Consider the following 115,343-nt stretch of genomic DNA (forward strand, 5'->3'; position numbering starts at 1 on the left):
TTGATATCGCCGTGGCGGATATTTATCGTGAAAGCTTAAATCCGGCGGCATTCCCGCCCTCGGTGCAGTTACTGCATGCCGATTCGTTTGCTGAGGCGGTGGATGCGCTGGAGATCCGGCCCGATAACTTCGTCCTTATCGCCACCAATAATCAGGATCGCGAGGCGCTGGATAAGCTGGTGGAGCGTCCGCTGGCCTGGCTGGGGCTGCTGGCAAGTCGCCGCAAGGTTCAGCTTTTTTTGCGCCAGCTGCGGGAAAAAGGCATCGCGGAAGAACATCTTGCGCGCCTGCATGCGCCGGTAGGTTACAACATTGGCGCTGAAACGCCGCAGGAGATCGCGGTAAGCGTGCTGGCTGAGATTTTACAGATAAAGAATAATGCGCCTGGCGGATTAATGATGAAACCTGCGCATCCTTCCGGGCATCAGCGCGTGGTGATCCGCGGCGCGGGAGATATCGCCAGCGGCGTGGCGTTGCGTCTTTACCATGCCGGATTCAAGGTATTCATGCTGGAAGTGGAGCAACCGACGGTGATCCGCCGTAGCGTGGCATTTGCTCAGGCGGTGTTTGAGGGGGAAATGGTGGTGGAAAGCGTCACCGCCCGGCGGGTGAATTCGGCGACAGACGCGATAGCGCTGGCGGAGCGCGGCATCATTCCGGTGCTGGTCGATCCTGTCTGTGCATCTCTTGATACGTTAAAGCCCGTCTGCGTGGTGGATGCCATTCTGGCAAAACACAATTTGGGCACCCATATTGCGATGGCCCCGGTGACGATTGCTTTAGGGCCAGGATTTAGCGCAGGTGAGGATTGTCATGCGGTAATAGAAACCAATCGCGGCCACTGGCTGGGAAAGGTGATTTACTCCGGTTGCGCACAAGAAAATACCGGCGTGCCGGGGAATATTATGGGGCATACCGCGCGACGGGTGATTCGTGCGCCCGCAGCGGGCATCATGCGTGCCAATGTAAAATTAGGCGACCTGGTGAAGGAGGGGGAGGTGATCGCCTGGATTGGCGACAGTGAAATTAAGGCCCCGCTGTCGGGCATGGTGCGTGGCCTGTTAAGCGACGGGCTGGCGGTGGTCGGCGGGTTTAAAATCGGTGATATTGACCCGCGTGGCGAGACAGCCGATTTTACCACCGTGTCTGATAAAGCGCGGGCGATCGGCGGCGGAGTCCTGGAAGCGCTGATGATGCTGATGCATCAGGGGGTAAAATCAACCAGAGAAGTGCTGGAAGTTGCATAAGGTTGCGTGTTGTTTGTCACCAACGACCACGTTGTTCGCAGAGGATGACAGGGGACGTTAGCGTCACCATCCGGCAACCGTGTGGAGCGTATGCCGGATGGCGCTGTATTGTCCGGCTACTGGCAGATCACGGTGCCGGTTTTTCCTTCAATGCCTTCTTTCGCTTTGCTCAAGACGGTAATCAGCGCTTCCCGTCCAGGCCGGGAACGGGCGAATGACACGGCGGCTTCAACTTTCGGCAGCATGGAGCCTTTGGCGAAATGGCCTTCGTTGATAAAGCGATCGGCATCGTTTAATGACAGACGATCCAGCCATTGCTCATTTTCTTTACCGAAGTTAATCGCCACTTTTTCCACTGCCGTCAAAATGATGAGCATATCTGCATCGATCATTTCGGCGAGCCGGGCGCTGGCCCAGTCCTTGTCGATAACCGCGCTGGCGCCTCGCAGATGGTTGCCTTCACGGATCACGGGAATACCACCGCCGCCGACGGTAATGACTAACTGTCCGGCCTCGACCAGCGCCTTGACGGTCTCTTTTTCGATAATGTCTATTGGTTTGGGAGAGGCGACAACGCGGCGGTAGCCGCGACCGGCATCTTCTTTCAGCGTATAACCCTGTTTCTCCAGCAATTCGGCTTCTTGCCGGGTGAAGAAAGAACCAATGGGTTTGGTTGGATTAAGAAAGGCAGGATCGCTGGCGTCAACTTCCACTTGCGTGACCAGTGTCACCACCGGCATTTGTATGCCGCGTGATAACAGTTCTTCGCGCAGCGCGTTTTGCAGATCGTAACCAATATAACCCTGGCTTAATGCCACACACACTGACATCGGCAGCATTGGCGTATGGGCTGCGGTTTTCGCCGCCGCTTCAAAGGCCAGGTTGATCATCCCCACCTGCGGACCGTTACCGTGCGTGACCACCAGTTGATGGCCCTGGGCGATTAAATCCACGATCGCCTGAGAGGTCATTTTAACGGCCTGCATTTGCCCGGCCAGATCCTCGCCCAGCGCATTCCCGCCCAGCGCGAGAACAATTTTCTTACTCATTTTTCCTCACTTATTCAGTGTGATTAGGATGGCTAAACGGCTTGCGTCTCAGGAAGCGACCCCGGCCCGCTCTGGCGTTAAACTCCCCCTGACAAAACAGGGTTTCGCCGCGTGAAAGGGTTCTGACGATAGCCCCGGTACAGCGGAATCCCTCCCAGGGAGAGTAGTCGCCGTTATCATGCTGTTCGGCATGGCGAATTTCCGTTGTCTGATGCGGATCGATAATCACCACATCGCCATCGGAGCCTGGCGCCAGCCGCCCTTTCTGCGGCCACAGGCCGAACAGTTTCGCGGGTAGGGCGCTGGTCATATTGACAAAGCGTTGTGGCGTAATGCGCTCAGTTATCACGGCGCTGGAAAAGAGCAGCAGCAGCCGGTTTTCTACGCCGGGCAGCCCATTTGGGCAGCGGTTGAAATCGCCGCCGGAGAGCTGTTGGCGCTGCGCCATTGAAAAATTGCAGTGATCGGTGGCGACCACATCAATCGTGCCGTCGCTGATACCGCACCAGAGTTTGTCCTGCTCGCTGACATTGCGCAGCGGAGGGCTGAGAATGAAGTTCAGTCCTTCCGGTGTGTTATAGCGACGCTCGTCCAGCAGTAGATATTGAGGACAGGTTTCTACCCATACCGGCTGGTGTCTGGATTTCGCCAGACGTAAATAATCCAGCCCTAAGCCGTTGGAGAGATGGACGATATACAGAGGTGCATTGCCGGCGAGCTGCGCAAGATTGATCATCCTGGCAATGGCTTCGGCTTCGCACTCCAGGGGGCGACTCAGGGCGTGATAGCGCGGCGCAGTGAGTCCTGCGGCAAGAAACTCGGCGCGTTTGCAGGCGATGGCGGCATCATTTTCTGGATGGACCGTTGTCAGCGCGCCAGAGAGATGCAGACGGCGCAGTGCCTGCAACACATCATCATCGTTAAGCTTGTATTGATATGTCAGATACAGCTTAAAGCTGCTGATCCCCTCTTCAACCATCATCGGAATTTCATCAAGAATGGCGTGGTTGATATGCTGAATGACCCCGTGAAAGCTATAGTCGATGACGGCTTTATGCGCGGCGTAACCGTGATAAACCCCCAGCTGATGGCGCAACTGGCATCCCGTCGGGCCAAATCCCATATGATCGATGATGGTTGTTGTACCGCCGCATGCTGCTGCGCGGGTACCGGTAAAAAAATCATCACAACTGCGGGCAATACCGGCGTCAATGTTAAAATGAGTGTGTACATCCACGCCGCCGGGCATGACGTAGCAGTCTGTCGCGTCGATAATCTCGCAGGGAAGCTGCGGAATAATATCGTCGTCCAGTTGGCGAACAATGCCGTTCTCTATCAGCAAATCTTGTCTTGTCTGAGCATCGGCATTAACGACAATGCCGTTTTTAATCAGCACGCGCATAGCGGACTCCAGAATCGCCTCCGGCGAAGAGCCCATCCCGGCAGGATGTTTTCATTTGCCATTCTGGTCATGGGCTGTGCCCGTACAAAACGCGTTGCGTTTTGAAGGCACTTTAGGCGTGGCACCGAAGGGGCGAGTGATGCGAATAATCCTCACGTACAGCGTGTACGTTCCGGTTTCTGCGCACTGTCGGTATCCTACTGGCTACGCTAATGATGCCTGCGGAGACAAGCTCTAAGCGGAGGTGCGGTTAATGATTATTCCGTTGCCAGCCAGCTCAGCGGAATGGCGGCGTACATGGCGGCACAGGTAACCAGATGCGATTTCCAGGTTTTCTCATTTGGCGCGTGGGCCTCCGGCTCTTTGCCCGGGCCGAAGCCGATTACCGGGATGCCGTGGCGGCCCATGATCGAGACGCCGTTTGTGGAGAAGGTCCACTTATCGACCACCGGCGTTTTGCCAAACAGCCCTTCGTAAGCGCTGACCAGCGCTTTCACGGTGAAGTGATCCTCTTCCACTTTCCAGGTCGGGAAGTAGCATTCGGTCGGGTAGACCAGGCCGGTCCAGGAGGGGCGATCGTAGTGGTACAGAGAAACGGCTGCATTGGCTTTCTTCACTGCCGGCAGGGCGCGGATCTCTTCCAGCGCGCCTTCCCAGGTTTCTCCCCAGGTCAGACGACGGTCAATAGAGACGGCGCAACTGTCCGCTACGGCGCAACGGCTGGGCGAGGTGAAGAAGATTTCGGAAACGGTCAGAGTGCCTTTGCCGAGAAACGGATCGTAGGCCAGACGTTGTGATAACTCCTGCAATTCGTTAAGGATCGGCCCCATTTTAAAGATCGCGTTATCGCCGCGCTCCGGTGCGGAACCGTGGCAACTGACGCCCTGGACATCAATACGGATTTCCATACGCCCGCGGTGCCCACGATACACCCGGCAGTCGGTCGGTTCGGTACTGACGACAAATTCCGGCCGGATACCGGATTGCTCAATAATGTACTGCCAGCACAGGCCGTCGCAGTCTTCTTCCTGTACCGTACCGGTGACCAGCAGCGTGTAGTCATCTTCCAGACCGAGATCCTTAATGATCTTTCCGGCGTAAACCATTGATGCCATGCCGCCTTCCTGATCGGAGGTGCCGCGTCCGCCGATCAGCTCATCGGTTTCCATTCCTTCATAGGGATCAAAATTCCAGTTTTTAATATTACCGATCCCAACGGTATCAATATGTGCGTCCATTGCAACCAGACGCGGCCCGTGACCGATATAACCCAAAATATTACCCATCGGATCGATCTCGACTTTATCGAAACCGACTTTTTCCATTTCTTGTTTGATCCGATGAACCACGCGCTTTTCATCGCAGCTTTCGCTGGGAATGGCGATCATATCGCGCAGGAAGCGCGTCATATCGTCTTTGTAGTGGTTTGCTTTTTCCAGAATCAGTTTAAATGGAATGTTCTTAGCCATTGTTTATCTCCAGTTTTAACCCCCGCGTCTTCTGGGAGCCTTTGTCAATAAAGGGAACTACGGTGCGACGGGATGTTTGCCTTCCCAGACCACTTCGCGGTAGTGCTTGATATCGGTATCGCCTTCGGTACTGATAAGCAGCACCACGGCGTCGTTATTCAGCGCCAGTTTTTCCATTAAGGCCTGACGCTGCGGGTGATAGTGAATGGCGGCCAGTACGCCCAGCCCGACGGCTCCTGACTCACCGGAGATGACTCTCGGGTCGTCGCCATAGGGATTTCCCAGTACGCGCATACCCAGCGCGGCGACGCTGTCCTGGCAGGAGATAAACTGTGTGGCGCAGTTGCGCAGAATTTCCCAGCCGAGCGGATTAGGTTCGCCACAGGCCAGACCGGCCATGATGGTCGCCATATCGCCGTCGACATTGACGATGTCGCCTTTAATGCCCGAGCGGTAAATGCAGTCGGCTTTGTCCGGTTCGACGATAATGCTGCGCAGGTTCTGCGGGCCATAGACATCGACCAGATAGCCCAGCACGCCGCCTGCCATTGCGCCGACGCCAGCCTGCAACAGTACGTGGGTCGGAACGACGCCCAGTTCACGCATTTGCTCCACAGCTTCATCGGCTAGCGTGGCGTAGCCCTGCATGATCCAGGTGGGGATTTTGGTGTAGCCTTCCCAGGCGGTATCCTGTACCACTTCCCAACCGTTCTGTTGCGCATGCTGAATGGTCAGACGGACCGTATCGTCATAGTTCATATCGGTGACGATGCACTCCGCGCCAAGATTGAGAATGGCGTCGACCCGCTCCTGGGCAGAGCCTTTCGGCATATAAATCACCGCGTTTTGCCCTAGTTGTTGCGCAGCCCACGCAATGCCCCGGCCGTGGTTGCCATCGGTGGTCGTCGCGAAGGTCATCTTCTCGTCAATGGCGTTTTTAAGCTGCGAGAACGAAAGGGTATTGATGTCAAGCTGGTATTTTTCACACAGCAGACGGGCGGTGGCATAAACGCCGCCGAGCATCTTGAAGGCGTTCAGTCCAAAGCGTTTCGATTCATCTTTAACGAGAATTTTCTTTACGCCAAACAGGCTGGCGAGACTGTCCAGTGCGCAGAGCGGCGTCGGACGATAACCGGTAATTTTTTGGTGGAACAGGCGAGCCTGTTTCGCCTGCCGTTGCGAGAACAGCGCGGACGTTTTACCGCTGTAAAAGCGATTGTCGGCGATATCAATTTTCAATGAGAAAACGGACATATTCTATCCTTCTCCTTGTTGCCTCCGGAAACGGAGGGCCGACCGGAAGGTCGGCCTGGGGGGTTATTTGATGCGCTGTTGCGCTTCTTTCAGCAGTTGTTCCAGCAGGATGCCGGGCTTCGCGTATTTGCGAGAGAGGATCATTGCGGCGATGATGTATGGCTTCCAGCTGGCCTCCTTGTAAGTGGCGATACGGTATTTTTCGAATACCCCTTCGGTGACTTCCCCTTCCTCACAGGAGACGCCGCTGATATCCGCCGGCAGGCAGTGCATATACAGCGCATTTCCGTTGCGCGTGAGCTGCATCATCTCTTCGGTGCAGTGCCAGTCCTTATGCTTCGCATTCTGCTCCAGACACTTCCTTTCCAGGGCTTTCAGGGCCGCGTGATCGTTGGCGCGCAGGAGTTTGGTCCGTTCTTCCATAACTTTGTAGGGCGCCCATGACTTCGGATAGACGATGTCTGCGTCTTTGAATGCATCTTCCATGCTGGTGACCTGGCGGAAGCTGCCGCCGGAAGCATTGGCATTGTTTTTGGCAACTTCGATAACATCGGGGATCAGGTCATAGCCTTCCGGATGCGCCAGGGTCACCTCCATGCCGAAACGGGTCATCAGGCCGATAATGCCCTGGGGCACAGAGAGCGGTTTACCGTAGCTCGGTGAATAAGCCCAGGTCATGGCGATTTTCTTACCTTTCAGATTCTGCAGCGAACCAAAATGCTCGCGCAGCCAGGCCAGATCGGCCATTGCCTGGGTCGGATGGTCGATATCGCATTGCAGGTTGACTAACGCCGGACGCTGGGGCAAAACACCTTGTTTATAACCGTCATCAAGCGCGGCGCCGACTTCACGCATATAGGCGTTCCCCGCGCCAAGATACATGTCGTCGCGGATACCAATTGCGTCGGCGCAGAAGGCGATCATATTGGCCGTTTCGCGGACCGTTTCGCCGTGGGCGATTTGCGATTTACCTTCATCAAGATCTTGCTGGGCCAGGCCAAGCAGGTTAAGAGCAGAGGCATAAGAGAAGCGGGTTCGGGTGGAATTATCGCGGAAAACGGAAATCCCTAATCCACTATTGAAGACTTTGGTCGCGATATTCTCGGCGCGTAGCATCTTCAGTGCGGCGGCAACATCAAGGACTTGTTGTAGTTCATCCGTTGTCTGTTCCCACGTTAATAAAAAATCCTTCTCGTGAAGGTGCGAAGTCAGCGAATTGATATCCTTTATCAGCTCATTAACAGTTTTCATTGTAAAGTCCCGGTAGTGGAATAACGGCAAGGTGGCTTAATTGCTATGACTGCGCGATATCACAGCGATACCATCACCTAACAATAACTGTGCCAGAATTAATCCAGTGCTGCGGGGATATTATTTCAGAACGGTTATTTGTGGCGGCGATCACACATTATCGCTCTTTTTTCTGCGGATTGTCGGACGTAAACGTTTGGCTTTTTAAACGTCATTTTTTATGGTGAGAAATGGAATGAAAATAAGGCATCGAAGAACAGAGTAGATAGCCATATTGATAAAATTGTTGGGTCGATTCTCATATTGATATGAAAATGTGACATCTCTTCCATAATGAGGATGGGAAAATGATAAAGAGTCCTGTTTTTATCAAAGCAATATTTTCCTGGGTTAGTATTATTAACCCCTGATAAACATCAATATTATAAATGATCAACTACTTAAGTGATGCCGGAAGGTGAGTCTATGGTGCTTGCAACGACGCAATCCGTTTTGATGCAAATTCAACCGACTATTCAGCGTTTTGCCAGAATGCTTGCCAGTGTATTGCAACTGGAGGTGGAGATCGTCGATGAAAATCTGTGCCGCGTTGCGGGCACAGGCACCTACGGTAAATTCCTCGGTCGTCAATTGAGCAGCAATTCAAGGTTATTACGTTATGTTCTGGAAACGCAAAAGGAAAAGGTGGTGACGCACTCTCGTCACGATCCTCTTTGCGAAGGATGTGACTGCAAAGATAATTGTCGTGAGAAAGCATTTCTGGGAACACCGGTTATTTTACAGAATCGTTGTGTTGGCGTAATCAGTTTGCTTGCCGTCACGCATGAACAGCAGGAACATATTAACGATAATCTGCGGGAGTTTTCCGATTACGTTCGGCATATATCAACCATTTTTGTTTCGAAACTTCTTCAGGATCAAGGTGGCGGCGAGGGGATCAGTAAAATATTCTCGACCATGATCGAAAATATGGATCAAGGCGTGCTGGTCATCGATGAAGACAGCCGTGTGCAGTTCGCCAATCAAACGGCCCTGAAAATTCTTGGGGTTATGAATAACACCATGACGGGAAAATCCGTTCGCTTCAGGCCGCTAACATTTGAAAGCAATTTCACTCATGGGCATATGCAACATATTGTCTCCTGGGATGATAAAAATGAACTGATTATCGGCCAGTTACATAATATTCAAGGGCGGCAATTATTCCTGATGGCCTTTCATCAGTCGCATACCAGTACCGCCGTATCGCTGGCAACCGACGAACCGCATATTGAGCAACTGGTCGGTGAATGCCGGGTGATGCGTCAGCTTAAGCGACTGATTAGCCGCATTGCTCCCAGTCCTTCCAGCGTGATGATCGTTGGCGAAAGCGGTACCGGGAAAGAGGTTGTCGCCCGGGCGATCCACAAGCTGAGCGAGCGTAAAAACAAACCCTTTATCGCCATTAACTGCGCTGCGATCCCAGAACAACTGCTGGAAAGTGAACTGTTTGGTTATGTGAAAGGGGCTTTTACCGGCGCGTCTGCTAACGGTAAAACCGGCCTGATTCAGGCCGCTAATAGCGGGACGCTGTTTCTCGATGAGATTGGCGATATGCCGCTGATGCTGCAGGCGAAATTGTTGCGCGCGATTGAAGCGAGGGAAATTTTACCCCTTGGTGCCAGCAGTCCGGTGCAGGTGGATATCCGAATTATTTCCGCTACCAATCAAAATCTGGGGCAGTTCATTGCAGAAGGTAAATTTCGCGAAGATCTTTTCTACAGGCTTAACGTGATTCCATTAACCTTGCCGCCCCTGCGTGAACGTCAGGATGATATTGAACTGCTGGTGCATTACTTTCTGCATCTGCATACCCGTCGGCTTGGGTTGGTGTATCCCGGCATCGCTCCGGATGTGGTGACTTTGCTAAAGCGTCATCGCTGGCCGGGCAATCTGCGGGAGTTGAGTAATTTGATGGAGTATCTGGTTAACGTCGTGCCCTCTGGTGAGGTGATTGATAGCGCGCTGCTGCCGCCGAATTTGCTTCACAATGATAAAATGCCAGGGTGCGATGACGAACCCGTTAACATACTGCCTCCTCAGGCCGAGGACGCTGGCGGTACCGCGCTTGAAGAGATGGAGAAACAGATGATCCGCGAGGCGCTGTCACGGCATCACAATAAAAAGCAGGCGGCGGACGAACTGGGTATTGGCATCGCCACGCTCTATCGCAAGATTAAAAAATACGAATTAATGAATATCTGACTGGCCTGAATTCAGGCCGGTCAGATGCGGTTTATTCCGGCGTCTCGCAGGCACGTACTGCGTTGAGGATCATCTGATAGCCAGTACAACGGCACAGATTTCCCGCCAGCCCCCGACGTATCTCCAGTATGGTCATTGGCTGGTTACGAGGTTTTGCAAGCATGGCCGTGGTGGCCATAATGAGCCCCGGCGTGCAGAATCCGCACTGTACGGCGCCTGATTCGGCATAAGCCCTCTGCACGTGCGATAGTTGACCGTTCTGTGATTCCCCCTCCAGCGTGCGAATCTCTTTACCCGCGGCCCAGACGGCGAGATACAGGCAGCTGTCTATGGCGGTACCATCAACCAGGACGGTACAGGCACCACACTCTCCGACGCAGCAGCCGTGCTTTACGCTCAACAGCCCTTGTTCGCGTAGCAGTTCGGAGAGCGGCATGCCCGGAGGGACGCTTAGTTGAAAATCCATGCCGTTGATCTGGCATGCGAGGGTGATTCTGTCGGTGTGATTCATTGCCATTCTCCTCCTGCCTTGATAGCGGCTTCGCTGACCACTTTTTGAGTCATCGTCTGGATAAGATGTAGACGAAATGCTTTGCTGGCACGCCACGAGGATCGCGGTGCGACATCATGTAAAACCGCTTCGCTAACCGTCTCCAGCGTTTGTTGGGTTAACGGGGCATTTTGCACACTCTGTTCCGCGTGGGGGCAGCGGATCGGCGTCGGAGCGGCGACCCCGAAAGCCAGCCGAAGCTCGCGAATATGGCCATCCTCCAGAGTACAGCGCGCGGCGCAGCCAATAGTGGAAATATCCATGGCGTCGCGCATCGCGTATTTATAGTGGGCGCTACCGGTATCGGTGGCAGGCTGGGCAGGAAAATGAAACGCCACCACCAGTTCGTTGTGTGCAAGAGAAACCTTTCCTGGGCCAGTGTGAAAGCCGTTGATGGGCATAAAACGCACCCCGTCGGGAGAATGGATTTCGAGGGTCGCTTCGTAAATCAGCGTAGGCGTCGCCGAATCGGCGCTGGTTGCGCCGTTGCAAATATTGCCCCCATAGGTGGCGACGTTGCGAATTTGCGGCCCGGCAATCGACGCGGCAGCGGCGCTGAGTGCTGGAAGATGGTGCTGGATCAAGGGAGTGTTGATCAGTTCGCAGAAGGTGGTGGCGGAACCAATGCGTATTCCTCCATGATCCGCGAGGGTAATGCCGCGTAGTTCCGCTAATCCATTGATATCCACAATATGGCGATAACGGGCGTTATGATGATGAAGCTGAATTAATACATCTGTACCACCCGCGAGTAGTTTGGCCTGCGGATTGTTCGTCAGCAGCGTGATGGCCCCGTCGATATCCGTGGCGCGGTGGTAGGTCGCGATATCAAACATAGTCTTATCCTTTAATCAAACCCGCGTCGTGAAATGCGGTGAACAGCCGTTTTGGCGTCAGCGGCAGCGTATCGATCGCCACGCCCGTCGCCATTTTGACCGCATTGCGAATGGCGGCCGCAACGGGAATGATTGGCGGCTCTCCAAGTGATTTATGGCCATAGGCGGATTGCGGCTCCAGCGTTTCGACGAAAGCCCCCTCCAGTTCCGGGAGATCGAGCATGGTGGGTATTTTGTAATCCAGCAGATTGGGGTTGCGTATGACGCCGCTGTCAGCGTCGATAATCATCTCTTCAAACAGCGCCCAGCCAATACCCATCCCCATTCCGCCATGCACCTGACCTTCCGCCAGCAGAGGGTTCAGAATATGACCGGAATCATGAACGTTGAGGATGCGGTTGATGGTGACTTTGCAAAGTGCGATATCAACGTTCAGATCGACAAAAGTGCAGCCGAAGGCCGGAGGATTGGTGGTGGTTTTTACGGAACTTTCCGCTGAGAGCTGCCCGCCGCGTTCAGGATGATAAAACGCATCCATGGCCAACTCTTTCAGCGACAGCAACGGGATTGCAGGGCGATCGATAAGGACGATATTGCCGTCGATCAGCGTCAGGTTTATGGCCGACTGATGCAGCATAGTCGAGGCCTGGGCAAGGATTTTCTCTTTTAACAGCAGTGCCGCTTTGCGCAGCGCGGGCGCGGTAGTATAGCTTTGCCGCGAAGCGAATGCGCCAGGATCGAATGGCGTGACATCGGTATCCTGGGTTGAAATTACGTGTACGTTGCTTACTGCGACACCAACCGTCTCTGCTACCATCTGCGCAAATACGGTATCGGCGCCCTGACCAATTTCGGTGGCGCCGCTTTGCACATTAATTGTACCGTCCTGATTCATCAGCAGGCGAACGCCGGCGATTTCGACCCCTACCGGCCAGGTGTTGGAGGTATAGCTGAAGCAGGCGACGCCGACGCCCCGGCGGATATTGCCTTGCTGATGGCGACACGCCTCGCGGCGTTTATCCCAGTCAAACAGTTTGCGGCCTTTTTGCAGACATTCTGGCAACCCGGCGCTGTAGATAATTTTCCCGGTGAGCGGGTTAGCGTCACCTTCGCGGGCGGCGTTACATAAGCGGACGTCCACCGGATCGAGCTCCAGCGCGGTAGCGGCATCATCGATCATTGCTTCTAGCGCGAAGACCACCTGCGGAGCGCCGTAACCGCGCATGGCGCCTGCTGTGGGAAGGTTGGTGTAGCAGGTTGTTGAACGGTATCTGTAAGCGCTACGCGGATAGAGATATGCCACTTTATTGCCGCCGGCTGAGGCGATGGAGTGACCATGCGAGCTGTAAGCGCCAGTATTTGACAGAACATCGAGACTATAGCCTTGTAAAGTGCCGTCGCGATTGATACCCATTCGGCCATTGATAGTAAAAGCGTGGCGGGTACGGGAAGCAAGAAAGCACTCTTCGCGACTCAGCGATACTTTCACCGGAATACCGCCAAGTTTGCTGGTCAGAAATGCCGCCATCGGCTCTTCCAGCACGTCCTGCTTATTGCCGAAACCGCCGCCGACATACGGTTTGATGATCCGCACATGCGACCACGGAATACTGAGCGCCTGACCGACAACCCGGCGCACGATATGCGGGATCTGCGTGCTGGTGATGATGGAGATGCGGGAATCCTCTTCCATCCAGGCAAAGGAGGTGACGCTTTCCATATGGCAATGCTGGATAACCGGGGTTTGATAATGCCCCTGAATCTGCAGGTCTGCGGTTTCTATCGCCTGGGTAACGTTGCCTGCATTCATTTCGCTCTGTTTGAGCAGATTGCCCTCCGGATGGATTTTGACCGCACCCGGCGCCAGCGCGGCCTCCGGCGTCGTTATTACGGGCAGTGGCTGCCAGTCGACGTTGACCAACAGGGCCGCTTTCTCGGCGGTAAGCTCATCTCGTGCCACGACAATCGCCACCGCATCGCCATGATGACGGACGTGACGGGTTAACAGGTAGCGGTCGGCAATATCGCGTTTACCTTCGTCCAGCGTCCAGGCATGCCCGGCAGTGGCAAACGCAATATCTGGCACGTCTTCCCAGGTAAACACCGCCAGTACGCCTGGCAGCTTTTTGGCCTCGCTGCAATCAATGTTATTGGCATAACCGTGAGCAATAGGGCTGCGGACATATTTGGCATAACACATTCCTGCCATAACGTAATCGTCGGTGTATCTGGCACGCCCGGTCACTTTGGCAATGGCATCCACACGCATGCATGATTCACCGGTTGCGGTCGCTTCTCGCGATTCCATAATCGTCCCCTCTGAAATGAAGATTTGGCATGTATGCCAATACCTGAAACAGGCAAGAATTACGCCAGAAGCGGAAATCTCGGGCGAGGTAACATGGAAGTGTGATGACGTTAAAAAATGTGGCGCATATGACAGGGCAGGGGAGAAAAGCGGGCCGAATGCGGTATATCATTATGAGCCTAATTAAATCATTATGATACACAGTGCATGAGGCGATAAACTCTGGCCGGTATCGGCAAATGTCCTCGCGCGGATGGATATCATCACTTTAATACTTCCGGTGGCGGTGTCGCGATTGGGTATCCTCCGGCTGACTGGTATGATGATTGTTCTGATTGTTGAGGTGGCGGTTTGTGTTGAGTGCAGGATGCCTGATGGGTAAACGCTTTTATATCACGATAATATTGATGAGCAGCCTGATCGTTGCGGGGTGTTCCAGTTCATCTGGTTCCGGCTCCATATATACCGTGAAGCGTGGCGATACGCTGTATGCGATTTCACGTGCTACGGGCACCAGCGTCAGGGATCTCGCCCGACTTAACAATATTTCGCCTCCCTATATCATTGAAGTCGGACAGAAGCTGAAGCTGAACAGCCGTTCAGGGGCCACGACGAAAGGACATTCATCCACTAAGAAGCCGTCAACCAGCCGCACCGCTACCGTGACGCCTTCCTCACAGGTTCCGCAATCATCCTGGCCGCCGGTGGGACAACGCTGCTGGCGCTGGCCAACCAGCGGTAAAGTTGTGTTGCCGTATTCCACCCGCGATGGCGGTAATAAAGGTATTGATATTGCTGGCCGGCGCGGCCAGCCGATCTACGCCGCAGGCGCGGGCAAAGTGGTATACGTGGGTAATCAACTGCGCGGCTACGGCAATCTGATTATGATTAAACATGGCGAGGACTATATCAGCGCCTATGCGCATAACGATAAGATGATGGTGAATAACGGGCAGAACGTGAAGATTGGCCAGCAGATCGCCACAATGGGCAGCACGGATGCGGACTCCGTGCGTCTGCATTTCCAGATTCGCTACCGAGCGACGGCGATCGACCCACTGCGTTATTTACCACCGCAGGGCAGTAAACCTAAGTGCTAACAGGTTATTTTATCGGCAGTTAGCGCAGTTCAGGCTTGTCAGCCGGTGTGTAAGGTCTATAATGGCCCACGCACTTCCTCGCGGGCGTAGTTCAATGGTAGAACGAGAGCTTCCCAAGCTCTATACGAGGGTTCGATTCCCTTCGCCCGCTCCAGACATCTTCTTAAAGTATTCCTGTTTACTGAATCCTAAGGGATGCAGCTTTAAGCCTCCTGATAGTTTTATTCACTGTAACCCTGTAGTGACCAGGCAGCATTAGCTGCGCTAGCCTCTTTGAGCAGTACGAAGCGGAAAACGCTCCATACTAGAAGCCAACCACCTTAGGGGAAAACCAATCATCTCACGCTGAGTTAATCGAAATATTCGACTATCTGGGTCTCAATGCTGACGCCAAAAGGGTAACCCGCGCTGATTGATGTGCTCAGGGTTCGTTATGTTCTCCAGCAGTTACCGAAGAACCGCAAGCAGCGCTTTAAGGGTAAACCGTTGGTTGACCTGCTGGCTCGTGAGGATTACCGATATAGCTGGATGGGGTTAACTTAAAGTTTACTTAACCAGTTAATATCCCCTTATTATCTGGAAGCGATTATCGCATCTGCAATTTCTACAAAACCAGCGCCACCTGGCCCACAGGTAATCCACTGCGGAGGTTGCGGGATTTGATCCAGGTAGTCTGTTACTGTGCTCACTCCAACCGTATGTTCAAAGAATGAAAACATCGGCGCGTCATTCGTCGAGTCGCCGCTATACAGTATGGCGGAGCGATCGAAATCTATGTCAAGCGCGTAAAAATCCCTGAGTATTCGCCGGGCCATAGATAACTTGTCATATTTCCCAAGCCAGCCAAGAATCCAGAGATTATTTACAGTGGTTGCCGCACCTGCTTGTACTAATGCGTCAAGTATTAATGAACAAAGCCGATCTTCTTGCGGTTTAGAAAAGGCAATTGAGGTCATTCTGAACGGTTGATCGTCGGCAAAGCGGGCGGCAACAATTTCCCTTTTTATCTGTTCCCCAATCAGCTTCAGGCGTTCAGCAACCTCAGAATGTTTCTCTTTATCATGCCAAAAAAAGTGTTCGATTCCGTGGCCGTCATTTTTTCTTCTGAAAAATATGCCGCCATTTTCACCAATGACGCCATCAACTGGCCACATCCGCGCCATCTGATCGCACCAGCCTGCGGGCGCGGCTGTGACTGGTATCACTTTAACCCCCGCTTTTTGCAACCTTTCCAGCGCCGTATAGGTTTCAGCTGACAGCCGTCCTCTATAGGTTAGCGTGTCATCGAGGTCTGTGAGTACAAAACGCACATGCTTAAAATGTGTAAAATCTGTAGAACAAATCTGTTTCATAAGCAAACTCGAGTAAGTATTGTAGATACCATAATCTTCCATGATTAAATAGTTTATGACTTTTTTAAAGTTCAAATCGTGCTAAGTTATAATCTGTATTGTGTTGTTAATAATTGAAATTTTATTTCATATCGATGTTTTTAACTGATGATTTTTTTGTTTATAAACTATTTATCCGCTTGCCTGGAGAGATAAGCTAGTGAAGAATATTAAAGATGATTGTCTGCGCGTTATTTTTATATGGAAATATAAAATCATACGGATGCTAGCTAAGCTAATAATGGAAGCAGCATCTCTGTTATTAAATGATTATTTTATTTTGCACGTAACTGTCGATTAAAAAATCCCAGTGAAATTTGTTGTGTTTCCGGTTGAAAAAACTCTGGCGTACCGGTCCTCCATTTTTGACGACATAGAAATCTACGCGATATTCTAACCCAGCGCGACAAATGTCATTATAGATATCTTCACTAATCGTTAGTGGTACCAGAGGATCGTTATCACCATGCATAATCAATACCGGGGCCATCTCATGATTAATGAAATATTTTACACAGGCCTCCTTTGCACGTTCTTTCATTATCGCGGGGTCGCCTCCCAGTAATGCACCAGCATGAGTATCCTCAATTTTTTTCCAGCGGTGGCCTGGATTACGCATCTGAATTTCATCGTTTTCCATCAGGGTTACAATATCTGCCGGCCCGAAGAGATCGTAAGCTGCCTGTACTTTTGATGAAAATCCCGCCCATTCGTCGGTATCGTAACCTTCGGTATTCATTGCCGCCATTAAACTTAAATGTCCCCCCGCAGAACGCCCCATTACACCTATATATTGCGGATCAATATCATATTCCCCGGCATGGGCACGTAAGAAACGCAGCACGGTTTTAACATCTTTTAATTGCTCGGGATAATGTGCCTGATGACTGCCACGATAATACATTGATGCAACGATGTAACCAGCCTCGACCAGATACTGAACTTCCGCCACCATCATATTTTTATCGACGCCGCGAAATCCACCTCCGGGAATCCAGAGGATAGCCTGACGAGCTGATTTTTTTCTTCTTGATATTCGCTTCCTGAGGCCGCTTTCATTTCACTATTACCGTTCTGTGACATAATCGACAACTTCAGTTCCAGAGGATTACCATTTAGATCATGGGAATGGGAATAAATAATATTATCAATAAAGTTGATGCTTTTGCGGGTTCTGCCGGGTTCAATAAAATATTTCATCAGTAAATACCTCTGGTTACGAATAACGCTCTTAGTACGGTAAATATCAATCTTCCATCATTTTAAGTAAATCATCACGTTTTTTATCCAGATATAATGACCATGCCTTTTTATCTATAAAAGGATTTACGCCTGGATCAGCAAGCATTTGCTGACGTTTGGCTAACAGATCAATATTAACAGTGTGATTTGCCATAAAAATATCAACGGGTTCATTGCGCACTTTTTCAAGTGAATGAAGGTACTGCTGACGCAGAGTCAGCTGTGGGTCGCCATACTCTTCAAGAAATTCTTTCTGTAATGTATTGAAACCAAACCCACCGTAATAGCCTACTCGCCTGGTATGATCGCCATCAGTCACATCAAAAAAGCAGGCGATACATCCCTCAGTATGCCCCGGAACGAGCACAAATTTTACGGTAATATGACCGAACTGGAGCACATCTCCATCATTGATTTCAACATCAATCAGGCATAATTCATCTTCGATACTGGCACCGTCTTGAATAAAGACGAACTCGGGCTTAGTTCTGAACATTTCAGCATCTGGCGCTCCCGGATAGATTTTAGTATCAAACATCCTTTTGAAAAAATTAGCCGCACCAATATGCTCTACATGACCATGCGATAGTATCAGCCAGCGGACATCGGCAGGATTAAATCCCGCGGCCCAGATCGCATGAATCAGCATTGCAGTCGCACCAGTATTGCCTGCATCAAATAAAATGAGCCCGTCTCCGGTATCCACAATATGTGCGCAAACCCAGCTGTCACCGACATAATACAAATTCCCATAAATCTGAAAGGGAGATATATAGCGGCTTTCCTGGTTAACCCAGTATTTCCCCATCAATTCAGCTTTCTTTCTCTCTTTACGTTGCAGGTATGCTGCATAGTCACTTTTGGCCGTCATAGTTTGTTCTCCCCTGCATATCGTTATCACGATCGACAGTATAAAAATTTTAGCACCGGTTGATAGATAAACACCGATGCCGCGGCTTATTCTTTCACTGGTTCAGAGGCCGATACCGAGATTTCCTCGTTCGGATCTACCTCAATACGTTTAATTGGCCAGACAATAACCAGGTAGCTAAGTAAAGCGAGGAGGGCATGTGCTGATACAAATATAAGCGCCCAGGTAAAACTTCCTGTGTAATTTACTATGTAGCCAATCACAATTGGCGTTACGATCGTTGAGATATTGCTGAACGCATTGAAAATACCGCCAGCGGTGCTGATGATTTTCTTCGGCGCAACATCGGTAAGAATTACCCAACCCAGCGTTGAACAACCTTTGCCAAAATACGCGAGCGTCATCAGTGCTACCACTAAATAGATAGAATCAACGTAGTTACAGAAAAACATAGAGAATGAACAGAGCATACCGATATAGATAGGCGTTTTTCTGGAAATGGTGAGGGAAGATGTTTTCCTCATTAGGAAATCGGAGAGCGCGCCGCTGGAAAGACCGCCAACAAATGCTCCGAAAGCCGGGATCGCAACCAGAATACCGGTAGCTTTAATATCAATTCCCCGTTCCGTCATCAAATACATAGGGAACCAGGAGAGGAAGAATAACGCCAGACAGTTAAAGCAATACTGGCTGATGAAAATGCCAATAGTCTGCCTGTTGGTGATGAAGGCTTTGATGTCAGTCCACTCAACAACCTTCTGAGCTTTCTTTTCTTTCTTCTTAATATCCATATCCGGCAGGCCACCGCCTTCACGGATATAATCAAGCTCCGCCTGATTCACTTTCGGATGATGTGCCGGAGCGGGGGTAGATTTGTAAAAAAGCCAGGCAATCAGCAACTCAAGTATGCCAATAACAAAGAACAATTTCTGGAAGTTATATGCGCTGGCGAACCACGCGAAAAACGGCACAAACACGAATACCGCCATATACTGTGCCGCCCCGGCCAGACTTCCTGCTAAGCCTTTCTCTTTCAGCGGGCACCATGTGGTGATCACCCTTATAAAAGCAGGCACCCCCGGCGTTTCCAGAAACCCAATGACTCCGCGCAGGATACAGAAAGAAATCAGCACCCACACTCCGGAATAGAACGTGACAAACCCTTGTAGGATATTCACGATAGCCATCCCGACAAAGGACAGGGTAACTATTTTACGTGAGCCAAACCTGTCAAGCAGCCAGCCACCGGGAATCTGACAGGCAACGTAGACGATAGAGAAACAACTAAAAATCCAACCCAGTGTCGCCGGGGAGATATCCAGAGCATGCATTAATGGTTTGGCAATTGTTGGCAAAAGGTTTCTGTCAGCAAATAAAATTATACCGGTAATAAGCACCATCAAGATGACATAAAACCGGACATTGGTACGTTTTTCATTATTCATCTTTAATTTCGTCGTTGGTTAATTGAATATTTATTAGGGTACTGTAATTTTTTTCGCAGAACTGACGCGGATACTCTATAAATCAAGCGGCCGAATCTGGTATGTTTAACATATCTGCTTCATTACAACTACAACGTCTGACACCCCCCGTTTACATCATAAAGAAAAGTTACATGCGCTCACTCGTTAATTTTATTTACTCAGTGTAGTGCGCCATTAAAAATAAGATTATGGGAAATTAGCTTAATCGTTATTTTTAGTTTTGTGCTAATGCCCAAAGTGATATGACATTAATCCAAAAAAATAAAATAAAACTATTTAATTAAATGTATAGTGAAAAGATATTAATATTAACAATCATAATAAATTCATTGGCAACTTTTTCTCAGCGCCACTCCTAATAGAAAAATATATCGCCGAAAAAACGGATGGTTGAATGTTTATTAGAATTGTTTAAGAGTCTGTCCCATTAGAGCTATTTTATTTGTCATTTTGAATCAGGGCCGCGCTCAAAATCCTCACGTACTTAGTGTACGCTCCGGTTTTTCCGCGCTGTCCGTGTTCAAACTGCCTGCAACAATAACGTCTGGTGAGAACGGTTCTAAATGAGTAAATTCAAAAATATGTTTTAGAAAAAACTATTTATGCTGTTCCCAACAATGAGAGATATCCAATGGGCTTCGCCGGAGGGATGCCTTTGGCTGATGAAATTTGTTCCCTGCAGATATATCTCTCTTGCCGTGTGACAGTTTTTTTGTCCTGAATAGTGGACGCAAGGAATTATTAGAAGACCGGTTTTTGTCATTTACTGGCTTAGAATACCTAAGAAAATACTCTGATGCCAGAAGATAAAAATACCAGAGAATAGAATGGCCTGTTCATTATTCTATGACTTTCCCGGCATATGGGGATAATAGTGATAGCAGCTCTGCCTGAAATATTCATAGTCAATTCAGAAAATCGCGCAGATCTCCCAGCCATATTATGTTATCCGTAGCGGCCGCGCGATGGCCATAGCCGATGTCGGATACGGCATATTCCACGCAGCGCCTGTAGACAATAATAGCCAGGTAAAATGCTGAAAACCGCCACAGGATAGTCTGACTACAGCGGCAAGTCTTGTCGCGGCATCAGGCGTTGAATAGGTATAAGATCCGACAGGATCGGTTTCCGTAAATTCTGTTCCTGGCTTTCCCTGCAACTGGGTCAATGCATGTTTGCCGACCACGCCTGATCCAGGCCTTCGGCTCAACCAAACCGTCAGAAGTTGCGTGACGGTATAGTTCCAGATAAACGCCGTGCAGCATACTCCAGTCTGTACTGGTGTCAAGTCGGGATCTTTACCGATAGCAGACTGCGCTAATCCAACATGTGAAAGATCAAAATACGCAATGAATACGATCTTGTCTGTTGCCGTAAGCCACTGGTGATCCCAGAGGGGTGGGATTTTACGCCCTGCGTGAATGATAAGTTAATCGTGGTATGTTCGCAGGGACATTTTCTGGCTGGTGACAGCATGGCTAAATTGGATGCATTGCAATCGGCGACCTGGTTGATGGCTCTGGTCGGGACGCTCGCGCGTCAGCATTTTGAAGAAATGGTGACTCGTCTGCAGTGGCCGCAGGTTAGACGATTCCATATTATTTCAAGGGAAATGATTATTATCATGTCTATTATGAAACAGGCAAAACTGCTCGCGCTGCTACCACGAAGTATTATCACGCCGTGGCTTGAAAATAGCTTCTTTGCTGAGTTGAATACCTGTATCCATATCCCTCTCGACGATATTGGCTTTCTGAATAAGCGAAAGGATTATTCAGACTCAACAAATCTACTGACCAATTACATGCTGGATATGTTTAGTTGCTCTGTCTCCTGTTGATTGACATACCGCGTGTTACCCGAAGTACTATAATAATTATATGGATTGCCATAGCCAGATTGCTGATATCTAATAATCTGATTAATAATGATTTTTTATCAACAATGTCTGCATTGTCGCTGCGATGAACATAACGCCTCAGTGCAGGCAGACACATTCGGCACATACGATAATCGCTCTGACAAAGCCTGTTTTTACAGGCAATTGCGCCCGCCTTCAAGATTAAAAAAAGTTAATATAAATCTTCTTGCTGTTAATGATAATAACTCTCATTATGATGTCAGGTATCCGATTGCCCGTTCTAAATAACCATTATTAGTAAGGGAAAAAAATGAAAAACTGCAACGCAAAGTTGAAGGCTTTTTTTCGCGATGAAAGCGGGGTGACTGCCATTGAGTACGGCATCCTGGCGGCAGCGATGGCGGCGGCTATTGGCGCAATTTTTGGTGATGACGGGGTTTTCGTCAGAGCATTGAATGAGAAATTCAGAGAGATTGCCGATCAGATTACGGGATCGGGCACTTCTGGCTCAACCTCCGGCTAGACATGACTGATCTGGGACACGGCGCACAAATACTGTTTCTTTCTGGTTGTCTGTTATGGTGTTCATTTAGCGATTTACTTGAACGACGTATCCCTAACCGCGCAGTCGTGTTAATACTGCTTGGCTGGGTGGGAACCCGTATCTGGCAAGTCAGCATCGCCGGTGTGCCGATGATGATGATGCTGCGTGATTTGCCAGGCTCCGGGTTGGTTTTTATCGTGGGTTTTTTATTATTCCTCACGGGAAGACTGGGGGCCGGAGACGTCAAATTGATGGGCGTATTGTGCCTTTGGGTGGGTTACGGTCAGCAAACCGTTTTTGTCATGGTGACAGCACTGGTTGGCGGTATTTTGGCGTTAACTTTACCTCTGCTAAATATGTTTCCTGTCATATTGTCTTCAGGTATTGGTTTTATTAATGAAAAATTAAAGACACAACTCGCCATGCCGCCAGTATTAGCCCCTGAGCTTTCTCAGGGAATACCCTATGGGATCGCGATAGCTTCCGGGGCAGCCTATATTCTGATTTGGCCATATATCTAAACTATAACTCCCCGGCGATGTTTATCGGGAACATTAGAATTAAATAAAAATGAGAATAAAAAGAAACTCGACATTATTATTGTCCGGGGCATGTATCTTTGCCGCAATTGTTGCTCTGCTGGTGCGTAGTCAATTATCGGAGATAAAACCGATACCGCAACAGGTTCAGATCCCTGAACCTAAAAATGTTGTACTGGTGGCAAACAGAGACCTGAATCCCGGCGATTTTATCGATACTTCCGCGCTACGCTGGCAGGAGACAGATCTGCCTGTCTCCCGGACGTTTAATTTTATTCGTGGTAAAGATAGTGAAGTCCTTCTGTTTGGCGCCACCTTGCGTGAAAAAATTGCCGCGGGGACGCCCCTGAATAGCAATATTCTGGTACGCCCTAATGAACCGGGCTTTATTGCCGCGGTATTACACAAAGGTATGCGCGCGATTTCTATCCCCACCAACGCGGTAGCCAGTAATTCCGGCCTGGTCGCCGCGGGTGACAAAGTCGATATCATTCTTAGTCTTCGCAAAGACGATCTGATCGACTTCGCATCCTCAGACAACAACGCATCGGGGATCCCGCAACTTGCCTCCCAGACTATCGTTCGTGACCTGCGCGTCCTGGCGCTGAATAACCAGACGGATACCGATATTCGCCCTCGTCAGGATGTTGAAAATGCGCAGCCGGCAGCATCGCGTAATACCAGCAAAACCAGCAGAAGCCGGAGCGTAAGTTACCAGACCGTGACCGTCGAGGTGACACCGGAACAGGCGGAAATCCTCGCAGTGGCGAAAGAGGTGGGGATGCTGCACTTAGCCCTGCGCAGTACGGAAGATGACGCCATACCGACGCAGGCCGCCCCTCCGCGGGTCACCACCTTATCCGACAGTACCCAGATTTATAACGGAAATGGTAACGGCCATCAGGTGAAACTGTTCCGGGGCGACAAGAAAGAAACCCGAACATTCCCGTCACGATAAACCTGTCGACGCCAGAGAAAGCCTGACGTTGTGCAGATACATAAATCCCAATATGGAAGTCAGTAAATGAAAATGTATTTTGCTTTCAGACGTGACGTTTGGACAGCGGGCCGCTGCTGGCTGCTGGCTGGCGTCTGCCTGCTGGCAGGGTGGGTAATACCTGTTTCGTCGAAAAATCTGCAAGAAGTGCCGATCTCCAGTGTGGTGCATCTCACCGTCCATCAGGGACGCATGCTGCAACTCGACGCGCTGCCGGATAGCGTACTGGTGGCGGACCCGGAAATCGCCAGTTTTGAGTTACCGTCCCCCGGAAACCTGTTTGTGTATGCCAAATCGGTGGGCACCACCACGCTGTATGCCATGGATCAATACGGGGAAGTGATCACCGCCATTGGCGTAAGCGTCGAACATGATCTGAACGCGTTGAGCGCAAGGCTAAAACGTGAATTCCCGACCGCGGACATCCAGTTGGAGGCCGGTATTCCCAGCGGCGTGATCGTGCGGGGAAGCGTGGATACGCCGCAGGACGCGAAACGCGTCATTGATAGCGTACAGACGTATATCAAGGCATCGATCAGCCGCGGCGGCGCAGGGGGAGGCCAGGGCGGCGGAAATGGCGCGGCGGGAAGTAGCGAAACCTCCGCCGATGTTGTTAACCAACTGAAAATAAGAACGCCTTCGCAAATTAATATCCGGGTTCGGGTGGTTGAAGTATCGCGTAAGTTGACCCACGAGCTGGGATTTAACTGGAATGCGTCTTTGAATCACGGCAGCGGCTCTACCCTCGGCTTTGGCTCCGGCACACTGACCAGCTTCTTTGATTCCAGCACGCGGACGTTTACCGGCGCGGATGGCAGTAGTTTTCTTGGGTTTAACCGTAGCGGCTCGGATGGTTCGCTGAGCAGCCTGCTCTCGGCAATGAATGAACAGAATATGGCGACGGTACTGGCCGAACCTAATCTAACCGCCATGTCCGGTGAGACCGCCGCATTCGCCGCCGGAGGGGAAGTGCCTATCGTACTGATTACTAACAATAATGTAAGTATTGAGTATAAGTCCTACGGGGTCATTCTTCGTATGACGCCAACGCTGCTCTCCGCCAATCGCATCAGTTTACACATTGCGCCTGAAGTCAGCGAACTGACCTCCGTTGGGCAGGTGACACTTGAAAGCGGTTCCGTTATCCCGGCCCTGACGGTGCGACGGACGGATACCACCGTAGAGCTGGCGAGCGGTCAGAGCTTTGCGCTGGCGGGCATGCTACGTAGCGCGAATAGCCAGACGGTAACCGGCGTTCCGGGGTTGAGCAGTATTCCGGTGATGGGGCGCCTGTTTGAAAACGAAGCAACAAGTCATGAAGAAACTGAACTGGTGATTATCGCCACGGCTTACGTTGTGGAACCGGTTAACGCGGGTCAGTTACAGACGCCAGGGCAGGGTGTGAAAACGCTGGATGCGGTTACGCCGAGCTACGGCGCCGTGGGCTACCTCTATTGATTAAGTTGGATGACACAATGGTTATCACTCATAACGTAATGAAAACGCTGGCAATCAGTCTTCTGACAATGGCGCTTGCGGCCTGCAGCGACCGTTCAATCAATGACATACGTATGCAGCGCTTTGACCAGCCGGAACTGACCCCCGTCACCGTTAAACCCAGCGCGCAGGCGGTCAATTTAAACGCGGCGCCGGGAGGTTCCGGGCTGAGCAGCGCATCGCTCAACGCCCTCAATGAGATGCTGAACAAACAGGGGCGGTTATCAAAACAGTCGCTGACGATAACGCCTTATACCCCACGCGGCGAACAGATAGCCGCGCGGTTATCCATCGCGCTCAAAAATGCCGGGGCCGATCCGCAGAAGGTGAACGTCCAACGGCGTATGGCAATGGTCAGCGGCCAGGGGGACTTACAGGTGACTTCCCGGGCTCTGGCGATACAGACCAGTCGATGTGCGATTAACGATCCCAATATGCTGATGGTGAAACCGTTCGAGAGCGTCGGCTACCTCGGCTGCGCCAACCAGAACAATCTGGCGATGATGGTGGCGGAACCCCGGGATCTGATTCAGGCGCGCAGCCTCGCGGAAGCTGACGGCGTGGCGGCGGTTAACAGTATTGAGCGCTATCAAGGTGATGACGTGAAAGAGCTCCTCAATATCGACTTTAGCGAAGATTAATCCGGGAGAAACGATGAGTGACGTAATGGTTTCCTCTGGCACCGGCAGCGACGAGCGTCAGCCGGCATTCGCGGCCTTTGTCCATAGCGACTCTGAAGCAAGGGGGCTCAGGGATGCTCTGGCGCGCCTGAAACACCCGGATGCGCCGGTACAGCCGGGCGGCATTGCCGCAGCAAAAACCTGGTGTGAATTGAACTTACCTCCCCGAATTTTGCTGGTGGATCTGGATGGTGAAGCGTGGCCGTTGCCTGCGCTGGAAACCTTGCTGGCAATATGCGGTCCGGGCTGCCAGGTCATTGCGACGGGGGCGGTTCAGGATATTGGGTTATACCGTTCGTTGTTGCAACTGGGAGTCAGCGACTACCTGGTTAAACCCTATACGCTGGACCTGCTGTCCGCCACGTTAGCGAAATGCGCCGGGCAACAAGCGGGGCCGGAATACGCTCGCCTCGGGCGGACGGTAGCGGTAACGGGGGCCAGCGGCGGCGTTGGCGCCAGCACCGTTGCGCTGGGTCTGAGCCGTTTATTGTCGGCGGAGCGCCATCTGCCCGTCGCCTTAGTGGATTTCGACAGGCGTCATGGGGATCAGCTTTTACTGCTGGGGCAAAGTGATGATGCGGGATTAGCCGCCGTGCTGGCGAGCGACGAACTGGATACTCGTCTGTTGCAGCGCGCCATGCTGCGCGTTGATACCCGCCTGCATGTGCTGGCGCAAAAACCGACCCTGAATATCGCCGATGCCGTGGAAGTTGATGCGGTTCTCAATCTCGGCGGCGCGCTGTGCCGGATGTTCAATCAGGTGGTATGGGATTTACCTTGCGCTTTTCCCTCCGGGGCGCTCGACGTGCTGACCTATGCTGATTTGCGCATCGTGGTCACGGAACTCACCGTGCAGGATGCCCGCAATGTGCGCCGAATTCTGCATGAGATTGGTGATGAAAGTGAAGGGCAGCGCCTGTTGCTGGTTCATAACCAGAGTCATTTCCACGCGCATCCGCCGTTACCGCGTGACGAATTTGAACATATCGTCGGCCGCGCCATTGATGTCACCTTGCCCCATGCTGGCGGCGTACTGGCGAAAAGCCTGGCGATGGGCGCCCTGGATATTGCGTCCTCTCCCCCCTGGCTGCAAGGGCTGCGTCAGCTCGCCGATTTGGCCTGCGGCCAGCGTCCTGAACCTGTAAAAAAACGCTGGTTATCCAGCCTGTTACGGCGCGCCTGAGGCGGGGTATCCCGTCATGGCAGAAGGAGGAAACCGAATATGCTGAGGCGTAAAAACCAGGTGATGCGACGGGAAGAGCCTATCCGAGCGCATTCACCAATGACAGAAGCGACTGCCGCCATCGCCGCGGAACAGAAACCCGCGGAGGCGCGTCCCGTCGCTGCCGCCAGCCGCCCGCCACAATCCGACAGCCGCAATACGCAACGACGGGTCATCCGGGCTCAGCTTTATGACCAGATCGATGCCGGCAAAGCGGCCGTCATGGGGCGGGACGCTCTGCTGGCGCAGATCCAGTCGGTGATACGTAACATTTGTGACGAGCAACGTCTGCAGTTATCACGGCAGGAAGAAGAGACGCTGGCCGCGGAGATGCTGGATGAAATGACCGGTATCGGGCCAATTCAGCCGCTGTTAGCGGATGACACCGTCAACGATATTCTGGTCAATGGCGCCAACCAGGTGTTTGTCGAACGCTTCGGCAAGCTGGAGCTGTCGTCAGTCACCTTTATCGACGAAGAACATGTGTTTAATACCGCCCAGCGTATTGCAGCGGCCGTAGGACGGCGTATTGATGAAGCCAGCCCGATGGTCGATGCCCGCCTGCCGGACGGGAGCCGTGTGAACGTCATTACCTATCCGCTGGCGATTGACGGCACCACCATTTCTATCCGTAAGTTTATGCGCCGCAATTTGTCGCTGGAAGCGCTGGCCGATGCGCACTGCATGTCCCACGCGATGGCGTCGGTACTCAATAAAGCGATGCAGGCGCGGGTGAACGTCATTGTCTCCGGGGGGACTGGCGCGGGGAAAACCACTCTTCTCAATGCCCTTTCGCAAAAAATCGGCATTACCGATCGCATTATCACCATTGAAGATGCCGCTGAACTGCAATTGCAGCAGGAGCATGTCGTCCGCCTGGAGACCCGTCCGGTCAGCGCGGAAGGCACGGGGAAAGTGGATCAACGGGATCTGATGCGTAACGCGTTACGTATGCGTCCTGACCGTATCATCCTCGGCGAGGTACGCGGCGGCGAGTGTTTTGACATGCTGCAGGCGATGAATACGGGCCATGACGGGTCGTTATGTACGGTGCACGCCAACACCACCCGTGACGCCATTCAACGTCTGGAAAACATGGTGATGATGGCCAATATGCAATTGCCGCTGATGGCGATCCGCCGCCAGATCGCCAGCGCGGTACATCTGATCGTGCAGATAGAGCGCATGAGGGACGGTGTACGGCGGGTGGTGTCGATTAGCGAACTGTGCGGCATGGAGGATGAAATTATTCAGATGCAGGATCTCTTTACCTTTCAGGTCCGCGGCGTTGATGCTTCCGGCAAGTTGACTGGCGACTACATCCAGCACGTACAGCGTCCTCAGTTTTTTAGCGACAAGGCACATTTGTTCGATGCCTGATAGAGGGATGCCCTGATGAACCCGAAGCTGCTTAACTTTCTGACTATTCTGGTGTTTTTAAGCGTTCTGCTGGTGTGTCTGGCGGCGCACTACTGGAAACGCCAACGCCAGTTGCGTCAGCAACGTGAACGACGCCTGCAACTCATTCTGGATCAAAGCGAGGCAGAGGCTGTCGCGCAATCGACGGATTCGATCCTGAAAGAGACCGCCGCAACGCCGTTTCGTCAGATCCCCTGGTTAGGCACCAGGCTGGCGATTCTGTGGGATCAACTGGCATTTATCGGCTGGCGTAAGACATTACGCCAGCGGCTGGTGATTCTACTCGCCATCAGTTTCGCCATCGGGATGGCGATTGGTCAGCGCACGCCGTCGCCGCTGGCCTTCGGGATGAGTATCGCGGTGTTGTTCGCCGTGGTAATCGGCGGCGTGTTATTCCGTTCGGCGTTGCAAAAGCATCTCCGCGCTCTGCGTGAAAGCCTGCCGGATGCCATTGATGCCATTGTGCGCGCGGCGCGCGCCGGTGTTCCTGTGCCGAACACGTTCGCGCTGGTGGCTGAACACCTGAACGGCCCTCTGGCGCACGAGTTTCGGGCCATTGACCACTGGCTCAAGCTGGGGATACCGCTGCGACAGGTGATTCAGGCCTCAGCCGGGCGCGTTCCCATGGCGGAATATCGCTTCTTTGTGGTGATTCTGATCATCAACCAGGAGGCCGGAGGACGGGTGGGGGATACCCTGGAGCGCCTGGCGAAAACATTACGCGAACGCCGTGAACTGGCCCTGAAAGTTTTATCGAAAACCTCAGAGTCGCGGGCATCGGCCAAAATCGTCGCGGCGCTGTTTCCCTGCTGCCTGACCTATATGTATTTCAAATCGCCGGAGGATTTCGCGTTCCTGTTTTCCGATCCGGTGGGGACGACGGTGCTCATCTACGCCGTATGCAGCGTGGGATTGGGCATGCTGGTGACCTTTATGATGGTCCGGCGGATAGGGTAACGAGGGGGAATGATGTTACGAGATGACCCATTACTGCTCATCGCGCTATTGCTCATCGCGCTTGGCGTCGGGTTAGCCTGGCGTCAGGGAAAACAGCGGCGCGCGCGTCAGTTATCTGAGCGGCTGGCTCCGCATTTACCCCAGTCCGCGCAAAACGCCGTTGAGAAAACCGAAAACGCCATTCTGCGCGGGCAGGGTCGCGAGCTGTCGCCAGCGCTGGAAAAACTGTTGCAACCTCTGGCGGAGCAGGGGCTGCGTATGGTGGGCGCGGAACGTGACCGCAAAAAACTGCGCCGGATGCTGGATTTCGCCGGCTTTCGCCGGACAGAGGCCGTGGGCTGGCTCGTTGCCGGGAAACTCGCCTGCGGGGTGTTCAGCGCACTGGTGCTGGTGGTTGGCATGCTGCCCCCGGCAGACCGGTTGGGGCTCACGGGGTTAGCCGCCGGGCTGATGGGCTATTTCATCGGCAGCTTACTGCCGGAATGGTGGTTGAAATGGCGTGCCGCCAGCCGCGGTGAAAAACTGGCCCGTTCCGTACCCGATGCGCTGGACTTGATGGTGGTCTGCGCTGAAGCCGGGCTGCCCATTGGCCGGGTGCTGCATGTGGTCTCAAAAGAGTTGGGGCTTTCCGCCCCCGAGATGGCGGATGAACTGCGTTACACCTCGGCAGAGTTACAAATTTTGTCTGACCGCGCCGTCGCGCTACAGCATCTGGCCGAGCGTACGCGGGTGCCGGAAATCGAGAACATGGTGGCGACGCTGATTCAGGCTGAACACTATGGCACGCCATTATCGCAGGCATTGCGCACTATCGCCGATGAAAGCCGTAAGACCCTGATTTTAGGACTTGAGGAGAAAGCCGGGAAATTACCGGCGCAGCTTAGCGTGCCATTGATGGGCCTTATTTTGCCGCCGATTATCGCCATTATGGCGGCGCCTGCGTTGTTACGCGTGATTCGCATGCTATCGAACTAATGCGGTGGCTGAAAAATAAAGGATGACTGTTGAATGACTATTTCCACTTTTTCGCGTTTGTTGTTGGTGCTGCTGTGCGGCGCGGTATTGGCCGGCTGTGCGGGCAGCCATACCCTGAAAGGCTCCAAAGATGAGGGGCTAAAACTCGCGCGCCTGTTGCGCGATCAGGGGCGGCTTGAGGCGGCGGTTGACGTCTACGCCCGTCTGGACAGCAGGGGACGCCTGAGCGGTAGCGAGTTGCTGGAATACGCCAGCGTCGCGGCCCCGGTTCGTTCGCCGCAGGATACGCTTAGCCTGTACGTCCGCGCCCGTCAGCAACTGGGGGGCGATCCTCAGCAAATGCAAAAAAGCGAAGCGCTGGCCCTCTGTCTGGGGATGGGGCGCGCGCAACTGGCGATGGGGCGTATTCAGATGGCGCAACAGGATTTTCAGTGTGCGCTGACCGCCGTACCGGATAACGCGAGCGCGCTCAATGGCATGGGCGTGGTGCTGGATGCCAGCGGTCGCCACGATGACGCGCGTGTTCAGTTCAACAAGGCGTTGCGTAGCGATCCCAGCGATCTGGCGGCACTGAACAACCTGGCGTTGTCCTGGCTCAGTAGCGGGCAGGCGGATAAAGCGATTGAACTCCTGCGGACGACAGGCCACAGCGCGCCATCGACCCAACTGAATCTGGCCCTCGCGTTCCTGTATGAAAACCATGATGAGCAGGCGCGTAAGACGCTGGCGGCTATTGCCAGCCCGGATCGCATCGCGTCGTTGATGGACACGCTGGCCCGACAGGTGAGCGAGCTGAAGCAGCCGCAGATCCCGGCGCGTAGCCGTAGCCTGTTAATCGCCAGCCGCAGCCCGCTGCAACTGAGCGATGCCCCGGAATGATGAACAACGCGCTGCGCAAGCGTTGGCGCGCCAGCCGGGGCGTCGTCGCGACAGAAGTGGCATTTCTGGTCCCGGTGGTGCTGGTTGGCGTGATGATGCTGTTTGAACTGGCCCGCGTCGGGCTGGTGATTGGCGTCGGCAGGGTGGCGCTGGAGAAATCGGTGCAAAGTTTTCGCTTCGATGACCTGCCGACCGTCAGCGCATCCCGGATGGCGGAAAATCTGAAATCGCGCATGGTCGATTCGGCGTATGGCTATCTCGATGGCAGCGATCTGACGGTTAGCGTGTTGTATTTCAGTAACCTGAGCCAATTGGGCGGGTTGGCGATCGCCGCGGAAGACGGGGATGAAGAAACGGAAAATACCCGGCCCGTATGGTCGGTAACGGTGCAGATTAAAAAAGCGTTTCTGACCCCTCTCCCGGAGGTGCTGTCGCTTGGGGATACCTTCCGCTATCAGTACAAGCATGTGTTCGGCACGGAACTGACCACCGATGAGCAGGATTAAACGTTTTCTGGCGTGCTGCCGGGCGGCGGCAGCGCTGGAAACGGCGCTGATTTTTCCTTTGGTGCTGGCGGTTGGCGCGCTGTGTACGGACATCTACACCGTTGGTCTGGAGCGGGAGCATATGGAACAGCGGAGCGGGGCGATAGCCTCGGTGCTGGGATATCAAACGGAACTGACCGAAGAGGGCTTGCAGGGGCTACTGGATGCCGTGCTGCCGGAAGATCTGTCTGGCAATTATCAGATTTTAATCAGCAACGTGCGGCGAAACGGGCTGGTTTACTGGCAGCTCAGTCGGGGGAGCGCCACCGATCTGTGTGAAGACAATCAGGCCGCTGCTGGCGACGCCTGGCCCGGCGATCTGCCGGAGCGGGACGAAGAGGATGACAGCGATAACGTGTCGATGGTGGTAGTGGATATCTGCCGCGAGGGGAGTGATGTCAGCCTCGTGGGAGGGCTGTCGATTAGCGGACTCTTGCATGCATCAACGGTGAATCGCGTCGCGCATGGGCTTATTGCGCTGGATGACGCTCTGGCGCAGGAAGCCGGTCTGGATGAGGATGAATGATGATGCGCCATAAATGGCAAAGGCTGCGCCGTCTGCTGCGCGGTTTCTGGCGACAGGAACGTGGGGCAGGCACGGCATTTTATGTGCTGGGGACGATGGGGTTGCTGGTGACGGGGGCCTTTATTGTCGACGCCATGCAGACCACCGGCGATGCCGCGCAGATCAAGCGGGCGACGGATGCGGCGGCGCTGGCGGTAGGACACCAGGCGGTGGTGAGCCATTCACAAAACGGAACCTTCGATCAGACGCAGATGACGGCGCTGGCGTATGAATATGTCCGCAACAATCTGGGCATGAACAGCAAACTGGCGTCCGACCTGACCCTCGATCGCGTCAGCGTCACCAGCGGTCGCAATGATGATAATAATCGCCTTTACACCGTGACGGTCACGTTTGATACCAACCCGGATTTATTAAACGTCGCCAGGCAGGAACAACAAATCTATTCCACCGCAGAAGTGCATACCGCCTCACTGGAGGTGGCGCTGGCCCTGCCGAATACATTGCATGAAGACAGCAGCAACCTTGCCGCGTTACGCCGTATCGGGAATGAGTTTGCGTCAGACCTGATTGGCGATAGCGACAACAGCTGGCTGGCGTTAGTGCCGTATAGCCAGGCGGTTAACGTGTACGATGCCGAACATTCAGGGCGTATCCGGCAATGGGCATCCAGCGGGGCGCTGAACCCGATAGAACTCACTTCTCTGTTCCAGTCCGGCTACGGTAGCCTGGCCGACCAGCGTATCCCGGACCGTCGTTACAACCTGTTATGTATGTACCGTGGCCTGAACCTGGGAGAGAACTATTTCTGGGATGAGGCGCCTGCGAATCAGTTTCGGGTTTATTACCGGGCGGATCTGCCTGAAAACGCCATCGAGTCGTACTACATCTCCTGGATAGGGCCAAACCCGGTTTTTGGCCAGGCGGATGGTGCGCGTGACACTTTTTATATCGTGGTGGATAAGGGATGCCCCTATGCGCCGTTACTCCCGCTGAGCAATGACATGGACGCTATCGCCACCCGTCTGAACGCCATGCGTACGGGGTTTAACGTGAACTACGCCATTGCGATGGGCTGGGCGGCGATGGCGCTGGCGCCGGCGTTTCGCGGTGAGAGCGGCTGGGGTCTGGATGATGATTTGCCGAAGGATTTCGATACCGGCAACAACGAACGTTTAAAGGCTGTGGTGCTGCTGGTCAACTCCTCCGACACATTGTGGTTCGACAGCGATAGCTACAACGCTTATGTAGGCGAAACCACGGATGGTTGCCCAACCAATGGTGAGAGCTGCGATGACACTCGCGTGATCATTGAGCGATTTACCCATTTATGTTCCAGCTTCCGCGACCACGACCTGCGTTTTTTCCTCGTGGTTACGGGCAATGATGAAGCGGAAAACGAAGCGGACGGCGGCACTATCGCCAGCGCATCGGCGTTTCGCACCGTTGCGGATGCCGGGTTGTCCGGCTGTGCGGTGAAAAGCACGGACCTGACCTATTACAACGGCGAGGATTTCGTCGCCTCAGAAAGCAAGATTAGCCAGCGCTTAACCGAGATTGCCGAAGAGTTGCAGCAGGAAAGCAGTTTTGTTCGGCTCATTGAGTAATAGCAAGTGCGACTTTTGATTGACAGGATATGACATTATGAGCTCTTCCCGTTCTACACCGCGTCTGGGCCGACGTTCGCTATGGCAGGCCTGGGCCCTCGAACCGCGTATGATGTTCGACGCTGCCGCCGTCGCCACCGCCGAACAAGTGGTTGACGCCACCGAGAGTCAGCCCGGCGTCACGGCGACCGGCGTTGAGGCGTCCATTACCGTTGATGACGGCTCCGGTACGCAAAGCGTGGACTTGTTCTCTGACGTGAGTGTGGCCTCCGCTACTGATAGTGAGGCGCTCTCGGATCTGGTGGTGACCGTGGATAGCGCCGGTAGTAATCAGGCGCTGGTCATTGACGGCACATCTATCGCCCTTGTGGTCGGTTCCGGCGTCACCAGCGAAAATTACTACAGCTATCAGGTGACGGTTAGCGGCGGCGTTACCCGTATTACCCTCAGCATTGCGTCCTCAGAAGCCAGTAGCGAAGCGGATATCGCCAGTCTTATTGACGGCATTGCGTATCAGACCGTTGATAACACGGTGGAAAGCGGAACCATTACCGTCACGCTTGCCACCTTAAGCGATGATAGCGAGACGGCGACGCTGGATATCAGCTCTTCAATTACCATTGATAATACGATTAATGTCGCGCCGACGCTGAGCGATGATCGCCCGTTAGCGTCCGCGGAAAGCATCGCCCTGTCTGACCTCGGCGATGACGCCCAGGTTACGTATTCAGACGAGGGCGACTACGCCTATGTGGCCGGGGAGGGCAGCGTCTCCGTATTTACCGTGGACGACTCTGGCCGACTGACGCTGGTGCAGACCCTGAGCGTGGCGGATATGGGAACGGCCACTGAAATAGTAAGCAGCAGCGATGGTCTCTCGCTTTATGTTACTGACGGCAGTAGCGCGATTTACGTTTTCAGCATTGAGGATGGCGGCGTCAGCCTGGCGTCAACCGTGACCTATGCCGACGGCTATATCTCCGGCGGCTTAGCGATATCGGACGATGGCAGTTGGGTCTATGCCGGCACAGACTACAACGATGTGGTGATTTTTAGTCGCGACACGACGACAGGGGAACTGACGTATCTCACGCGTGCGCCCGGCGAATCAGACAGTAGCGGCCGCAACGGCGTTATTGCCACCTCCGGGGATTATGTTTATGTGATTTATACCAACGGCAGCCACGCTATCCTCGTCTATCAGCGCGCTGATGATGGCTCCCTGAGTACCGTGGCGACACTGACCACCGATATCTGGGGATTCAGCGCCGTTGATTACAGCCTGGCGGTATCAGAGGACGGGCAGTACCTGTATGTCGCTGACCCGGATTATGGCACGCTTTCTCTTTATCAGTTCAGCGACGCCAGCCTTACGCTGGTGGAAACCTTCAGCCTTGAGGGCGTGACGGACATCGCCCTGAGCAGCGATGGCGGCGTGCTGTACGCCACTACCAGCGGCGGCTCTATTTATGTTTATAGCGTATCGCAGAGCGGGGGAACCTTGACGCTGGTAAGCAGTGTCAGCGGAGGTGATGTGGGCGATATCGCGGTTTCCAGCGATGGCTTATCCCTGCTTATTGCGGGCAGCAGCGGCGTGACGCGTTACTCGGCGGCGCAAACGCTGGCGGAAGGGGCGTCCGCCAACTTCGCCAGCGGAATGACCCTTGCGGATAGCAATAACGATGTCCTGAATGCGGGCGAAGGTAACTACAACGGCACGAGCATTACCGTCAGCGCGAATGTGGACGGTGGAACATTCGGCATGGAGGATGGGGATGGACTGACTTATGCCGATGGCGTCATTTCGTTTGAGGGCAGTGCTATCGCCACGCTCGCCACCAGCAGCGATGGATCGCTGACCGTGACCTTCACCGCAGATGTCGCGACCGACGTGGCGAACCAGGTCCTGCAGCAACTCACTTACCGCAACAGCGCGGCCGTCGTCGGCAGTTATATTCTGTTGACCGTCGCGGTAAATGACGGGCAGCTCGCCAGCAATAACCAGGTGGTCACCCTGCGGGTCAATGCGCTACCGACGGTCAACGCCAGCGTGTCAGCCGATTATGAGCTGGAGAGCGCAACCAGTGAAACAGACTACAGTTTCACCTTATCGTCCGATCTGTTCAGCGACGCGGATGGGGATAACCTGACCTGGAGCGTAACGGGACTGCCTGACGGGCTGTCATTTGATGCCGCTACCCATACCATTTCCGGCGCTGCGCTGGAAACGGGCACTTTTACCGTGACGGTGACCGTCGCCGATGCGTCAGGGGCCAGCGCATCTCTGGAACTGACGCTGGAGGTGGCGCAGATTGCTAACCGTGCTCCGGCGCTGAGCGAAGGCTCCGCCACGAGCCTCGCCAGTGCGACCGACGGGGCCGAATACAGCGCCACGCTGGACGATTCGCTCTTCAGCGATGCGGATAGCCTGTACGGCGATAGCCTTACCTGGACGGTATCCGGTCTGCCGGACGGTCTGGTCTTCGACCCGGAAACCCTGACCATATCGGGTTCATCCAGCGCAGTGGACGATTATACGCTAACGGTGACGGTGACCGACGAGTCAGGGGCCAGCAGCTCGCATGAGATGACGTTACGGGTGATTACGACCGAAGAAGCGAGCAACAACGCGCCTTCATTAATTGCGGATTCCAGCGATCTGATCTACACCAGCGATGGCTCGCTTAGCGGTTTCAACCAGTATGTCAACAGCATCACGCTATCCGACGATGGCGGTATTCTGGTCATTGCCGCCAGTACCAGCAGCAACGCTAATGGTCCCAACGGCACCAGCTCTCTTTATGTCTACAGCCGCGATACGACAACCGGCGAGTTAACGCTGTTACAGACCTTCACGCAAGGTCTGAGCGATGATGGCGATGACAGCAACGGCATTGAGGCTGACGGCCTGCAGGCGATCACCTCGGTGACATACTCCGCCGACGGTAGCCTGCTGTACGTGACGGGATACTCGTCTACGGGAAGCAGCGAGGCCTATTCGATCACGGTATTCAGCGTCGGAGACGACGGTGCCCTGAGTCTGGTCGGCAGCGTCGCCGACCTGCCGGAAACCGTTTTGCAGATTGCGGTGTCTGACAACGGAGATACGCTCTATGCGCTCTCATCCAGCACTTTATATGCCTATAGCATCGGTAGCGAAGGCACCCTGACGGCCATCGACACCTATGCGCCAGACAGCGGATTCGGCACGGCTGTCGCCATGCAAGTGGATGAGGATGGCAACGTCTATGTGCTGAGTTCCCAGCGTCTGACGCTCTATACCCAGGCCGATGACGGCACGGTGAGCTATGTCGGGCAACTGACAAGAAGCGGCAACGACCTGGTATGGACCGACGCCGGAGGCGTGACCGATACCATTGCCACGCTGAGTAACAGTAACGCTTTCAGCGGCGCCAACGCCCTGGTTGTCTCGGATACCGGGGCGGTGTACCTGACAACCAGCAATGGCTTCCTGACCACGCTGCAATACGACAGCGCATCCGGCACTCTGAGCCTGGTCAGCGCCATTAGCGCATATGATGCGCTTTACCAGTACCCGCACAGTATCGCCATCTCAGACGATGGCACCACGCTGTATGTGACCAGCGCCGCGAGCAATATAATCGCGGTGTATACCATTGGCGAAGAGGGCGCGCCCGCGTTATCCGGCACGATTACCACCGATAGCGCCATCTCCCGGCTGGTGGTCAGCGCTGATGGCCTGTCTATTTACGGCGGCAGGCATATGTACGGCGGCACGCTCGGACTGAATATTATCAGTGCCACCAGCGTCTCGGTGGCCTACAGCGAACGGGAGACGATCACGCCTGCCAGCGGCCTGACCCTGGCGGATGCGGAGTACGATGCCCTGAATGACGGGGCGGGGAATTACAAGGGGGCGGTCATCACGCTGGCGCGTGATGGCGAGGCGGACAGTGCAGATATCTACGGTTTCAGCGACGGCAATGGATTGACGCTGACGAATGGTGTTCTCTCGCTGGATGGCGAGGCTATCGCCACGGTTGCGATCACGGACGGCGCGCTGACGCTGACCTTTACCGCTGACGTGAGTACCGGGACGGCGAATCAGGTGCTGAACCAACTCACCTATACCAACACCAGCAACCAGCCCGACAGCGCTATCCTGCTCACGCTCTCCGTTGCCGATCGCTACACCACCAGCAGCGTGGCGATCCAGCTCACGGTGAGCGCGGTGAATAATGCGCCATCCGTCACTGCCACTGCTGTCGGGGGCACCTATACCGAAGATGGCGAGGCCGTCGCGTTGTTCGGGGATGTGACGATCTCGACGATTGAGTCCGATCAGACGATCGTTGGTCTGACCCTGACGGTTTCCGGGCTGGTCGATGGCGAGAGTGAAACCCTGGTCGTTGACGGTACGACCGTTACGCTGACGGATGGCGCGACGGGGAGCACCACGAGCGGTTATGTTTATACGGTCACGTTAAGCGATGACGGTAGCGCGGCGGTGGTGGTCTCCAGCAGCGATGGCATGACCAGCGATGCCGCGGCGGCGCTGTTGTCCGGGTTGGCCTATGCCAATAGCAGCGATAATCCGGGCGAAGGGACGCGCACGGTGAGTATCAGCGCAATACAGGATAATGGCGGGACGGATAACGGCGGTAGCGATACGACGGAACTTGCTATCGCTGCCACGGTTACCGTTCAGGGCGTGAATGACGCGCCTGAACTGGACGCCGATGCGGCTGAGGTTGACTACGCCACACCCGGAGAAGAAAGCGCCGCGCTGTTCAGTGATGTCGTGGTATCCACCGTCGACAGTAACCAGTCGATTATCGGCATTTCCGTTACCGTTTCCGGTGTGCTTGATGGCAGCAGTGAAACCCTGAATATTGATGGCACGGCCATCAGCCTGGTTGAGGGCAGCGGCGATACGACCAGCGGTTATCACTGGGAGGCGGTGATCAATAATGAAGGCGTGGTCACCCTGACCATCACCAGCCAGAGCGGCATCGATACCGCCAGCCTGATTAATTCGTTGTCTTATGCAAATGCTAACGCCGATCAGACCGCCGGCGCGCGTACCGTGACGCTGGTTTCCGTCACGGATAATGGCGGTACGGCGAACGGCGGCCGCGATACCGCCGCGCTGGCTATCGCGGCGACCGTCAATGTACTGCCGGTTAACAATACGCCGATTGTTATCGGCACGGGCAACACCGTCGGGTATACCGAAGGCGAGAGTGCGGTCACCTTATTCGATGACATTGCAATTGACGTCATTGAAACAGAGCAGGTGGTTAACAGCGTGACGCTGACCGTCTCCGGCGTCAGCGAGGGGGCGAGTGAAACCCTGACCATTGACGGCGCGGTCATCACGCTGGTGGACGGTGAAGGCACCACCGCCAGCGGCTACGCCTGGGCAGTGGCGGTGAATGATGGCGTGGTCACGCTGACCCTCTCCGCCCCTGACGGCATCAGCGATGCCGCGACGTTGCTCAACAATATTGCCTATGCCAACCTCAGCGACAATCCCACCGAGGGCATCCGTACCGTGACTCTCGCCAGCGTGCAGGATAACGGCGGCGGGGCGGATACCGCCACGCTGAATATTACCGCTACCGTCACCGTGCTGGCGGTCAATGATGCGCCGCAATTGAACGCGCCCGCGCCGATACTGGCGCAAGCCACGCAGGGTAATGCCTACAGTGCGACGCTCTCTGACGCGCTATTCAGCGATGCGGATAATACGTCATTGAGCTGGCAGGTTACGGGACTGCCCGACGGACTCCTGTTTGACGCTGACTCGCTGACCATCAGCGGCACGCCAGCCGAGAGCGGCAGTTTCACCCTAACGGTTATCGTCACCGATGCGCAGGGGGCGCAGGCGACGCTGACGCTGCCGTTAACGGTCGCGCAACGGGCGGTGAACCCGGTCATACCGATGGCGTCTTCGCCATTCTTTGACCCGTTGCCGTTGGCGCGGATTTTTGCGGCGATGACTGACGGCGAAGCGCTGCGTCACTTTTCCGCGCCGCAGCCAGAATCGTCCCCGACGCCCGATGCCGCGTTCAATGTTGAGCTTTCCCCGGGAATGGCTGCCGCGTCCGTTTCACCGCTCGCGACGGGGCCAATGGACTACGCCGCGACGACATGGGCGCTGGACCCGATTATGCCGGGGATAATGCCGGTGCTGGAAAACGTGGATTTTACCGCGCCAGCGAGGACAACGGTGGCGAACGCCCATGCGAATGGCGAGCCTCCCGTAAGCGAAGGGCGGCAGGTGTATCGCCTGGCAGATAACGGCAATTTTGTTGCCGCGCGCCTGGCCAATGGGCGTCCCTTGCCGGAATGGCTGCAGTTTGACCCTCTCGCCGGTGAGTTGAGCGTCAATGTCGCCGATGCGCCACCGGTTGGGCAGATTCAGGTGCTGCTGACCCAGGCGGATGGCGAGACGCAGATATTGACATTACCGGGAACGCATCCGATTTCTCCTGCCGGAGATGCGCGAATCCCCGCAGCAGCCGCAGACGCGGAGCCGCCTGTTCGTGCAATCGATACCCTGGCAAAACCCGCATTTTCACAGATCCTGGCGGCGGAGCGCGGCAACAGCGATGCGCTCCTGAAGGCCGCGCGGCTGATGACAACGCCCGTTACGCAAGCGGGAAAAGCATCATGAATACTTTTAAAACAACAGGGAGTCCTCTGGTGAGTTATTCCAATTCAGCACGCTTTATGACGCGACTGTCGTCCGTTCGCGGCATGAAATTGACCATCGTTGCCTGCGCGTTAATCCTCGCGGGCTGTTCGGTACGGCCTGAGCCGGTCACCGCCGAAGAACAGATTAAACAGGCGCTTAGCGACCGGGCCCATATGTTTGCCGATCAGGAGCCGGTTCACGGGGTGATCTCGCTGGACGAAGCGCTGGCCCGGGCGCTGAAATACAACCTGCAACAACGGGTTGCGCTGATGGAACAGGCGATTGAGGATAATCTGCTCGATGTTTCCCGGCTGGATATGTTGCCCCAACTGGCGGCGCGCGCCGGCTTACACACCCGCGATAACGTCGCCGGTTCCAGCAGTCGTTCGGTGAGCACGGGCGAGCAATCGCTGGTCGCCTCCACCAGCCAGGACCAAACGCTGCGTACTGCCGATCTGAGTATCAGCTGGAATGTGCTGGATTTCGGCATCAGCTACTTCAACGCCAGAATGCAGGCGAACAAAACCCTGGCGGCAGAGGAGCGGCGGCGCAAGGTGGTGGCGGATATCACCCGTCAGGTGCGAACGGCCTACTGGGAAGCGGCGACCGCCCAGCGTTTGCAGCCGGAAGTCACCCAGGCGCTGACGCAGGCGCGTCAGTCGCTGGAGTATGCCCGCCAGACCGAACGCGAGCGCCTGCTCGCCCCGGTAGACGCGCTGCGTTTTCAGAAGAATATGCTGGAGATGGTGCGTCAGTTAGAAGTGGTGGATAGCGATCTGGCGCTGGCTAAATCGCGCCTTGCTTCGTTGATGAATCTACCGCCCGCCAGCCATTTCACGCTGGTGGCGCCGCAGGAAAACAGCCTCACCCAGCCGAAATTACCGTATTCACTGACGGATCTGGAAAACTTCTCAATGGTGAAACGGCCTGAGATACGCGAGGAAAGCTATCTGGCGCGGAATGCGGTGCTGGATACCCGTAAATCGCTAACCCGGTTGCTGCCCGGCGTGTCGCTGTTCGCGGGGGTAAATGGCGACAGCAACAGCTATCTGGTGAACCATAACTGGGCCAGCGCTGGCGTACAGGTCAGCGGTAATTTGCTCAATGTCCTGTCGTGGTCGTCGGTTAAACGCGCTGGCGAAGCGGGAGAGTCTCTGGCCGAAGCGCGTCGTCAGGCATTACGGATGGCGGTGCTGACGCAGGTGAATGTGGCATGGCTGGAGTATCAGCAAAGCGCGCAGATGTTTAACCGTTATCAGGAACTGGCGCGAGTGCAGCGCGGCATTATGAACCAGACGGACCAGAGCTACCGCAATCAGGCGGCGACCCAAATGGAACAGGTGCGGGTCAGCACGGAAACGATCCTCACGACGCGCGCCCGCGACCGAAGTTTTGCCAGTATGCAGGATGCGTTGGGGACCGTTTATCAGGCCGCAGGCCTCGATGTCTTACCGACGCAGATTGCCGGAACCAGCCTGGCGGCGCTGAGCCAGAGTATCCATCAGACCAGCCGACAAATTGAAACAGGGGCGCTGGCTAAGACTTCGTTGTCGCTGTCTTCTCCCGCGCCGAAAACGGCGGCCCCGCTGCTGAAAACCTCGCCTTCCGCGCCGGTGGCGCCGCTCCTGACCGCCGCTGCGTCGGTGCCTTCCGCGCCGGTGGTCAGAGCAACATCTCAGCCTGTTGCGCAAAGCTATCCACTGGCGAGCGGCGATATGTGGAATAGCCTGCAATCAATGGCCGGGGAGACGGAATGAGGCGGCTGGCGATACTTGGCGTGATCTGGCCACTGATGACCAGCGCCGCCGAGCCGGTAGAGACTATTCGTGTGCAGCTTAGCGCGGTGCGGCAGACTACGCTCTCCAGCGGCATTGCGGCGAAAGTGGCGAAACTGGCGGTTAAAGAGGGCGACCGCTTCCGCCAGGGGGACACCCTGCTGGCTTTCGATTGCGCGGTTTTACAGGAAAAACTGAACTATGCGAATGCCGCCGAACAGGCGGCGCGTAAGAAATTGTCCGTGGCTAACCGGCTCGACAAACTGAATTCCATCAGCGTGTCCGACGTTGATCAGGCGCGTTCCGCCGTGGCGATGGCGCAGGCTGAAAGCGGCGTCAATCGGGCGATGCTCAAACGCTGTGTGATTACGGCCCCGTTTTCTGGGCGCGTGACGCAAACGCGGGTACGCCAGTGGGAGACGGTGCCGGAAGGCAAAGAGCTGCTCTCTATCTACGATGACAGTGCGTTTGAACTGGAGATGATTGTGCCCTCCCGCTGGTTAGTCTGGCTAAAAGTCGGCTCGCCTTTTTCCGTAACCCTCGATGAAACCGGACTGAATTATCCCGCCGAGGTGAGCCGCATCTCTTCTGCCATAGAGCCGGTGAGCCAGTCAGTGAAAGTTTTTGGCCGTATTACTCTGGCTGGTGAAGGCCTGCTGCCGGGAATGAGCGGCGTGGCGCATCTCAGCCCACCGGAGTCGCGGGCCCATGAGTAATGCGCTACAGCCGCTGGCGGCGTTGCTGCAACTGCAAAGTCGGATGCGAGCGCTGGAGAGCCATGATGCGCTGGCTTTTTTCATGGTCAATGAAACGCACCGTCTGACGCCTTATCGGCAGGCCATGTTGTGGGACGGGGGGCGAGGTAAACTGCGCGCCGCCTCCGGCATCGTCAGTCTTGACGAGCATGCGCCATTTTGTCGTGGATTTAGCCAGTTGTGTCTTCAGTGGCAGCAGCGCTATCGACAGATGCAGACGTTGACGGGGCAAAACTTACCTGCCGGGGATCGCGATTTCTGGCATGAGTACCTGCCGGAGCATGGGCTCTGGCTACCGCTGGCGCACGTTTCATCTGATGCGCCAATGGCTTTGATCCTGCTGCGGGAAACGCCCTGGGGCGAGTCTGAGCGGGCGTTGCTGGGGCAACTGACCGACGCTTACGGGCACGCCTGGCGAGGATTGACGAGACAGGGAAAATCGCGGGGGCCTCTGCGATTGCGGAAAAAGAAAATTGTGGTTGCGGCGCTTCTCGCGGCGCTAATCATGTTGATTCCAGTACGCCAGTCCGCATTAGCGCCCGCCGAAGTGGTCGCCCATCATCCAGTAATGGTGCGGGCGCCGCTATCCGGGGTGATTGATGCGATTTCGGTAAAACCCAATCAGGGCGTGAAAAAGGGGCAGATTCTGGTACGGCTGGATGCGCGGGAACTGGAAAACCAAAGAGAAAATGCACGCCAGCAGTTTGCCAGCGCGGATGCGCAATATCGACAAGCGCAGCAAATGGCGCTCAATGATACGGACGCAAAAGCGCAGTTAGCCGTTCTGTCCAGCCGTCGTCAGCAGGCGCAAAGCGAAATGGCGTTTCTTACCTCGCAACTGGCGCGTATGGCGCTGGCCGCCCCCCGCGATGGCGTTGCTATTTTTGACGATGTGAGCGATTTGATTGGCCGTTCAGTGTCCGTTGGCGAGCGGATCATGATGGTGGCCAACCCGCGCGATACGGAACTGGAGATACAACTGCCCGCGGCGGACGCCATTGCGCTGAGTCAGGATGCGGAAGTCCGCCTGTTCCTGAATGTTGCGCCAGGCTCGCCTCAGCCAGCACGCCTTACGCAGATTGGCTACCGGGCGAGCCTGACGGCGGAGAGCGTGATGGCTTACCGGCTGCGCGCGCGTTTTCTGCAAGATGACCCCGTTTTGCGCGTTGGGCTGAAGGGCACCGCCCGCGTCTACGGGCAGCGTACGGTGCTGATCGCCTACCTGTTGCGTAAGCCCTGGTCGGCGCTACGGGTATGGCTGGGAGTATAAGTATGACGGTAACGGCTCCGTCGACAGGGCGGCTTGCGCCGCTGCGCGATGAACTTATTTTGCACCCAGGCCCCGCCAGTTGGGATGGCTCTCCCACCTGGACGTTAGAAGATCCGCTGCGTGACCGCTATTTTCGTATTGGCTGGCTGGAAATGGCGCTGTTATCACACTGGTCGCTCGGGGACGTAGGGGAGATTGTCGCAGAGATAAACCAGCAGTTGCCGGTGTCGATTGATGAGGAGGACGTGCGGGCTTTTGGTGAGTTCCTGTCCACCAACGCCCTGACCCGGCGATGTGGCGACCAGGCGATTCGACAAATGACGAAGCAGCTTGCGGCAGGGAAAATCGCCTGGTGGCGTTATGTTCTGCGCCATTATTTATTTTTGCGCATTCCGTTGCTTCATCCGGATAACTTTTTGCAGCGTACTCTCCCCTGGGTTGCGATGTTCTATCGCCCAGGGTTCTGGCTGGCGACAGTGATTGCCGGGATGACGGGATTACTGTTTGCCAGTCAGCAGTGGGAAACGTTTCGCCATACTTTCCTGCATTTTTTCACGCTGGAAGGGGCCGTGTTGGCCGGTCTGACCCTGTGCGTCACCAAGTTTTTGCATGAGTCAGGCCATGCTTACACCTGCAAACGGTACGGGGCGAAGGTCAGTAGCCTCGGCGTGGCGCTGATGGTCATGATGCCGGTTTTGTATACCGATACCTCATCCGCCTGGCGACTCGCCAGCCGCCGTCAGCGTCTGGTAATTGGCGCCGCCGGGATGCTGACCGAACTGGCTATTGCCGCATGGGCAACGCTGGCCTGGAGCTTTTTGCCGGATGGGATGGCGCGCAGCGCGGCGTTTATGCTGGCGACGACCACCTGGATGATGACGCTGGCGGTTAATCTGAGCCCGTTGATGCGTTTTGACGGCTATTTTCTGCTTTCTGACTGCCTGGGGATTGGGAACTTACAGCAACGTGGTTTCGCACTGGGGCGCTGGCAGTTGCGCGAATGGTTGTTTGGTTTACGGGATATGCCGCCAGAACCTTTGCCGAACTGGCTGCGCCGTACATTGACCGGGTATGCGTTTGCCACCTGGATTTATCGTTTGTTCCTGTTCACAGGCATCGCTTTGCTGGTGTACCACATGACGTTCAGGTTGCTGGGGATGGCGTTGTTCGCCATTGAAATCGGCTATTTCGTGCTGTTGCCCATTGCGAATGAGCTTCGCGCCTGGCACCACCGTCGTAAGGATTACCGAATGAATCGCAATGTCATATTGACCCTGGGCGGTATTTTTTTGACGGCAATGCTCTTGCTGCTTCCCTGGCAGCGCACGGTTTACGCGCCGGGATTGCTGCGGGCGGAACAGCAGGGCAGCCTGTATATGCCGATGCCGGCGCAGGTTGAGCAGATCCGGGCGCGCGCCGGTCAACGGGTGGAGAAAGGGCAAATATTGTTTACCCTGCGCGCGGATGCTGTCCAGCATCAACGCCAACAGTTGGATCTTCAGCTTGCGACGCTGACCTGGCAGCAGAGTTTTCAGACGCTGAATAATGAGACATTGCAAACGCACCAGCGGGTCAGGCAAGAGCGTGACGCCGCCCGCCAGCGCCACCAGGTGTTGCAGCAACAACTGACCGATCTGGCGATACGTGCGCCATTCTCCGGGCGGCTGGCGGATATTGCGTGGCCTCTGGCCGCCGGGGAATGGTTAGGGCAAGGCGAGTGGCTGGCGACAGTGACCGGCACGCAGGGCGCTCTGGTTGAAGCCTTTGTCCCGGAAAACGCGTGGCTGCGGTTGCAGATTGGGGCAAAGGGCGTTTTCTATCCGCATGATACTTCACGTTCCTCGATAGCCGGTGAGGTGGTTGAGGTGGAACATACTGCGGTACGCGATTTGCGGCCGGTAGCGGAGCTTGCCTCCCTCTATGGCGGAGACATCGCCGCACTCAGTGACAGTCAACAGCGATTGACGCCAGAACAGGCGGTATATCGTGTCGTGTTACGCTTGCCGCCGGATACGCCGGTACCAGAACAAGCGGTGATAGGGACTCTGGCGATAACCGGGACGCCGCGGATCCTCGCCGTCAGTTTATGGCAGCGCTTGTCGTCTGTGGTTATCCGCGAGTTTTCATTTTAACCGTCCGAGGTGGGCGGCATGCTTTGGCATGAGAAGGGCATAGCCCCCGGAAACGGGGGCGCGTCGAGCGAGATTATACCTGTTCCGGTTCGGTAAGCGGCGTTAGAGAAGCGATTTGCTCGCGCCAGATCGTCTGCTCCGGCTGGCCTTCGGTGCGCTGGCCAAACAGTTGCGCGATTTGACTACCGTCCGCCGCGTACAGCTCAAGGCTGGTCACAAAGCCATCTTTTGTCGGTTTGCGGGTGACCCAGCTTTCGGCGATAGCGTCATCTTTCAGGTGTAACGTAAAACGTGGGTTAAAGATATTTAACCAGCCTCTTAACGGCTCCAGCTTTTCGACAATGCCGGTGAAGATTTGAACGCAGCCACGGTTGGCGACGAAAATCATGATATCATTTTGCACCGCCTGAGCCTGCTGCAGTATTGTCTGTACTGCGGTGTTATCAACCCGCCATGCGAGATCGTCGCTCACCGCATTAAATGCCTGCTGGCGGGAAAGGTTATGCCGGTGCAGTAACACGAAAAAATCATGAACGTCGGTCATCGCTCGCCATTCTTGTTCCAGCGTTTCCGCATCTACGTTATCGGCATATTGAGGGCGGCGGGAAGGCGATGGAATAAAGGATTGCCTGCTATTATCTGCATATTCAGCAATTATCGCCTGCCATGCGGACATATTTGTTTCCGGCAATGCATAGACTTTATGGACCGCGTCGCCTTGACCATCAAAGAATTGCAGGCTGTGTTTGTTGGCTTCGTGAACGGCAAAGACACATTGCCAGTGTTGCAGGAACAAACGTAAATCAATCCCGCCAGGATTCAGGATGAGACCGGCATGACCATGAAGGGACTGCTGAGTATAAACCCCGATATGCTCATGAACCGCAAAATCATTACGCGTCAGCGCCTTCACTTCTCCCACATTTTCGAGTGCGTTGAGCAGGATACGTGTATCGACGTTCAGGCGCTGCACATCGTGCCCGACGCGCGCGTCAAGTAGCTCAGCTTCACTGACGCCAAGCTGGCTGGCCAGATCACGGGCGTATGTCCGGGGATTGTTTTCTTTGGCGTCAAGATAACGTTGATAAAGTTCAGTCCGCTTCATTCTTTTCCTGCATTGTTTATTAAAAATTAGGGAGTGCCAGAGATACCGTTATTGTATTATGGATGGCAGGTTTCATTTTTCTGGCTATATACTGTTATTCTTCAGGTTACTTGTGCGTTGGCCACCTGTGATCGCCTGAGTGACTTATTTGAATAAGCCCATTGGAATACCTATGCTTGCCGCATCACCCGGTATGAATAAATGGTGATATCTGTTTAATTTTCACCGAAATGAATTAACCAGCCCATCTATTTTTCGCGCTGTATTATATTTCAGTATTATCATGCAATTCAGGTATGCGACAAGCGAATTATAGAAACCTAAATTTTATTTAATATTACGAGTGTTGGGTCTATCACCGCAAAGGTGTGGCCATAACACTGTTCGTCATCAATCATCTGACGGATTAGTCGGGCGACATCCTCACGATAGATAAGGCCATGGGCTTCTCCTTCGACCCGGATCGCCATGCCGGTCGCGGTACCGTGTTTCAGGCCGCCAGGGCGCACGATACAACCGTTTAGCGTACTGGTTCGCAGCCAGCTTTCAGCAAGGGACTTTTCTCTTACCGCCTGTCCAAATGCCTGGCGGGCACGGGCGGAAAGCGTGTGCCAGGTTTCGCCGCAACCTATGGATGTCACCAGCAACATATATTTCAGTCCGCACCGTTCTGCGGTATCAATAATCAGCCGATTACCGGCGTAGTCGGTTTCCGGGCTGCCTAATGTTGAAACAATCCGCGCATCAGGACCGGCAGTGACGCAGGCTAATTCAACGTGCCCGGCATCCAGCGCATCGCCTGCTATTACTTTGACGCCGAGGGCGCTGAGCATCGCCGCTTTTTCGGGGGAGCGTACCAGCGCATATATTGTGCGCGATTCAGCTAAGCCCTGATGTACCAGCGCTAAGCCAACGCCTGATGATGCGCCGAATATCAGCCAGGGGGAGCGGTGAGATGAATTCATCGTGATTCCTCTTATGGGTAAGTATTGGTCAGGCGGAGGCCTGACGTATTACCGGAATGATTTGTTGCAGGGCGTCCAGCATATTGCTTGCCCAGAAACGGCCCTCGGTTGTCAGGGTAAACGTGCCCTCTGACTGGCAGGACAATAATCCACAGGTTTGCCATTGTGTTAATAGCGGCATCAGTTGGGTGGGGTCGGGCAATATAGCGCTCAGGTCGCAATAACCGGTGTCCAGTCCGCCCTGAATAGCCATCCGCCAGTGATAATCCGCGCTGCGGCGGGTCATCATCGCTAATGGTTTTTCCCCGCACAACACTTTATCGAAATAATCAGGAAGACTACGCAGGTTCATAAAGGCAGCGCCGTCCAGCGATCCTCCCGCGCTACACCCCAGAGCAAGATAATCCGCGCCGCTTTTGATAAGCAAGTTATACCTGTTACGTTCTTTGCGGGTGCGCGCCCAATGGCTGTTGCTGAGTTGACGCCAGTTATCTGCGGCCAGGGTATCACAGGCCAGCGTGTAGGCATTGCGACACCACTCTGGGGTGGGGAGCTGTTGCCTGCCCGCCGCCACGCCTTTAGCCAGGGGCGTTGAAGGGAACAGATTGAGGGCATAAAGGTCAATGCCATCCAGCGGTAACTGACGTATTACGGCAAGATCGTCTTGCCAGCTTTCGAGCGTCTGTCCGGGTAAGCCAAACATCAGATCTCCCACCAGGGTGGCCTGGGAGCGTTCGGCAAGATGGCAGATGAAATCAATCATCGCCTGTCGCCCGGTTCGCCTGCCTAAGCGTTGTCGTAACCGGGTGTCGAACGTCTGAATACCGAGCGAAAATCGATTAACGCCAGCCTCAAGGCAGGCCTCAAGGCGCCGATCGTCAAAATCAAGAATGCGCCCCTCGACCGTAATTTCGCAGTCGCGTGCCAGGGGGAGAGCGCGACGAATAGCGTGAATAATCATAGAGAGCTGGGAAGCGCTAAGCGCGCTTGGCGTACCGCCGCCAAGATAGATAGCCTGAATAGGGGCAGACTGATGCAGGGGGCTGTGGGCTTCCATTTCCAGTTCCTGTAACAGCGCCTGGCAATATTTTTCCAGCGTGTCGTCATTCAGCGGGTTTTGATAAAAGCCGCAGAAGGTGCAGTGGGTGGCGCAAAAGGGAATATGCAGATAGAGAAGACGTGGGTTATTCGGCAATGGATGCGCCAGTAGATCTTGCCAGGCGCTGTGTCGCTCGCTGGCGCTGAGTGGGGCTTGTTGGCGCCATGGCATGGTCGCCCGACGTTGAGAAAACGGCATATTACCCGGACGGGCATAATGGCTGCTGAAATCAAAGGGCATCGCTGAGTTTCTCCTGGAAGCTGAACAAGGGGATGCATTAATGAAAATGAATCCTATTTACAGTTATTTGGGCGAAGACTGTCATAGTCGTCCGGAAGGGAAATTGATTCAGATCAGGAGGGGAGGGCCGCTCCGGTGAAACCCGCGCCGTGTCTGGCTTACGGCAATATTAAGTTTTGTTAACGATCCCCCATGAACAAGACAATCGCTTACTATTAGCCACAGGCAGCATTTGGGCGTACAGGAGAAGCGCCAGCGAAGGGCACGTTTTATTGTTGTGATTTTGTGCCTTGTTGTTTGAAAGAGGTGAAATCCAGGTTAGCTCTTGCTATTAAATGATAATGATTGCTATTATCTTTTGTAAAAATCTATGTCTGCCCACATTTAGCGTGAAAGTTTCAGCGTGAAAGCGTGTTGTGCGCGTGTGGCAAAAGACACAAATACCGGGTATTCAAAAAAATACAAAGAAGAATACATTTAAACTCTGGGGATATTATGCGTGTTTTAGTGGTTGATGATGATTCTGTTCTTTGCCGATGGCTTGGTGAAAAATTGCATGTTCATGGTCATATTTGCCAGATTATTCATGATGGTTCTCAGGCTTTAAATGCCATACGTCAGGATGTTTATGATGTGATTTTGCTTGATCGTATGCTGCCGGGTATGGATGGTTTTACTGTTTTACGTGAGTTGCAAAATTGCGAGCATCCCCCTGTTATGCTGCTTTCCGCATTAGATCGCGATGTCGACCGCGTTATGGGGCTGGAACTGGGCGCGGAAGATTATTTGGGTAAGCCCTTTAATTTTAATGAACTCAGGCTTCGTCTGGATATTATTGTTGGTCGGGATAAGCGTCATGCTGCGCAGAACGCGGTCCTCACGTTTGCGGATCTTAAAGTTGATTGTCTTCAGCGTAAAGTCTGGCGGGCAGGGAAGCCGATAGATCTGACGGACAAAGAGCTCAAACTGTTATTAATGTTAATGGAAACGCCGGGGAAAGTGACCAGTCGTACGCATTTGCTGGAGCGGGTATGGGGCTACCATTTTGATCCGCAAACCAACCTGATTGATGTCCATATGTCGAAACTGCGTGCCAAAATAGACAAAGGTTTTGACCGGCCGCTAATAAAGACACTGCGTTCAGTCGGTTATTGTCTGGAACAGCCAGGGCAAAGGTAAGCAATGTTCCAGAACACTTTTGCTTGTCGATTACTCCGCTACCTGCAAATGAAAGTTGGCCAGTGGCAGGTGATTAGCGCCAGCCATTATCCTGATTTTCTCACCACCGCAAATTTCCGCCAGGCGATCACCATCGTGTTTCTGTTTCTGGTGATGGCGATGGTCAGCATGATTGGCTCCAGCATACTGATCGAATCGTTGGTGCGCGGGCATGTTCATGACGTCATCATCAACGATATCTATGATTACTCGGTGAAATCCGCCCTGAAAAGAACGTCTGATATCATCAGCCAGTTACAACATGAGTTGCAGGGAGACAATAATGATGGAATGGCGCAGGTCATTGTTATTGATCCTCAGGGGGCGCTGGTGTATCACAATATGCCGGTTTATAGCATGTCCGCGGAAAAATGCCATATTGATGTTGCCTGCCTTAAATCCCTGATTAAGGATGCCAGCAGTAATAATATTGTCGGGCTGACGGTATTACTGCAGGATGGCGGCATTCTTTTTCGGGCATATAATATATTGCCGATGTTAGAACGGGTACGCACGATCCCTCTCGTGGCAGGCACCGGCGTATTTGTTGTGTTATTGTTTTGCTTGTATGTCAGCAGGCAATTTAGCTTACGAAGCTTACAAATCGTAAGGCAAATTCGCGAAGCGTTGCACCGTTATAGTAACGGTGAAAAACAGGTGCGAATGCCGGTTTCTTCTTATGGTAATGATTTCGACGCATTGAGCGTGGATATCAATCAGAATTTAGATAGAATTGACCGTCTGATGGAACAAGTGCGTAATAATGCGGGACACATTGCACATGAATTACGTACGCCTCTTACTCATTTACATAACAGACTATATACCCTTTCAGAAAGACCGGATTTGACGGTTGAAGCCAGAAAAGAGGTGGAGCATGCGGTTAATGAAGTCCAGACGGTTTTAGCGTTGTTTCGCACCGTTATGCGAATTGGTGAGATTGAAAGTGGGCGCTGTATCCATCAGCTATCTTCACTTTCTGCACAGGAACTCCTGCAAGATGTTGTGGAATATTATCAACCGCTGGCAGAAGAGCGAGCCTGTCGCATAGTGGTAGAGCAGAGTTCTGATATTGTCATGTTTTTCGATCGCGCCCTGGTATTTCAGGCGCTGGCGAACCTGATTGAGAATTCGCTTAAGTATGCCTCAGAAGGGGGATGCATCAGACTTGGCTATCGCTTGTACCGGGGGTGGTTATCGTTATATGTGGCAGACTACGGGCCCGGTATCCAGGAGTCTCTGCAGGAAAAAGCGACTGAACGTTTTGAACGCCTGGAGCAGCGTTACTCCAGCAGCGGATATGGGTTGGGGTTATCTTTGGTAAAAGCCATTGCGGAGCTGCATGGCGGCAAAGTTTGTTTTCAGAATACCCATCCGGGTTTATGTGTCTATCTGTGCCTGAAGCGGTGTAAATGATGCATTTCCTTCTCAGTTTTTTAAGGAATAGCCAGGGGGCGTTCTTCAATTAATAATTCTTAATTATCTGTCTGTTGATTTTATCCCCCGGGGATTTCATGATTTCCGAGGGAGATTTTTCTGGTGGTAAAGATTTTGTTTATACCGAAATAAAGCGCGTGCGCAGGCCCCGGTCAGGTACGGGGCGCCAGGCATCCGGAGGATGCGTTTAGCTGCCGCCCGGATGCAACCTGAATTATTTTGGCTATAAGCTGGTGAAGCATGTCGGTTAACTTTAAATGTTATGTTGAGCGGGCTCTTTTAATGCGTCAGTGGATTACTTGTAGTGACAGACCTAAAATATCCCGCGGCGTGGCCCGCATGTTGTTTCGCCTTCTGGCGATAGTCAGCCTGATTTTGGCGGCTTTTGGCCTGATTGTTCCCGGATTGCCGTGCACTGAGTTTTTGTTGCTTGCCTGCTGGGCCGCGGCGCGCAGTTCCCCGCGTCTTCATTCATGGATCGTTGATCATCGCTGGTTTGGACCTGTGCTGGAGAACTGGCGGAAAGGGATCATGCCCAGACGGGCCAAATGGATGTCCACGCTGGCTATGGCTTTTTCAGCGACCATTATGATACTGACCGTGCCGCATATCCCTAGTGTCGTCATCTCAATTATGTGTATGTCAGCGGTACTGGTATGGCTTTGGTGCAGACCGGAAAGTAGCATGTAAATGATGTCGATACCCGGCGCCACGTTATTTGTCAGGCAATTTTTCTGACTCAAGGAGACTGATGAGGTGGCTGGTGTGAATAGCGATGCCGTCCGAAAGATGCGCCGAATCATCTGAAGTATTAAGAGCCTATCCCACCCGGTGTTATTGTTGCAGGCAGTTTGAGCACCGCCCAGGTTCAAAATGGCAAATAAAACAGCCCTAATTGGATAGACTCTAAGTCGCCCCTGGTCTGTTTAACGAATGGTTTGCGGCGTGACAACCCGGCGAGCGCCGACATAATGTGCTTGCCAGTATTCATCGGTTAATTTACTGATTCGTATATCGGAACCGGTACGTGGGGACTGGATAAACCGATTGTTACCAAGATATACGCCAACATGGTCGGCTGAACCTTTGTGAATCCGAAAGAATACCAGATCTCCTTGTTCCAGCTCATTTTTATTGACTGAGGCCGCATCACGGTGATGAAACATTTCATTAGCCGTCCTGGGGAGCGGCGTTTTAACGAGGTCTTTATAGGCGTAATAGACAAGACCGCTGCAATCGAATCCGCTATAAGGGGAAGCGCCCCCCCATTGGTAAGGCTTGCCAAGCTGTTCCAGCAATTTTTTTACAGCATTCTGTCTGACCCGGAGATAATGTTCTGTATGAAGAGTCCGGAATGCCAGGCTGTCAGGGATATCATCAGTAATTCGCGAAGTGTATGAGAACAACATTTTTGTTGTAACCGCGTGACGGTATTCCGGACTTTTTTTCCGGGCGCTTTTTAACAATCCCCTCTTTACTAACGCCTTTGCGCCCGGATCTTTTTTCAGAGCGGTATAACGAATATTTGGCGCTGTCCGGTTGTACACCATTTTTCTTTGAACTGAAGAACGGGGTTCATTTTTTGTGACTTTCCCCAACTGGCGATTATCATACTCTCTTAATAATGTTCGGAGCTTTGCCGAATTTACCGCGTTAGCACGGGGTGGCCGTTTACTTGCGGATTCTGGATGGGGCGTAAGTTTAGCCGGGTTTATCGCAGCGTGATGCGGCGACGCTATTGCTGTTGTACCGATAATTAGTATGCTACTCAAAAGTGAAATAAAGATTGTGAGTAATAAAGGCATGTCAGTGCTGACCGAATGATTTCCTCAATAGTTACAGTATTCATTAAAAAACGCTCACTCAAAAGGATACGATTGATACATTAAGAAAATTTAATTAAGAAGTGACATATTGTGCAGTGGAATGCTCCTTGCGACAAAAATAAGCTGGGGCAGGCCTGGCGTTAGCCTTGGGGAATATACCTGGATATTGGTGAAACGCTCGTTTGAATCAGGGGTAATGACAGCTACTATGGTTGTATATCAGAAAATATTATCAGCTCGTATATACAAAAGAACGCTTAAAATGCATGTACATTAAATATCACTCAGCCCATCCCTGGGCATCGCTTCTTTGACCAGCGCTGGCGCTGTTAAAAACGCCTGTGACTCGCATGAGTGATGATATGCGCATCGGCACTCAGCAAAGCAATATTTAATTTCTGCAAACTATCTGGTGATTATTGATGGCGCCAGAGCGGCCGTTTATTTCTCAGACGCAAGATATTGCTCAATAGCCCATACGGCGAGCGCATGATCGTCGTGGGATGCCAGACCGCTGACCGTTACCGCGCCAAATACTGCGCCACCCGGTGTGAGCAAAGGGAAACATCCGCCGCTATCTGTATAGATCTGGGGATCAAGATAGGGTAAGTCTTCCATTGTGATGCCTTGCGCTTTATAACGCTCCCCGGTGAGCAAGGAGGCATGAGCATTACGCAGTACGGTATGCCGTTTACGGGCGATCCACTCCAGATTTTCATTACTGGAACCGGGCAGGGCTACCAGAAATAACGGTTGCCCCCAGGCGTACACTTCAATGGCGATGGGTAAGGCTTCTGCGTTAGCTCGCTCATAGAGCAAGTTACCGATAAACCAGGCGGCCCGGTGATCGAAATGCGCCAGACGTAAACGCTGTTCCTGTTGTTCCAGCACTTCAATTGATGGGATTTCTGACATGGCGATATCCTTTCAGGGAGCGCCTGACGGCGCTCCCTGGCATTGATTAGCGAACAGAAAACTCGACCCACTGGCCACCCTGGTCGGCAGATGCTACACAGTGTTCCACCCAATTCACCCCGATACGACCGGAATGTACTCCGGGATACCAGAATGTCTTCAGGAAAGCCTCATCTCCGCGGTCGGATGCATCTATGGCCAGCGCAAAGCGGCGATACAGGTTCGACCATGCTTCAAACAGCCCTTCAGGATGACCACCGCTAATGCGGTCATCGGCCAGCGCTTCTGGTGCAAGGTATGGCATACCGCGTTCCAGAATACGCACCGGTTCTCCCTGAATTTCATAGCGCAGTTGATTGGGGTGCTCATCCCACCATTCCAGGCTGGCTTTCGAGCCGACAACCCGGACTTTCTGGCTATGCATCGACCCGCTGTTTACCGCCGAGCACCACATTGAACCCACCGCGCCGTTGTCATACTCCATCAACACATAAGCGTTGTCTTCCAGCGGAGCACGACTTTTGACAAAGCTTTGACGGGAGCACAGCAGACGTTTGATATTCAGATGCGGCGCCATTGTTTCAGCCAGGAACAACGGATGGGTCGCCAGATCGCCGAGAACGTAGCTCGGCCCGACATATTTAGGATCGACGCGCCAGCGCGTACTGGGACTCTCCAGTTCCACCGCCTCGGCATGGAAACCATGGGCAAACATCATATTAATGATGCGGATTTCCCCCAGCAGCCCCTGCTGCACCATGTCGCGAGCCTGCAAAATCATCTGGTATCCGGAGTAGCCATAGGTCACACCGATAATTCTTTTCTTCTGCTGACTCAGTTCGTCCAGCACTTTTGCCTCTTCTCCGGTAAAGCAGAGCGGTTTTTCACATATCACATGAATGCCGGCTTCCAGAGCTGCTTTGCTGATCTCAAAGTGGGTATTGTTTGGCGTCGCAATGGATACCGCTTCAATACCGTCCGGACGTTTTGCTTCTTCGCGGAACATGGTCTGGTAATCCGGGTAGCAGCGCTCCGGGACTATCCCCAGCTTGACGCCAAACGCGCGACCACGTTCAGCATCAATATCCAGCGCGCCAGCCAGCAAAGCAAAAGAACCATCACGCAGGGCTGCTGAGCGGTGAATATAACCAATCTGGCTAGTGCCGCCGCCGCCGATCATCCCCCAACGTAAAGAGCGATCCAGAGGTTTTAATCCATTGATCATGAGCGAATTCTCCTGTTAAAAACCAACTGATTTGAGATAGACCAGGCTTTGAGTCACATCATGCAGACTTCCCTCGGCCTGACGAGGATCACGTTCTTGTTCGATCGTAATCCACCCTTGATAATTGAGGCGGGACAGCAGGGCTTTCACCGCAGGGTAATCAATGGCGCCCTTACCGATTGGGCACATCACGCCTTCTGCGCAGGAAGCGAAGAAATCCAGACCTTTTTCCAGCACGTTTTTGTGGACATCGCCATTGACGTCTTTGAAATGGATATAATCCAGGCGTGAGAAATAACGCTCAAGCCAGGTCACCGGGTCCATCCCGGAGTAATAGAGATGGCCGGTATCCAGGCACAGTCCGGCGATATCATGCGGAATATCTTTTTCTATCTGAATAATTTCATCAGCAAATTCAATACAGCCACCGGCATGCGGATGAATGACTGCACGCACGCCATATTCGTTCCACGCCAGCGTACTGATATGTTTAATATGCTCAACCATTCTGTTCCAGTCGGTAGTGCTTAAACGCGGCGCTTTATCCGAATGACCCGCATATTTGGCGCGCTCCGGGTTACCGAAATCAATCACCACGAGATAAGGTGCGGGATAATTCGCCCCATGGCTTTTTTCAGCCGTCGGGATTTTTGACAGGTTACGGCAAATATTGTGCGTCAGTTCAACAATATTGGCAAAATTACTTTCACTCACCAAATCATCAAAAATAGTCCCGGCGACAATCGATAAATCGTAACGATTGAGTTCTTCAGTTAATTTTTTCGGGTCCGTTGGCAAATAAGTCCATGGCCCAAGTTCAATACTTTTATATCCTGCTTTACTTGCTTCAGTTAATACTTTTTCCCAGGATGGAAGGTACGGGGTTTTCGGATCATCAACACCCCAACTACAAGGTGCATTTGCAATATGAATAGTCATAATAACCTCTTTCTCTTTTCTGGAGTTAACGGGTTGTAATTTTATTGGTTACAGAAGATGCTACGTAATTTTTCTCAATACGGGCGGAGACAAGCGCTTCGACTTTCTCCAGCGATACCCCTTTCGTCTCCGGGATATAGCGATGGACGAACCACCAGGAGATCAAACAGCAGATAGCGAACAGCATCAGCGGGAAGCCGCCATGAAAGTGTTCACGCAGCCAGGGGTTATCATTCATGACAGGGAAAATCTGGCTGATAATAAAGTTGGATCCCCACAGTGCGGCGTAGGCAATACCCATTCCTATAGCGCGTAAGCGGTTTGGCAGAATTTCACCAACTACAGTCCAGGCAATTTGCGCCCAGGTCAGGCCGAAGATAAACATGAAACCGAGCAGACCGATAATTGAGGTGAAGCCTTTTACACCGTAGTAGAACGTCAGGAACGTGAAGGCAAGGCAGATGAAGGTACCGCAGGAGCCGATTTGCAGAAGAGAGCGACGTCCCATGCGGTCAACCAACATCATACCGGCCACTACGCCGATAAATTGTAGCCCAGCAAGCCAGGTCACCATCAGCATGGCTTCTTCCATATTACCAGTGACATTCATCAGCAATGTCGGGCCAAAGTACTGAATGACGTTAATTCCAGATAACTGGTTAAATACGGCAATCATAGCCGCAATGAAGATAAACATCTTATTTCGACTGCTTAGCTTTTTCTCAGTTGATTCATGAAATTTCGCCGCCGCCGTATCAGCATGAAATGAATTTTGAATTTCCCTCAATACCCGGCTACCGTGTTCGGCATTCGAAATACGCGACAGCGTCCTCAGTGCTTCATCATTCTTGCCCACCATCACGTTCCAGCGGGGAGATTCCGGAATAAATTTGACCAGGAGCAGGAAAAGTACGCAAGGAAGCAAGCCAAAACCCAGCATATAGCGCCATCCTGCGCTGACCAGCCATTCATGATCCGCGCCGCGGACAATCAGATAGTTAACCATCAGCACCAGTACCTGGCCACCGACGAAACAGATCATATTCATGGCCACTACCCGGCCACGATAGTCGCGAGGTGCGACTTCTGTCATATAAATCGGCGAGACAACGGAGGATAAACCGATACCAAATCCACCCAAAATACGGAATAAGATAAACAGGGTAAAATTGGTCGCCAGAGCCATACCCGCGACAGAAATAAGGACGAAGAAAACAGTAATGGTCAGAGCCATTTTTCGGCCATAACGATCGGCCAGTTTCCCGGCCATATAGGCCCCAAGTACGCAACCAATAACAATGCTGGATACGGCCCAGCCGGTTTGAGACGGCTCCAGTTTAAAATGTTGCGTTAAAGGTTCAATGACTCCTGAAATAACAGATGTATCATATCCCTGTAGCAGGCCACCGAGTGCGGCCACGGTACAAATCGCCAGTACATAAGCGATATTGTGTTTTTTTTCAACGTAACCCATGATCATACCCTCACGTATGAAATTAAAATTTTTATCTCTAAAAACGTTTATATAAAAACTACAAAACAAACCCTCAAATAAAAAAGCAAAAATTCGTCTTTGGGAAAACTTTAAATATCCCAAAGTGCAATATGATTTCCTAATCTGGTCTACCCGAAGAATAACGCGTGAAAGCGGATAATCCCGGACTTGATCCTGTGTATGCTGCGGCACAACACCGATGTTTTAGTGAACTGGTTAATATATGCATTGCATTAATACAGGAACACGTAATTTGTTTTTGGTGAAAAATGCGATCGAGGAATTTACTTCCTTTAGGGAAAGCATGATTAGTGCTAATGCCTGAACCATTGCTTAACCCAATTTTGGACGCTAAAAACTGGTTGTCGGGCTGCATACTCATCTCCTGGCAGAAGTGATAATGGAACGCGATCCGTGACAGTCGTCGTTGCAGCGGTCATTGTGTTAGCTGCGCCGGACTTAACCGGAGTCTAACAGGCAAGAAACTGATGGACAGGTCCTGCCTGATATTGCCGGTCACGATATGCTCCATTTCTTATCTATTCCCGCTGATGAACATCAGGTTCACCAGCATCTTTTCCCAGAGTTGGCCTCAGGCCTGTGACACACCGGTGTCCAGTGACGAAAACAGCGGTTGAATAAGCGTTAACATATTGATTATCAAAGAGCCTTGAAAATGCCTGGGGCATTGCTAATCTGATTGTATCCATCGCTTCCGCCTGTCTGAGCTCCCGCTTATAACGGTGACTATTAAAATGAATTCGAATTGATTATGAAACCAAAAAACCAAAACACAAAACAAATAAAATTTCCATTTCAAAAAGTGTGGTGTTGATCAAAAAAACATGTCTGGTCAATCACTTTGACCATTAGCATATCACTTACAAAGCAATGGTTATTCGCGTGTAACATAATGAATTTAAATAATAAAATATATTTATACAATATTTTAACATTCGAGAGTGACGCAAATCACATAAAAACAAAAAATTTATTTATATTTAAAATGAAATCTTTTTTCTAGTTTTTGATCTTTGTATTCTCTCTGCTCTGATTAATTCTCATGCTGGAAAGTCACCGTTATGCGCAGGCGACAAAACCGTTATTTGTCATTTACCTGGGACGCATGCGTGCTGAATTTGCACACCGCAAACCGGCTCTCGACGGTAATCGATGGGGCGCCAGCTAACTCGTTTTGACGCGCCGCATTCCTGCGGGTCTGGCCGCTATCTCTGTGTCATTTAAGATGCAGGGGACGCTTACAATGCCCAGGCCCGAAGGGCACTGGACATCGGCGGGATTTTTTTCGGTTGGATGATAGACGCTGAATGTATCGGGAGACTCGGGTTGAGTTCAGTGAATACCCGCCATGCGATTGAGTAATGTTGAGTGTGACTCATGGCGGGTGATGGCAGTGCGCCTGTTGTGGAAGCAGCCCGGAGCAGTTTGAAAATATGTATCGTGCTAAGTGCTGCATCCACGGTCCGGGGGGGAGACGCGACGTTACTTCCGGCTGAACGCTGCGAGTCAGAGTTGAGCCAGGATGGCTTCTACGCTCGTTTTTGCATCGCCGAACAACATTGCGGTATTTTCTTTAAAGAAAAGCGGGTTTTGTACGCCGGCGTAACCGGTATTCATTGAACGTTTGAACACCACAACCTGTTGGGCTTTCCATACCTCAAGCACTGGCATGCCGGCAATAGGGCTACCGGGATCTTCCTGCGCAGCCGGGTTAACGGTATCGTTGGCACCGATGACCAGCACCACGTCGGTATCGCTGAAGTCGTCATTAATTTCCTCCATCTCCAGTACGATATCATAAGGCACTTTAGCTTCAGCCAGCAGCACGTTCATATGCCCCGGCAGACGCCCGGCGACCGGATGGATGCCAAATCGTACTTGCACACCTTGTGTAATGAGTCGGCTGGTTAATTCCTGTACTGGATACTGCGCTTGCGCCACCGCCATCCCATAGCCGGGGGTAATGATCACCGAACGGGCGCTTTTAAGCGCTTCCGCTACTTCTGAGGCGTGACATTCGCGATACTCTCCCTGCGGGCTGTTATGGTAAGGATCAGGGTAAGAGAAAGCGTTCTTATTTTCATTGTAATCGTCCATTTTTCGACCAGTACTGGCGCGATTAAAAGCAAAAAAAGAGCTATCTGGAATAGCATAAGTAAGAATGCCTTTTCGGAATATGCAAAGGCTTTTTCCCCGGTGATTCCCCCCTGTGCAGACAGCAGGTACTGGATTGCCGACGATCCTTGATAACAACCTATTCACAACTGAAATTGTTATTTTTATCGGTCTTTCCTGCCATTATCCTCATCAGATACGTATTTCTCGTGAAAACGCCTCGGCGATCGTCGGTATTTTTGCCGGAACCATGTATCTTGCTGCGCTGCCGGGCGGTTGGCTGGCGGATAACTGGCTCGGGCAGCAACGGGCGGTCTGGTACGGTTCAATCCTGATCGCCATGGGCCATCTGTCTATTGCGCTGTCGGCGGTGATGGGCGAAAGCCTGTTCTTTATCGGCCTGATGTTTATTGTGTTCGGTTCCGGCCTGTTCAAAACCTGTATTTCAGTGATGGTTGGTACGCTGTACAAGAAAGGCGACGCGCGCCGGGACGGTGGCTTCTCGCTGTTCTATATGGGTATCAACATGGGGTCGTTTATTGCGCCGCTGATCTCCGGCTGGCTGATCAAATCCCACGGCTGGCACTGGGGCTTTGGTATCGGCGGTATCGGGATGCTGATCGCGCTGGTGATCTTTCGTGTCTTTGCGGTTCCGGCGATGAAACGCTACGACAGCGAAGTCGGACTGGATTCAACCTGGAATAACCCGGTGGTGAAAAGAAACGGCGTGGGCGCCTGGCTGCTGGCGCTGGCGGTCGGCGTGGCGGTGATTGTCGCCTTGATTACCCGGGGCGTTATTGTGATTAACCCGGTCGCGGTGGCCAGCGGGCTGGTCTATGTGATTGCGGCGTCGGTGGTGCTCTATTTTATCTACCTGTTCGCTTTTGCCGGGCTGAACCGAAAAGAGCGGGCCCGCCTGCTGGTGTGCTTTATTCTGCTGATCTCCGCCGCCTTTTTCTGGTCCGCATTTGAGCAAAAACCGACCTCGTTCAACCTGTTCGCCAATGATTATACCAACCGTATGATTGGCACTTTTGAGATCCCGGCGGTGTGGTTCCAGTCGATCAACGCCCTGTTTATTATTCTGCTGGCGCCGATCTTTAGCTGGGCATGGCCTGCGCTGGCCCGTAAAAACGTGCGTCCTGGCAGTATCACCAAGTTCGTTATCGGTATTTTGTGCGCGGCGGTGGGTTTTGGCCTGATGATGCTGGCGGCGCAAAATGTCCTGAGCAACGGCGGGACAGGCGTATCCCCGATGTGGCTGGTGGGCAGTATTCTGATGCTGACGTTGGGTGAGCTATGCCTGAGCCCGATTGGTCTGGCGACCATGACGCTGCTGGCGCCGGAAAGAATGCGCGGCCAGATGATGGGGTTGTGGTTCTGCGCCAGCGCGCTGGGTAACCTGGCGGCGGGCCTGATTGGTGGTCATGTGAAGGCCGATCAACTGGAGATGCTGCCAGACCTGTTCGCGCGTTGTTCAATTGCGCTGCTGATCTGCGCGGCGGTACTGTGCGTGCTGATTGTGCCGGTTCGCCGGATGCTGGAAAATACCCGCAACAGGCAGTCGCAGGAACCGACCGTCAACGCTTAGAGCCTATCCCGTTAGGGCTATTTCGCTTGTCATTTTGAACCTGGGCAGTGCTCAGAATCCTCACGTACTACGTGTACGCTCCGGTTCTTCCGCGCTGGCCGTGTTCAAACTGTCTGCGCCAATAACGCCTGGTGGGATAGGCTATTAGTCTTTCAGATACCCGGCGCGTTCTGCGCCGGGTTTGACGTTTAACGGTAAACAATACCGCCATCGATCAGGATCGACTGACCGGTAACATAATCGGAGTCCGGGCCTGCCAGATAGGAGACCAGGCTTGCCACATCGTCCGGCGTTTCGGCGCGGCCAAGGGCGATGCCTTCCACATATTTTTTGTAGGTTTCGCCAACCGGCGCGCCGGTAATTTCCGAGAAACGCTTATCGATTTCGGTCCACATACCGGTTCCCACAATCCCCGGACAATAGGCGTTAACCGTAATACCGCGACTGGCGTACTCTTTCGCCGCCGCCTGGGTCAGGGCGCGCACGGCAAATTTCGTGGCGGAATAGATCCCCAGCATCGCAAAACCATCATGACCGGCAATGGAACAGGCATTGATGATTTTCCCTTTCTGCTGACGGTCGATGAATTTTTTCGCCGCTGCCTGAATTCCCCACAAGGTGCCCTGAACGTTGATGCGCATAATCCGATCGACTTCTTCAGGCGTGACATCAGCCAGCGCCTGTACCTGCGCGATCCCGGCGTTGTTAACGATAATATCGAAGCCGCCCAGCTGTTTTTCCGCCTCATCAATGGCGGCATAGACTTGATCGCGATCGGCGATATTGGCGACGAAGGTGGCCGCTTTACGACCGAGCGCTTCAACTTCGGCGGCGACGGCGGCAATCCCTTCCGGGTTCACGTCGACCAGCATCAGCGATGCGCCGTCTTTGGCCAGACGTAATGCAATACCGCGGCCAATGCCCTGACCGGCGCCGGTCACTAACGCAACTTTATTTTCGATAGCCATATTCTGTACTCACCTTGTACTGATTAATAAACTATGGATATCCGCGACTGACGACGTAGCAGTGGCGGAGGATTAAACTACTCTATCGGGCACGACAAGCATGGCCTACTCCCCTGATGGGGGGGATAGCCGGACGGACGGAATCAAGAGGTAATCGTGGTATGGCTTTTTTATCCTCAGCGGATGATCCACTGGCAGCGTTTGATCACCAGGAACCTTTTCGCTTTACGCGCACGTTGCCGCTTATCTCCACCCGCTTTACGCCGCCCCGTACGGCGGAAACGCTGCTGTTGCGGGAACGTCTGCTGCAGCGCCTTGACGCCGCTGTATCTCGCCGCTTAACGCTGGTGTGCGCCCCGGCAGGCTTTGGTAAAACGACGCTACTGGCGCAGTGGTATCGATACCGCCAGCAGCAGGGGGATGCGCTGGCGTGGCTGAACCTGGATGAAGATGACGGCGCGCCGCTGCTGTTTATGCGCTATCTACAGGAGGCGTTAAGGCCGCTGTGGCAGGGATGGAGCCCGCCGTTTCTGCATATTCTGCAAGGGGAACTGCCTGCTGATATCACGCTGTTTTTTGCCGAACTTGTCAATCAGCTTAACCAGTGCCCGCACCCGCTGTATCTGATTCTTGACGACTACCAGTACATCAGCGATCCGGCGATTCACCAGGGGATGAGCTGGCTGCTGAACCATGCGCCGCCGGCTCTGCACTTGATTATCGGTAGTCGCTACCAACCGCCTTTGGCTCTTAGCCGCCTGCAAATGCAGGATCAGTTGCTGGAGGTGTATGACCCGGAGTTGCGTTTTAACCCCGGCGAAGCCCGCGCATATTTTTCCGGCGCTGCCGGGCTTAAACCGCAGGCTATTCCCCGACTTATTGCGCTCACGGAAGGGTGGGTGGCCGGGATGAAAATGGCCGCGCTGTCCCCGGACGCATCCACGGTGATGACGGGGCTTAGCGCCAGCGCGCGCTCCCTCTCACGCTACCTGGAGGAAGTTATTTTCGCGCCGCTGCCGCCGGCGGTATTCGACTTTCTTTTGCATACCTCTGTGCTTAATCGTCTGCATCCGGCGTTGTGTGATGCCGTCAGCGGCAAAAATAACGCCAGGGAGATGTTGCAATGGATAGAACAGCACAACCTGTTTCTGTCCGCGCTGGACGAGAGCGGCGTCTGGTTTCGCTACCACCCGCTGATGCGCGACGCCCTGCGGTACCGCTTGCGCCACAGCCGTGAGATTGATATTCGCCAGTTGCACGATCGCGCCAGCGGCTGGTTCGCTGCGCAGCAGCTATGGGCTGAGGCGATACGCCATGCGCTGGCCGCCGGGAAGTCGGTGGCGAAAGATGCGGAAGCCGGCGCGCAGTCGCTGGCGGAAGAGGGGGATATTGATACTCTGGTGCGCTGGATCCGCTATTTACCCGCCAGTCAGGACCCGTCGCGCATTGCGCTACAGCTTAATCTGGCCTGGGCGTTAGCGCATCGCTTCCGTTTTGGTGAGGCGCGCCAGTTGCTGGATGCTATTGATGCGCAAGTCGCGGCGCATAGCGATGTGCTGACTCACAGTTCGTGGGTCAAATTACGCGTGGTTCGCGCTATCTGCGAAGCCTTCGCTGACAATATTGCCAGCAGTATCGCTATCGTTGAACCGCTATTGCGCGAGGTCCCTTGCGGCGATATCTGGGTCGATGGCCTGGTGTGCAACATCCTCAGCTATTGTCACCTTGCGGATTCCCGGCCACAGCAGGCGCTGGACGTTCAGCAGAAAGTGTCGGGCGTGCGTGTCGCTAACCGCAACCTGTTTGTGGAGGTCTACCGGGCGTTCGTTATGGCGCAGAGCTATCTGCGACAGGGTAATCTTGCCGAAGCGGAACGCCAGGCGTTCCGTGCGCTGCGCCATGCCGAACAACATACCGGCGTGAATTCCAGCAGCGGCGCGACTCTGGCGCCAATCCTGGCGGAGATCGCCTGGGAACAGGGTAAAGAAGTGCAGATTCAAAACCTGCTGATTCCACGGCTGGGAATGATCGATGATTTTTGCCCGCCGGACGGCCTGATCCGTTGTTACGTTGTGTTGGCCCGTCAGGCCCGCGAAATGGGGCGGTTAGCAGAAGCTGAATCGCTGTTACTTCATGCTGAGGGGGTGGCTGTTCAGCGAGGCTGGCTACGGGCGCAGGCACCGTTGCTGGCGGAGCGCCTCGCGCTCGCGCTCCACGCGGGGAATAAACTGGCTGCTGATGCGCTGCTGCTTCGTTTACAGTCTTTTGACCAGACGGACGCGGTTGCCGGATATGTTGCCTTAAGCCAGAGCCGTTTACTTATTGCGAATGGTGAGCCGCAGGCTGCCGCGCGGCTGTTGGATAAACTGGCCAGCGTTCGGGAAACCAGCGGCGAGTGGCTGTTTGCCGTACGTTTGCGACTGATGCAGGCGGTCGCCCTGTGGCAGGCAGAAGCATGCGAACAGGCGATGGACGTCTTCCGGCCCGCGTTTTCACGCGCGCTGCATCAGGGGCTACTGCGCAGCCTGTTGGATGGCGGCGCAGACATGGCTGCGTTGCTGGAGGAGAGGCTGAAGCGCGGCGCGGCAGATGATCCGCTGATCGCCGATATATCGTCTTTGCTCTCCCGCTTTGCGGCTGTCGGCATCGTGATCAATAAGCCGCCCGCGTTGCACCTTACTGAGCGGGAGCAGCAGACGCTGCGTTTGATTGCCGACGGTTATTCCAATAAAGGCGTCGCCCGCGAACTGGGTATTTCTGCGGAGACTGTCAAATGGCACCTTAAACAGCTTTATGAAAAGCTACAGGTTAAAGGCCGCATTCAGGCGGTCAATCAGGCGCGGCAGTGGCGCCTGTTAAGTTAGCGTGGCTTTTCACTCCCGCTTGATGCCGGGCCGCGATAGTCGCCGCCCAATGCTTTAATTAACGAGACATCGGTACTGAGGCGCCGGGCCTCGATATCCAGCAGCAAAAGCTGTTGGGCGATGGCCGGACGGCGCGCCTCCTGCGCCGCATAGTCGCTGAGCAGCCCGCGCTGGTAGTGGGCGCTGGCGCTGTCAGTGGTCGCCATCGCCGCCGTCACTTTTTGTTGTTGCAGGGCGGCCAGTTGGTTCAAATCGTTCAGCTGGCTGGAGCTAATCGCCACATCGCGAACCGCATCCAGTACCGCCTGGTTGTATTGCTTAATCAGAATATTGCTCGCCGTGCGCGTCGCTTTCAGGTTGGCGTTTAAGCGCCCGCCGTCAAACAGGGGTAAATAGAGTCCCGGCAGCAGGTTGATCTGCTGGAAAGAGGACTTAAACAAGTCGCCGACGCTGAGGGCGTTGTAACCCCAGAAAGCCTTGATATCAAAATGCGGATAAAACGCCGCTTTTGCCGCATCCACCTGGCTGATGGAGGCACTGACATAGCCGCGCAGGGCCTGCAGATCCGGGCGGCGGGCCAGCAGCGCAAAGGAGAGCGAGTCGGGGAGCGTCTCCTGGAGCGACGGCAGCGCCACGGGATGAATCTCCGGCATATTATGCGCATCGGCGCCAATGAGCGCCCGCAGCGTTTCCCGATACTGCGTCAGCGTCCCTTGCGCGGTAATCACCTGCTGCTGCGCCGCCAGCAGTTCGGCCCGAGCGTTGGCGACATCGACGCTATCTTCAATGCCACGCTGAGTACGATGTTCATGCGCCTGCACCGAGAGCCGGGCGATAGCGGTCAGTTGATTGAGCAATTCGATTTTCTGGAAGGTGGCCTGCATTGCGAAATAGAGCTGGGCCACGCTGCTGGCGAGGTCCAGTTCGATGCCGGCAGTTTCGGCCAGGCGGGCATTCTTCTCGCCAATCGCCGCGGCGACACGGGCGCGATCGGCGCCCCATAAATCGATATTCAGCGTCGCCCCGACGCCAACCGTATTCAGCGTGTACCAGGGACCGTTTTTATCCACCGGTAGCGAGTATGAATAGGGCCAGGTGAACTGTCTGTTGGTTACCCGCAGGCGGTTTTGCGCTGCCACGGCGGTGGCCTGTACGCCCATTGCCGACTGCGCCAGCTCGACCGTTGACTGCGATTGTGAAATACGCAGCCTGGCAGCCTGCATGGTCGGCGAGTTTTGCAACGCGCGATTGATCAGCATATTGAGCTGAGGATCCCGATAGTCTTCCCACCAGCGGGCACGCGGCCAGCCGCTGTTCGCCAGATGAATCACCTGCGCCAGTTCTGCCTGCTGGGGGTTGATCATCGGTACCTGACCGGGATCGTCCTGAATTAACGCGCAGCCGGTCAATAACATCAGGGCAAAGGCCAGCGGCGAGGCGTGCCAGAAGCGCGTGGGGAGGATTATTTTTCTCATGACCTGGTTGCCTGTGGCAGGATAACGGATGATGTAAAAGACCACTCCGGCAGCGCGGCCAGGGCGTTGACCAGCGGCGTGCCGAAAGGATTGGCCGGGTCCGGATGAAGCGCGCGCGCGGGCTCCGCCGGGTTTGGCGACGGGTTGATATCGCGGGCGTAGGCCGCAAGCCGCCTGGCGCAGTCGGCTAAAAAGGTGTCTTCCGGCAAGGCGCATAGCCGATAGCCTTCGCTTAAACACGCAATTTCCTCGGCCTGGTTAAAGGTCGCGCGAACCGGCCAGTTTTTGGCATCAGGATAGGGATGCGCGTAGGTTCCCAGCGGCTCGGCGGCAACCCGATGCATTAACGTTTCGCTGCTGGTCAGCGCCGCAAACAGCGGCACCAGTTTGATCTCATCATCGCGGGCGGAGAGGGTATGGGCAAGCTGACGATACAACTGCGCCAGACGTGCTTTGAGCTGCGGCGCTTCGCTATCCGGCCACAGATAGAGATGAATAATTGAGGAGACCAGTACGCCAAGCAGAATACCAATAACCCTGTCGCGCAGTTCGGTTAAGTTACTGAGCGGGCCAAACCAGCTCAGGAATGCCAGCGCGAAGGTGAAGCCGATCTGAATACCGGCGTAGGCGATGCGCTCTGAACCGGCCGCAATCCACGCGGACAGCGCGAAAACCGGCAGGGTCATCGCCAGCAGGCCGCTCAGCGAGTCGGTCCAGGGTTGAACAAAGACGATCAACAGTAGGGCAATCAGCGTCGCCAGCAATGCGCCGCCAATGCGTAGCCACGTTTTTTGCATGGTGGCTCCCAGACCGGGCTGGGCGACAATCACGCAGCTCAACATAATGGTGTGGATGCCCTGCCAGTCGGCGGCAGTATAGAAAACGTAGCACAGCAGAGTCGCCAGTAGCGTTTTCAGGGCAAAATGCAGGTAGGCCGGATTGGACCATGCATCCGGTAACAGGAGCGGGGCTTTTTCCACTTCGCCCTGCGGCAGCGGGATCGTTTCGCCGCGTGCAAACCGCGTCAGGATCTGCGCGATTTCCTGCAAAATCACGCTATTAGCGCTCTCCTGCGGTACATCGCGCGGCTGAAAATCGGCCGTTGCGGCGGCGGGCAGATTCTCCGCCAGCGCGGTAAGCTCGTGAGCTATCCATTGGCGCTCATGGGGATGGTCATCACCCGGTTGTAACAGCGCCGTCAAATGATAGCAGCGCAGTACGGCGGCCATCAGCGATTGCCAGAGCTGCGGACTGGCGGCAATCTCCGGGGTCGCCCGTGAGGCCTGCTGATACAGAGATTGCAGCTGGCTAAACTGTCCGGCAATCTCTTTAAAGGTTGGCCGTGATTTTCCGTCGCCTGATTGGGTAAGGATCTGCGCCGTCTGACGCAACATAACCACGAGACGGGCCCTGAACTGATAGCCAGGAAAGGCCTGCCGGAAACAGGCGTTAACCAGCAGCGTCACCAGAATGGCGGTGTTAATCGCAACCCATAGCCACAGCAGCAGCCGCACCAGAATTTCGCTCTGACTGGTCATCGACGGGAAGGTTTGCGCGTAGATAAGCACCAGCGCCACCACGAAGAAGGCCAGTCCCAGCTTGCCGAGCACCCGCATCAGGTAAATCGCGCAGAAGAACAAAAACACCGAGGCAACCAGACGGATCAGCGGATAGTCATAGGTCCACTTGATAATCAGCAGGATGCTGCCCAGGGCGATACTGACAGTGATCACAAAAACGACACTGACCAGTTTGATTATCAGCACGTTAGGCTGGCTGACGTAAAACACCACGATCAGCGCGACGGGTAAAAATGGGATATGCAGCGTCATGAACAGGACGATCAGCACCGCGCAGCTGAGCGTCAGACGTAAGGTATAGTTTGCTCGCCCCGGCGTATCACGGAGTTCCTGGGTCAGAAAAGGCCAGAAGCTATGCATACCGCCTCCTTATTATTGCGGCTGCAGAACGGCGCTGGCGGAGGCGCCCATACGAAACAGGTTCGGATCGGGATCTTTGACGGCAATTTTGACCGGAAAGCGCTGAGAGACATGGACCCAGTTGATACTTTTCTGAATAACCGGCAGGCCTTCGATTACGCTGCCGCCGTCGGGCAGCACGCCGGTACCCACCGAGTCAACCACGCCCTTGAAGGTCCGGCTGTGGTTGGTCATCACGGTGATTCTGGCCGGGACGCCAGGACGCACGTTTTTTAAATCGGTTTCGCGGAAGTTCGCTATCACGTACCAGTGGTCGTCATCAAGCAGAGTAAAAACCGGTTTAAGCGCTGAAGCGTACTGACCAACCGTGGTTTTTAACGCCACCACCACGCCATTGAACGGCGCACGGACTTCGGTAAATTCGAGATGCAGCTCAGCCAGCGCGATTTGCGCCAGGATCCCCGCCCGCTGCGCCACCATCGCATCGACACCGGTTACGGCGGCAGACGCCTGTTTCGCCTGCAACAGCGTGGCCTCCAGCTCGGCGCGCGCGGCTTTTTCCGCCGTTCGCGCCTGGTCAAGATCCTCTTTCGAGGCAAAACCCTGCGGCACCAGGGGTTCAAGGCGAATGCGCGAAGAGGTGGTTTGTTTAACCAACGCTCTGGCGCGTTCAACGGCGGCGGCGACCGACTGCGCGTTATATTCCTGCGCTTTGATTGTGCGCCGGGTCAGCATGATCTGCGCATCCAGGGTTGTCAGCCGCGCTCTGGCATCGTCGAGCATCGCCTGGTAGGGGCGCGGATCGATGCGGAACAGCAAGTCGCCTTTCTTAACCCGCTGGTTGTCGCGAATCGGCATGTCGACGATCCGCCCGCTTACTTCCGGCACTACGTCGATGGTGTCTGCATACACGTAGGCATCGTTCGTTTCTGGCGAGGTTTGTAGCTGCCAGATAACCAGAATCAGCGCCAGGATAGCGGCGAGAACCAGGGCCAGCAAGGGCCACTTTTTACGGATAACGCTTGAGCGGGATTGGGCCATAGTATTTAGTTTACGAAGAACAGGAACCACAAAATAGTGGCGAACAGGAACATCAGCGCCAGATAGCTGAAGACCAGCGGAGAAAATCGCGATTGCCACCCATTGCGCACAATCAGGATATGGCAGGGGATAAGCAAAAACGCAGCAATTAATAAACAGAAAAACCAGCCGGGGAATGCCGCGCCTAATACCGGAATCGCCGGGGAAAATGAGCAGCCGGAAAGCATAAAAAGCGAGAATAATAACGGTGCCGGGCACGCCAGCTTTACAATACGCTGCAAGAATGAATCCCTGAATACCTATGTCATAGTTAAATAAGTTTAATCCCACTCATGATGAAATAAAAGGCAGATATCCCGGACGGCTTCAGGCTGTATCTTTTGGGCTGGATATTTTTGGGGAAGACGATTGAGGGAAAGGCTCTGGTGGGATTGGTGATTGTACCGTTAAGCGTGCTGTCGATTCAGCGGGTGTTATCGGAAGCCGCGAAGCGGTAAATTCCCGGTATTTACGCGTCGGGATTTCACCGAAGATCCGCACGACCGAAACAGAAAAGCCCCGTTGAGGGGCCCGACATTGCTGCGTACTTATTGTGTGGCGGGAGCCAGACCAGCCGCGCTCAGGCGACCTGTCCGGCAGCTCCCTCTGCAACCATCTGTTTATTTAGACAACTCAGCGGTCATATGGACCTGGTTACCGTTATAAGCCTCGGTAATGTGGTAGGACTCACCGTGGTCTTTAGCTATCGTGGCGATTTTGGCTTCTGCGTTGTCCAGGGTATCTGCGGTTACGCTGACTGACTGGGCGAAGCTAGCGAAAGAGACCAGAGAGAGCATACCGGCAGCGGCAAGTAATTTTACGTTTTTCATGGTGTGTATCCTTTTAACTTTTATGGTGGAAAGCGATGTTGCTTTCGATGGGTTTATAATAAGCATGCTAACTATCACTCGCGTTGCAAAAAGTGCGATCTAGATCACATTATTATGACCGAGGGATGACATTGAACTGAGTTTTTTGATTGTTTTTATAAGTAAAAACAATGTGATAATTTTTCTTTCGCCTGTTTCCGGCTATGGCAAAAACAGGCTCTCGCAAAACGATTTTCCTGGCTTCAGGTGATTAATAATTGGTTTTATGCATAGTCGCAGGCTTTTTGCATTTTATTTCGCTAAGGGGTGATTTTATTCAATGATCAAATGGAATAGCTTGGAAAAACATTATACCTATTGAATTGTCAAAATTTATAGCTAAATCCAATTATCTGGGTGTTAATAAAAACTAATATAAAGATAAAGTTAGTTACAGGAAATTTACTAATGAGTTAGTTGATGGAACCAGAGTCATTTCCTCAATGTAATTCATCTTCAGTAAATTTTGCATGTCCATTTTATAATTTCATCTGATATCAGTTAAATAGGAAGTTGAAATGAAAAAGATTCTTTTAACTAGTGCTTTTATAGCTTTAGGATTAACATCATTATCAAGTTTAGCTAAAGATGGTACTGTTGTTTTTAATGGTACAATTACACAATCTGGCTGTGAAGTATCAAATGCAACGGATGGTACTATTACGGTAGATATGGGTAACTATTCAAGTTCAGCACTTGCTACTGCTGGTCAAACTGCTGGCCCTAAACCATTTGAAATTGATTTAAAAGAATGTGCAACTGGTTCAGTAAAAGTTCGTTTTGACGGCACTGCTGTATCTGGTAATGCTAATCTTCTGGCTCTTACTGCGACCGGTGCAGAGAATGATCCTGCATCTTCAGTTGGTATTCAGGTGACCGATCTGTCAAGTGGCGGCGTATATACTTTTGGTGATAGCAGTAACGCTGTTGCTTACCAGACTCTTGATGATACTGGTGCGCTGAACATTAAAATGGCAGCAAGATATTATGCTTATGCAGACGGAACACCATCTGGTGCTGCTAATGCAACCACTGACTTCTCCATCGAGTATCAATAATTGATCTACCCCTGGTTGTCTTTAAAAGGTAAGTATTATATGAAAAGAGTGTTCTTTTATATACTTCTGCAACTCGTTTCAGTATCGTCGATTGCCGGATTACAATTAGAGGCTACCAGGGTTATTTATTATTCAAATAATTCATCTGCATCACTGACATTAAAAAATAAGACAACTCAGAACTATATGTTGCAGACATGGTTAGAAACTGCTGACAAAAAAACAGACAAAGGTATCCCTATTCAGGTTGTTCCGCCAATTATGCGTGTTGATGCGGGTAAGGATGCAACGCTGAGATTTATATACTCTGGTTCTGGTTTACCAACAAATCGCGAGTCATTATTCTGGATCAATAACCAGGAGATACCTCCGGCCTCCAGTAAGCAAAATGTACTGCAAATTGCGGTACACAGTAGACTTAAACTCTTCTATCGCCCAAAAGAAATCAATACGACGCTGGAAAAAGAAGTGGCGAAATTGAAGTGGCAAAAAATAGGGAACAAAGTAAATGTTAAAAACGATGGCCCTATGTATATATCGCTCAATAAATTATATGGTGCGAGCAAATCTGCTGGTTCTGATGTTGATATCGATATGGTCGCTCCATTTTCTAGTATGACATTTAATTTACCATCTTCATTAATGAGTTTGAACAAAATTGATTTTAGCTATATCAATGATTACGGTGGCACAACTAGGGTAACAGGGGTGCTTTTAAAATAGAAATACAAGCCATGTATAACTCTATGAAAAAGAAAACAAAAAAGTGTTTCCCATTTCTTTTAACATTATCAGGGATCATATTCTCTTCATCGGTGTTTGGCGAAGAGTTTAATATGCAATTCGTTCATGGTGATGGTAATGTTGCTGTAGCTAAACAGGTCTCGCAGGGTCAGGCCTTTCAGCAAGGTACATATCCTCTTGATATATTTTTAAACAATCAACTTATTGATAGCCTGCCAGTTACTTTCGTTCATAATGGAGAAAACGGCCGTGTTGAACCGTGCTTTACAGGTGAGCAGCTTTATAACTATGGCATAATTATTCCTGCGCCACTGGATAGCAAGAAATGTGTGAATATTAATAAAATATTTCCATCCAGTCGTGTTGCGGTAGACGCGGGTAGACAACGGATAGATCTCACTGTACCGCAGGAGAATCTTCGGGTGGTGCCGAAAGGTTCAATTCCATCCCGACTGTGGGATAATGGCATTAATGCCGATTTTATCAATTATAATATCAGTTATACAGATAATAGTAATAAAACTAATAGTATATATAGTAATGAAAAGTATAGCTATATTTCTCTTGAGAATGGCCTGAATTTAGGTCGTTGGCGTTTTCGTCAAAATGGTTTTTTTACCCATAGTAGCTCAAATGGTTCCAGATGGAGAAATCTGGCGAGTTGGGCGGAGACGGATATTCAATCTGTACGCGGACGTCTAATTGTAGGCCAGGCATCGACCAGCAATACTGTTTTTGATAGTTTCCAGTTTCGGGGCGTACAACTCAGTTCTGTTGATGACATGCTGCCGGATAGCATGCGTAACTATGCTCCGATTGTTCGGGGCGTCGCCTCTTCAAATGCAAGGGTTACAATTCGTCAAAATGGCTATATTGTCTATAGTACGAATGTCCCCCCAGGACCCTTTACTATTCGTGATGTTTATCCCAATACCAGTGGGGATTTATTTGTCACTGTATCTGAAGCAGATGGTAGCGAAAGAAACTTCACTGTTGCTTATTCTTCAATCTCTCATATGTTGCGTGAAGGGATCTGGAGTTATCAGGTTACCGCAGGGCGTTATCATAATGGATTATCTGGTTACGAACCTCAATTTTTGCAGGGTACGTTTTCTCGTGGCATAAGTCATGAGTTAACTCCATTTGCGGGGATGATGATTGCAAATAATTATCAATCATCTGTTATAGGGATTGGAACGAACTTGGGCGAAATTGGCGCGCTCTCCTTTGATGGCAGCTATGCCCGGACGGATCTGGCTTCAGGCGGGACAAAAAATGGTGCTAGCTTTAGATTACTCTATGCAAAATCATTAAACAGTCTGGGTACTGATTTTCGTCTTGCAGGTTATCGCTATTCAACATCCGGATATTATGATTTCAGTGATGCGGTCCAGGAGCGTAGAGACTGGGATAATGGGATCTATAGGCATGAATATATCGATCCGAATAATATCGCCGAAGGAACGCCGGTCTGGGATTATACTAATAATTCAGTATATTATTCTAGCCGATACGGAAACAAACGCTCTAAAATGGAGTTGTCCGTCAATCAATCGTTAAAAGATTATGGACGCGTTTTCGCGAATATGAGCCAATTGACATACTGGGGAACCAGTGAAAAAAGCCGAACGATTCAGCTAGGGTTTAACAGTAGTTATAAGCGGTTGAGTTATTCTGTTTACTATCAATCAACACGCTCACAATATGGGTATTCAGATAATAGTGTTAACCTGACATTATCAATACCATTTTTCTGGAATGATGATAAGAATATCATAGCCTCAACAACGCAATTCAATCATGATCAGAAAACAGGTGATAGCTATACCACAGGGATCTCTGGCACGTTACTGGATGATGGTCGATTAAGTTATGGCATCAGTACTGGCCATAATGAAACGTCGAACCAGACGTCTTCTGCCAACCTGGCTTATCAAGGTAGTATGGGGAACGTCAGCAGTAGCTATAGTTATAATAAAAATTACAAGCAAAAGACGGTTGATCTGAGCGGCGGAATTGTCGCTCATTCTGGAGGTATTACACTTTCTCAACCTCTGGGTGACACTTTTGCTCTTATTCATGCTGATAATGCGGCAGGAACATCCGTACTCAATGCGCCAGGCGTAAGGATTGATCCATTTGGTTATGCAGTTGTTAATAATGTTTCACCGTATCGTTATAATACAATAGCACTGAATACCGAGGATCTTTCTCCAGGCTTGGATATTCCTCAGGCGACAATACAAACAGTGCCAACTCAAAAAGCCATTGTTGGTATAAATTTTGAGACATACTATGGACATAGTTTGCTCATTCACACAAAAATGAATAACGGATTGTACCCTAATATTGGGGCTACTGTTTTCAATGAGAAACGGCGTAGTAGTGGTACCGTGGGAATGAATGGCGATGCCTATGTATCTGGTATTAAATCCGGAGAAAAACTTACAGTCAAATGGGGTGATGAGCCTCTTGAACAATGCCAAATAAAAGTACCTGAAAATCTTTCTCCGCAAACTAAAGGGCAAGGCTACCAGGAACTTACGTTAGTTTGTCAGCAACCCTCAGGAGACTGATAGTAATGATGGAAAAATATATGATAAAAAAAATCATCTATTTGATTGTATTATTGATAAGTGTAGCCGTCTATTCGCAGAATAGTTTTGCGCTATCCTGTCGTTATGGCAGTAATGCCAGTAGTTCAACACCTACAGGTTCTATTTCACAAGAGTTTCCTATTGGTTCAGTCTCTCTTGCGGTATCAGATTTTACTGAAGGAACTTTATTATGGCGTTCATCTACTTATACCGCAACATTCACTTGCTGGGATGCAAATAACCGGCCTCAAGGTGAAGATGCTTATATTTATTGGAATCCGCAAGGGGATCTGTCCAAAGTAGATAAATCATTGAGTGTAGGTGTTACTATTAATGGTGTCGATTATGATAATATTAATACCTCATCAGGGATTAAAGGTCCCGATCTTGGCCCGGCAACTAAATACAATGGAACGAGTAAAGCCACTCCACTAACTGTTTCTGTAACATTCTCTATTTATATTAAGGCCACGGGTGTTACACCGCCATCATCATTTACAGATATTGGCAGTGCCCGTGTATTCCAGGTCGATGGTGTACTTGGTTTGAATAGTACACCAAATAGTAACTACAATGCACTTCTTACCAATTTCAACAATATAACCGTATTACAATGTACTCCGTCAGTAACCATTGTTGGTACCAGCAGCAACACTGTAGATTTTGGCACAATAATGAAAGAAACTTCTTCTGTCGGGAAAATAGCTAAAATGGTCCCTTTTACCGTCACTGCCGATGTCAGTGGTGGGGGATGTAAAGGACAACAACTTGTTGCAAGCTTCAGTAGTGGAAATGTTAGCAGTAATGACAGTACACTGCTTATTCCATCATCTAAACCAGGTGTTGGAATTTACATTACGCCATCAGACTCTACGACGCCAATTACTTTTGGTAATATCTATTCATTTTCTGATTCGGTTTTATCAAGTAATACATCTTCAATTAGCAAAACTTACAATGCATATCTAAAATGGCTAACAAATTCTCCAACTGTAGGAGCATTTACGAGTACTGCGGTAATTAGTATCACATTTAAATAATTAAGATTGCTACTTGGGCTTATTTTATACACGTTTTATTGTTTGTTAATAATATATATTTATTGGAGGTAACAGAATATGAGATTGTTTTAATAAGATCTTATATGAGTGTGCTAAGGAAATACAACGTGGACTGGTAATTTTTGGCGCGTATTTTCCCTTTGGATGAGTGTCCTGCGGATTAATATATCAATTTTTAAACGATAAACTTTATGCTGATCCTACGTTTATCATTAAATAGTCGATTTTTTGCAAGGAATTTTATTTTAATGCCGGAATGTTCCGGCATTTTTTAAATCCCGATTTCTTCTTGAATCAGTTGTTCCATGCTGACCTCTTGCCAGTAGTGCCCCTGAATGGCAAACCATTCCATACCCTGTAACCAGTTCTTATGTGCTTCACTTTCGATACCTTCAATAATAACATTATGCTGGTTACGGGTAAGGAAGGTGACCAGCGCATCCATCAGCGGTCGCCCCGCGTTTTTTTTCATTAAATCCCAGAAAAGGTTTTTATCGATTTTGACATAATCAAAATGGTAGCCGCGAATGGCATTAATACCTGCGTAGCCTGAACCGAAGTCATCGAGCCAGAGCGTCGCGCGTTGTCCGGTACGCCAGGTGGCGAGGGCATTATTCAATAACTTATTTGAATTCTCCGTAACTTCAAAGTGGACGCAACCAATGTGCTCAATAATCTCCTGGATCTCTGGCCTGAGCAACACGTTCAGTATATGGTCGTCAACATTAATCGTCGCGAAAATACCCTTTTTATTAAACCATTGTTTATGTTTTTCAATGAGCGCCAGTTGTTCCATAAATATACTCTCACGTAACCCGGTATTGGCATAACGAAAGAAATCTTCAGGTGAGATGGGCATGCGATCGAAACGGCTCAGACATTCCACCGCGACGAGTGTACCTTTTGGGGAAAACATTTTTTGAAAGACATAACGAACGAATAAATCGCTACGTGAGAGGTTATGGCAGGGAAAAATGGTTGCGTTCATTATCTCTTATCAGAAAACAAGTCGAAAGTCGGGAGAGAGTAATATTATTATAGGTAACCTTTCTGCCGATGGGAATGATTAAAGGCAAAATACCAATTAATTATCGGTTTTTGATAGAGCACCGGCATACTGTAGATTTCAACACTGATACATATTGGCTATCATCCTGTGCATGCTCCATGAGTTATGCATGCCGAGTTTCTTCATGATATGTGCTTTATGGCTATGCACCGTTTTGTGGTCAATATCGAGAAGCGCGGCAATTCTTTTATTGTTGTTGCAGGTAATGATTAACTCCAGAATCTGGCGTTCCCTGGCGCTCAGCATTCTCTGGGTGCATAATTCCTGCACATTGTCTGGGGCTAATGGTGGGGTAATAATGGCGGCGAAATCTGTTATGGGTGATTTGTCATGTAGAATCAAAACATTATCCAGATTCAGAAGCTCCCGACACAGGCTGGATAGCTCGTTCTGGACAATAAGAACCAGCGATGTGCAGGACATCAGGTGATTTTGTAAGCTGTTAAGTAACGCGACAGTGGTGGCTGCCGCGATATCTTTATGAATAACATTGATGATCACGGTGTCGGTCAACGGAACGCAGATACCATTGGTCAACGCCAGCAGATCCAGCGTGGTAATGCTTTTCTGATTATCCGTAAGATAGTGGTAAATTGATTGCCCAATGATATTGTCATCGGTGTAAAGTAAGATACTGTTCAAGGGATTTAAACTCTCTTTTTTCTTTTGGCTTCCATAATCAAGTCGAGTAATACTTTTTCTATTCTCTTCTTGTTATCAGGATGGCGAAATTTAAACTGACAAGAAATCTGGTAGTAGCTTGCAGGGGCTTCTTTATCATCCAGGGTTACCATGACGACATTTTTTATCACCAGGTCTACGGTTATTTCACCATATTCAGCGAGGTCCAGAATGGCATTCTTGATGGTTGCATTATGGCTGAGAAATTTTAGATTGGGGTTTGCGGTTATCAGTGCGCAACCCCCATCCGAAATATCTTTGATTTCGAATAGATAGTTTTCTCCATTCTTATATCGGCCATGGCAGAGAAAGCCGTGCTCCTGATGTAACCGGAATCGTGGCGCGCGCCGCCGTTGCACTACCTTGATACAGTCAGGCAAGATGAACGCTACCGTATTACTTTCACCATGAGCACCCTGTTTTTTTAACATTGAGCAAAACTCTATTTTCCCGGAATCACTATGCAAGATAAACTTAACCTTATGACCGGCAGGGATTTTTCTGCCGGTGGCAATATGAAATTCAGAAAAATCCACACGTGTTAACTGGGTAATGGTGCTTTTGTTATTAATAATAATTTCTATCTCTGCCTGTTTCCGACGCTCTTCTCTGAAAATAGCAATAATTTCATACTTATTGGTCTTTATTGTTCCCTCTGTCATGTAAAATCCTTGTTAATTGTTATTGTGTGGCGTTGATTTTTTATATAGCAATACGAACATTCTGATTGTGTTAATCAGATGTTTTTATGAGTGTTTAATGTTGTTAGCTATCTTTTGGGCTAAATTGATTTGTATAAACTTTGGATGAGATATTGTTTTTCCTGCAATCAAGAGAACTAAAATCCTTTTGTGGCAGAAACAACAGAAGCCTCCAGTCCGGAGGCCGATCAAAGAGCATTCAACTATTCTGTGTCAGGGATATCGGTTAGAACATAATGCAAATAACAGCCAATTTATAGGATGTTTACACAAAATCATTTGGCAACATAAGAAGGGCAGGCGATAAATTCGCGGAGGGGGAATTTGCGCAACCGAATACTGGACTCCTGTCATGCATTCAATCAGCCGGAATGTCGATAGCGCAAATAACGGGAGATGGCATTTGGTGACGTGAAATCAATGGGCGATAAGGTGGGCGGAAGAGCAGGCGTGCGGAAATGAGAATACGGGCAGAACGGCGGCGAAAAAGGATTTCCGCCGCCCGGGGAGGTTAACTCAAGAACATTACCGAGACGCACAGTAAACCTACCACCAGGGTTATCACGTTACCGAGTGAGCGATAGGGTTTCAGCACCGGAATGAGATATGTGGACAGCGTCGGCATGATGAATAAAATCATTGCAATAAGTGGGCCGCTGATCGCATAAATCATTGAGATGGCGTTAGGGTTGATAAAGCAGACCACAAAGGTCAGCGTGGAAACCAGCAGGATCGACATCGCACGGTTAAATGCCCGGCTTTTGCGAATACCGACCTGGGCGAGGGCGGTTTTCACGATTTCATTGGCGCCTTCAATCACACCAAAATAGGTTCCAAGGAATGATTTCGACATCGCGACGACCGCGACAATAATTCCGGTCACCGCCAGCCAGGCCGGTGAACCGGGCATCATCGACAGCGCGGAAAGAATGGTCACGCCTTTATCACGCGCGGCTTCAATATACGTTGTCGGTATCGACAGCAGGCAACTGAAAACAAAAAACAACACGCTGGCACAGATAAGCGTGTAGGCCACCTTCATGATCTTTTTGCATTTACTCATGGCGTGCTCGCCGTATTTCTCCTGCTGATCGATAGCAAAAGTCGAAATGATCGGCGTATGGCTAAAAGCAAAAACCATCACGGGAATTGAGATCCAGATTTGGTGGAGCGTGTGCGGAGTCAGCTGCATTTGACTGGTCAGATACTCAGGCTGCCAGCTGCCCATTAAATAAACAGAGAGGAACAAGAAGCAGGCAATGAGCGGGAAGACTAAAAATCCCATCACTTTAATCGTGATATGGCGACCCATTAAAAAGATCAGATTCAGTACCAGCACCACGCCGAGGCTAAGCAATGCGCGTACTGCAGGCGTGATCGGAATAGAGCGGGATAACTGCCCGGCGAGCGAATTGGTAATGGCCACCGCGTAGATCAGCACCACCACGAAAAAAGCGAGGAAATAGAGCCCGGTAATCAGATTACCGATCTTTTTACCATAATAGTGATTAACGGCACCGGTGATCCCCGCGCCAGGGGCAATTTTGGCGGAGAGGATGAACTGACTCAGCGCCTTGTGCGGCCAATAAGTTAGCGGCCAGGCAACCAGTGTGGTGATGAACAGAACTATGGCGCCGGCAGCGCCCAACTGAATCGGTAAGAATAACGTGCCTGCACCTACAGCAGTACCATATAAGGCAAAACTCCAAAGTGTCTCTTCTTTAGACCAAAATTTATACATTATGCGACTTTATCAACCATAAAAAGAACAAAAAGGAGTGCAATTTATCACATTTATATATTTGCTGTGGCGATAGTTTCCGACGGCGCGGTGAGGAGGCGGATCGCCGGTCATCGCTCTGGCCGCCTGCGAAAGATCATTGACGCGGATAACAGCCTGATGTCGCTGAATATAGTCGGTTATCCTCGTACTTTTTTGCTGTTGGGGAGTGGAATAAAAAACCTTATCGGGAGAGGGGGGAAGCGGGCTGTGCTGCGCTCCCGGGGGTTACGGGCGTTAAAATCGGCTAAAATCTTTGTGATTCACGCTCACTTTTTTAAATAATTGCGAAACTTATTGATAACAATTCACTACTATAGTGCTGTTTTTATGCGCAGAGGTAGAGGATGAAAGAGGTCGTAATCGTCGGCGCGCTGCGAACGCCAATCGGCTGTTTTCAGGGGACGTTGTCGCGTCATTCGGCGGTGGAACTGGGCAGCGTGGTGGTGAAAGCCTTAGTCGAGCGTAGCGGCGTCGATCCCCGGTATGTTGATGAGGTGATCCTCGGTCAGGTCCTGACTGCGGGTACCGGACAAAACCCGGCGCGTCAATCGGCGCTCCGTGGCGGACTGCCTGATACCGTTTCTGCAATTACCATCAACGATGTGTGCGGCTCCGGTCTGAAGGCGCTACACCTGGCGACTCAGGCCATTCAGTGCGGGGAAGCCGATGTGGTGATCGCCGGAGGGCAGGAGAATATGAGCCGTGCTCCGCACGTTTTAACCGACAGCCGCAGCGGGGCGCAATGGGATAACGGTCAGATTATCGACAGCCTGGTCCACGACGGCCTGTGGGATGCATTTAATGATTATCATATAGGCGTGACGGCAGAAAATCTGGCGCGCGAGTATGATATCAGCCGCGAACAGCAGGATGCCTGGGCGCTCAGTTCGCAGCATAAAGCGCGACGGGCGATTGATTCCGGTCGTTTTCGCGATGAAATTGTGCCCGTGGCCACTGAGTACAACGGTATTTCACGTCTGGTGGATACCGATGAACAACCGCGATCGGAGACCAGTGCAGAAACGCTAGCGGGTTTGCTCCCGGCTTTCGATCGGCAAGGGTCGGTAACCGCGGGTAATGCTTCAGGCATTAATGATGGAGCGGCAGCGGTGATGATGATGAGTGAAGTTAAAGCTCAGGCGCTGGGGCTGCCGGTTCTGGCGCGGATCCGCGCCTTTGCCAGCGTTGGCGTCGATCCCGCGTTGATGGGAATTGCTCCGGTACATGCCACCCGCCGTTGCCTGGAAAGAGCCGGCTGGAAGCTGGATGAAGTCGATCTGATTGAAGCCAATGAAGCCTTTGCCGCTCAGGCGATTTCGGTGGGGAAGATGCTGGAATGGGATGAGCGGCGGGTGAACGTTAACGGTGGTGCGATCGCGCTGGGCCATCCAATTGGCGCTTCCGGTTGCCGTATCCTGGTCTCCCTGGTTCATGAGATGATCAAACGCGATTCACATAAAGGACTGGCGACCCTATGCATTGGTGGCGGTCAGGGGGTTGCGCTGGCGGTTGAACGTGAATAGAACTTTCCGGACGCCCGTTTCCGGCGCTTTCCGGTGGGCCAGGCCCGGAGGTTGAGTGCTGGTTTTGCCAAAAGTCAGGAGTCGCGTATTGTTTATTTTCGCCGGGTTCTGGCCTGGGGCCTGTTTCTTTTACCCGCAATTGCGTGGGTGGCAGCATATCCGCCGACAGGGAAATTCGTTGCGTTTTCCGATCAGGCGAGTGGCCGGTCGAGGAGGCGTACCCGAATTTTTCCTGGTCTCGACCGCCAGACCCGCTTCCGTGTGGAGGTGGCCTACTCGTTCTAAAACAAAAAACGCCCTCATCGTTTTCCCCGGAGCCGTTAGCCGTAATGCCGTTCACTTAAGAAAATCATCGGTGTTGTCTTTTGTTTTATTTGCCTGTGGCAATCGCATTATCGGTGGTTCTGGCGAGCATGACGTATTTTTCGTTTTCACCCATTCAGATTCCGTGGCCTGTTCCGTTCACGATAAATACGCGGATATTCGTTATATCCACAGCGTGTGAACGGGCAGGGGGACGTTTCGCCCGTCCCCCTGCACCCCCGGCATGGCGCTGAAAACCTGCCGCTCCGCGGTCCGCTCCACTCCGGCTTCATCTGGCGGACCGGGCGGGACTCGACGTCCCTGTCTCGACCCGCCCTCTGGCCGCCGTCCTGGCGGCCAGTCCTGGATGCGCGCCTGCGTTCTCGCCAGGTTTCCTTGATGCGCCCAACCCCCATGCGGTGAGTCCGTTATTCGTCAGTAGCTTTTCAGAGGCTGAAAATCATAAAAAAAGTTATATCCTTTATATTTCATTCAGCCCGTATCAGCTCAGTAAGCGAATCAGATTTTCGTTTAAACCACCGATTGACAGAACCGCTCAGCCAGCCATAAATGCAACTGACAGCCCTTAACTGACCAGCATTAGAGCCGTTAGCCGGGGTTTTCTGTTTGTGTTTTCCGACGGATTGCGACGATTCACGATGTGAATTGCGTCGCCAGAAAGGGCGGATCACGCGCCAGAAAAAAGCCCTCCGCGAGGGAGGGCAAGGCCAGTTACAGAAACATTCACTCAAACAGTGACAAACGCTATGCCTTCAGCATCTCAGGATGCAACGGCAACTTCGCGATATAAACGGCAGGTTTACCGTCTTTATCGGAACTGAACAAAATGGCGCTATCGTCCGGCGTAAAGGACGGGTGCGGGTGGGTAACCTGGCGACTATTGGCCACCGTGGCCCAGGAGGTATCGTGACGCGCGACGCGGAAATAAGCCTGTTTCGCGACATCAAAAGCGTACAGATACGGGTCGTTATCAATGGTGTAGCCGCTGGTGTCTTTCACGTCCACCGGGGTGCCGGAACCATCGCCCACCAGCATTGTGCCGTCAAAATTACTCATCAGATGCGAACAGGCGGGCATCTGCATGACCGCTTCATTGACCCCGGTATCCGGGTTGAAGCGATAAATCGTCCGGCCCTGCTGGCCCTTCAGATAAGAGACATAGACCAGCGCGGAGCCATTCGGTACCCAGAATTCGTGGGTGCAGCTTTCACCTTCTGCATGTTCTTTGACTTTACGCACGTTGCTGCCGTCTTCGTTCACCATCCACATTCTTGCATCGACCAGATCGTGTGGGCCTTCATGGCAGAAGGCGACGGTGTTGTCATCGAAAGGCCGATAAATCGGGTGGCCCAGCCATTTTTTCTCTTCGTGGATCACACTGCTTTCGCCGGTTTGCAGGTCGACGCGCAGCAGACGGCAATGAGGACCTTTATGGAAGAAATCGTGGAAGATCTGCCAGTCGTTGAGCGGCGTCCAGTCGCTTCTGGCGATCTCGATGCCAACCAGTTTCGTGCAGTCGCTGTTCGCAACCCAGGTTCCATAGCCCACCCAGTCGTCGGCAACACGATAAACTTCGCGTTCCTGCAGGGTAGTGAGGTTAACTTCCAGCAGCGTGCGGTCGTTTTTTACGTAATAGAGGGATTTATCATCCGGGGAAAGGAAACCGCCAAACGTATTATCGCCAGCGCCTTCGGTCAACTGTACTGCCTCGGCTTTCGCCAGGTCCAACAGGTAGTAGTTCCAGTTACCATCGAATTCGCCGGCAAACAGTAAATGGCTGCCATCATTAAAAAAACATTTCTGATAGAAATAGTTACGATGACAGGTAACGTCGGGTGGGGTTAAGCGGGTGATTTCTGCGCCGGTGTCCGGATCGCGGCTGACGTCGTAATTCAATTTTACCCGCATGCCTTTAGCCATGATGTACTCCTTTTCCTTCCTGATATGTCGCCAGGTCATTAGAGACCGGTCAGCACGATTCTATTTAAAAGATGGGTGTTAATTTATCAAAACAATGTTTCATTATTTGTGATGACGTGCTCAATTAGCAACAATACCTTGCTCTGGATCGCACTTTTTCGCCATTGCACCATCTGATACCTGGCCAGTCGCCGCATTACTGTCGTTTCTGAAGGAGCTCAACCATTTTAATGAGATGTTAACCATATGTATTTTATGGAGTAAAAATAAAAAATCAGCGCTGGTCGTCATACACTTCGTGATCTGTTCGGCATTTTCAATATTGATACACATTAAAATTGAAACAATGTTTTAATAATAATTGAAAATGGCTTTAGGCAAGGATAAGATGGATAAACCTAAAACGGAACTCTGTTTTATTTTTTCTATGGGAAACCCCTGAGAGTTCTGTAAACCATACGGGTCTGCGCAAGCAAGCGGGCCGGACGAATAGAACCTCGCCTGTGCCTACAGGCACTGAAAGATGAAAGGAACCAAGTATGATTCTCGATACATTCTCCCTGCAGGGTAAAGTGGCCGTTGTCAGCGGCTGTGATACGGGTTTGGGTCAGGGCATGGCGCTCGGTCTGGCGGAAGCAGGTTGTGACATCGTAGGGATTAATATTGTTGAACCGACGGAAACCATTGAACGCGTAACCGCGTTGGGGCGTCGCTTTCTCAGCCTGACCGCCGATCTGCGTCAGATTGACGGTATTCCGCAACTGCTGGAACGCGCGGTGGCTGAATTCGGTCATATTGATATTCTGGTGAACAACGCTGGTCTGATCCGTCGTGAGGATGCGATTGAATTCAGTGAGAAAGACTGGGATGACGTGATGAATCTGAACATTAAGAGCGTATTCTTTATGTCCCAGGCGGCGGCGAAACACTTTATTGCCCAGGGGACCGGCGGCAAGATTATCAACATCGCTTCAATGCTCTCCTTCCAGGGCGGGATCCGCGTACCGTCTTATACGGCGTCTAAAAGTGCGGTAATGGGCGTGACCCGGTTGCTGGCGAACGAGTGGGCGAAACACGGTATCAATGTAAATGCGATTGCGCCGGGCTATATGGCGACGAATAATACTCAGCAGCTGCGCGCGGATGAACAACGTAGCAGTGAGATCCTCGATCGTATCCCGGCAGGCCGTTGGGGACTGCCAAGCGACCTGATGGGGCCGGTGGTATTTCTGGCTTCCAGCGCCTCGGATTACATCAATGGCTACACCGTTGCGGTGGATGGCGGCTGGCTGGCACGCTAATTTTTCACCTCGTTTGGCTGTCATAACAAAAAACCGTTTCGGCAGTCATGCCAGTCAGTTCAGCAACTGACTGGCTGTTTTGCGTGGCCTTACCTCTGTTTATGCGCTTCTCATTTCTCCTTCGCAGGACGCGGTCTCTTCCCGCGGAGTGACGGTTCTACCGTCCCGTTCAATATCTCTCCAGGGATGGCGATAAAGATCCTCGCAGCCTTCTCCAGATAACGTATGGCAAACCTGAATCGGTATTGCCACGCCAGTAGCTTTCTCATGCTATAACAATAATTGTCCATATCATGAAATGGAAATAATCCATATTGTTTTTTTATATTTCATGGATAACTCTATATATTACAGGAAGTGTAGATATGAGAATGATCATTTTCTGTTTGCTCCAAAGTTGAATGTCCATCACAAAACGATCCTCAATAGCTAATTAATCCATATTTTTGGCTTGTCCGGCCTGACACTTGAGTTCACCGATCTCGTACTTTCACCCTATGTCTTACTTCGTCTGGCAGGAAAAAAATGATTTCAATTAGTCACGACTCTACATCCATCCCGGGTACGCAGCGCGATACCCGGCGCATGAATCAGTTTGTCTCAATTGCCGCCGCGGTGGCAGGATTGCTGTTTGGTCTCGACATCGGGGTGATTGCCGGCGCCTTGCCCTTTATTACCGAACATTTTGTATTATCCAGTCGCCTGCAGGAGTGGGTCGTGAGCAGCATGATGCTGGGAGCCGCGATTGGCGCATTATTTAACTGCTGGCTCTCTTTTCGACTGGGACGCAAATACAGTCTGATGGCGGGCGCAGTGCTGTTTGTCGCCGGTTCCGTGGGCTCTGCTTTTGCGACCAGCATTGAAATGCTGCTGATAGCAAGGGTTATTCTCGGGATTGCCGTGGGGATCGCTTCTTATACCGCGCCGCTGTATCTCTCTGAGATGGCGAGTGAACATGTGCGCGGCAAGATGATCAGTATGTATCAATTGATGGTGACGTTGGGGATCGTGATGGCGTTTCTCTCCGATACCGCATTTAGCTACAGCGGTAACTGGCGGGCGATGCTTGGCGTGCTGGCATTACCCGCCATTGTGCTGATTATTCTGGTGATCTTTCTGCCTGACAGCCCCCGCTGGCTGGCGGAAAAAGGACGCCATATCGAAGCGGAAGAGGTGCTGCGGATGCTGCGTGATACTTCAGATAAAGCCCGTGACGAGCTGAATGAAATCCGCGAAAGCCTGAAGCTGAAGCAGAGCGGCTGGGCGCTATTTAAGGTCAACCGCAACGTACGCCGTGCGGTATTTCTCGGCATGTTGTTGCAGGCGATGCAGCAATTTACCGGTATGAACATCATCATGTATTACGCGCCGCGTATCTTTAAAATGGCTGGTTTTACCACCACTCAGCAGCAGATGGTGGCGACCCTTGTGGTCGGTCTGACGTTTATGTTCGCCACTTTTATTGCCGTCTTTACCGTTGATAAAGCCGGGCGTAAGCCAGCGCTAAAAATTGGTTTTAGCGTCATGGCTATCGGTACGCTGGTGTTGGGTTACTGCCTGATGCAGTTTGATAATGGCACCGCTTCCAGCGGCCTCTCCTGGCTCTCGGTCGGGATGACAATGATGTGTATTGCAGGCTATGCGATGAGTGCCGCGCCGGTCGTGTGGATTTTGTGTTCGGAAATTCAACCGCTGAAATGCCGCGACTTCGGTATTACCTGCTCAACCACCACTAACTGGGTGTCGAATATGATTATCGGCGCAACCTTCCTGACTTTACTGGATACCATTGGCGCGGCAGGAACCTTCTGGCTCTATACCGTGCTAAACGTTGCGTTTATCGGCGTGACATTCTGGCTGATCCCGGAGACCAAAAATGTCACGCTGGAGCATATTGAACGCCAACTGATGTCCGGTGAGAAACTGCGCAATATTGGTAATTAAATTACAATGACTCACGCGGTAACCATGGGCTGGCAACCCGCACCGTCTGCCGGTGACTGTCGCCGTTAATAATATGCAGGGCGCTCAGGCGCCCGATGTCATAGTGTGGTAACTGTACTGTCGAAAGCGGCGGTAAAAACAGATCGCCGATCCCCACCATATTGTCGTAGCCCACCACCGCCACATCCTGCGGAATGCGCAGCCCCTGGGCCAGCAGCGTTTGATAGACCATAAAGGCGATTCGGTCATTGCCACAAATGACCGAATCGAATGACGGCGCTTGCTGGTGAATATGTGCCAGCAGCATGGCAGGGATATCGCGATAGTGCTCATCGCCGTACGCCATATAGCAATGATCGAGTGTGCCTGGATCGATACCCGCTTCCAGACAGGCGCGTTCCAGCCCCTGACGGCGGCGGACGGTAGCCAGATGATTGGCCGGTAGATGCAGGCACAGCGGACGACGATAGCCCGCGGCTAACAGCGCCTGTACCGCCGTATACTGACCTTGCTCATCATCCGGGATATAGCTGGCAACCGGATCGCGCAGACTTTCGCAGTTGGCGAGCACGCAGGGGAGGGTCAACAGCTTGGCCGGGAGCGGCACCTGGCGCAGGCCCATGGTGGTGTAGATAATGCCGTCCGGACGATGGGAGAGCAGCAGATCGACAATGGTTTCCGGGCTATCGTCGGAAAACATGTTCACCACGAAGCTATTCCAGCCGTGTGCCCGCGCGGTTTCTTCGATGGACAGGGTAATTTCCACCGAGAATGGTGTGGTGACGGTATCCAGCGCCAGCACCCCAATGGTGTTTGGCGTGGCGTGCGCGCCGCGGATTTTTTTCGCCGACAGATCGGGAACGTAATTGGTCTGTTCGATAGCGGCCTGGACGCGGGACAGGGTCTCCGGTTTCAGTTTTTCCGGGCTATTCAGCGCCCGCGACACCGTCATCAGCGATACATTCGCCAGCCTTGCCACATCTTTCAGAGATGCCATATTGAGTGCTCCACCATTGCCGTCCGACAACGGGTTATACAACTAAGTTGCTGATGTAAAAGGATCATACGACATTCTATCCCACACATGGCGTACGCGTGGATGAGGAATATTTGATCGTGATCTCATTCCTGTTATGTTAACGTTAACTTTTGTGATTAACATCATAAATATCAGCAAAACGGCATGAGTTTCTTTTTTTGTTAACGTTACCATGTCGGCATTACCCCAACATGAGAATGTTATGATGAAAGCGCATCGCTCTCAGAGCTATCCGTTACTCAGTGCCTTACTGTTTTTCTTTTTCGTCACCTGGTCTTCTTCAGGCTCGCTGCTCTCTATCTGGTTGCATCAGGAAGTGGGGCTGAAAGCGGGGGACACCGGCATCATTTATGCGGTGCTTTCCGTCTCCGCGCTGTTTGCCCAGGTTTGTTACGGCTTTATACAGGACAAGCTTGGTCTGCGCAAAAATCTGCTCTGGTATATTACCGTGCTGCTGATCCTCTCTGGCCCGGCCTATTTGCTATTTGGTTATCTGCTGAAAATTAACGTATTGCTGGGCAGTATTTTCGGTGGGGTTTATATCGGTCTGACCTTCAATGGTGGCATTGGGGTTCTGGAATCTTATACCGAACGCGTAGCGCGCCAGAGCCAGTTTGAGTTTGGCAAGGCACGAATGTGGGGATCGCTGGGCTGGGCGGTGGCGACGTTTTTTGCCGGTTTGCTGTTTAACATCAACCCGCACTTAAATTTCGCGGTAGCCAGTTGCTCCGGACTGGTGTTCTTTATTTTACTGGCGCGCTTGCGGGTTTCCTCTGCGCCGCACGCTATGCAGGAAGCGGTATCAGGGGGAAAAGTCACGCTGGAAGATGCCTTGCGTCTGCTGACCCTGCCGCGCTTTTGGGCGCTGGTCTTCTTCGTGGTTGGCACCTGCATTTACGGCGTGTACGACCAGCAGTTTCCTGTCTACTTCTCTTCTCAGTTCCCGACCTTGCAGGAAGGCAACGAGATGTATGGTTACCTGAACTCGTTCCAGGTGTTCCTTGAAGCTGCTGGCATGTTTTGTGCGCCGTGGCTGGTCAACCGTATCGGCGCGAAAAACGGCCTGATCTTTGCCGGGATGGTGATGGCGATGCGTATGGTGGCCTCCGGGCTGGTGGAAGGGCCGCTGCTTATCTCGATTAGCAAACTGCTGCATGCGGTCGAACTGCCGGTGCTGCTGGTCTCTATCTTTAAATACAACAGTTTAAATTTTGATAAACGCCTCTCATCTACCCTGTATCTGGTGGGCTTTGCCTGCACCAGCTCGGTTATCGCCACGGTGTTGTCGCCCCTGGCGGGCTATAGCTATGAAAAATACGGTTTTGCCCACTCCTACTTGATTATGGGACTGCTGGTGTTCTGTACCACCTTTATCTCCATCTTTTTATTACGGTCCGGTAAGTCATCTTCCGATCCGCTGGTGCCGCAAACTTCCGCTATCTGAAGCAAAAGAGTAACGCATATGATCTATTCAATTTCCAGGGCTGAGAAAGAACTGCAGGCGAAACATGAAACGCTGAACCTGCGCTGGTATCCGCGTTATCACCTGGCCGCACGAGCTGGCTGGATCAACGATCCAAATGGCCTGGTCTGGTTTGATGGCTGGTATCACGCTTTTTACCAACATCATCCGTATTCCACACAATGGGGGCCGATGCACTGGGGCCACGCGCGTAGTAAGGATCTGGTGCACTGGGAGCATTTGCCGGTGGCGCTGGCTCCCGAAGGTCCGGAGGATAAAGACGGCTGCTTCTCTGGTTCGGCGGTGGTTGATGGTGATACGCTGGCGCTGATTTACACCGGGCATAAATTCCACGGCGATCCCGGCGACGAAGCCAACCTCTATCAGGTGCAGTGTCTGGCGACCAGCCGCGACGGTATTCACTTTGAGCGTCAGGGGATCGTGGTGGATACGCCGCCAGGCATGCACCATTTCCGCGACCCGAAAGTGTGGCGAGAAGGGGATAGCTGGTACATGATCGTCGGCGCTCGTGACGGCGATACCGGGCAGGTGCGGCTGTATCGTTCCGCTGATTTGCGCCAGTGGCATGATGCGGGCATTCTCGATGAGGCGGAAAAAGAGATGGGCTATATGTGGGAATGCCCGGATTTCTTTCTCCTCAACGGTAAACGTGTGCTGATGTTTTCCCCGCAGGGGGTGGCGGCGAAAGGTTATCAAAATCGAAATCTGTTTCAGAGCGGCTATCTGCTCGGCGAATGGCAACCGGGGCAGGCGTTTGTTCGCGAGAGCGGGTTTGTTGAAATGGATCACGGCCACGATTTTTACGCCCCGCAAAGCTTCCTGACCCCCGATGGTCGGCGGATCGTGATTGGCTGGCTGGATATGTGGGAATCACCGCTGCCGGAGCAGCAGGACGGCTGGGCGGGAATGCTTTCGTTGCCACGTGAAGTGAGCCTGAGTGCGGATAATCGGTTGCAAATGCGCCCGGCTAAAGAGGTGGAAAGCATGCGCGGCGCCTGGTTTCCCTGGCCGGTCGCTACCCTGAAAAACCAGCAGACCACAATGGTGGAAAGCTGTGAGGCGATGGAGGTTGTTGTGCACTGGGATTGCGCGAATAGCCACGCTGAACAGTATGGCCTGAGCGTTGGTGAGGGGCTGCGCGTGTATGTGGATGCGCAGATGCAGCGCCTGGTACTGGAACGCCATTATCCGCAGTATGGTCTGTGCGGGACGCGTAGCGTACCTTTGGCCGCTGGTGAGGATCTCAAACTGCGGATATTCTTCGATAGCTCTTCCGTGGAAGTGTTTGTTAATGAAGGGGAGGCGTGTCTTAGCAGCCGGATATATCCGGATGCAGGCCGTCGCGAACTGGCGCTGTTTGCCTGGAGCGGTTGCGCATTTTTAACTGAAGCGGGTGCCTGGCAGCTCGAATGATAGTATTTAAGTGTTGTTAATAACCCGCCTTTGACGTTGGGCGGGTTGTGAATGTCATCCTTGTTGTGGATACAGGAAATCCCCTGTCAGGCGAACGCGGGCCGGTTAAGCCCGCCATCGGGTTTTTTATGCGGTGTCGTGCACGGGCTGTGGATATAACCAATATCTTCGTATTGACGGTGAACGGAACAATCCACCGACCAAAATCAGGCAAAAATAAAAATGCGTCATTTCGCCAACACCACCTGTTAACCGAATTCTTCTGACCGGCAATAAAACCTGGCGAATGGCGCTTCACCGATCGGCAGGGGGTTATCCCTGGCGCCGGCAGACAATGTCTCTTGACCAGAAGATCTGCTCAAGAGACGGCTTTGTGTGAGGGGGATGAAATCAGAGGGACGACGCTGCAGTATTACACTTCCGCCAGATACAGCGCCGGCATGCCTTCTTTATCGGAGGTGAACAGCACCCAGCGGTTATCCGGTGAAAATGACGGATGTGGGTGCGTCGCCTGACGCTCGCCGTCGATCACTTTCCATGTCGAGTCATGGCGGCAAACCGCGGTCTGCTTATTGGTACGAATATCAAATACCCAAATAAACGGATCGTTAAGCTGAATATCGCCGGTGCTGTGCGGCGCGCCGTCGCCGACCACCAGGGAACCATCTTGATTGCTCATCAGATGTGAGCAGGGGGGAATGGCCATCAACTGGCTATTCTTCAGCGTCGTCGGGTCGGCGCAGCACAGATAGCGATGCGGATCGTTTTCCTGATGCGCAACATAGTAAAGCGCGGAGCCATCCGGCACCCAGAACTCGTGGGTGAAGCTCTCTCCCGGCTGGTGCTGGCGAACCTTACGCATATTGCTGCCGTCCGCGTCGATAAGCCACATCCGGGCATCGATCGCATCTCGTGGCCCCTCATGACAGAAGGCGATAGTGCGGTTATCAAACGGGCGGTAAATCGGATGACCGAGCCAGCGTTTCTCCTGCAAAACCACGCGCTGTTCGCCGCTGCGCAGATCGATATTAATCAGCCGACACGTCGGCCGGGTAAAGTAAAAGGCGCGGAATTTGCGCCAGTCGGTCAGGGGTTGCCAGTCGCTTTTTTTTATTTCAATCCCCACCAGTTGGCTACAATCACTATTAGCGACCCAGGTACCGTAAGCCACCCATTGGTCATCTACCTGATAAACGACCTGTTCTTCCAGCGACATCAGGTCCACACGACGCAACTGCTGGTTGTTTTTCACATACCACAGCGACCGATCGTCATCGGAAAGAAAACCGCCGAAGGTATTATCCCCTGGACCGTCGGTGAGCTGGATTGCCTTCTGCGCGGCAATATCGAGTAAATAGTAGTTCCAGTGGCCCTCAAACGCGCCGCCGAAAATAAGCTTACCACCGTCACGGGTAAAACATTTTTGATAGAAGTAGTTGCGATGGCAGATAACATGCGGTGGCGTCATCCGGATCACCGGGTGACCGGTTTCGCTGTCTTGTGTATGCAGAAAGTTCAGCGGGATGATTTTGCCTTTCATGATTCCCTCCTTGCACAAAAATACCCCGCAGCCGGCGCTGCGGGGCAGGGACTGATAACCAACAATTAGCGCATTGCGCGACGCAGGATACGGTCAGACTGACGCTGGAAGTCCGCCGCCGCCTCTTCTACGGTTTTCTGCCCATAATCAATGTACTGCAGAGTGGTGCCGAACTGGGCGACGATCTGTGGGTCATCGAAGTAAGGTGACACAGACAGTTTGGTCGGCAGAGACTGAGCCAGTTTCAGGCCAGAGACTGCCGGGTCATCGGCTTTGATGGTGCCGTCTTCGGTCAGGTATTTCACCGCCACTTGACTCAATGGTACGCCACGCTCCAGGCCCAGGGTATCAACGCCTTCCTTGCTGTTCAGCAGGAAGTTAATGAGTTTCGCTGCCGCTTGCGGGTTTTTCGTTGACTTGCCGATGGAGAGCATCTGCGCCGGTTTAAAGAACAGGCCCGCGTCGGTCGCGCCTGGCAGCATCGGATACGCCCCCAGTTCCAGCTTCGCCGGTGGCTTCAGGTTGTCGGAGTATTTGGTGATCGTCGAGTTCCACATGTAGGTTCCCGCCCACTCGCCCTGAATCCACGGCTTCATTTCATACATATTGCTCTTGCCAAATGACGCGTAGTATTTGGTGTCCGGCATCACGTGGCTATCAATTAATTTTTTATACATCTGGAAGAATTCAACCCACTGCGCTTTGCTCCAGGAGAATTTCTTCGTCTTCTCGTCGATTGCCGGTTGGTTGTACTTCTGCACCATATATGAATTCAACAGCGCTAGCGTATCCTGGTGCTCCAGCACCACCGGGTAGTACTCTTTACCGATCTTGCTTTCGAAGGTTTTACCCGCCGCCATCAGCTCGTCCCAGGTTTTCGGATACGCAATGCCCGCTTTTTTCCAGGTCTCGTTGTTGAAGTAGAACACGCGAGCGGTAACGGAGATCGGTATACCGTTGAGCTTGCCGTCCACGGTGGTGGATTGCAGCTCTTTGGCCGGAAATTGGCTCAGATCGATAACGTCCTTCATCTTATTCAGATCGTAGAAGCCTTCGCCATTTTTCGAGAAGATGGGCAGCCAGTTCCAGTTGGTCTGCATCACGTCCGGCTCGGTACCGCCAGCGATTTGCGTGGTCAGGCGCGAAAGGTGGCCATCCCAGCCGGTATATTCCGCTTTAACGTTAATATCCGGGTTTTGCTTGTGGAACTCTTCCAGCGCCTTCAGGGTGACCTGGTGGCGACCATTGCCGCCCCACCACGACATACGCAGGTCGACATCTTTTGCCATTGACGGCAGCGCGGTAAGGCTCAGAGTTGCGGAGATTGCGGCGCTTAAAAGCACTTTTTTCATTTTAATACTCCAGTGTTCACAGAGAGATGTTCTGTTCAGTTTTAGCGTCAAAAATATGGCACTTGTTGAAATCAAATTTGAAATGCACCTTACGATGAAGCCCTTTCTCAATCATGGGTTTCGCTTCATCTGACGGAACGCGGGCGGTCAGTTCATAATCCGCAACCTTCAGATAGACGAAGAATTCATGTCCCATATTTTCCACGCGCACCATTTCGCCAGTGCATGATCCTTCGGCAAACGGTTCATCGGAGAGAGAGACGAACTCCGGGCGCACACCGAAGAATACCTGTTGGTCCTTATGCGCGGCGACTTTACTCTGCAGGGTGTCGTTTAACGGCAGCAGCTCATCGCCAATGGTCAGGTGCAGGCGACCCGCGTGTTCAACCAACTGGCTGGGGCGGATATTCATCTCCGGCGCGCCGATAAAACCGGCTACAAACATATTTTTCGGCTTATGGTAGAGGTTGTCCGGGGTATCAACCTGCATGATATGGCCCAGCTTCATTACGCAAATGCGATCGCCCATGGTCATCGCTTCGGTCTGATCGTGGGTCACGTATACGGTGGTCGCCGGTTTGCCGGATTTCTTCAACTGTTTGTGTAGATCGGAAATGCGGATACGCATTGAGGCACGCAGCTTGGCATCAAGGTTAGAGAGCGGTTCATCGAACAGGAATACATCGGGTTTTTTCACAATTGCGCGGCCAACCGCCACGCGCTGCGCCTGGCCGCCGGAGAGCTGACGAGGCAGGCGATCCAGCAACTCTTCCAGTTCGAGAATTTTTGCCGCTTCGTTCACATGGGCGTCAATTTTATCCTTCGGCATTTTGCTCAGCTTCAGGCCGAAAGCGAGATTTTCGCGGACGGTCATATGGGGGTAAAGCGCATAGTTCTGAAATACCATCGCGATCCCGCGTTCTTTTGGCGCGAGATTGTTGACGATTTTTTCCCCGATGCGCACCTCGCCGCCGCTGATGGTTTCCAGACCGGCCAGCATGCGCAGGGTGGTGGATTTGGCGCAGCCGGAGGGGCCAACGATGACCATAAACTCGCCATCAGCGATTTTCAGATCGATACCATGTACCGCTTTGAAGCCGTTGGAGTAGACCTTTTCCAGTTTGTTGAAAATAACTTCAGCCATGATATTTCCCTCTTAACCTTTAATTCCGCTGCTGGTTACGCCCTGTACGAAGTAGCGTTGTGCCAGGAAGAACACGATGATGGACGGCAGAATGGAGATACTCGCCATTGCCAGAATTTCGTTCCACGGAGCGCCTTCCGTGACGTCGATGGACATTTTCAGCGCCAGTGCAATTGGATATTTATCGACGCTGTAGACGTAAATCAGCGGGCCGATAAAGTCGTTCATCGACCACATAAACTGGAACAGCGCGACGGAGATAATCGCCGGTTTCAGAATCGGCACCACGACGTACCACAGCACCTGAATGGAGTTGCAGCCATCGATCTGCGCCGCTTCTTCCATATCGCGGGGGACGCCGCGCAGGAACTGAATCAGCATAAAGACGAAGAACCCCTGGGTGGCGAAGGCCAACGGCAGGTACAGCGGCAGATAGCTGTTCAGCATGCCCATTTCACGGAACATCAGGTACTGGGGGATCAGCAGCACGGTGCTCGGCAGGAGCATGGTGGTGATAAGGGTGGCGAACCAGAATTTTTTCCACGGGATCTCGAAGCGGGCGAAGCCGTAGGCCACGATGGTGGAGGAGATAATGGTCAGCAGTACTTTCGGAATGACATACTTGAAGGTGTTCAGCATGTAGTGACCGAAGTTGTACTCAGTCCCGGTTTTCCAGCCGTTGATAAAACCCTCCCAGGTCGCGTGGGCAGGCCACAGACTCAGGGTGGTGAAGATCTCGTGATTCGGTTTGAACGACGCCGAGAACATCCATGCCAGCGGGTAGAGCATCAGCAGGCCGACGAACAGCAGGATCACATAGCGAATCGAGCGACTGATTTTTTCACGACGCAGAGTTCGTGCGACTTCACGTGCGGCGATGTCTCTTGCTTCAGAGATTTGTTGAATATCAGCCATTTTTGCCTCCCTTATCGGCGGAGTAGAACACCCAATATTTCGAAGACTTAAACGCAATGGCGGCAAAGACCGCGACCACCAGGAACAGCACCCACGCCAGCGCCGCGCCGTAACCCATATCGAAGTACTTAAATGCGGTGTCGTAGATATAGAGTGAGAACAGATAGGTGGAATAGGTTGGGCCACCGCCGGTAATGACGTACGGGCCGGTAAACTCCTGGAACGCCTGAGTGGTCTGCATAATGAAGTTGAAGAAAATCACCGGGGTGATCAGCGGTACCGTGACCTTCATAAACATCTGCCATTTTGACGCGCCATCGATCATCGCTGCCTCATATTGAGACTGCGGCACGTTCTGCAACGCCGCGAGGAAGATCACCATCGCGGAACCAAACTGCCAGACGCGCAGCAGGGTAACGGACATCAGCGCCAGCGAAGGTTCGCCGAGCCAGTTGACCGGATCGAAGCCGAATACGCCAATAAAGCTGTTCAGCAGCCCGTCGATTGCAAACAGCGCGCGCCACAGGACGGCGATCGCCACGGAGCTACCGAGAATCGAGGGGATGTAGTAGGCGGTACGGAAAAAACCGATACCACGCAGTTTGAAGTTGAGGACAAAAGCGATCCCCAGCGCGAAAGCCAGTTTTAACGGAATGGTTAAAAAGACATACGCGAACGTCACGCCCATGGATTTCCAGAAGAGGCTATCTTCGGTCAGCATGTAGCGATAGTTTTCGATGCCGTTAAACACCGGTGGATTCATCAAATCGTACTCAGTGAAACTGAGGAAGAAAGATGAAACAAAGGGAAAGGCGGTAAAGACTATCAGCCCGATAATATAGGGCGATATCCATGCCAATCCCAGGAGCTTGTTTTCATTCATACATACCTACCTGGCTTACGAGTTTTAATACGGATTCTGTTGACTGCCTTTCCCGCGGGCGCCGCCGCCGGAAAGTTAATGTGTTTTTGCTATGTCAGCCGTGAGTCATTCCTTAATGCGCTTTTTACTTATTGAGAACGTTTTCGCTCTACTTATCCTTGCAGAGCATGTGTTTTTTGATTTTGTCTTACCTTGCGTCCTGATTTTGTAAAACGCCGTTTTAATTTTATTTTATTGCTATTTATCACAGAGTCATTCAGTTCATCGCGGAAATGTGATCAAAGTCGAAACGATGTTTCAAAAAGGTGCGGAGGCGCGCATTTTACCGGGAAAATGGGCCTGAAACAGGATGAGGCGCGAGCTGGTAAAAGCCGGGTGGGGGAAATAATTAGCCTTGTTAATGATTTGGATAAAATCTACTTTAGGACAGTTATTTTTAGCGGGAAAGTTCAGAAAATGGTGGGGGACGCTGATGCACGTCAGTGAAAGGCCATTTACGGGGGAATCAGGCTTTGTTACAGCCAGAAAGGTGCGATTAAGCGGTGGTTCTGGCGAAAAACCAGGATGTTGTTTACTCGTTATACCCGTCATACTTCAAGTTGCATGTGCGTTGGCTTTCCTCGTTCACCCCAGTCACGTACTGGAGTACGCTCCCGGGGATTCACTGCGTCGCCGCCTTCCTGCAACTCGAATAATTTAGGGTAGAGTTATCCCGATTCATCCGGAATAATTTCGGATATCGTTTGTTTGTGGTTTTCAGCAACCGGAAAAAAGAGATTCACGCCGACAGACGTGACACCATAAAATCGCATAAATGGCGTCACTGACTCGCATCAGGGCACGCAGGGCATGCCCCGGAGATGAGATATTACTTTTGCAGAAAATCCTGGCGAATCGGGGTAAAAGTATCAAGAAGCGTACCTGGTTTCAGGCAGATACAGCCATGCATAATCTCTGGTTTCTTGTAGAGGGTATCGCCTGCGCTCACCACATGTTTTTCATCGCCGATGGTGAATTCAAACTCGCCGGAAAGAACATAGGTGAGTTGTTCGTGGGGATGGTTATGCATCGGCCCGATGGCGCCTGCTTCGAAGTTCACCTCGACCGCCATCATGTTGCCATCGTGCGCAAGGATGCGGCGGGTTACGCCATTGCCCAGATCTTCAAGGGTGGTCTCTTTATGGAAAATAAACATCTGGTCGTCCTGTAGTTAATTAAAACACCGTTTCACTTAATTTACACCACAATCTTGTAAAAAGAAACGAATGTCAGGAGAAGTGGAAAGCTGATCACAAGTTCGGCGTCGCAAAGGTATTCCTGGAAGGAGTGAATAATGAAAACGATCGGCCTGTTGGGCGGAATGAGCTGGGAATCCACGATTCCTTACTACCGCCTTATTAACGAAGGCATTAAAAGCCGTTTGGGCGGGCTACATTCAGCCAGTCTGTTACTGCATAGCGTGGATTTCCATGACATTGAAGCCTGTCAGTCTTCCGGGGACTGGCAGCGGGCGGGGGAGATCCTCGCCCAGGCGGCTTTCGGCCTGCAGCAGGCGGGAGCCGAAGGGATCCTCTTGTGTACCAACACCATGCACAAGGTCGCGCAGGCGATTGAAACACGCTGCGAGGTGCCGTTTCTGCATATTGCCGATGCCACCGGACGGGCGATAACAGCCAAAGGCCAACGCCGGGTAGCTCTGCTGGGGACGCGTTATACCATGGAGCAGGATTTTTATCGCGGCCGGTTGCAGCAGCAGTTCGCTATCGACACGCTGATCCCGCAGGCCGACGATCGCCAGCGTATCAACCAGATCATTTTCGATGAACTGTGCCTGGGGACCTTTAGCGCGGATTCGCGCGACTACTATCTTCAGGTGATTGAGGATCTGGCGGAACAGGGCGCGGAAGGGGTGATTTTCGGTTGCACCGAAATCGGCCTGCTGGTGCCTGCGGAAAGCAGTCCGCTGCCGGTGTTTGATACCACTGCGATTCATGCGGCGGACGCGGTCAACTTTATGCTTTCGTCAGCACCGCTTCAAGCGGGGTAAGAATACGCGGCAGGCTTTTTTGCAGATGTAACGCGAAAGCATCGACCAGCGCGGAGCCGGGCCGATGCAGCGGGCGAATCAGGCTAACGGTAAAGGGCACTTCAACGCTAAAGCGGCGTACCACTACGCCGTTTCCGGCGTAATCCAGAGCGGTGAGCGGGTTAACCACCGAAATGCCAATCCCAGCGCGCACCAGGGCACAAATTGAGGCGGCGCTATGGGTCTCCACCACCATCCGCCGTTTGACCTGATGTTCGAGAAACAGGGCATCAAGCAACTGGCGATAGCTGTCGGTACGCGACAGGCTAATGTAGTTTTGGTCATGAAAATCCGCGGGCGTTAGCATCTGTTTCACGGCCAGCGGATGGCCTTGCGGCAATACGCACACCTCATTCAGCGTCAGCAGCGGCGTACGCTCGGTTCCGGCAGGGGTATGCAGGGTTTCGGTCAGGCCGAGATCGTGGCGCTGAGCCGACAGCCACTCTTCAAGCAGCGGCGATTCCTGGGGGACGATTTGCAGGTGAACGTCCGGGTAGCGCGTCAAAAATGGCTCCAGCAGCAGCGGTAAAAAAGATTGCGAAAATACCGGCAGGCAGGCAACCGACAGCTCGCCCTGGCGGAATTCGCGCAGGCTTTCCGCGGCGCTAACGATTCTGTCCAGTCCGTACCAGGCGCGCTGAACTTCCTCAAACAGGCGTAATCCTTGAACCGTGGGTTGCAGACGACCGCGCGCGCGGGCAAATAGCTTTAATCCCAGCACTTTTTCAAAACGTGCCAGCTCGCGGCTGACGGTTGGCTGCGAGGTATGCAACATCTGCGCGGCTTCGGTCAGATTGCCGGTGGTCATCACCGCATGGAAGATTTCGATATGGCGCAGGTTTACGGCGGGCATCAGCGATCCTTGGATTATGCATTCCATATCATTTTTGCATAGACTGGCAATAAAACGATATTTTTTATTCCTTACGCGCTGTGGCGTAATCGTAAAAAAACAGAGATAACGCACACACAGCACCGGAGTTACTTATGCCACACTCGCTTTACGCCACCGATACCGATCTGACTGCAGAAAATCTGCTGCGCTTGCCCGCTGAGTTCGGCTGCCCGGTCTGGGTCTACGATGCGCAGATTATCCGTCGTCAGATTGCTCAACTCCGGAAGTTCGACGTGGTGCGTTTTGCGCAGAAAGCCTGCTCCAATATTCACATTTTACGCCTGATGCGTGAGCAGGGGGTGAAGGTGGATTCGGTGTCGCTGGGCGAGATCGAGCGCGCGTTGGCGGCCGGCTACGATCCGCAACAGCATCCGGACGACATTGTGTTTACTGCTGACCTGATCGATGACGCGACGCTGGCGCGGGTAAAAGCGCTGCAAATCCCGGTCAACGCCGGTTCTGTTGATATGCTGAAGCAGCTAGGGGAAGTTTCGCCGGGGCACCGGGTCTGGCTGCGCGTTAATCCGGGGTTCGGCCACGGCCACAGTCAAAAAACCAATACCGGCGGCGAGAACAGCAAACACGGTATCTGGCACACGCATTTACCGGCGGCGCTGGAAGTGATGCAACGCTATCAGCTTCAGCTGGTGGGCATTCATATGCACATTGGTTCCGGGGTGGATTATGGCCATCTGGAGCAGGTGTGCGGTGCGATGGTGCGCCAGGTTATCGAGTTCGGGCAGGATCTGCAGGCGATCTCCGCCGGCGGTGGGCTGTCGATCCCTTATCACGAAGGGGAAGAGGCGATCGATACCGATCATTACTTCGGGCTGTGGAACGCGGCGCGCGATCAAATAGCCAAATATCTGGGTCACCCGGTGAAGCTGGAGCTGGAACCGGGTCGCTTCCTGGTGGCGGAAGCCGGGGTGCTGGTTTCTCAGGTACGCAGCGTGAAAGGGATGGGCAGCCGTCACTTCGTGCTGATTGATGCCGGTTTTAATGATTTGATGCGCCCGGCGATGTACGGCAGCTACCACCATATCACCGCCCTGGCGGGAGACGGTCGGGATTTGAGCGTCGCCGCGAAGATTGAAACCGTGGTTGCCGGGCCGCTGTGCGAATCGGGCGATGTCTTTACCCAGCAGGAAGGGGGAAAAGTGGAAACCCGCCTGCTGCCAGCGGTGGTGCCGGGCGATTATCTGGTGCTGCATGACACCGGTGCTTACGGCGCATCGATGTCTTCAAACTACAACAGTCGTCCATTGCTGCCGGAAGTGCTGTTCGACAACGGTAAAGCGCGGCTGATTCGCCGTCGCCAGACAATTGACGAACTGTTAGCGCTGGAAGCACTGTAAGCCCCCCCGATTCATGTCTGCTGATGACCCCCTCTTTTCTGTTTGCCTCAGGAGACAGGGGGATTTTTGCCTGCCTCTATTGATCACGATGTTTAAACGTTCTGGCACCGCACTGTGATCACTCCCTTTGTCATTGTGATACGCCTCGCACCTTCTTGTTCTGCAACACAAAAATTTTTGGTCAAATGCCTGGTTTTTTCGTGTCGCAACACATAGGTCATTTTAGGACATCGTAATAGAATAATTTCCAATCAATAAGAGATAAGGAATTATTTTATCGAATCTGATTTCAAAAAAATGATTAATGACATCATTAAATAATGCATATTCCACCAGGCGTTAATGTGCATTAGTACCCTATTGTCGATAACGTATAAAATATAAGAGGTCTCATTATGCATACCATTGAACCCTTGGCATGGTACGGGGCGTTAATTGGTCTTTTTATTGCCATTGTACTTATTCTAAAAAAAATTAATCCGGTTTATTCACTGTTTCTTGGTGCTATTGTCGGCGCGATTGTTGGCGGCGGTACGCTGGAACAAACCATTGGTTTTTTGAACGCTGGAACACAAAGCGTTATGGGCACCGTGATCCGCGTACTGGCGGCCGGAGTACTGGCGGGTGTGATGATGGAGTCGGGGGCGGCGGAAACCATCGCCCAGGCTATTGTGAAAAAAATGGGGGAAAGTAAGGCGATATTAGCGCTGGCGCTTGCCACCATGATTATTACCGCTGTAGGCGTATTTATCCCAGTGGCAGTATTAATTGTTGCACCCATTGCGCTCTCAGTAGGAAATAAAATGGGCATTTCCAAATTGGCATTATTGCTTGCTCTGTCTGGTGGCGGTAAAGCAGGTAATATCATTTCACCTAATCCGAATACCATCGCCGCAGCGAACGGTTTTCATTTGAATTTAAGTGATGTGATGATCGCCGGTTTTATTCCTGCTATATTCGGTTTGATTATTACTGTGATAATGGCCTCCTTGCTGAAAAATAAAGGCATCAAGGTGAGTGATACAGAAGCTGCGGCGGCTTATGGCACCCAAACTGGAAAAGGTGAGAAAATCTATCCGTCGCTCGGCAAAGCGATTGTGGCACCGGCTGTTGCCGTTATTTTATTAATGATCAACCCGATTGGTTCTATCTTCCACATCAGCGCATTGTCTGCGTTCAAACTTGATGCGATGTATGTTCTGCCGATTGCCGGACTTGTTGGATTGATCGCCATGGGGCAAAAGCACAAGATCATCCCCTACACCACTTCCGGTTTAGAGAAGATGACGGCCACTGTGCTTATCCTGATTGGCGCCGGTGCGATAGCTGGGTTGATCTCAGCTTCGGATCTCTCTGCGCAAGTGGTGAACCTGATTAACGTCATGGGCATTTCCGGCACCTTCCTGGCACCAATCTCCGGCATCTTGATGGCGGCGGCGACGGCATCGACTTCCACTGGTACGATTTTGGCTACGGGGACCTTTGGTCACGCTATTTCCGCTATTGGTATCGCGCCGATCTCCGCTGCCGTCATGGTGCACACCGGTGCCACCGTAATTGACTCCCTGCCACAGGGCAACTATTTCCACGTCACCGCACAGAGCATGAACATGTCGATCAGACAACGTATGGGCTTGCTGCCCTACGAAGCGATTGTCGGTGGCACCATGACGGCTGTCGCGACCCTGCTTTACGGATTCATTTTTTAGCATGAGGCAACCCACAATGAAAAAAGAGACTTTTGTATTAGCGCCTGATTCGTTTAAAGAGAGCATGACGGCGAAAGAAGTATGTAACGCGATGGAAAAAGGGTTGCGTAAGGTATTTCCTGATGCGAATTATATCCATGTGCCGATGGCGGATGGGGGGGAAGGCACGACCCAGTCGTTGATCGATGCTACCCAAGGTAGTTTGTACTCACTGACGGTGACCGGACCGCTTGGAACGCCAGTAGAAGCCAGCTACGGCATTATGGGCAATGGCGAGATTGCCGTGATCGAAATGGCCTCTGCCAGCGGCATCCAATTTGTGAACCGAGAGACGAAAAATCCTCTGATCACTACAACCTATGGCACCGGTGAATTGATTCGTGCTTGCCTGGACAAAGGTATCAAAAAAATTATTCTGGGTATCGGCGGTAGTGCTACCAATGATGGTGGTGCGGGTATGGCGGAAGCCTTGGGCGTGCGTTTCTACGATGAAGCTGGCAACGCCTTGCCGCGTGGTGGTGGCGCATTAGGGCGTCTGCACAGTGTTGATATCAGTGGGCTGGATAGCCGTTTGGCGCAAGTGGATATTCAGGTGGCGTGTGACGTGACCAATCCGCTGTGCGGCTCACAGGGTGCTTCGGCCATTTTTGGTCCGCAAAAAGGAGCGACGCCGGAAATGGTGGCGCAGTTAGATGCCAATCTGGCGCACTATGCGGCGGTGATCTATGACCAATTGCATAAAGAGATCTCTGATGTCGCGGGGGCTGGCGCTGCTGGCGGCCTGGGGGCCGGTCTGATGGCCTTTACACGCTGTACGCTGCGTAAAGGGATCGATATCGTGGTCGAGTTCAGCGGACTGCGTGACAAGCTGTTTGGCGCAGATTTCTGTTTTACCGGTGAAGGGCGCATCGATTACCAGACTAAATTCGGCAAAACGCCGTATGGCGTTGCCAAAACAGCAAAAGCGCAAGGTGTGCCAGTGATCGCGGTATCCGGTTGTGTGGGAGAAGGCGTCGAGGCGTTGTATGACGAAGGTATCGACTCTATTTTTGGCATTATTCCTCATGCGGATAGCATTGATGCGCTGTTGAAGGCGGGCGCGATCAATATGGAACGCGCCTGTGAAAATATTGGCCGATTGCTGAAAAAAGCGGTTGCGTAATTATGCGCCGCACAAAATACATACGTTTTAACAAAGGAAAACAGTATGGCTGAAACAGTGCGGCGTACAAAAATAGTTGCTTCTTTGGAGCCTGCCGCAGACCATGATAATAGTCTGGATAAAATTATTAAAGCAGGATCGAATGTGGTTCGTTTTAATTTCTCTCACGGTGCTAAGGAAGATCATATTGCACGTGCGGAAAAGTCAGTACTATTGCATAAATTGGTCGCACCAACAACTGCCGTATTTGCGTCGTCGATTAAGCGCTAAACGTACTGCCGTGCATGTATAAATATGACAGCAGCGCCGCGTTAAGCTCATGTTATATACTCATGTTCTGCTGCACCGTTATTTATCATTGCTGTTGAATTCGTTTTTTTTCAAAGAGAATAAAATATACGGCACTTTTTGAAGTAAAGTGTTGTCCATCGTCTTTATAATATCGAGGATGTATCTCGATACTTTATTAAATGACAAAAAGCAGTTGTTGTTCGTGTGGCATTTTCCCATGCCGGATATTTCCGTTGTGCTAATTATTGTTAGTGCCGCACCAAGGGATAATAAATGACAGATTACTATTTCGACGCAAAATTAGCCTATTCGATAGTCGAACGTACCATGAAGATTATTGACTGCAATATCAATGTTATGGATGCCAAAGGGCGCATTATAGGCAGTGGTGATCAGGAACGTATTGGCGAAATTCACGAAGGGGCGTTACTGGCATTAACGCAGAAACGTGTGGTGGCAATTGATGATGCGTCCACACATACGCTGCACGGGGTTAAACCAGGCCTTAATCTGCCGCTGAAACTCAACAATCAGATTGTGGGCGTTATTGGGCTAACCGGTAATCCGGAGGGGTTGCTGCAGTTTGGCGAACTGGTATGCATGACAGCGGAAATGATGCTGGAACAGGTGCACCTGCTGCAATTGTTGGCGAGGAACAGTCGTCTGCGTGAAGAGTTGGTAATGAGTATGATACGTAATGACAGCCATTCCGCCACCATGCAAGAATGGGCGCAGCGTCTGGGTGTTGATCTGACCCAACCGCGTATCGCGATGGTGGTGGAATTGGATAGCGGTCAGCTTGGGGTCAGTACCGCGATGAGTGAGCTGCAACAGTTGCAGTCTTTGCTGATGGAGACGGGAAAAGACGAATTGATGGCGATTGTCTCGCTGACTGAGATGGTAGTGCTGAAACCAGCCTACCTACATGCTGAGCGCTGGGAGCCGGAAGCGCACAAACGCCGAATGGAGCAGCTTTATCAACGCTTACAGCAGGAAAGCCCCCTGCGTGTACGCCTGGCGTTGGGTAACTTCTTTCCCGATGTGGGCGGGGTGGCGCGTTCCTACGAAACTGCGAAAACCACAATTAAGGTTGGCAAACAGCGTATGCCGGATGTGCATTGCTACTGCTATCAGGACATCAAGCTACCGGTGTTACTGGATAGTCTACGCGCAGGTTGGCAGGCAGCAGAGCTGGTTAGGCCGTTGCAACGTCTAAAAGCGATGGACGGCAACGGCGTGTTCCGTGAAACCTTGCATACCTGGTTTCGTTATAATCAGCAAGCGGGAAAAACAGCAAATGCGTTGTTTATCCACAAGAATACGCTGGAGTATCGCTTGCGCCGTATCTCCGATCTTACGGGGCTTAACCTGAGCAACTTCGAAGATCGATTTTTGCTCTACGTCGCAGCCCAGTTGGATGAAAGTTAGTCGGTATGACTTCCGTCATACATGCTCAGGGAGCGAGGAGCCTGGCATATTCCTCTCTGAGCAACACGATGCCTTCGGCCAGATCGCGGTACAGCAAGGGGGGGAATCAAATGATCCTGCGTATGGATCAGGATCAGATATACCGGTATTGGACAGGCCTCAATCTCGACTATACACATTACAGAATATGGCAATCTACGGTATCTATGCTTCGCGTCGCCATATGCCGCCCGCTTACGTGTACTACCGGACTTCATGTATAGTTTATGCAAGATCCACGTTGGCAGGCTATGCAAACTGTCTGGCGTGTCAGTCCGGTGCTCAATTGTGCATTGATGCCTGTTGTGTATTGGTATGGAATAAGCATCTGTATTTTTATGAGATAAATACTGGGGTATGAAGTAAAAGTACGAGCTGTGTTCATAGCATACTCGGGCTTGCGCTGACATGCCGTTGCTTCTTCGGTGAAAACGGCATCCGGCGGATTACGTGGAATAGGGGCCGGCGACCACCGACTCGCGCAGTACCAAGGTGCCGGTAAACGGCGGGATGGTTTCAATCGGCTGAGCGTTGGCCAGCTTGATCGCCTGATCGATAGCGGTGGTAATCATGTTATCGATCGGCAGGTAGACCGTGGATAGCCCCGGTTCCAGCCATTTGGCGCTCGGCGCGTCATCAAAACCAAACAATGAAATATCCTGCGGGATCCGCAGCCCGGCCTGACGCAACGCTTTTGAAACACCCAGCGCCATATCGTCATTACAGGAAAACAGCGCGCTAAACGATGTTTTTTCTTCCAGCAGTTCACGGCATAATTCATAGCCACGTGGGATGGTGGCATCGCCATACTTCACTTTCGCCGGATCCCATTTGATACCGTGCTTTTTCAGCGCCTGACGATAGCCCTCCAGGCGAGCCTTTCCCGTTGGCGTATGTATTGGCACGGTAATACAGGCGATATCGCGATGGCCCTGAGTTATCAGATACTCTACCGCCTGAAACGCCGCATCCTGCTGTTCAAAAAAAACGCAGCGATCCCGCGCCTGGCTAACGTCGCGGTTAATGACCACCAGTGGCGTGCCGATGGACTCAATCAGCGACATAATTTTCTTTTCGCTCATATGGCGCGTGTATAGCACGATGGCGTCACATTGACGGTCGGCAAGCATCTGTACGGCCTCTTCTTCACGCGCCGGCGCATTGTGCCCGTCGGTGACAATCAGCTGTTTACCCCAGGCTTCCGTTTGTCGGGAAGCCTGCTGCAATAAACGCCCAAAATAGAAACCGTCGAAAATGGAGACCACCAGGCCGATGCTGTTGCTCGTGCGGTTCGCTAGCGAGCGGGCGAGAAAGTTGGGCCGATAGCCCAGCTCTTCCATTGCCTTAAAAACCCGCTGGCGGGTACTCTCTTTCACCTGACCAGTGCCGTTCAACACGCGGGAAACCGTCGCTTTAGAGACGCCTGCGTGAATTGAGACATCCAGCATTGTAGCCATTCATCCGATTCCTGATATCACGTGGTAATGCGCAGTTTATCACAGACATTCAGGGGGATATGGCTTCGTGGCAAAGCAAAAAAACTATCGCGATCACGCTTTTGCAGGATTAACGGGCTGAAAAATAAAACACTGAATTCGGCATGCCAATTTGGTTTTTTTGGAATGCCAGTTTTGAGGTTGCGAACTTAGTCACAGAACTTTTTCCCATCGATGATTATTTTTGGTATGCCAATAGGTGCCTGGCTGTACACCTTGTGCGCAAAAAAGTCCCTTAACCCTGAGGTATCCTCTATGGCATTGCAGGACAAATTGATCGACTCTCTGGGGAGTTTCGCTACGAAATTCAACAGCTACCGCTACATTATGGCGATAAAGGCGGCCTTTATTACCCTGATGCCGGTGATCATCGTGGGCGCCTTTTCGGTGCTGATCTCCAATATGGTGCTGGATCCGAAAAACGGGCTGGCCAGCTTTCAGGCGCTCTCTTTTCTGGCTGCGCTAAAACCGATTACCAGCGCAATTAACTATGCGACGCTTAACTTTCTTAATATCGGCGCCGTATTTCTGATCGGCATCGAGCTTGGGCGGATTAACGGTATTAAGAGCCTGTTTCCCGGCCTGCTGGCGGTCATCTGTTTTATCTGTGTGACGCCAACCACCGTCGAAATGCTGGTCGACGGACAAATGCATGAAGTGAAAGATGTGCTGTTGCGCCAGTTCTCAGATACGCGCAGCCTGTTCCTCGGCATGTTTATTGCCATTCTTTCCGTGGAGATCTACTGCTGGCTGGAGAGATGCAAAGGCCTCAAGATCAAAATGCCGGACACCGTTCCCCCCAACGTATCGGCATCGTTTTCCGCGCTGATCCCGGCAATTATTACCACCACGGCGATTGCTACCTTTGGTTTTATTTTTCATCAAATTACCGGCATGTATCTCTATGATGCGGTCTATCAGGTGGTACAGCAGCCGCTGGAGCGAGTGGTGCAAAGCCTGCCGGGGATCCTGCTGCTGATGTTTGTCGCCCAGTTGTTCTGGGTTATCGGCATTCACGGTAATCAGATGATCAAACCGATCCGCGAACCGCTGCTGCTGGGGGCGATTACCGTCAATATGAGCGCCTTTGAGCAGGGCAAAGAGGTGCCGAATATCATCACCATGCCGTTCTGGGATGTTTATATGAGCATTGGCGGTTCGGGGCTGACGATTGGCCTGCTGATTGCGGTGATGATCGCCACCAAACGCAAAGAAATGAAGGAGATCGCCAAACTGTCGATCGGACCCGGGCTGTTCAATATTAACGAACCGGTGATTTTCGGTATGCCGATCATGCTTAATCCGATCCTTGCGATCCCTTTTATTATTACCCCACTGGTGACCGGCAGTATCGGTTACTTCGCCACCGTCACCGGTTTTGCCGGTAAAGCGGTGGTCATGGTGCCGTGGACCACGCCACCGCTGATTAACGCCTGGCTCTCCACAGCCGGATCGATGGGGGCGGTAGTGACACAGCTTGTCTGTATTGTCGCCGCGGTGCTTATCTATCTGCCGTTCGTCAAAATAGCCTCCCGTCGTGCGGAAAACGCGCAGCGTCAGGCGGAAAACGCTGAAGTCAGCCAGAATGTATGAGGACACCATGAGCAGAGTAAGGATCGCGATTCCCCGCGACTTTATCCTCGGCGCCGCCGCGTCGGCGTGGCAAACCGAAGGCTGGAGCGGCAAGAAAGAGGGGCAGGATTCCTGGCCGGATCTCTGGTACAAGAACGATCGTCACGTCTGGCATAACGGTTATGGCCCGGCGGTCGCGACCGATTTTATCAACCGCTTCCGCGAAGACGTGCAGTTGATGAAGCTGGCGGGACTGACCCACTATCGTACGTCGATCAACTGGTCGCGTTTTCTTACCGACTATGAAAAAGTCACGGTTGATGAAGAGTATGCGGCGTACTACGACCAGCTGTTTGACGCGCTACGGGCTAACGGCATTGAGCCGATGATCTGCCTTGAGCACTATGAACTGCCCGGCTATCTGCTGGAGCACTACGGCGGCTGGGCGTCGAAAAAAGTGGTTGATCTGTTCGTACAATATGCGGAGAAAGTTTTTGCCCGCTATCACCATAAGGTGACGCGCTGGTTTACTTTCAATGAACCGATTGTGGTACAGACCCGGGTCTACCTCGACGCGCTGCGCTGGCCTTACGAACAGAATACCGGGACCTGGATGCAGTGGAATCATCATAAGGTGCTGGCGACGGCTAAAGTGGTCAGGCTGTTTCGCGAAAAAGGCTATCGCGGCACGGTCGGCTGTATTCTTAACCCGGAAGTCACTTATCCACGTTCAAAAGCGCCTCATGATCTTCGCGCCGCGGAAATCTACGATCTGTTTTATAACCGGGTTTTCCTCGATCCGCTGGTCCACGGCGAATATCCGTCAGAACTGTACAACCTGCTCGAACAGCACAACGTTGGCTGGGATTACAGTGCGCAAGAGCTGGCGATTATTCGCGAAAACACCGTGGATGAGCTGGGAATTAATCTCTACTACCCACACCGGGTGAAAGCCCCGTCGCGCGCCTGGCACCCGCAGACGCCATTCCATCCGGCTTACTATTATGAGCCCTTTGAACTCCCGGGAAGACGGATGAATAGTTCGCGTGGCTGGGAAATTTATCCGCAAATCGTTTTTGATATGGCGATGCGGATTAAACAGGATTACCGCAATATCCCGTGGTTCGTGGCCGAAAACGGCATGGGGGTGGAAAACGAAGGGCAGTTTCGCAATAGCGAAGGCACCATCGCCGACGATTACCGGATTCGCTTTATCAGCGAACATCTGTGGCAAACGCTGCGTGCGCGGGAAGCCGGCGCCAACTGCCACGGCTATATGCTGTGGGCGTTTACCGACAATGTTTCGCCGATGAACGCCTTTAAAAATCGTTACGGGCTGATTGAAATCGATCTGCAAAATCACCGCGCGCGAAGGCCGAAGGCTTCCGCCAGCTGGTTCCGTCAGCTTGGCGAATGTCGGGAATTGACGCTGGATATTGACGACGAGTGGCGTTAGGCATGGTTAAATTTTGCTAAGATAGCGGCGATATTGACTCGCAGGTTCATAACGCACAGGTGATATTGTGGAGAAGGCTATTATTCCGCCGGAAAAGAAACCCTATCAGGAGATTGGTGATGATTTACGCGCACAGATTGCGCAGGGGCGCTATCCCATCGGATCGCGTCTGCCGCCGGAACGCAATATCGCCGAAATTTACGGTGTGAGCCGGACGATCGTCCGTGAAGCGCTGTTGATGCTGGAGTTACAGGGAACGGTGGATATTCGCCAGGGCTCCGGGGTGTACGTTATGCGCATCCCGCATGAGGGCGATAGCGAGGAAGAACAGATGCTGAGCAGCGACGTCGGGCCGTTCGAAATCCTGCAGGCCCGCCAGCTTCTGGAGAGCAATATCGCCGCTTTTGCCGCTAAAATGGCCACTCGCGCCGATATCGATAACCTGAAACGTATTATTGAGCAGGAGCAGCGGGCTATTGCCGCCAACGATACCAGTCAGGACAACGCCCGGCTTTTTCACCTGGTGCTGGCCGGGGCGACGCAAAACCAGATGCTGCTGGCGACGGTCGAGCGCATCTGGCTGCAAATGGACAGCAGCCCGTTATGGCAGCAGTTCAATGTACATATCGCCAGCCGGGCGTATCGCCTGAAGTGGCTTGGCGACCGGCAAACGCTCCTCGCCGCCCTGCGCCGTCGCGATGTGATGGGCGCCTGGCAGGCCATGTGGCAGCACCTTGAAAACGTAAAAAATAGTCTGCTGGAGCTTTCTGATGAAGACGCACCGGACTTTGACGGCTATCTCTTTGAGTCAGTGCCTGTTTTTCAGGGAAAGCTGATGTGATTATTCAGCCTTTATCCGCCGCGCCGCAGTATGCTGGGCAGGTTACGGAGTGGCTATGGCGGGCTTTTGGCGGCGATATGTTGCCGCAGGCGTTTTTCGCCAGCATCATCGGGCATAGCCAGACGCCGGGGGCGTTGCCGGTTACGTTTATTGCCGTTGAAAATGAAAAACTGCTGGGAACCGTCGGGCTCTGGCGCTGCGACTTAATCAGTCGCCAGGATCTGTATCCGTGGATGGCGGCACTCTATGTCGCCCCGGAAGCACGGGGAAAAGGGCTGGCGGGAACGCTACAGCAGCATGTCATCCGGTATGCACGAACGCAGGGCTATTCCGCGCTGTTTCTCTATTCCGCCTGCCGTGATTTTTATGAGCGTTTTGGCTGGCAGTATATCGGCGAAGGTCTGGATTACCCGGCCACGACGGTCAGTTTATATCGCTATGATTTATCGCGTTCCGCAGGCGAAACCACCGAGTGACGGCGTACCAGCGTCGGGCTAAAAAGATGGGTTATCTCCGGGGGCGGGCGATGTTCCGCCAGCGCTAACGCCAGCTCGGCGGCCTGAGTCGCCATGGTGACGATCGGGTAGCGCACGGTGGTCAGACGCGGGCGCACATAGCGTGAAATCAGTATGTCATCAAAACCGATCAGCGAAATCTCCTGTGGTATATCAATACCGTTATCGTTTAACACGCCCATCGCACCGGCAGCCATTGAGTCGTTATAGCAGGCCACGGCGGTAAAATGCCTCCCTCGCCCCAGCAGTTCGGTCATCGCCTGTTCACCGCCGCTCTCATCAGGCTCGGCAAAGGTCACCAGGCGGTCATTGCACGCCAGGCCGCTCTCTTTTAATGCCGCGTAATAGCCCTGAAGACGGTCTTCGGCATCGGAAATCGGGTGATCGGAACAGATATAGCCAATGCGGGTATGCCCTTGCTGAATCAGGTGACGCGTTGCCAGCCAGGCGCCGTAACGGTCATCCAGCGCGACGCAGCGCTGCTCTAAGCCAGGTATAATACGGTTGATTAGCACCATACCGGGGATCTGCTTCATTAACGCGGTCAGCTCGTCATCGGGGATCATTTTGGCGTGAACCACCAGGGCTGCGCAGCGGTGGCGAATCAACTGTTCAATCGCCTGACGCTCTTTATGGATGCTGTGATAGCCGTTACCGATCAGCAAAAAATTGCCGGTATTGTAGGCCACCTGCTCGACGGCTTTGACCATTGAACCAAAGAAAGGGTCGGAAACATCGCCCACCACCAGGCCAACGGTTTGCGTTGACTGCTGCGCCAGCGCGCGGGCGTTGGCGTTAGGATGATAATTTAACGCTTCCATCGCCGCCCCCACCGACTGGCGTGAGGCTTCGCTGGCTTTCGGTGAATTGTTAATCACGCGGGAGACGGTAGCGACGGAAACTCCTGCGAGACGGGCTACATCCTTAATTGTCGCCATACCATGCCTTTTTTAGGGTAAGCGTTTACATACCGTTTATGTTACGGGAAAGCGCCGCAGATTCAAGAACCGCGGCGCCTGGGGTCATGTAATTGTGACACAGATTAGCCTTGTTGATGAAAGAGTTACTCACAGGCAACCTGCGAATGATTCCGGGAGGGGGGAATTCACACCTTTGCTTACACTTTGCGATTAGCTGTTGCGAATGTTCGCTGGTTTACCCATTCATATCATTGATATTCTGGCTTTCCCAGAGGTATTGATTGGTGAGTTTCTTAAGTACGCTATTCGTACTGATTATCTTGCACCGACCTGCGCAGATGCGCAGGTTTTTTTTGTCCTGAATTCCTCTTCGCGCACTGCATTTCCCACCTCTTCTCGTGTAACCTGCTTTGACTGATTAACCGGTCAGACGGAGTTGTTATGCTTTTAGGATTTTTTAGACTGTTATTCAAGGGATTGTACCGGGTAAAACTCACCGGCGACACCCAGGCGCTGTACCAGCCAAAGATACTGATTACGCCCAATCACGTCTCATTTATTGACGGCATACTGCTGGCGCTTTTCCTGCCGGTGCGCCCTGTTTTTGCAGTGTACTCTTCAATTAGCCAGCGCTGGTTTATGCGTGCTCTGACACCCCTTATCGATTTTGTGCCGCTGGACCCGACCAAACCCATGTCCATTAAGCATCTGGTCCGCCTGATTGAACAAGGGCGTCCGGTGGTTATTTTCCCGGAAGGGCGGATTTCGGTAACCGGGTCGCTGATGAAAATTTATGACGGCGCGGCTTTCGTTGCAGCAAAGTCGCAGGCGACCATTGTGCCGCTGCGTATCGAGGGCGCTGAACTTACCCCCTTTAGCCGCCTCAAAGGGCTGGTCAGGCGCCGCCTTTTTCCCCGTATTCAACTGCATCTGCTGCCGCCGACGCATCTGGCGATGCCTGAGGCGCCGCGCGCCCGCGACCGGCGTAAAATTGCCGGAGAAATGTTGCATCAGATAATGATGGAAGCGCGGATGGCGGTGCGCCCGCGCGAAACGCTGTATGAATCGCTGCTGGCGGCGCAGTACCGCTTCGGTGCGCGTAAAAACTGCGTGGAAGATATTAATTTTCAGCCGGATACCTACCGTAAGCTGT

At 52.5% G+C, this 115,343-nt stretch carries 90 protein-coding genes, 1 tRNA gene and 3 pseudogenes (2 of these 94 running past the window's edge); 51 read left to right on the forward strand and 43 right to left on the reverse strand.

Features of this window, described 5'->3' with window-relative positions:
- Nucleotides 1–1,247: the 3' portion of a selenium-dependent molybdenum cofactor biosynthesis protein YqeB gene (gene yqeB / locus ABK821_RS00545; protein WP_142502637.1), read on the forward strand. 379 nt of this gene lie to the left of the window's left edge; only the last 1,247 of its 1,626 coding nucleotides appear in the window; its start codon lies off the left edge, out of view; it ends in the stop codon at nucleotides 1,245–1,247.
- A gap of 116 nt (nucleotides 1,248–1,363) precedes the next feature.
- Here yqeB and arcC read toward each other — a convergent pair whose 3' ends face one another.
- From arcC to ygeW, 5 genes are all read right to left on the reverse strand, one after another.
- Entirely contained in the window at nucleotides 1,364–2,296 is a 933-nt protein-coding gene (gene arcC / locus ABK821_RS00550; RefSeq protein WP_138360758.1) for a carbamate kinase, read from the reverse strand.
- 10 nt (nucleotides 2,297–2,306) lie between these two features.
- Nucleotides 2,307–3,698, reverse strand: coding sequence for a dihydropyrimidinase (gene hydA / locus ABK821_RS00555; protein ID WP_138360757.1), 1,392 nt, complete (start codon nucleotides 3,696–3,698; stop codon nucleotides 2,307–2,309).
- A 257-nt stretch (nucleotides 3,699–3,955) separates the two neighbouring features.
- Nucleotides 3,956–5,167: a YgeY family selenium metabolism-linked hydrolase gene (locus ABK821_RS00560; protein ID WP_138360756.1), complete on the reverse strand. Its 1,212-nt coding sequence runs from the start codon at nucleotides 5,165–5,167 to the stop codon at nucleotides 3,956–3,958.
- A 57-nt stretch (nucleotides 5,168–5,224) separates the two neighbouring features.
- The gene (dpaL, locus tag ABK821_RS00565; RefSeq protein WP_138360755.1) at nucleotides 5,225–6,421 is read right to left on the reverse strand and encodes a diaminopropionate ammonia-lyase; all 1,197 of its coding nucleotides are present in this window, start codon (nucleotides 6,419–6,421) and stop codon (nucleotides 5,225–5,227) included.
- 63 nt (nucleotides 6,422–6,484) lie between these two features.
- Nucleotides 6,485–7,672 (reverse strand): knotted carbamoyltransferase YgeW, encoded by a 1,188-nt coding sequence (gene ygeW, locus ABK821_RS00570; protein ID WP_138360754.1) that lies wholly within the window; start codon nucleotides 7,670–7,672, stop codon nucleotides 6,485–6,487.
- Between the two features lie 465 nt (nucleotides 7,673–8,137).
- On the opposite strand from ygeW, the gene ABK821_RS00575 reads away from it, so the two are divergent.
- Nucleotides 8,138–9,916 (forward strand): sigma-54-dependent Fis family transcriptional regulator, encoded by a 1,779-nt coding sequence (locus tag ABK821_RS00575; RefSeq protein ID WP_308560654.1) that lies wholly within the window; start codon nucleotides 8,138–8,140, stop codon nucleotides 9,914–9,916.
- Nucleotides 9,917–9,947: 31 nt separating this feature from the next.
- Here ABK821_RS00575 and xdhC read toward each other — a convergent pair whose 3' ends face one another.
- From xdhC to xdhA, 3 genes are read right to left on the reverse strand one after another with little or no spacing between them, the layout of a single operon-like run.
- The gene (gene xdhC, locus ABK821_RS00580) at nucleotides 9,948–10,427 is read right to left on the reverse strand and encodes a xanthine dehydrogenase iron sulfur-binding subunit XdhC (protein ID WP_138360840.1); all 480 of its coding nucleotides are present in this window, start codon (nucleotides 10,425–10,427) and stop codon (nucleotides 9,948–9,950) included.
- Nucleotides 10,424–11,302, reverse strand: coding sequence for a xanthine dehydrogenase FAD-binding subunit XdhB (gene xdhB, locus ABK821_RS00585; protein WP_138360752.1), 879 nt, complete (start codon nucleotides 11,300–11,302; stop codon nucleotides 10,424–10,426). The genes xdhC and xdhB overlap by 4 nt, the downstream gene beginning before the upstream one ends.
- Nucleotides 11,303–11,306: 4 nt before the next feature.
- Nucleotides 11,307–13,610, reverse strand: coding sequence for a xanthine dehydrogenase molybdenum-binding subunit XdhA (gene xdhA / locus ABK821_RS00590; protein ID WP_138360751.1), 2,304 nt, complete (start codon nucleotides 13,608–13,610; stop codon nucleotides 11,307–11,309).
- A gap of 374 nt (nucleotides 13,611–13,984) precedes the next feature.
- Here xdhA and actS point away from each other — a divergent pair, with 374 nt between their 5' ends.
- The 3 genes and pseudogenes from actS to ABK821_RS00605 all read left to right on the forward strand — a co-directional run.
- On the forward strand, nucleotides 13,985–14,710 hold the full coding sequence (gene actS / locus ABK821_RS00595) for an amidase activator ActS (RefSeq protein ID WP_142502633.1): 726 nt from the start codon (nucleotides 13,985–13,987) through the stop codon (nucleotides 14,708–14,710).
- Nucleotides 14,711–14,790: 80 nt separating this feature from the next.
- Nucleotides 14,791–14,864: transfer RNA gene (locus ABK821_RS00600), tRNA-Gly, on the forward strand.
- Between the two features lie 97 nt (nucleotides 14,865–14,961).
- A pseudogene (locus tag ABK821_RS00605) lies at nucleotides 14,962–15,223 on the forward strand (integrase); the annotation flags it as partial.
- Between the two features lie 59 nt (nucleotides 15,224–15,282).
- Here ABK821_RS00605 and ABK821_RS00610 read toward each other — a convergent pair.
- The 5 genes from ABK821_RS00610 to ABK821_RS00630 form a co-directional block, all read right to left on the reverse strand.
- Entirely contained in the window at nucleotides 15,283–16,062 is a 780-nt protein-coding gene (locus tag ABK821_RS00610; protein ID WP_138360749.1) for an HAD-IIB family hydrolase, read from the reverse strand.
- A gap of 301 nt (nucleotides 16,063–16,363) precedes the next feature.
- Nucleotides 16,364–17,137: an alpha/beta hydrolase fold domain-containing protein gene (locus ABK821_RS00615; protein ID WP_395033807.1), complete on the reverse strand. Its 774-nt coding sequence runs from the start codon at nucleotides 17,135–17,137 to the stop codon at nucleotides 16,364–16,366.
- Nucleotides 17,056–17,301 carry a hypothetical protein gene (locus tag ABK821_RS00620; RefSeq protein WP_138360747.1) on the reverse strand — a complete coding sequence of 82 codons (246 nt, stop codon included), beginning with the start codon at nucleotides 17,299–17,301 and terminating at the stop codon, nucleotides 17,056–17,058. The genes ABK821_RS00615 and ABK821_RS00620 overlap by 82 nt, the downstream gene beginning before the upstream one ends.
- 46 nt (nucleotides 17,302–17,347) lie before the next feature.
- Nucleotides 17,348–18,214, reverse strand: a complete 867-nt coding sequence (locus ABK821_RS00625; RefSeq protein WP_343178116.1) for an MBL fold metallo-hydrolase — start codon at nucleotides 18,212–18,214, stop codon at nucleotides 17,348–17,350.
- Between the two features lie 86 nt (nucleotides 18,215–18,300).
- On the reverse strand, nucleotides 18,301–19,659 hold the full coding sequence (locus ABK821_RS00630; RefSeq protein ID WP_138360745.1) for an MFS transporter: 1,359 nt from the start codon (nucleotides 19,657–19,659) through the stop codon (nucleotides 18,301–18,303).
- A gap of 1,384 nt (nucleotides 19,660–21,043) precedes the next feature.
- Between ABK821_RS00630 and ABK821_RS00635 the strand changes: the two genes are divergently transcribed.
- The 19 genes from ABK821_RS00635 to ABK821_RS00725 all read left to right on the forward strand — a co-directional run bounded on the left by ABK821_RS00635 (nucleotide 21,044) and on the right by ABK821_RS00725 (nucleotide 46,563).
- Nucleotides 21,044–21,541 (forward strand): LysR substrate-binding domain-containing protein, encoded by a 498-nt coding sequence (locus ABK821_RS00635; protein WP_277753110.1) that lies wholly within the window; start codon nucleotides 21,044–21,046, stop codon nucleotides 21,539–21,541.
- Nucleotides 21,542–21,872: 331 nt separating this feature from the next.
- Complete coding sequence (locus ABK821_RS00640; protein ID WP_138360206.1) at nucleotides 21,873–22,085, forward strand: Flp family type IVb pilin; 213 nt, start codon at nucleotides 21,873–21,875, stop codon at nucleotides 22,083–22,085.
- A 2-nt stretch (nucleotides 22,086–22,087) separates the two neighbouring features.
- Complete coding sequence (locus tag ABK821_RS00645; RefSeq protein ID WP_138360205.1) at nucleotides 22,088–22,627, forward strand: prepilin peptidase; 540 nt, start codon at nucleotides 22,088–22,090, stop codon at nucleotides 22,625–22,627.
- A 49-nt stretch (nucleotides 22,628–22,676) separates the two neighbouring features.
- Nucleotides 22,677–23,603 (forward strand): Flp pilus assembly protein CpaB, encoded by a 927-nt coding sequence (cpaB, locus tag ABK821_RS00650; RefSeq protein ID WP_343178115.1) that lies wholly within the window; start codon nucleotides 22,677–22,679, stop codon nucleotides 23,601–23,603.
- 66 nt (nucleotides 23,604–23,669) lie between these two features.
- The gene (locus ABK821_RS00655; protein ID WP_142502627.1) at nucleotides 23,670–25,100 is read left to right on the forward strand and encodes a type II and III secretion system protein family protein; all 1,431 of its coding nucleotides are present in this window, start codon (nucleotides 23,670–23,672) and stop codon (nucleotides 25,098–25,100) included.
- Nucleotides 25,101–25,117: 17 nt separating this feature from the next.
- Nucleotides 25,118–25,780: a CpaD family pilus assembly lipoprotein gene (locus tag ABK821_RS00660; RefSeq protein WP_343178114.1), complete on the forward strand. Its 663-nt coding sequence runs from the start codon at nucleotides 25,118–25,120 to the stop codon at nucleotides 25,778–25,780.
- Nucleotides 25,781–25,793: 13 nt separating this feature from the next.
- Nucleotides 25,794–27,002, forward strand: coding sequence for a hypothetical protein (locus tag ABK821_RS00665; protein WP_142502625.1), 1,209 nt, complete (start codon nucleotides 25,794–25,796; stop codon nucleotides 27,000–27,002).
- A 99-nt stretch (nucleotides 27,003–27,101) separates the two neighbouring features.
- Nucleotides 27,102–28,421 carry a CpaF family protein gene (locus ABK821_RS00670; RefSeq protein WP_374043485.1) on the forward strand — a complete coding sequence of 440 codons (1,320 nt, stop codon included), beginning with the start codon at nucleotides 27,102–27,104 and terminating at the stop codon, nucleotides 28,419–28,421.
- Between the two features lie 15 nt (nucleotides 28,422–28,436).
- Nucleotides 28,437–29,417 (forward strand): type II secretion system F family protein, encoded by a 981-nt coding sequence (locus ABK821_RS00675; protein WP_343178113.1) that lies wholly within the window; start codon nucleotides 28,437–28,439, stop codon nucleotides 29,415–29,417.
- A 9-nt stretch (nucleotides 29,418–29,426) separates the two neighbouring features.
- On the forward strand, nucleotides 29,427–30,392 hold the full coding sequence (locus ABK821_RS00680) for a type II secretion system F family protein (RefSeq protein ID WP_343178112.1): 966 nt from the start codon (nucleotides 29,427–29,429) through the stop codon (nucleotides 30,390–30,392).
- Between the two features lie 33 nt (nucleotides 30,393–30,425).
- Entirely contained in the window at nucleotides 30,426–31,271 is an 846-nt protein-coding gene (locus ABK821_RS00685; RefSeq protein WP_142502621.1) for a tetratricopeptide repeat protein, read from the forward strand.
- A complete protein-coding gene (locus ABK821_RS00690) occupies nucleotides 31,268–31,777 on the forward strand; it encodes a hypothetical protein (RefSeq protein WP_260607881.1) in 510 nt (169 codons plus the stop codon). The genes ABK821_RS00685 and ABK821_RS00690 overlap by 4 nt, the downstream gene beginning before the upstream one ends.
- Nucleotides 31,764–32,342, forward strand: coding sequence for a hypothetical protein (locus ABK821_RS00695; RefSeq protein WP_142502620.1), 579 nt, complete (start codon nucleotides 31,764–31,766; stop codon nucleotides 32,340–32,342). The genes ABK821_RS00690 and ABK821_RS00695 overlap by 14 nt, the downstream gene beginning before the upstream one ends.
- Nucleotides 32,339–33,949: a TadE/TadG family type IV pilus assembly protein gene (locus ABK821_RS00700; RefSeq protein WP_260607880.1), complete on the forward strand. Its 1,611-nt coding sequence runs from the start codon at nucleotides 32,339–32,341 to the stop codon at nucleotides 33,947–33,949. The genes ABK821_RS00695 and ABK821_RS00700 overlap by 4 nt, the downstream gene beginning before the upstream one ends.
- Before the next feature lie 37 nt (nucleotides 33,950–33,986).
- Nucleotides 33,987–40,610: a putative Ig domain-containing protein gene (locus ABK821_RS00705; RefSeq protein WP_395033797.1), complete on the forward strand. Its 6,624-nt coding sequence runs from the start codon at nucleotides 33,987–33,989 to the stop codon at nucleotides 40,608–40,610.
- Nucleotides 40,611–40,666: 56 nt separating this feature from the next.
- Entirely contained in the window at nucleotides 40,667–42,388 is a 1,722-nt protein-coding gene (locus ABK821_RS00710; protein WP_343178148.1) for a TolC family protein, read from the forward strand.
- A 35-nt stretch (nucleotides 42,389–42,423) separates the two neighbouring features.
- Nucleotides 42,424–43,122, forward strand: coding sequence for an efflux RND transporter periplasmic adaptor subunit (locus ABK821_RS00715; RefSeq protein WP_260607906.1), 699 nt, complete (start codon nucleotides 42,424–42,426; stop codon nucleotides 43,120–43,122).
- A complete protein-coding gene (locus ABK821_RS00720; protein WP_343178110.1) occupies nucleotides 43,115–44,431 on the forward strand; it encodes an HlyD family efflux transporter periplasmic adaptor subunit in 1,317 nt (438 codons plus the stop codon). The genes ABK821_RS00715 and ABK821_RS00720 overlap by 8 nt, the downstream gene beginning before the upstream one ends.
- Before the next feature lie 2 nt (nucleotides 44,432–44,433).
- Nucleotides 44,434–46,563, forward strand: a complete 2,130-nt coding sequence (locus tag ABK821_RS00725; protein ID WP_308560670.1) for an HlyD family efflux transporter periplasmic adaptor subunit — start codon at nucleotides 44,434–44,436, stop codon at nucleotides 46,561–46,563.
- A gap of 73 nt (nucleotides 46,564–46,636) precedes the next feature.
- Here the strand turns inward: ABK821_RS00725 and ABK821_RS00730 are convergent, their stop codons facing one another.
- The 3 genes from ABK821_RS00730 to hutW all read right to left on the reverse strand — a co-directional run bounded on the left by ABK821_RS00730 (nucleotide 46,637) and on the right by hutW (nucleotide 49,972).
- Entirely contained in the window at nucleotides 46,637–47,668 is a 1,032-nt protein-coding gene (locus ABK821_RS00730) for a ChuX/HutX family heme-like substrate-binding protein (RefSeq protein WP_343178109.1), read from the reverse strand.
- Between the two features lie 320 nt (nucleotides 47,669–47,988).
- Nucleotides 47,989–48,633, reverse strand: a complete 645-nt coding sequence (locus ABK821_RS00735; protein WP_343178108.1) for an NAD(P)H-binding protein — start codon at nucleotides 48,631–48,633, stop codon at nucleotides 47,989–47,991.
- 28 nt (nucleotides 48,634–48,661) lie between these two features.
- The gene (hutW, locus tag ABK821_RS00740; protein ID WP_343178107.1) at nucleotides 48,662–49,972 is read right to left on the reverse strand and encodes a heme anaerobic degradation radical SAM methyltransferase ChuW/HutW; all 1,311 of its coding nucleotides are present in this window, start codon (nucleotides 49,970–49,972) and stop codon (nucleotides 48,662–48,664) included.
- 495 nt (nucleotides 49,973–50,467) lie between these two features.
- Between hutW and ABK821_RS00745 the strand changes: the two genes are divergently transcribed.
- From ABK821_RS00745 to ABK821_RS00755, 3 genes are all read left to right on the forward strand, one after another.
- Entirely contained in the window at nucleotides 50,468–51,151 is a 684-nt protein-coding gene (locus tag ABK821_RS00745; protein WP_142502611.1) for a response regulator transcription factor, read from the forward strand.
- Nucleotides 51,152–51,220: 69 nt separating this feature from the next.
- On the forward strand, nucleotides 51,221–52,606 hold the full coding sequence (locus tag ABK821_RS00750) for a HAMP domain-containing sensor histidine kinase (protein ID WP_343178106.1): 1,386 nt from the start codon (nucleotides 51,221–51,223) through the stop codon (nucleotides 52,604–52,606).
- Nucleotides 52,607–52,966: 360 nt separating this feature from the next.
- The gene (locus tag ABK821_RS00755) at nucleotides 52,967–53,317 is read left to right on the forward strand and encodes a YbaN family protein (RefSeq protein ID WP_343178105.1); all 351 of its coding nucleotides are present in this window, start codon (nucleotides 52,967–52,969) and stop codon (nucleotides 53,315–53,317) included.
- A gap of 236 nt (nucleotides 53,318–53,553) precedes the next feature.
- Here the strand turns inward: ABK821_RS00755 and ABK821_RS00760 are convergent, their stop codons facing one another.
- From ABK821_RS00760 to ABK821_RS00785, 6 genes and pseudogenes are all read right to left on the reverse strand, one after another.
- A complete protein-coding gene (locus ABK821_RS00760) occupies nucleotides 53,554–54,432 on the reverse strand; it encodes a C40 family peptidase (protein ID WP_343178104.1) in 879 nt (292 codons plus the stop codon).
- 462 nt (nucleotides 54,433–54,894) lie between these two features.
- Entirely contained in the window at nucleotides 54,895–55,368 is a 474-nt protein-coding gene (locus ABK821_RS00765) for a heme-degrading domain-containing protein (protein WP_138360203.1), read from the reverse strand.
- A gap of 46 nt (nucleotides 55,369–55,414) precedes the next feature.
- Nucleotides 55,415–56,593 (reverse strand): Gfo/Idh/MocA family protein, encoded by a 1,179-nt coding sequence (locus ABK821_RS00770; RefSeq protein WP_138360202.1) that lies wholly within the window; start codon nucleotides 56,591–56,593, stop codon nucleotides 55,415–55,417.
- A gap of 15 nt (nucleotides 56,594–56,608) precedes the next feature.
- Nucleotides 56,609–57,532, reverse strand: coding sequence for a TIM barrel protein (locus ABK821_RS00775; RefSeq protein ID WP_343178103.1), 924 nt, complete (start codon nucleotides 57,530–57,532; stop codon nucleotides 56,609–56,611).
- A gap of 25 nt (nucleotides 57,533–57,557) precedes the next feature.
- A complete protein-coding gene (locus ABK821_RS00780; protein ID WP_138360200.1) occupies nucleotides 57,558–59,006 on the reverse strand; it encodes a sugar porter family MFS transporter in 1,449 nt (482 codons plus the stop codon).
- Nucleotides 59,007–60,554: 1,548 nt separating this feature from the next.
- Nucleotides 60,555–61,079: pseudogene (locus ABK821_RS00785) on the reverse strand (NAD(P)(+) transhydrogenase (Re/Si-specific) subunit beta); the annotation flags it as partial.
- A 178-nt stretch (nucleotides 61,080–61,257) separates the two neighbouring features.
- Here ABK821_RS00785 and ABK821_RS00790 point away from each other — a divergent pair.
- Nucleotides 61,258–62,754 (forward strand): peptide MFS transporter, encoded by a 1,497-nt coding sequence (locus ABK821_RS00790; RefSeq protein WP_343178102.1) that lies wholly within the window; start codon nucleotides 61,258–61,260, stop codon nucleotides 62,752–62,754.
- A gap of 188 nt (nucleotides 62,755–62,942) precedes the next feature.
- On the opposite strand, the gene ABK821_RS00795 is transcribed toward ABK821_RS00790, so the two are convergent.
- Nucleotides 62,943–63,722, reverse strand: a complete 780-nt coding sequence (locus tag ABK821_RS00795; protein WP_138360199.1) for an acetoin reductase — start codon at nucleotides 63,720–63,722, stop codon at nucleotides 62,943–62,945.
- A gap of 161 nt (nucleotides 63,723–63,883) precedes the next feature.
- Between ABK821_RS00795 and ABK821_RS00800 the strand changes: the two genes are divergently transcribed.
- Nucleotides 63,884–66,586: a LuxR C-terminal-related transcriptional regulator gene (locus ABK821_RS00800; RefSeq protein ID WP_343179131.1), complete on the forward strand. Its 2,703-nt coding sequence runs from the start codon at nucleotides 63,884–63,886 to the stop codon at nucleotides 66,584–66,586.
- Here ABK821_RS00800 and ABK821_RS00805 read toward each other — a convergent pair.
- Genes ABK821_RS00805 through ABK821_RS00820 form a run of 4 tightly spaced genes read right to left on the reverse strand, consistent with a single transcriptional unit; the run spans nucleotide 66,583 to nucleotide 71,269 of the window.
- Nucleotides 66,583–68,061: an MdtP family multidrug efflux transporter outer membrane subunit gene (locus tag ABK821_RS00805; protein ID WP_138360197.1), complete on the reverse strand. Its 1,479-nt coding sequence runs from the start codon at nucleotides 68,059–68,061 to the stop codon at nucleotides 66,583–66,585. The genes ABK821_RS00800 and ABK821_RS00805 overlap by 4 nt on opposite strands.
- Nucleotides 68,058–70,001, reverse strand: a complete 1,944-nt coding sequence (locus ABK821_RS00810; RefSeq protein ID WP_343179130.1) for an FUSC family protein — start codon at nucleotides 69,999–70,001, stop codon at nucleotides 68,058–68,060. Before ABK821_RS00810 ends, ABK821_RS00805 begins: the two co-directional genes overlap by 4 nt.
- A gap of 12 nt (nucleotides 70,002–70,013) precedes the next feature.
- On the reverse strand, nucleotides 70,014–71,042 hold the full coding sequence (gene mdtN / locus ABK821_RS00815; RefSeq protein ID WP_343179129.1) for a multidrug transporter subunit MdtN: 1,029 nt from the start codon (nucleotides 71,040–71,042) through the stop codon (nucleotides 70,014–70,016).
- Nucleotides 71,043–71,047: 5 nt separating this feature from the next.
- Entirely contained in the window at nucleotides 71,048–71,269 is a 222-nt protein-coding gene (locus ABK821_RS00820) for a YtcA family lipoprotein (RefSeq protein ID WP_171034838.1), read from the reverse strand.
- A gap of 150 nt (nucleotides 71,270–71,419) precedes the next feature.
- Between ABK821_RS00820 and ABK821_RS00825 the strand changes: the two are divergent.
- Nucleotides 71,420–71,539 (forward strand): annotated as a pseudogene (locus tag ABK821_RS00825) (EamA family transporter); the annotation flags it as partial.
- 162 nt (nucleotides 71,540–71,701) lie between these two features.
- Here ABK821_RS00825 and ABK821_RS00830 read toward each other — a convergent pair.
- On the reverse strand, nucleotides 71,702–71,911 hold the full coding sequence (locus ABK821_RS00830) for a YdgH/BhsA/McbA-like domain containing protein (protein ID WP_138360193.1): 210 nt from the start codon (nucleotides 71,909–71,911) through the stop codon (nucleotides 71,702–71,704).
- Nucleotides 71,912–72,468: 557 nt separating this feature from the next.
- Here ABK821_RS00830 and ABK821_RS00835 point away from each other — a divergent pair.
- From ABK821_RS00835 to ABK821_RS00850, 4 genes are read left to right on the forward strand one after another with little or no spacing between them, the layout of a single operon-like run.
- Nucleotides 72,469–73,008 carry a fimbrial protein gene (locus ABK821_RS00835; protein WP_343179127.1) on the forward strand — a complete coding sequence of 180 codons (540 nt, stop codon included), beginning with the start codon at nucleotides 72,469–72,471 and terminating at the stop codon, nucleotides 73,006–73,008.
- Between the two features lie 39 nt (nucleotides 73,009–73,047).
- A complete protein-coding gene (locus tag ABK821_RS00840; protein WP_343179126.1) occupies nucleotides 73,048–73,731 on the forward strand; it encodes a molecular chaperone in 684 nt (227 codons plus the stop codon).
- A gap of 23 nt (nucleotides 73,732–73,754) precedes the next feature.
- Nucleotides 73,755–76,328: a fimbria/pilus outer membrane usher protein gene (locus ABK821_RS00845; protein ID WP_343179125.1), complete on the forward strand. Its 2,574-nt coding sequence runs from the start codon at nucleotides 73,755–73,757 to the stop codon at nucleotides 76,326–76,328.
- Nucleotides 76,329–76,333: 5 nt separating this feature from the next.
- Nucleotides 76,334–77,389: a fimbrial protein gene (locus tag ABK821_RS00850; protein ID WP_343179124.1), complete on the forward strand. Its 1,056-nt coding sequence runs from the start codon at nucleotides 76,334–76,336 to the stop codon at nucleotides 77,387–77,389.
- Between the two features lie 292 nt (nucleotides 77,390–77,681).
- On the opposite strand, the gene ABK821_RS00855 is transcribed toward ABK821_RS00850, so the two are convergent.
- From ABK821_RS00855 to ABK821_RS00870, 4 genes are all read right to left on the reverse strand, one after another.
- Nucleotides 77,682–78,398: an EAL domain-containing protein gene (locus tag ABK821_RS00855; protein WP_343179122.1), complete on the reverse strand. Its 717-nt coding sequence runs from the start codon at nucleotides 78,396–78,398 to the stop codon at nucleotides 77,682–77,684.
- A gap of 138 nt (nucleotides 78,399–78,536) precedes the next feature.
- Entirely contained in the window at nucleotides 78,537–79,121 is a 585-nt protein-coding gene (locus ABK821_RS00860) for a LuxR C-terminal-related transcriptional regulator (RefSeq protein WP_343179121.1), read from the reverse strand.
- Nucleotides 79,122–79,126: 5 nt separating this feature from the next.
- Nucleotides 79,127–79,822, reverse strand: coding sequence for a flagellar brake protein (locus ABK821_RS00865; protein ID WP_138360185.1), 696 nt, complete (start codon nucleotides 79,820–79,822; stop codon nucleotides 79,127–79,129).
- Between the two features lie 550 nt (nucleotides 79,823–80,372).
- Nucleotides 80,373–81,602, reverse strand: a complete 1,230-nt coding sequence (locus ABK821_RS00870) for an amino acid permease (protein WP_138360184.1) — start codon at nucleotides 81,600–81,602, stop codon at nucleotides 80,373–80,375.
- Between the two features lie 386 nt (nucleotides 81,603–81,988).
- Between ABK821_RS00870 and ABK821_RS00875 the strand changes: the two genes are divergently transcribed.
- Both ABK821_RS00875 and ABK821_RS00880 read left to right on the forward strand, forming a co-directional pair.
- Nucleotides 81,989–83,167, forward strand: a complete 1,179-nt coding sequence (locus ABK821_RS00875) for an acetyl-CoA C-acetyltransferase (RefSeq protein ID WP_343179120.1) — start codon at nucleotides 81,989–81,991, stop codon at nucleotides 83,165–83,167.
- 88 nt (nucleotides 83,168–83,255) lie between these two features.
- Nucleotides 83,256–83,672 carry a hypothetical protein gene (locus ABK821_RS00880; protein ID WP_395033798.1) on the forward strand — a complete coding sequence of 139 codons (417 nt, stop codon included), beginning with the start codon at nucleotides 83,256–83,258 and terminating at the stop codon, nucleotides 83,670–83,672.
- 563 nt (nucleotides 83,673–84,235) lie between these two features.
- On the opposite strand, the gene ABK821_RS00885 is transcribed toward ABK821_RS00880, so the two are convergent.
- Nucleotides 84,236–85,411, reverse strand: a complete 1,176-nt coding sequence (locus tag ABK821_RS00885) for an oligogalacturonate lyase family protein (protein WP_138360182.1) — start codon at nucleotides 85,409–85,411, stop codon at nucleotides 84,236–84,238.
- Nucleotides 85,412–85,950: 539 nt separating this feature from the next.
- On the opposite strand from ABK821_RS00885, the gene kduD reads away from it, so the two are divergent.
- Entirely contained in the window at nucleotides 85,951–86,712 is a 762-nt protein-coding gene (gene kduD / locus ABK821_RS00890) for a 2-dehydro-3-deoxy-D-gluconate 5-dehydrogenase KduD (protein WP_343179150.1), read from the forward strand.
- Between the two features lie 525 nt (nucleotides 86,713–87,237).
- Nucleotides 87,238–88,656 carry a sugar porter family MFS transporter gene (locus ABK821_RS00895; protein WP_138360180.1) on the forward strand — a complete coding sequence of 473 codons (1,419 nt, stop codon included), beginning with the start codon at nucleotides 87,238–87,240 and terminating at the stop codon, nucleotides 88,654–88,656.
- Between the two features lies 1 nt (nucleotide 88,657).
- Here ABK821_RS00895 and ABK821_RS00900 read toward each other — a convergent pair whose 3' ends face one another.
- Entirely contained in the window at nucleotides 88,658–89,653 is a 996-nt protein-coding gene (locus ABK821_RS00900; protein WP_142502578.1) for a LacI family DNA-binding transcriptional regulator, read from the reverse strand.
- A 244-nt stretch (nucleotides 89,654–89,897) separates the two neighbouring features.
- On the opposite strand from ABK821_RS00900, the gene ABK821_RS00905 reads away from it, so the two are divergent.
- Complete coding sequence (locus ABK821_RS00905) at nucleotides 89,898–91,139, forward strand: MFS transporter (protein WP_138360178.1); 1,242 nt, start codon at nucleotides 89,898–89,900, stop codon at nucleotides 91,137–91,139.
- Nucleotides 91,140–91,157: 18 nt separating this feature from the next.
- Nucleotides 91,158–92,591, forward strand: coding sequence for a glycoside hydrolase family 32 protein (locus ABK821_RS00910; protein ID WP_138360177.1), 1,434 nt, complete (start codon nucleotides 91,158–91,160; stop codon nucleotides 92,589–92,591).
- Nucleotides 92,592–93,003: 412 nt separating this feature from the next.
- Here ABK821_RS00910 and ABK821_RS00915 read toward each other — a convergent pair whose 3' ends face one another.
- The 6 genes from ABK821_RS00915 to ABK821_RS00940 form a co-directional block, all read right to left on the reverse strand.
- A complete protein-coding gene (locus tag ABK821_RS00915) occupies nucleotides 93,004–94,131 on the reverse strand; it encodes an oligogalacturonate lyase family protein (protein ID WP_138360176.1) in 1,128 nt (375 codons plus the stop codon).
- Nucleotides 94,132–94,196: 65 nt separating this feature from the next.
- Entirely contained in the window at nucleotides 94,197–95,483 is a 1,287-nt protein-coding gene (locus ABK821_RS00920; protein WP_343179149.1) for an ABC transporter substrate-binding protein, read from the reverse strand.
- Between the two features lie 16 nt (nucleotides 95,484–95,499).
- Entirely contained in the window at nucleotides 95,500–96,627 is a 1,128-nt protein-coding gene (locus tag ABK821_RS00925; RefSeq protein WP_138360174.1) for an ABC transporter ATP-binding protein, read from the reverse strand.
- Between the two features lie 12 nt (nucleotides 96,628–96,639).
- Entirely contained in the window at nucleotides 96,640–97,542 is a 903-nt protein-coding gene (locus ABK821_RS00930; protein ID WP_138360173.1) for a carbohydrate ABC transporter permease, read from the reverse strand.
- Nucleotides 97,535–98,425: a carbohydrate ABC transporter permease gene (locus ABK821_RS00935; protein WP_138360172.1), complete on the reverse strand. Its 891-nt coding sequence runs from the start codon at nucleotides 98,423–98,425 to the stop codon at nucleotides 97,535–97,537. The genes ABK821_RS00930 and ABK821_RS00935 overlap by 8 nt, the downstream gene beginning before the upstream one ends.
- An 868-nt stretch (nucleotides 98,426–99,293) precedes the next feature.
- Nucleotides 99,294–99,620, reverse strand: a complete 327-nt coding sequence (locus ABK821_RS00940) for a cupin domain-containing protein (RefSeq protein ID WP_138360171.1) — start codon at nucleotides 99,618–99,620, stop codon at nucleotides 99,294–99,296.
- A 138-nt stretch (nucleotides 99,621–99,758) separates the two neighbouring features.
- Between ABK821_RS00940 and ABK821_RS00945 the strand changes: the two genes are divergently transcribed.
- Nucleotides 99,759–100,472, forward strand: coding sequence for an aspartate/glutamate racemase (locus ABK821_RS00945; protein ID WP_343178378.1), 714 nt, complete (start codon nucleotides 99,759–99,761; stop codon nucleotides 100,470–100,472).
- On the opposite strand, the gene ABK821_RS00950 is transcribed toward ABK821_RS00945, so the two are convergent.
- Nucleotides 100,438–101,364, reverse strand: a complete 927-nt coding sequence (locus tag ABK821_RS00950; RefSeq protein WP_138360169.1) for a LysR family transcriptional regulator — start codon at nucleotides 101,362–101,364, stop codon at nucleotides 100,438–100,440. The genes ABK821_RS00945 and ABK821_RS00950 overlap by 35 nt on opposite strands.
- A 134-nt stretch (nucleotides 101,365–101,498) precedes the next feature.
- Here ABK821_RS00950 and lysA point away from each other — a divergent pair, with 134 nt between their 5' ends.
- The 5 genes from lysA to ABK821_RS00975 all read left to right on the forward strand — a co-directional run bounded on the left by lysA (nucleotide 101,499) and on the right by ABK821_RS00975 (nucleotide 107,351).
- The gene (gene lysA / locus ABK821_RS00955) at nucleotides 101,499–102,761 is read left to right on the forward strand and encodes a diaminopimelate decarboxylase (protein ID WP_343178377.1); all 1,263 of its coding nucleotides are present in this window, start codon (nucleotides 101,499–101,501) and stop codon (nucleotides 102,759–102,761) included.
- Nucleotides 102,762–103,156: 395 nt separating this feature from the next.
- Nucleotides 103,157–104,470 carry an SLC13 family permease gene (locus tag ABK821_RS00960; RefSeq protein WP_343178376.1) on the forward strand — a complete coding sequence of 438 codons (1,314 nt, stop codon included), beginning with the start codon at nucleotides 103,157–103,159 and terminating at the stop codon, nucleotides 104,468–104,470.
- 16 nt (nucleotides 104,471–104,486) lie between these two features.
- Complete coding sequence (locus tag ABK821_RS00965) at nucleotides 104,487–105,632, forward strand: glycerate kinase (RefSeq protein WP_343178375.1); 1,146 nt, start codon at nucleotides 104,487–104,489, stop codon at nucleotides 105,630–105,632.
- 45 nt (nucleotides 105,633–105,677) lie between these two features.
- Nucleotides 105,678–105,902: a pyruvate kinase gene (locus tag ABK821_RS00970; RefSeq protein WP_343178374.1), complete on the forward strand. Its 225-nt coding sequence runs from the start codon at nucleotides 105,678–105,680 to the stop codon at nucleotides 105,900–105,902.
- 294 nt (nucleotides 105,903–106,196) lie between these two features.
- Nucleotides 106,197–107,351: a CdaR family transcriptional regulator gene (locus tag ABK821_RS00975; RefSeq protein ID WP_343178373.1), complete on the forward strand. Its 1,155-nt coding sequence runs from the start codon at nucleotides 106,197–106,199 to the stop codon at nucleotides 107,349–107,351.
- A gap of 485 nt (nucleotides 107,352–107,836) precedes the next feature.
- Here ABK821_RS00975 and ABK821_RS00980 read toward each other — a convergent pair whose 3' ends face one another.
- The gene (locus ABK821_RS00980) at nucleotides 107,837–108,838 is read right to left on the reverse strand and encodes a LacI family DNA-binding transcriptional regulator (protein WP_171034836.1); all 1,002 of its coding nucleotides are present in this window, start codon (nucleotides 108,836–108,838) and stop codon (nucleotides 107,837–107,839) included.
- A 303-nt stretch (nucleotides 108,839–109,141) separates the two neighbouring features.
- Between ABK821_RS00980 and ABK821_RS00985 the strand changes: the two genes are divergently transcribed.
- From ABK821_RS00985 to ABK821_RS01000, 4 genes are all read left to right on the forward strand, one after another.
- Nucleotides 109,142–110,479: a PTS sugar transporter subunit IIC gene (locus ABK821_RS00985; protein WP_138360166.1), complete on the forward strand. Its 1,338-nt coding sequence runs from the start codon at nucleotides 109,142–109,144 to the stop codon at nucleotides 110,477–110,479.
- 7 nt (nucleotides 110,480–110,486) lie between these two features.
- Nucleotides 110,487–111,914, forward strand: coding sequence for a glycoside hydrolase family 1 protein (locus tag ABK821_RS00990; protein ID WP_343178372.1), 1,428 nt, complete (start codon nucleotides 110,487–110,489; stop codon nucleotides 111,912–111,914).
- 67 nt (nucleotides 111,915–111,981) lie between these two features.
- Nucleotides 111,982–112,755 carry a GntR family transcriptional regulator gene (locus ABK821_RS00995; RefSeq protein WP_138360164.1) on the forward strand — a complete coding sequence of 258 codons (774 nt, stop codon included), beginning with the start codon at nucleotides 111,982–111,984 and terminating at the stop codon, nucleotides 112,753–112,755.
- Nucleotides 112,752–113,231 carry a GNAT family N-acetyltransferase gene (locus ABK821_RS01000; RefSeq protein ID WP_138360163.1) on the forward strand — a complete coding sequence of 160 codons (480 nt, stop codon included), beginning with the start codon at nucleotides 112,752–112,754 and terminating at the stop codon, nucleotides 113,229–113,231. Before ABK821_RS00995 ends, ABK821_RS01000 begins: the two co-directional genes overlap by 4 nt.
- Here the strand turns inward: ABK821_RS01000 and galR are convergent.
- Nucleotides 113,192–114,208, reverse strand: coding sequence for an HTH-type transcriptional regulator GalR (gene galR / locus ABK821_RS01005; protein ID WP_138360162.1), 1,017 nt, complete (start codon nucleotides 114,206–114,208; stop codon nucleotides 113,192–113,194). The genes ABK821_RS01000 and galR overlap by 40 nt on opposite strands.
- Nucleotides 114,209–114,631: 423 nt before the next feature.
- On the opposite strand from galR, the gene aas reads away from it, so the two are divergent.
- A protein-coding gene (gene aas / locus ABK821_RS01010) for a bifunctional acyl-ACP--phospholipid O-acyltransferase/long-chain-fatty-acid--ACP ligase (protein WP_343178371.1) crosses the window boundary here: on the forward strand, nucleotides 114,632–115,343 show its start. Its footprint extends 1,448 nt past the window's final position; only the first 712 of its 2,160 coding nucleotides appear in the window; the start codon lies at nucleotides 114,632–114,634; the stop codon falls past the right edge of the window.

The sequence above is a fragment of the Klebsiella sp. KE9456 genome (assembly GCF_043832615.1).
GTDB classification, from domain to species: domain Bacteria; phylum Pseudomonadota; class Gammaproteobacteria; order Enterobacterales; family Enterobacteriaceae; genus Klebsiella; species Klebsiella indica.

Coding starts and splice junctions, on each gene's coding strand:
- arcC (WP_138360758.1), bottom strand. CDS start 2,296: ATGAGTAAGAAAATTGTTCTCGCGCTGGGCGGGAATGCGCTGGGCGAG.
- hydA (WP_138360757.1), bottom strand. CDS start 3,698: ATGCGCGTGCTGATTAAAAACGGCATTGTCGTTAATGCCGATGCTCAG.
- ABK821_RS00560 (WP_138360756.1), bottom strand. CDS start 5,167: ATGGCTAAGAACATTCCATTTAAACTGATTCTGGAAAAAGCAAACCAC.
- dpaL (WP_138360755.1), bottom strand. CDS start 6,421: ATGTCCGTTTTCTCATTGAAAATTGATATCGCCGACAATCGCTTTTAC.
- ygeW (WP_138360754.1), bottom strand. CDS start 7,672: ATGAAAACTGTTAATGAGCTGATAAAGGATATCAATTCGCTGACTTCG.
- ABK821_RS00575 (WP_308560654.1), top strand. CDS start 8,138: ATGGTGCTTGCAACGACGCAATCCGTTTTGATGCAAATTCAACCGACT.
- xdhC (WP_138360840.1), bottom strand. CDS start 10,427: ATGAATCACACCGACAGAATCACCCTCGCATGCCAGATCAACGGCATG.
- xdhB (WP_138360752.1), bottom strand. CDS start 11,302: ATGTTTGATATCGCGACCTACCACCGCGCCACGGATATCGACGGGGCC.
- xdhA (WP_138360751.1), bottom strand. CDS start 13,610: ATGGAATCGCGAGAAGCGACCGCAACCGGTGAATCATGCATGCGTGTG.
- actS (WP_142502633.1), top strand. CDS start 13,985: ATGGGTAAACGCTTTTATATCACGATAATATTGATGAGCAGCCTGATC.
- ABK821_RS00610 (WP_138360749.1), bottom strand. CDS start 16,062: ATGAAACAGATTTGTTCTACAGATTTTACACATTTTAAGCATGTGCGT.
- ABK821_RS00620 (WP_138360747.1), bottom strand. CDS start 17,301: ATGAAATATTTTATTGAACCCGGCAGAACCCGCAAAAGCATCAACTTT.
- ABK821_RS00625 (WP_343178116.1), bottom strand. CDS start 18,214: ATGACGGCCAAAAGTGACTATGCAGCATACCTGCAACGTAAAGAGAGA.
- ABK821_RS00630 (WP_138360745.1), bottom strand. CDS start 19,659: ATGAATAATGAAAAACGTACCAATGTCCGGTTTTATGTCATCTTGATG.
- ABK821_RS00640 (WP_138360206.1), top strand. CDS start 21,873: ATGAAAAACTGCAACGCAAAGTTGAAGGCTTTTTTTCGCGATGAAAGC.
- ABK821_RS00645 (WP_138360205.1), top strand. CDS start 22,088: ATGACTGATCTGGGACACGGCGCACAAATACTGTTTCTTTCTGGTTGT.
- cpaB (WP_343178115.1), top strand. CDS start 22,677: ATGAGAATAAAAAGAAACTCGACATTATTATTGTCCGGGGCATGTATC.
- ABK821_RS00655 (WP_142502627.1), top strand. CDS start 23,670: ATGAAAATGTATTTTGCTTTCAGACGTGACGTTTGGACAGCGGGCCGC.
- ABK821_RS00660 (WP_343178114.1), top strand. CDS start 25,118: ATGGTTATCACTCATAACGTAATGAAAACGCTGGCAATCAGTCTTCTG.
- ABK821_RS00665 (WP_142502625.1), top strand. CDS start 25,794: ATGAGTGACGTAATGGTTTCCTCTGGCACCGGCAGCGACGAGCGTCAG.
- ABK821_RS00670 (WP_374043485.1), top strand. CDS start 27,102: ATGACAGAAGCGACTGCCGCCATCGCCGCGGAACAGAAACCCGCGGAG.
- ABK821_RS00675 (WP_343178113.1), top strand. CDS start 28,437: ATGAACCCGAAGCTGCTTAACTTTCTGACTATTCTGGTGTTTTTAAGC.
- ABK821_RS00680 (WP_343178112.1), top strand. CDS start 29,427: ATGATGTTACGAGATGACCCATTACTGCTCATCGCGCTATTGCTCATC.
- ABK821_RS00685 (WP_142502621.1), top strand. CDS start 30,426: ATGACTATTTCCACTTTTTCGCGTTTGTTGTTGGTGCTGCTGTGCGGC.
- ABK821_RS00690 (WP_260607881.1), top strand. CDS start 31,268: ATGATGAACAACGCGCTGCGCAAGCGTTGGCGCGCCAGCCGGGGCGTC.
- ABK821_RS00695 (WP_142502620.1), top strand. CDS start 31,764: ATGAGCAGGATTAAACGTTTTCTGGCGTGCTGCCGGGCGGCGGCAGCG.
- ABK821_RS00700 (WP_260607880.1), top strand. CDS start 32,339: ATGATGATGCGCCATAAATGGCAAAGGCTGCGCCGTCTGCTGCGCGGT.
- ABK821_RS00705 (WP_395033797.1), top strand. CDS start 33,987: ATGAGCTCTTCCCGTTCTACACCGCGTCTGGGCCGACGTTCGCTATGG.
- ABK821_RS00710 (WP_343178148.1), top strand. CDS start 40,667: ATGACGCGACTGTCGTCCGTTCGCGGCATGAAATTGACCATCGTTGCC.
- ABK821_RS00715 (WP_260607906.1), top strand. CDS start 42,424: ATGACCAGCGCCGCCGAGCCGGTAGAGACTATTCGTGTGCAGCTTAGC.
- ABK821_RS00720 (WP_343178110.1), top strand. CDS start 43,115: ATGAGTAATGCGCTACAGCCGCTGGCGGCGTTGCTGCAACTGCAAAGT.
- ABK821_RS00725 (WP_308560670.1), top strand. CDS start 44,434: ATGACGGTAACGGCTCCGTCGACAGGGCGGCTTGCGCCGCTGCGCGAT.
- ABK821_RS00730 (WP_343178109.1), bottom strand. CDS start 47,668: ATGAAGCGGACTGAACTTTATCAACGTTATCTTGACGCCAAAGAAAAC.
- ABK821_RS00735 (WP_343178108.1), bottom strand. CDS start 48,633: ATGAATTCATCTCACCGCTCCCCCTGGCTGATATTCGGCGCATCATCA.
- hutW (WP_343178107.1), bottom strand. CDS start 49,972: ATGCCCTTTGATTTCAGCAGCCATTATGCCCGTCCGGGTAATATGCCG.
- ABK821_RS00745 (WP_142502611.1), top strand. CDS start 50,468: ATGCGTGTTTTAGTGGTTGATGATGATTCTGTTCTTTGCCGATGGCTT.
- ABK821_RS00755 (WP_343178105.1), top strand. CDS start 52,967: ATGTTGTTTCGCCTTCTGGCGATAGTCAGCCTGATTTTGGCGGCTTTT.
- ABK821_RS00760 (WP_343178104.1), bottom strand. CDS start 54,432: ATGCCTTTATTACTCACAATCTTTATTTCACTTTTGAGTAGCATACTA.
- ABK821_RS00765 (WP_138360203.1), bottom strand. CDS start 55,368: ATGTCAGAAATCCCATCAATTGAAGTGCTGGAACAACAGGAACAGCGT.
- ABK821_RS00770 (WP_138360202.1), bottom strand. CDS start 56,593: ATGATCAATGGATTAAAACCTCTGGATCGCTCTTTACGTTGGGGGATG.
- ABK821_RS00775 (WP_343178103.1), bottom strand. CDS start 57,532: ATGACTATTCATATTGCAAATGCACCTTGTAGTTGGGGTGTTGATGAT.
- ABK821_RS00780 (WP_138360200.1), bottom strand. CDS start 59,006: ATGGGTTACGTTGAAAAAAAACACAATATCGCTTATGTACTGGCGATT.
- ABK821_RS00795 (WP_138360199.1), bottom strand. CDS start 63,722: ATGGCTATCGAAAATAAAGTTGCGTTAGTGACCGGCGCCGGTCAGGGC.
- ABK821_RS00800 (WP_343179131.1), top strand. CDS start 63,884: ATGGCTTTTTTATCCTCAGCGGATGATCCACTGGCAGCGTTTGATCAC.
- ABK821_RS00805 (WP_138360197.1), bottom strand. CDS start 68,061: ATGAGAAAAATAATCCTCCCCACGCGCTTCTGGCACGCCTCGCCGCTG.
- ABK821_RS00810 (WP_343179130.1), bottom strand. CDS start 70,001: ATGCATAGCTTCTGGCCTTTTCTGACCCAGGAACTCCGTGATACGCCG.
- mdtN (WP_343179129.1), bottom strand. CDS start 71,042: ATGGCCCAATCCCGCTCAAGCGTTATCCGTAAAAAGTGGCCCTTGCTG.
- ABK821_RS00820 (WP_171034838.1), bottom strand. CDS start 71,269: ATGCTTTCCGGCTGCTCATTTTCCCCGGCGATTCCGGTATTAGGCGCG.
- ABK821_RS00830 (WP_138360193.1), bottom strand. CDS start 71,911: ATGAAAAACGTAAAATTACTTGCCGCTGCCGGTATGCTCTCTCTGGTC.
- ABK821_RS00835 (WP_343179127.1), top strand. CDS start 72,469: ATGAAAAAGATTCTTTTAACTAGTGCTTTTATAGCTTTAGGATTAACA.
- ABK821_RS00840 (WP_343179126.1), top strand. CDS start 73,048: ATGAAAAGAGTGTTCTTTTATATACTTCTGCAACTCGTTTCAGTATCG.
- ABK821_RS00845 (WP_343179125.1), top strand. CDS start 73,755: ATGAAAAAGAAAACAAAAAAGTGTTTCCCATTTCTTTTAACATTATCA.
- ABK821_RS00850 (WP_343179124.1), top strand. CDS start 76,334: ATGATGGAAAAATATATGATAAAAAAAATCATCTATTTGATTGTATTA.
- ABK821_RS00855 (WP_343179122.1), bottom strand. CDS start 78,398: ATGAACGCAACCATTTTTCCCTGCCATAACCTCTCACGTAGCGATTTA.
- ABK821_RS00865 (WP_138360185.1), bottom strand. CDS start 79,822: ATGACAGAGGGAACAATAAAGACCAATAAGTATGAAATTATTGCTATT.
- ABK821_RS00870 (WP_138360184.1), bottom strand. CDS start 81,602: ATGTATAAATTTTGGTCTAAAGAAGAGACACTTTGGAGTTTTGCCTTA.
- ABK821_RS00875 (WP_343179120.1), top strand. CDS start 81,989: ATGAAAGAGGTCGTAATCGTCGGCGCGCTGCGAACGCCAATCGGCTGT.
- ABK821_RS00885 (WP_138360182.1), bottom strand. CDS start 85,411: ATGGCTAAAGGCATGCGGGTAAAATTGAATTACGACGTCAGCCGCGAT.
- kduD (WP_343179150.1), top strand. CDS start 85,951: ATGATTCTCGATACATTCTCCCTGCAGGGTAAAGTGGCCGTTGTCAGC.
- ABK821_RS00895 (WP_138360180.1), top strand. CDS start 87,238: ATGATTTCAATTAGTCACGACTCTACATCCATCCCGGGTACGCAGCGC.
- ABK821_RS00900 (WP_142502578.1), bottom strand. CDS start 89,653: ATGGCATCTCTGAAAGATGTGGCAAGGCTGGCGAATGTATCGCTGATG.
- ABK821_RS00905 (WP_138360178.1), top strand. CDS start 89,898: ATGATGAAAGCGCATCGCTCTCAGAGCTATCCGTTACTCAGTGCCTTA.
- ABK821_RS00910 (WP_138360177.1), top strand. CDS start 91,158: ATGATCTATTCAATTTCCAGGGCTGAGAAAGAACTGCAGGCGAAACAT.
- ABK821_RS00915 (WP_138360176.1), bottom strand. CDS start 94,131: ATGAAAGGCAAAATCATCCCGCTGAACTTTCTGCATACACAAGACAGC.
- ABK821_RS00920 (WP_343179149.1), bottom strand. CDS start 95,483: ATGAAAAAAGTGCTTTTAAGCGCCGCAATCTCCGCAACTCTGAGCCTT.
- ABK821_RS00925 (WP_138360174.1), bottom strand. CDS start 96,627: ATGGCTGAAGTTATTTTCAACAAACTGGAAAAGGTCTACTCCAACGGC.
- ABK821_RS00930 (WP_138360173.1), bottom strand. CDS start 97,542: ATGGCTGATATTCAACAAATCTCTGAAGCAAGAGACATCGCCGCACGT.
- ABK821_RS00935 (WP_138360172.1), bottom strand. CDS start 98,425: ATGAATGAAAACAAGCTCCTGGGATTGGCATGGATATCGCCCTATATT.
- ABK821_RS00940 (WP_138360171.1), bottom strand. CDS start 99,620: ATGTTTATTTTCCATAAAGAGACCACCCTTGAAGATCTGGGCAATGGC.
- ABK821_RS00945 (WP_343178378.1), top strand. CDS start 99,759: ATGAAAACGATCGGCCTGTTGGGCGGAATGAGCTGGGAATCCACGATT.
- ABK821_RS00950 (WP_138360169.1), bottom strand. CDS start 101,364: ATGCCCGCCGTAAACCTGCGCCATATCGAAATCTTCCATGCGGTGATG.
- lysA (WP_343178377.1), top strand. CDS start 101,499: ATGCCACACTCGCTTTACGCCACCGATACCGATCTGACTGCAGAAAAT.
- ABK821_RS00960 (WP_343178376.1), top strand. CDS start 103,157: ATGCATACCATTGAACCCTTGGCATGGTACGGGGCGTTAATTGGTCTT.
- ABK821_RS00965 (WP_343178375.1), top strand. CDS start 104,487: ATGAAAAAAGAGACTTTTGTATTAGCGCCTGATTCGTTTAAAGAGAGC.
- ABK821_RS00970 (WP_343178374.1), top strand. CDS start 105,678: ATGGCTGAAACAGTGCGGCGTACAAAAATAGTTGCTTCTTTGGAGCCT.
- ABK821_RS00975 (WP_343178373.1), top strand. CDS start 106,197: ATGACAGATTACTATTTCGACGCAAAATTAGCCTATTCGATAGTCGAA.
- ABK821_RS00980 (WP_171034836.1), bottom strand. CDS start 108,838: ATGCTGGATGTCTCAATTCACGCAGGCGTCTCTAAAGCGACGGTTTCC.
- ABK821_RS00985 (WP_138360166.1), top strand. CDS start 109,142: ATGGCATTGCAGGACAAATTGATCGACTCTCTGGGGAGTTTCGCTACG.
- ABK821_RS00990 (WP_343178372.1), top strand. CDS start 110,487: ATGAGCAGAGTAAGGATCGCGATTCCCCGCGACTTTATCCTCGGCGCC.
- galR (WP_138360162.1), bottom strand. CDS start 114,208: ATGGCGACAATTAAGGATGTAGCCCGTCTCGCAGGAGTTTCCGTCGCT.